The organism is Streptomyces sp. CRCS-T-1, assembly GCF_024442335.1.
In the GTDB taxonomy this organism is placed as follows: Bacteria; Actinomycetota; Actinomycetes; order Streptomycetales; family Streptomycetaceae; genus Streptomyces; species Streptomyces koelreuteriae.
The window spans coordinates 855,149-967,317 of sequence record NZ_CP101651.1 but is presented as its reverse complement, the minus strand read 5'-3'; the positions used below and the strand labels follow the sequence as shown (position 1 = coordinate 967,317).

The window sequence follows — 112,169 nt, the reverse complement described above, 5'->3', positions numbered from 1 at the left end:
CGGCCTGCACCGCGGCCACGGCACCGAGACCTTCACCGACGACCCCGGGCTGAGCGAGACCGACTGGGCCGCCGGCATCGACAAACCGACAGTGGAGAAGGCCGGTTTCGCCACCGGGCCGCTCAGCCGCGGCCTGCGCCTGTCCGGCTCCTCGAAGGTCACCGTCACCGCCACGCCCTCCACCCCGACGGCCCATCTCTCCGCCGTCCTCGTGGACATCGGCCCCGACACCATCCGCGACTACGCCGACGCCGGCGAAGGGATCACCACCCTCACGAACCGCACCTGCTGGGGCGCGAGCACCGCCGGCGACAGCTCCTGCTTCAAGGAGGCGAAGGCCAAGACCGCCGACGTCGACTACACGGTCGTCAGCCGCGGCTGGGCCGACCTCGGCACCCACGCCTCGGCCGGCAAGGGCTCACCGCTCACCCCGGGCAAGCGGTACACGATCACCCTCGACCTGGCGGCGACCGACCACATCGTCCCGAAGGGCCACCGGCTGGCGCTGATCGTCGCGGGCACCGACAAGGGCCTCATCGACCCTCCCGCCGACACACCGAAGCTCTCGCTCGACCTCTCCCGCACCTCGGCCGACGTGCCGTTCGTCGGCGGAACCGCCGCCTTCGCCCGCGCCACCGCGGGTGCCGCGCTCACCCCGCCCGTCGCCGCACTCCTCGACGGCGTACGGGAACCGCGCACCGCCCACCGCGTCCCGGAGGGAACCCCGTGAACCGCGTCCGCGTCCTGACCCTGACCGCCGCCCTCGCCGCCTCCCTGGTGGCCGTCCCCGCCCAGGCGGCCTCGGCCGGCGACGCCCCGCCGCGCACCGGCTTCGAGCGGACCGACGGCGCCCGCTGGACCACCCAGCCCGAGGAGCAGGACTTCCTCAGGGCCGTCGACCGCTCCAGCGGCCGGGTCTCCCTGACCCGCTTCGGCACGACGAAGCAGGACCGCCCGCTCCAGCTCGTCAGGATCGGCACCCGGCCGAGCCCGAACAAGGTGCTCCTCGTGTGCAGCCAGCACGGCGACGAGCCCTCCGGCCGCGAAGCCTGTCTCACCACCGTCCGTGATCTCGCCCACGCCCGCGACAGCCGCACCCGGCGCTTCCTGGACCACACCACCGTCCTCGTCGTGCCCACCGCCAACCCCGACGGCCGGGCCGCGAACACCCGCGGCAACAGCGACGGCGTCGACATCAACCGCGACCACCTCGCCCTCGAGACCGCCGAGGGCCGCGCCCTGGCCGCGCTCATCCGCGACCAGCGCCCCGACATCATCTACGACCTGCACGAATACGGAGCAACACCCCAGTACTACGACAAAGCGCTCTTCGACCTCTGGCCGCGCAACCTCAACACCCACGACGCGGTCCACGGCGAGGCGAAGACCCTCTCCGAGGCCTACGTCCGCCCCGCGGCGCAGCGGGCCGGCCACACGACCGGCACCTACGGCATCTGGACCGACCCCGAGACCGGCGAACCGATCAAACAGGTCGCCGGAGACGGACAGGAGCGCATTCTGCGCAATATGTCCGGTGTAAAGCACTCGGTCGGGCTGCTCATCGAGAGCCGGGTGGACCCGCTCACCGAAGCGGAGAAGGCGGACGAGGCGCTGAACAACCGGCGCCGGGTCACCTCCCAACTGGACGCCCTCAAGGGTCTGTTCGGGTACACCGAGCAGCGCCGGGACCGCATCGAGGCGACGACGGACAAGGCCCGGCTCGCCGGCTACACGGCCACCGGCCCCGTCTACGTCGGCGGCGCCGACAACGACGTGCCCGAACCCGCCGAGGTGATCCAGGACCCGCCCTGCGGCTACCGGCTCACCGCCGCGCAGTACGCCGAGGTCGGCGACGAACTGGCACTGCACGGTGTGCGCGTACGACGGGACGCCGAGGGTGTGCTCGTACCCCTGCGCCAGCCCCTGCGGGCGCTCGTCCCGCTGCTGCTCGACAAGCGGGCCACGTACCACCTGACGGAGACCGAGTCCGAAACGCAATGTTGAAAGGGGTGTAATCGCGCCACACGTGGTAGGGGCGTTACGGAGGATTTACCTTCCTCCTACGTTCAATGAAAGGTGCCGCCAGTGACACACGACCGACCAAGCGAGAACGATCCCCAGGGGGGAGGCGCGCTGCCGGGTTCGGAAGCCGGCCTCCCCGGTCAGGAGGGGCCCCAGACCGACCGGATCGTGTTCGGTGTCACGGCGGCTCTCACCCTCGCCTTCGTGATCTGGGGCGCCACGGCGACCGACTCGCTCGAATCCGTCTCCTCCAGCATGCTCAGCGGGCTGATGCACAACGGCGGCTGGGCGTTCATGCTCGCCGCCTCCGGCTTCGTCGTGTTCGCCCTCTGGCTCGCGATCAGCCGTTACGGCCGTATCCACCTCGGTGCGGAGGGTGAGGAGCCCGAGTTCCGCACGGTGTCCTGGGTCGCGATGATGTTCAGCGCGGGCATGGGCATCGGCCTGATGTTCTACGGCGTGAGCGAGCCGCTGTCGCATTACTCGACGGCCCCGCCGGGCACCGACCCGGCCGACTCCGGCGAACGCATGGAGACGGCCATGGCCACCACCCTCTTCCACTGGACGCTCCATCCCTGGGCGATCTATGCCGTGGTGGGCCTCGCCATCGCCTACAGCACCTTCCGCAGGCGGCGCCGCCAGACCATCAGCGCCGTCTTCACCCCGCTCATCGGCAAGAAGCACGCGAACGGCTCCGCCGGCCGCGTCATCGACATCCTCGCGATCGTCGCGACCATCTTCGGCTCCGCCGCGTCCCTGGGACTCGGCGCGCTCCAGATCGGCTCCGGTGTGCAGGAGCTGAAGTGGATGGACAAGGTGAGCACCGGGCTGCTCGTCACGATCATCGCGGTGCTGACCCTGGCCTTCGTCGCGTCGGCGATCTCCGGTGTGGAGAAGGGCATCCAGTGGCTGTCCAACACCAACATGGTGCTGGCGCTGGTCCTCGCCCTGTTCGTGTTCGTGGCGGGCCCGACCATCATCGTCCTCGACCTGCTGCCGACGTCGGTCTTCGCCTACCTCGGCGACCTGCCCCAGCTGGCCGGCCGTACGGAGGCCAGCGGCGGGGAGGGCGTCGCGGACTGGCTGGGCAGCTGGACCGTCTTCTACTGGGCGTGGTGGATCTCCTGGACGCCGTTCGTCGGCATGTTCATCGCCCGCATCAGCCGGGGCCGGACCATCCGGCAGTTCATCGGCGGCGTCATCCTCGTGCCCAGCACGGTCAGCCTGATCTGGTTCGCGATCTTCGGCGGCTCGGCGATGAAGCTGCAGGAAGAGGGCAGGCTCGGCAAGGAGGCGACCGCGGAGGGGCAGCTCTTCGACGTGCTGCAGCAGTTCCCCATCGCCACCGTCACCAGCCTGCTGGTGATGGTCCTCGTCGGCATCTTCTTCGTCTCCGGTGCGGACGCGGCGTCGATCGTCATGGGAACGCTCTCGCAGAAGGGCGCGCTCGAACCCGGCCGCCTCGTGGTGGTGTTCTGGGGCGTCGTCACCGGTGCGGTGGCCGCGATCATGCTGCTCGTCGGCAGCGGCTCGGGCGACGCGCTGACAGGTCTGCAGAACCTCACCATCCTCGCGGCGGCGCCGTTCGTCGTCGTGATGACCTTCATGTGCGTCGCCCTCATGCGCGACCTGCGCCGCGACCCGGTGATCGTGCGTGAGCAGATGGGCTCCGAGGCCGTCGAGATGGCCGTCATGGAAGGCCACACGAAGTACGACGGCGACTTCGAGTTCCGCGTCGGCCCGGGCCGAGGCCCGGACGTCGAGGGCGACCCCATCGGCAAGCACTGACCCGAGCGCCCGCCCTACCGGATGCCCCCCGACCGGGGCGTCGGAGCCCTCACAGCTCCGATGCCTTCGGCCGGGGGCATCCGGCTTTGGCGGCCCGGGCGTACTTGGCCGGGGCACTGCGGGCTCCACGCCCCCGGGCCCTTGCCCGCACCCGCGCGGGCACCCTTGCGGCTGGTGCGGCTGGTGCGGCCGGGCCGAGGCCATTCGGGCCGAGTGGCCCGTCCGCCCGGCCCCGCGCCCGTCCGCCCGGCCCCGCGCCCGTCCGCCCGGCCCCGCGCCCGTCCGCCCGGCCCCGCGCCCGTCCGCCCGGCCCCGCGCCCGTCCGCCCGGCCCCGCGCCCGTCCGCCCGGCCCCGCGCCCGTCCGCCCCGCCCGGCGGCGTCCACCCCGCGCCCCTGCTGGCGGCGGTCAGCCGCGCAGCGACCCGTCGTCTCCGTCGCACACCAGCCGCGCCGCCTCCTCCGCGCACCCCCATGCCACCGTGACGCCCGCGCCGCCGTGGCCGTAGTTGTGTACCAGGAGGCGGCCGTCCGGCAGGGCGTCGCGGTGCAGGCGGACCGCCGGGCGGGTGGGGCGGAGTCCGACGCGGTGTTCCAGGACGCGGGCGGCGGTGATCTCCGGGCGTAGGGCCGCGCAGCGGCGGATGATCGCCTCGGCCGTCGCGGGGTCGGGCTCGGGGGACCACGCGTCCTCCTCCGCCGTACCGCCGAGGACGAGCCCGCCCGGCTGCGGAAACAGGTACGCGTAGTCCCCGGCCGCGTCGGTGGAGACGAGCCATTCGTCGATCCCGGGGTTCTCCACGACCACCAACTGCCCGCGCACCGGCCGCACGGACGGATCCGGCACCAGCTCCCGCGCCCCCAGCCCCGTGCAGTTGACCACGACCGGGGCGTCGGCCTCCGCGAACGAGGACACCGTACGAGCCTCGACCACCCCGCCAGCCGCTATGAACCGCTCCCGCAGCCACGGCAGATGAGCCGGCATGTCGATCAGCGGCAGCCGGGCCCGGACGCCCGTCCCCGCGTACTCCCCGGGAGTGGCCGTCCGCAGCCCCGGCACCCGCCCCGCCAGCCACCCGCCGACCTCGTCGAGACGGGTCTCGCCCAGTACCCCTTCGACCAGGCGTACGCCGGTCGCTCCGGGCCGCGCCGCCAACTCCTCGTAGATCTCCAGCGACCGCAGTGCCCACTCACGCGCGAGCGCGACCGGCTCGATCCGGTAGGGCCACCACAGCGCCCCCGCGACCGCGGAGGTGGTCGCCTCGACGGCGTCCCGCGTCCACACCCGCACCCGCCGCCCGCGTTCGGCCAGCACCACCGCGGTCGTCAGCCCGACGACCCCGCCACCGACCACCACGATCTCGTCACTTCGTTCGCCCGCCATCCCGGGACCGTAGCGGAATGTGTCATGCCGTGCTCACATCACGCGCAGTATGGGGATACTCACAGTATGTGTGCCGCATACGCGACCTTCGGCCTGGCTCCCGCGATGCGGGCCGGCGGAGTTCTCCACGACGGTGGTTACCAGGTCCACCGGGACTTCGTGGACTTCATCGTCGACGGACGCCCGCTGCTGTTCCGGCTCTCCGACCTCGACGCGGTCTCCCCGCTCGCCTCCGACGTCCCGCCCGCCATCTTCACCGCACAGGTCCGCAGCCTGCTCCTGGAGAGCCCGGCACCCCTGCCCGACGGCCGCTACGTCGTCTACGGCTGCCCCGAGTGCGAGGACCTGGCCTGCGGAGCCGTCACCGCGGTCATCCGGCAGGACGGCGAGGACTTCATCTGGCGGGACTTCGCCTGGCAGACCGACGAACACGCCGACCTCGACCTCAACGGCTACCACGGCATCGGCCCGTTCCGCTTCCGCGGCGCCGAGTACCGCACCGCTCTGAACGCCCTGCTGAACGGCTCCGCCCCCGACACCCGGCGCCGCGTCCTGCTGATCGGCGCCCGCGTCGCCGTCCTGGCCAAGCTCGCCGCGGCGTTACGCACCATCGGCGTCGGGGCCGACATCGCCCACGACGCCGACGGAGTGCCCGCCGACGAGTTGCGCGCCTACGGAGCCGTCGCCTTCGGCCACGCGATCGGAGAGCGGGACCGCGCCGCCGTCCGCCGCGCCTTCGAGGAGGCCGAGGTGCCCGTCGCCTACGTCGACGGACTCGCCCCGATCGTCCCCCTCCTCGTCGCCCAGATCGAACACGCCCTGGACCAGGGACCGGTGGCGCGGCGCCGTCTCACCGGCCTGACCGCCGCCGACGGCGGGGCCGACATCGAGGTCACCTCCGCCTGCCGGGTCACCCTCACCGCGTACCGCCTCGACCGGCTCTCCCGCACCCACACCCACGACGTCTTCGACGGCGTCCTCGAACCGGGCCGCCACCGCGTCGCCCTCGACGCCGGAGCGGTGAAGGGACGGTCCTACATCGTGGCGCGCACCTCCGGAAGTGTCCTGGTGACGGCGGTGACCCACTGAGCGGCCCAGTAAAATCGGCGATCTGATGACTGCCACCCTCGTCGCCAAGAACCTCGCCGCCGGCCACGGCGACCGCTCCCTGTTCACCGGGCTCGACCTCGTCGTCGCGCCCGGCGATGTGATCGGCCTGGTCGGAGCCAACGGCGCCGGCAAGTCCACCCTGCTCAGGATGCTCGCCGGACTCGTCGCACCCGAGCAGGGCGAACTGCGCCTGTCCCCGCCGACCGCCACCGTCGGACACCTCCCGCAGGAACCGGAGCGCCGGCCCGGCGAGACCGTCCGGGCGTTCCTGGCCCGCCGCACCGGAGTCGCCGAGGCCCAGCGGACCATGGACGAGGCGACCCAGGCCCTGGTCGACGGCGCCCCCGGAGCCGACGACGCCTACGCCACCAGCCTGGAGCGCTGGCTCGGCCTCGGCGGCGCCGACCTCGACGAACGCGCCGAGGAGGTCGCCGACACCCTCGGCCTCGCGATCGACCTGGACCAGCCGATGACGTCCCTGTCCGGCGGCCAGGCCGCCCGCGCGGGCCTCGCCTCCCTGCTGCTGTCCCGCTACGACGTCTTCCTCCTCGACGAGCCGACCAACGACCTCGACCTGGACGGCCTGGAGCGCCTCGAACGCTTCGTGAGCGGCCTGCGCGCCGGCACGGTGGTCGTCAGCCACGACCGCGAGTTCCTCACCCGCACCGTCACCAAGGTCCTCGAACTCGACCTCGCCCAAGGGCAGATCAACCTCTACGGCGGCGGCTACGACGCCTACCTCGAGGAACGGGACGTCGCCCGCCGGCACGCCCGCGACGAGTTCGAGGAGTACGCCGACAAGAAGGCGGCCCTCCAGGACCGCGCCCAGACCCAGCGGTCCTGGATGGACAAGGGCGTGAAGAACGCGCGCCGCAAGGCGGGCAACGACAACGACAAGATCGGCCGCAAGTTCCGCAGCGAGGCCAGCGAGAAGCAGGCCGCGAAGGCCCGCCAGACCCAGCGCATGATCGAGCGCCTGGACGTCGTCGAGGAGCCGCGCAAGGAGTGGGAACTGCGCATGGAGATCGCGTCGGCCCCGCGCTCGGGCGCCGTCGTCGCGACCCTGCGGGACGCCGAGGTACGCCGCGGCGACTTCGTCCTCGGCCCGGTGTCCCTCCAGATCGACTGGGCGGACCGGGTGGCGGTCACCGGCGCGAACGGCGCCGGCAAGTCCACACTGCTCGCCGCCCTGCTCGGCCGCGTCCCCCTCGACTCCGGGCACGCCGCGCTCGGCTCGGGTGTCCTGCTCGGCGAGGTCGATCAGGCCCGCAAGCTGTTCCACGGCCAGGAGGCCCTGCTCGACGCCTTCCGGGCGGCCGTCCCCGACACCGAACCGGTCGAGATCCGCACCCTCCTGGCCAAGTTCGGCCTCAAATCGGAACACGTCCTGCGCCCGGCGGCGACCCTCTCCCCGGGCGAGCGCACCAGGGCCGCCCTGGCGCTGCTCCAGGGCCGGGGCGTCAACCTCCTGGTCCTCGACGAGCCGACCAACCACCTCGATCTGCCCGCCATCGAGCAGCTGGAGTCGGCCCTCGACGCCTACGAGGGCACGCTCCTGCTGGTCACACACGACCGCCGCATGCTGGACGCCGTCCATGTGACACGCCGCCTGGAGGTCGCGGACGGCAAGGTGACCGAGCGCTAACGCGCCGTCAGACGGTCGGCGAGGGAGGGGTAGTCCACGACGTACCCCTCCTCGTCGACCTCCAGGTCGCTGCGGAAGTCACCTGAGGCGAAACGGACCCGCCCGGGCCCCAGATGCGTGTACGTCTGCCGCGACGGCCGCACCGTCAGGTCCGGCACCGACACCCAGGCCATCAGGAACTCCCGCTCCCCGGGTGCCTGATGAAGCCCGTGCCGCAGCACCGGCATGGTGTTGGTGAGCGGACACAGCCCGAGATCGCAGTCGAGAGCGCCGTCGACGTCGGGGAGCGGCTCACCGTTCGCGGTCCATCGGCCGTCACCGTCGTGGAGCAGATCGAGCGAGCGGGTCCCGTCGGCGGACTCGGTGGTCACCCGCAGCCGACGGGTCACGAAGCGATCAGCGGTGTCGAGTTCGTACGTGACCCAGTACGGCTCGGGCACGGTCCCGACAGCCCGCCCACGCGCCCGCAACAGGCCGTCCCCTTGCTCGGCCCAAGCGGTCTCGAACCCCTGACTCGCGGACACTTCCCAGGTGATGGCACGCATCCAGCCACCCTAGAACGGAAGGGGCGCGGGGAACTTGCGCGACCAGCCACAACGGCCCCCGCAGCTCCCCACGACCCCCGGCGAAGCCGTCAGCGACGACCGTTCTTCGGATCGGCCAGGCCCGCGCGGCGCAACGCATCGGCCATGGCACTGTTCGCAGGCGGCGGCGCCTGACGCGAACCACCACCACCGCCGCCACGCTGCCGCTGCTGCGGCGGACGACCGCCCCGCTGCCGGCGCTCACCGCGCTCACCGGAACCGCTGCCCTGGCCCTGCGAGGCCGCCGCCTCGTCGTCCAGCCGCAGCGTCAGTGAGATCCGCTTGCGCGGGATGTCGACGTCGAGGACCTTCACCTTCACGATGTCCCCGGGCTTCACCACGTCCCGCGGGTCCTTGACGAACGTCTTCGACATCGCCGAGACATGCACCAGACCGTCCTGGTGCACACCGACGTCTACGAACGCCCCGAAGGCCGCGACGTTCGTCACGACGCCCTCCAGGACCATCCCGGCCGCCAGGTCGGAGATCTTCTCCACGCCCTCCTGGAAGGAGGCCGTCTTGAAGCCCGGACGCGGGTCGCGGCCCGGCTTCTCCAGCTCCTTCAGGATGTCGGTGACGGTCGGCAGACCGAACGTCTCGTCCACGAAGTCCTGCGGCTTCAGCGAGCGCAGCGCACCGGTGTTGCCGATGAGCGCGCCGACCTCCTGGCCGCTGGTCTTCACCATGCGCCGCACGACCGGGTAGGCCTCCGGGTGCACGCTGGACGCGTCCAGCGGGTCGTCGCCCCCGCGGATCCGCAGGAAGCCCGCACACTGCTCGTACGCCTTGGGGCCGAGCCGCGCCACCTTCTTCAGCCCGCCCCGGGAGGTGAACGGCCCGTTGGTGTCCCGGTGCGCCACGATGTTCTCGGCGAGCCCGGAGGTGATGCCGGAGACCCGGGCGAGCAGCGGGGCCGACGCCGTGTTGACGTCCACGCCCACGCCGTTCACACAGTCCTCCACCACCGCGTCCAGCGAACGCGACAGCTTCAGCTCGGACAGGTCGTGCTGGTACTGGCCGACGCCGATCGACTTCGGGTCGATCTTCACCAGCTCGGCCAGCGGGTCCTGCAGCCGGCGCGCGATCGACACGGCGCCGCGCAGCGACACGTCCATGTCGGGCAGCTCCTGCGAGGCGAACGCGGACGCCGAGTACACGGAAGCGCCGGCCTCGGACACCATCACCTTGGTGAGCTTCAGCTCCGGGTGCTTGGTGATCAGTTCACCGGCGAGCTTGTCGGTCTCGCGGGACGCCGTGCCGTTGCCGATGGCGACCAGCTCGACCGCGTGCTCCTTGGCGAGCCGGGCCAGCTTGGCGACGGCCTCGTCCCAGCGGTTGGCGGGGACGTGCGGGTGGATGACGTCCGTGGCGACGACCTTGCCGGTGGCGTCCACGACGGCGACCTTCACACCCGTACGGAAACCGGGGTCCAGGCCGAGCGTCGCGCGGGTGCCCGCCGGGGCCGCGAGCAGCAGGTCGCGCAGGTTCGCCGCGAAGACCCGCACCGCCTCGTCCTCGGCGGCCGTGCGCAGCCGCAGCCGCAGGTCGATGCCGAGGTGCACGAGGACGCGGGTGCGCCAGGCCCAGCGGACCGTGTCCTTCAGCCACTTGTCGCCGGGGCGGCCCCGGTCGGCGATCCCGAACCGGTTCGCGACGATCCCCTCGTAGGACGACGGGCCGTCCGTGGCCTCCTCGGGCTCCAGGGCCAGTTCGAGGACTTCCTCCTTCTCGCCGCGCAGCATGGCCAGCACGCGGTGCGAGGGCAGCTCGGTGAACGGCTCGGCGAAGTCGAAGTAGTCGGCGAACTTCGCGCCCGCCTCCTCCTTGCCGTCCCGCACCTTGGCGGCCAGTCGCCCGCGCACCCACATGCGCTCGCGCAGCTCGCCGATCAGGTCGGCGTCCTCCGAGAACCGCTCGGTGAGGATCGCCCGGGCGCCGTCGAGGGCGGCCTGTGGATCGGCCACGCCCTTGTCGGCGTCGACGAACGCGGCGGCCGCGGCGAGGGGCTCGACGCCCGGGTCACCGAGCAGCCCCTCCGCCAGCGGCTCGAGACCCGCCTCGCGGGCGATCTGCGCCTTGGTGCGCCGCTTGGGCTTGTACGGGAGGTAGATGTCCTCCAGGCGCGCCTTCGTCTCGGCGCCCCGGATCCGCGCCTCCAGCTCCTCGGTGAGCTTGCCCTGCTCGCGCACCGACTCCAGGATCGCCGCCCGCCGCTCCTCCAGCTCCCGCAGATAGCGCAGCCGCTCCTCGAGGGTGCGCAGCTGCGCGTCGTCGAGCATCTCGGTCGCTTCCTTGCGGTAGCGAGCGATGAAGGGCACCGTGGAACCGCCGTCGAGCAGTTCCACGGCGGCCCTGACCTGCCGCTCCCGTACGCCGAGCTCCTCGGCGATCCTGCCTTCGATGGTCCCTGCGTTGATGGACCCGTTGGACCCGGGTGTCGTCACGATCCCGTACCGCCTTCTCCACTGAGGTTGCGCGGCAATTGTGGCAGGTGACACCGACACTCGGGGGCCAGGGCGGTACCCCCGGCAGGTCGCCGACGGCCTCCGGTCACGCCCTGCGGCTGCGGGTGGCGGACGAGGCCCCGCCGAAGAGCCGGGCCAGGGCCCGGAAGGGCAGGGTCACGACGGTGGCGACGGCGCCGCCGATCTGGCGGAGCACGTCTGCGATGGCTCGGAACACGGTGTTTCCCCTTTCTTCTCCCGATCGCACTGATCGGGAGAGGCCGGGTACCTCACCGACGCCTCACCATGCGTCACAGCGGAACACGAATGCGGAGGCAGGAGTGCGGGGCGGCCTCAGCCCTTGCCGATCAGGTCCGCCGGGAAGGCCCCGGCCATGAACGCGGCCTGCGCGAAACCGGCGCCGAGCTCGGTCAGCCGGGCCACGCCCTCCGGGCCCAGATGTTCGTACGGGGCCTCATCGAGCCGGTCCGTCTCCCGTTCGATCTCCTCACGCAGGGCGGCACCCCGCTCGGAGAGCTCACCGTTCTCCTCCAGCAGCCCGCGCCCACGCAGCCGGTGCGTCGCCGCGTCCCAGTCCTCCTGGCTCCAGCCCCGGGTGGTGAACACCCACTTCGGCGCCATGCCCTTGCCCGTCGCCGTGTGGGTCACCATCGCCTCCAGGCCGTCCAGCCCGGCCGACATCAGGGCGGCGAGGTGGCCGTCGCCCCGGTGCTCGCGCAGCAGGGTCGCCGCGTGCCAGTAGGCGAGGTGCGGCTCCTCGGGGACGGGCAGATCGGCGTGGGCGGCGTACAGCGGGCGCGCGCCGCGGGAGCAGGCCTCGGTGGCGCGCAGCGCGAGTCGCGCGGCCTCGGCCATCTCCGCCGACGCCAGGGCCTCTTCGCCCAGCAGGCGCCGCAGGGTCGCGTCGACCGCACGCGCGCGTGCCGCCAGCACCTGGCCGGGTGCGGCGCTCTCCCACACCGCCGGCACATGCCGGGCCACCAGCTCGTACTTGTAGTTGTAGAAGGCCGCCGCCACCGCGCCGGGGCCGACCGCTCCGAACGCGGCGGCCCGTACGGCGAAGTTCACGGCGTGGGGATGGGTGATCCCGGCGGCACCCACCTCCCGTGCCAGATCCGGCGAGAAGTAGTGCGTCGCGTGCAGGGAATTGAGCACGTTCTGGCAGCGTCGGCCGGCGCGCGGCTCAAGGGCGGCAGTCGTCATGCCGGGCACGTTACCAACCGCTTGGTATGCCCTCTACGGCCGTACACCCCATGGCAGGAAAGGTGGGAAATTCGTCATTGCGGCCATACTCCGGGCGCGCGAAGAATCAAGGGCATGGCCCAGCGCACCGTTCTCGCCGTCCTCTTCGACGGCGTGCAGAGTCTCGACGTCACGGGGCCCGTGGAGGTCTTCGCGGGCGCGGAGCTGCTCTCCCCGGGGACGTACCGGATCCGCACGGCCTCCCCGGACGGCGCTCCCGTACGAACCACCAGCGGTCTGACCCTCGTACCCGACGGGTCCCTGGACGACGCGCCCGACGCGCACACCCTGCTCGTCCCCGGCGGCCCGGGCTCCCTGGACCCCAGCCCGCGCCTGGTCGACTGGGTGCGCGCGCACGGGCCGCGTGCCGTGCGCCTGGTCTCCGTGTGCACCGGTGCCGCCGTGCTCGCCGCGGCCGGACTCCTGGACGGCCGCCGCGCCACGACGCACTGGGCGTACTGCGACCGGCTGGCCCGGGACCACCCGGCCGTCGAGATCGACCCCGACCCCGTCTACGTACGCGACGGGCACATAGCCACCTCGGCGGGAGTCACCGCCGGCATCGACCTCGCCCTGGCCCTGGTCGAGGAGGACCTGGGCCGGGACGCCGCCCTCGCCATCGCCCGCCACCTCGTGGTCTTCCTGCGCCGCCCGGGGAACCAGGCCCAGTTCAGCGCCCAGCTCGAAGCCCAGACCGCTCACCGCGAGCCGCTTCGGGACGTCCAGCGGTTCATCACCGAACGCCCGGACGCCGACCTCTCCGTGGAGGCACTCGCCGCCCGCGCCCGCCTCTCGCCCCGCCACTTCGCCCGCGCCTTCCGGGACGAGACCGGTATGACGCCCGGCCGGTACGTGGACCGGGTCCGCCTCGAACACGCCCGCCGGCTCCTGGAGGACACCGCCGACGGCATCGAGGAGATCTCCCGCACCAGCGGTTACGGCACCCCCGAGGGCATGCGCCGCGCCTTCGTCAAGGCCCTCGGAACGCCCCCGGCCGAGTACCGCCGCCGCTTCCGCCCCGCGACCACACCCTGAGCCCGATCGGAACGACTCGCAGCGACCGCACCGCCCCGCATCGACGGAAGGAACCCCGCATGCAGATCGCCATCGTCCTCTACGACCGCTTCACCGCCCTCGACGCCGTCGGCCCCTACGAGACCCTCGGCCGCCTCCCCGACGCGGAGACCGTCTTCGTCGCCGAGCGGACCGGCCCCGTACGGAACGAGACGGGGAACCTCGCGCTCACCGCCGACCGGGCCCTGTCCGACGTACCGAACCCGGACATCGTCGTCGTGCCCGGCGGCCCCGGCCAGGAGTCGCTGATGACACACGAGCCGCTGCTGGACTGGCTGCGCGCCGCCGACGCCGGCAGCACCTGGACGACGTCCGTGTGCACCGGCTCCCTGCTGCTCGCCGCCGCCGGACTCCTCCGGGGCCGCCGCGCCACCTCCCACTGGCTGACCCTGGAGCAACTGAAGCGCTACGGAGCCGAGCCCACGGGGGAGCGGGTCGTCACCGACGGCAAGTACGTCACCGCGGCCGGTGTCTCCTCCGGCATCGACATGGGACTGACCCTCCTCGGCCGGATCGCGGGCGACGACCACGCGCAGCTGGTCCAGCTCGCCACCGAGTACGACCCGCAGCCGCCCTACGACGCCGGATCGCCCGAGAAGGCCCCCGCGCACGTCGTCGAACTGCTCCGGTCGCACGCCGACGTCATGCTGACGTAGGCACGCTCCAGCCGAACCGCGGCTGCCTGCGCTCCAGGAACGCGGCGACGCCCTCGGCGGTGTCGCCGCTCGCGCGCGCCTGCCCGGCCCAGTGCGCGTCGCGGTCTGTACCGCCGTTCGCGAACTCCTTCGCCGCCGCCTGCGTCAGCTGTGAACGGGACACCAGGATCCGGGTGAACTCGGCGACCCGCTTGCCGAGTTCGCCCTCGGGCAGCACCTCGTCGGCCAGACCGGTGCGCAGCGCCCGCTCCGTGTCGATCAGCTCGCCGGAGAACAGCAGGTACTTGGCGGTCGCCGGACCCACCAGGGACACCAGCCGTCTGGTCGAGGACGCCGGGTAGACGATGCCGAGCTTCGCGGGCGTCACACCGAACAGCGCGCCCTCCTCGGCGAACCGCAGATCACAGGCCGCCGCCAGTTGCGCCCCGCCGCCCACGCAGTGCCCGCGCACCGCGGCCAGCGTCGGCTTCGGAAACGCGGCGAGCGCCTCCTCGGCCCGCACGGCGAGCCCCTGTGCCTCCTCCGGCGAGCCCCGGAGCGTCGAGATGTCGGCCCCGGCGCAGAACGTCCCGCCCTCGCCGGTGAGCACCAGCGCCCGCACGGCCGGATCGCCGGCCAGCTCCTCCAGCAGCGGCGGCAGTGAGCGCCACATCGCGGCCGTCATGGCGTTGCGCTTCTGGGGATGACGGATGACGACGGTCGCGACCGAGTCGGTCACGGTGTTCAGCAGCTGCGGCTCCATGCGCCGGATGCTATCCGCAAGGCAAACCCGTACAACCCGAATAGTTCGCCGAGACGGCACAACAGGGACAGGACCAGTCCCACAACTGACCGTGTCATACGCCAACGGTCAGAAGTGCTCGATACTTGCTGACTTCTGTTCAGCCCCGGGGTGTGGAGCGCATCGTTACCAACACTCGAGACGTGGCGACAATCGAGCGCGAGGGTGGCGACCGGACGATGGACGACGAGGGGCGTGGGCCCGGCCCACGTCCACAGGGCGGCGCGGTGCCCCTCGGGCCCGCGGATCCGCTGCCGTACGAGGGGGTCTGGCGGTTCACCGCGCCCGCGGTCGACGCCTCGGTCCCGCAGGCGCGACACGCCGTACGGGACCTGCTGATGCGTCAGGGCGTGCCGGTCTCGGACGACCTGGCCCAGGGGCTGCTGCTGATCGTCTCGGAACTGGTGACGAACGCGGTGAAGCACGCGGCGGTGCTGTCCCCGACGGTCGCCGTCGAACTGGCCGTCGGGGCGGAGTGGCTGCGCGTGGCCGTGGAGGACAACCACCCGTACCGGCCCACCGCCCTGGAGGCCGACCACGGCCGGACCGGCGGCCGCGGACTGCTCCTGGTGCGCGAGGTCACCCGGGAGGCGGGCGGCATGTGTGACGTCGAGTACACCGCGAGCGGCGGCAAGGTGATCTGGGCCGCCCTGCCGCTCAAGCCCGCACGCTTCCTCTAGGGCCGGCCCGACTCTGTCGTCGGGCTCCGGGTCACCAGCCGGCCGACTCTCCGGTCAGCTCCCTGACCGCCGGCCGGGCCGCGTCCAGGACGGTCATGAACCACGACGAGAAGGTGTCCTTGGCGTGCCGCTCCGCCAGCTCGGGCGGGGTCACGAACGCCGTCGACGCGACCTCCTCCGGATCCGGCCGCAGCACGGCCTGCACCATGCCGACGAAGAGGTGGTTGTACTCCTGCTCCACCAGGCCGGACTCCGGGTCCGGGTGGTTGTAGCGGACCGTGCCCGCCTCGGCCAGCAGGGACGGGGAGGCGCCGAGTTCCTCGAAGGTCCGGCGCGCCGCCGCCGCGAAGGGCGCCTCGCCCGGGTAGGGGTGGCCGCAGCAGGTGTTGGACCACACACCGGGGGAGTGGTACTTGCCCAGCGCGCGCTGCTGGAGCAGCAGCCTGCCGTACTCGTCGAAGAGGAACACGGAGAACGCGCGGTGGAGCTGTCCGGGTGGCTGGTGGGCGGCGAGCTTCTCCGCGGTGCCGATCGTCACGCCGTCCTCGTCGACCAGTTCCAGCAAAATCGCGTCTGCGGTGCCGTTCGACGGGTTGTGCGTCGCGGTGGCAGGTGTGATCGGCATACCCATCCTTCACATCGGTCTTCGCGCCCCAAGTCTGCCGTACGAATCCGGCACTCCCGGCACTTCGCGGCGTGGCCCGCATGTCCCCGCGCGGCAGCGCGGAGCGCGGACGGCGCCGCTCGACGCCGGAAGAGGGACCCAGGAGCAGATCGTGCCCGGCGCGATGGGCCGAAAATCGTCCCTGCCGGTGCGGGGAGGGGCAGGGCGTGGGCGTGCGCCGTAGCGCTGCGTCCCCCGGCGCACTCAGATCGGAATGCGCCCCACCAGCCCCGGACACCTCATCGGCCACCGACCGTCAGTGGCAGAGATGCGGCTCGTGCTCCGCGTGCCCGGTCGGCTCCAGCTGGAAGGTGCAGTGCTCCACGTCGAAGTGGTCACCGAGGCAGCCCTGCAACTCGTGGAGCATCTTCTCGTGGCCTATCGCGCTCAGCGCCTCCGAGCTGACGACCACATGCGCCGAGAGCACCGGCATGCCCGAGGTGATCGTCCAGGCGTGCAGGTCGTGGACGTCCTCCACCCCGTCGGTCGCCAGGATGTGGGCCCGTACCTCCGCCATGTCGACGCCCTTGGGTGCCGCCTCCAGCAGGACGTCGAGCGTCTCGCGCAGCAGCTTCCAGGTACGGGGCGCGATCATCAGCGCGATGACGAGCGAGGCGATCGGGTCGGCGGCCTGCCAGCCCGTGAGCATGATCACGGTCGCGGAGACGATCACCGTGACCGAGCCCAGCGCGTCCGCCGCCACCTCCAGGAACGCGCCGCGCACGTTCAGGCTCTCCTTCTGGCCGCGCATCAGCAGCGCCAGCGACACCATGTTCGCGACCAGACCGATCACACCGAACACGACGGTGAGCCCGCCCTCGGTGTCCGCCGGTGTGATGAAGCGCTGCACCGACTCGTACACGACGTACCCGCCGACCCCGAACAGCAGCAGGCAGTTGGCCAGGGCGGCGAGGATCTCGGCGCGGGCGTAGCCGAACGTGGCCCGGTCGCTGGGCGGGCGGCTCGCGAAGTGGATCGCGAGCAGCGCCATGCCGAGGCCCAGCGCGTCCGTCGCCATGTGCGCCGAGTCCGCGACGAGCGCGAGCGAGTCCGCGAGGAGCCCGCCGACGATCTGGACCACCACGATGCCGAGCGTGATCGCCAGCGCGACCCGCAGTCTGCCGCGGTACGCCGAGGTCGCCGTACCTCCGGCCGGTGCCCCGTGCGTGTGCCCGTGATCGTGCCCAGCCCCCATGAAAGCCGCCTCCTGTGTCTGCCCGATGTCTGTCCGCTCGTGCCCGGGCACCCCAGTGAACTACGGGGAGGGGGTATGTGCAACGCGGCACTGAACACCGTTGTCATGTGCCCTGACCTGCGGAAACGATGCGCAGGTCAGGGCGCCCTCAGGGCATCAGGAGCCGTGGTGCAGCTGCCAGCCGCGCCATGCCGACTCGGCCATCTCGCGTACCCCGCGCCGCGCGGTCCAGCCGAGTTCCTCGGCCGCCCGGGCCGCCGAGGCCACCGCCCGCGGGGCGTCCCCGGGGCGGCGCTCCTCGACGAGCGGCGCCCGCCGGTCGCCGGTGACCTCGCCGATGACCGTGATGAGTTCGCGCACCGAGACGCCCTCGCCGCGGCCGATGTTGACCGTCAGATCGCCCGTGACGTCCCCGCCGGCGAGCCGCCGGGCCGCCGCGAGATGAGCCTCGGCCAGGTCGGCGACGTGAATGTAGTCACGGATACAGGTGCCGTCCGGGGTCGGGTAGTCGTCGCCGAAGATCCTCGGCGCCTCGTCGCGCGTCAGCCGGTCGAAGACCATCGGGACGATGTTGAAGACGCCCGTGTCAGCCAGCTCCGGTGCGGCGGCGCCCGCCACGTTGAAATAGCGCAGACATACGGTGGAGATCCCGTGCGCCCGGCCCGCCGCCCGCACCAGCCACTCACCGGTGAGCTTGGTCTCGCCGTAGGGGTTCACCGGCGCGCAGGGCGTGTCCTCCGTGATGAGGTCCACACCCGGGTCGCCGTAGACGGCCGCCGACGAGGAGAACACGAAGCGCTCGATGCCGGCCCCGGCGACCGCGTCCAGCAGGGTCGCCAGGCCCCCGACGTTCTCCCGGTAGTACCGCGTCGGCTGCGCGACGGACTCGGCGACCTGCTTGCGCGCCGCGAGATGCACCACACCCGTCACACCGTGCTCGGCGAACACCCGTTCAAGCAGCTCACCGTCGAGAGACGACCCCTCCACGAGCGGCACGTCGGCGGGGAGCCGCGCGGGCACCCCGGCCGAGAGGTCGTCCAGCGCGATGACGCGCTCCCCGGCCTCGGTCATGGCCCTCGCCACATGTGCCCCGATGTAGCCGGCCCCGCCTGTGATCAGCCAAGTCATGGTCGCTCACCCTATGCCGCCACGACCGGGCCCCACGCAATGTCCCCGATGTCCGGTCTGGGGAGCGCGGTTTGTGGGGCGGGCCCCGGATCCACGATGATGATCGCGGCAGAGACTTGTGCGAACCACGTTGATCGATCCGCCCAACGGGCGGTGAACGTGGCCTTCCCGGTATCCGATAGCCTCTGCCGACATGCCGCCCGGGAGCCACCGGAGCGGGCGCCCCCACCCAGCACAGCACTGGCGCGGACGCGTCGGTACCAGGGAGTGAATTCGGTTGTCGACCGCCATCCTCACCGGTCAGCCGGTCCCCGGATCGTCGATCGAGGCCGATCTGCGGTCACTCGGTTTCGACGTGCGGAGCGCGGCCGACACCGCCGAGGCCGAGACCCTGCTCGCCGCGGTGCCGGGCGAGGAGCGGGTCGCCCTGGTCGACGCCCGGTTCGTGGGGCATGTGCACGCGCTGCGGCTCGGCCTCACCGACCCCCGCTTCCCGCTCGCCGCGATCCCCGGCGCCGTCACCGCCCAGCCCGCCGGCCGCCAGGCCCTCACCCGGGCGATGGCCCGCGAGAACTCCGCGGGCGGCGGCACCACCCTGGTCGACAGCCTCGCCGACCGCATCCTCACCGCCCTGGACAGCGACGGCACCGAGGTGCACCGCCCCGAGCTGGGCAGCCTCGTCGCCGTCGTCCCCGCCGACCCGCAGGCCCGCAACGAGGCACGGCAGGCGCTGACGACCGTCGACGACGAGGCCGTACGCCTGAAGTCGGCCGTGAAGTCCCGCGACGGCTTCTTCACCACCTACTGCATCAGCCCGTACTCCCGCTACATCGCCCGCTGGTGCGCCCGCCGCGGCCTGACCCCGAACCAGGTCACCACCGCCTCGCTCATCACCGCCCTCATAGCGGCGGCCTGCGCGGCCACCGGCACCCGCGGCGGCTTCGTCGCGGCCGGCGTCCTGCTGATCGCGTCCTTCGTCCTGGACTGCGTCGACGGCCAGATCGCCCGCTACTCCCTGCAGTACTCCACGCTCGGCGCCTGGCTCGACGCCACCTTCGACCGGGCCAAGGAGTACGCCTACTACGCCGGTCTCGCCCTCGGAGCCGCCCGCGGCGGAGACGACGTCTGGGCCCTCGCGCTCGGCGCCATGGTCCTGCAGACCTGCCGGCACGTCGTGGACTTCTCCTTCAACGAGGCCAACCACGACGCCACCGCCAACACCAGCCCCACCGCCGCCCTCTCCGGCAAGCTCGACAGCGTCGGCTGGACGGTCTGGGTCCGCCGGATGATCGTCCTGCCCATCGGCGAGCGCTGGGCGATGATCGCGGTCCTCACGGCGGCCACGACCCCGCGCATCACCTTCTACGCGCTGCTCATCGGCTGCGCCTTCGCGGCGACCTACACCACGGCGGGCCGGGTGCTGCGCTCCCTGACCCGCAAGGCCCGCCGCACCGACCGGGCGGCGCAGGCGCTGGCCGACCTCGCGGACAGCGGGCCGCTCGCCCAGGGCCTCGCCGAGGCGCTCAAGAAGCCCGCCCGCGGGCTGCCGGGCTTCACGGCCCCCGTCGTCGCCTTCCTCGGCGGCCTCGCCGTCGTCCTCACGGCCGCCCTGACCGGCTTCGGCGGACCCTGGGCGATCGTCGCCGCCGTCGTGTACGTCCTGACCTCGGGCCTCGCCGTCGCCCGCCCCCTCAAGGGCGCCCTCGACTGGCTCGTCCCGCCGCTCTTGCGCGCCGCCGAGTACGGCACCGTCCTCGTCCTCGCCGCCGAGGCGGACGTGAACGGAGCCCTTCCTGCGGCTTTCGGGCTGGTGGCCGCGGTCGCCTACCATCACTACGACACGGTGTACCGCATCCGCGGCAACGCCGGAGCGTCCCCGGCCTGGCTGGTGCGTTCCATCGGGGGGCACGAGGGACGGACGCTGCTCGTCACCGTCCTCGCCGCGCTGCTCACCGCCTCGCAGTTCACAGTCGCGCTCACGGCTCTGGCCGTGGCCGTGGCCCTGGTGGTGCTCCTGGAGAGCATCCGCTTCTGGGTGTCCGCAGGGGCGCCCGCCGTACACGATGAAGGAGAACCCGCATGATCGGCCTCGTGCTGGCGGCCGGCGCCGGACGGCGTCTGCGCCCCTACACCGACAGCCTTCCCAAGGCTCTGGTGCCGGTGGGTCCCGCGGGCATAGAGGGCGAACCCACGGTTCTCGACCTCACCCTCGCCAACTTCGCCGAGGTCGGCCTCACCGAGGTCGGCATCATCGTCGGCTACCGCAAGGAGGCCGTGTACGCGCGCAAGGAAGCGCTGGAGGCGAAGTACGGCGTCAAGCTCACCCTCATCGACAACGACAAGGCCGAGGAGTGGAACAACGCCTACTCCCTGTGGTGCGGTCGTGACGCCCTCAAGGACGGCGTGATCCTCGCCAACGGCGACACCGTCCACCCGGTCTCCGTCGAGAAGACGCTGCTCGCCGCCCGCGGCGACGGCAAGAAGATCATCCTCGCCCTGGACACGGTCAAGGACCTGGCCGAGGAGGAGATGAAGGTCGTCGTCGACCCCGCGAAGGGCATGACGAAGATCACCAAGCTGATGGACCCCGCCGAGGCCACCGGCGAGTACATCGGCGTCACCCTGATCGAGGGCGACGCCGCCTCCGAGCTGGCCGACGCGCTCAAGACCGTGTGGGAGACCGACCCGCAGCAGTTCTACGAGCACGGCTACCAGGAGCTCGTGAACCGCGGCTTCCGTATCGACGTGGCGCCGATCGGCGACGTCAAGTGGGTGGAGATCGACAATCACGACGATCTCGCCCGCGGACGGGAGATCGCGTGCCAGTACTGACCCGGCTCATCCCCTCCCCGCTCGTCGTGGACATCCGCCCGGGTGCCCTCGACGACCTGGCCTGCGTCCTCGCCGACGAGCGCATCTCGCAGTCCGGCCGCCTCGCCGTCGCCGTCAGCGGTGGCTCCGGCGCCCGGCTGCGCGAGCGGATCTCGCCGAGCATGCCCGGCGCCACCTGGTACGAGGTCGGCGGCGGCACCCTCGACGACGCGGTCCGGCTGGCGAGCGACATAAAGGCCGGCCACTTCGACGCGGTCGTGGGGCTCGGCGGCGGCAAGATCATCGACTGCGCCAAGTTCGCCGCGGCGCGCGTCGGCCTGCCGCTGGTCGCCGTACCCACCAACCTCGCGCACGACGGCCTGTGCTCGCCGGTCGCCACCCTCGACAACGACGCGGGCCGCGGCTCCTACGGCGTGCCGAACCCGATCGCGGTCGTCATCGACCTGGACGTCATCCGTGAGGCCCCGGTCCGCTTCGTCCGCGCCGGCATCGGTGACGCGATCTCCAACATCTCGGCGATCGCCGACTGGGAGCTCGCCAACCGGGTCAAGGGCGAGCGCATCGACGGACTCGCCGCCGCGATGGCCCGCCAGGCCGGCGAGGCCGTGCTCCGGCACCCCGGCGGCATCGGCGACAACGACTTCCTCCAGGTGCTCGCCGAGGCACTGGTCCTCAGCGGCATCGCCATGTCGGTGTCGGGCGACTCACGGCCGTCCTCCGGGGCGTGCCACGAGATCAACCACGCCTTCGACCTGCTGTACCCGAAGCGCGCGGCCGCCCACGGCGAGCAGTGCGGCCTCGGAGCGGCCTTCGCGATGTACCTGCGCGGAGCCCACGAAGAGTCGGCCTACATGGCCGAGGTGCTGCGCCGGCACGGTCTGCCCGTGCTGCCGGACGAGATCGGCTTCACGACGGACGAGTTCGTCAAGGCCGTCGAATTCGCCCCGGAGACCCGGCCCGGCCGCTACACCATCATCGAACACCTCGACCTGAACACCGAACAGATCAAGGACATCTACGCCGACTATGTCAAGGCCATCGGTAGCTGAACTCCGCCCCGTCGTTCACCCCGCGGGGGTGAAGGACCGGCGCAGCGGTGAGCACTGGATGGGACGCCTCTACATGCGTGAGGTGTCCCTGCGGGTCGACCGTTACCTGGTCAACACCAGGGTCACGCCCAACCAGCTCACCTACCTGATGACCGTCTTCGGCGTGCTCGCGGCCCCGGCCCTGCTGGTGCCGGGGATCGCGGGCGCGGTGCTCGGCGTCGTCATGGTCCAGATGTATCTCCTGCTGGACTGCGTCGACGGCGAGATCGCGCGCTGGAAGAAGCAGTACTCGCTCAACGGCGTCTACCTCGACCGGGTCGGCGCCTACCTCACCGACGCCGCCGTGCTCGTCGGCTTCGGTCTGCGCGCCGCCGACCTGTGGGGCAGCGGCCGGATCGACTGGCTGTGGGCCTTCCTCGGCACCCTGGCCGCCCTCGGCGCCATCCTGATCAAGGCCGAGACGGACCTCGTCGGCGTCGCCCGGCACCAGGCCGGAAAGCCGCCGGTCAAGGAGGCCGCCTCCGAGATGCGCTCCTCCGGCATGGCGCTGGCCCGCAGGGCCGCAGGCGCCCTGAAGTTCCACCGGCTGATCCTCGGCATCGAGGCGTCCCTGCTGATCCTGGTGCTGGCGATCGTCGACCAGGCCCGCGGCGACCTGTTCTTCTCGCGGCTCGGCGTGGCCGTGCTGGCCGGCATCGCGCTGGTGCAGACCCTGCTGCACCTCGTGTCGATCCTCGCTTCGAGCAGGCTGAAGTGAGCGGCATGAAGGTCGGCGCCGTCATCATCACCATGGGCAACCGCCCCGACGAGCTGCGTGCCCTCCTCGACTCGGTCGCGGGGCAGGACGGCGACGCGGTCGAGGTGGTCGTCGTCGGCAACGGCTCGCCCGTCCCGGACGTCCCCGAGGGCGTCCGCACCATCGAGCTGCCCGAGAACCTCGGCATCCCCGGCGGCCGCAACGTCGGCATCGAGGCCTTCGGCCCGGCCGGCCGGGACGTCGACATCCTGCTGTTCCTCGACGACGACGGGCTGCTCGCGAGCCACGACACCGCCGCGCTGTGCCGGAAGGCCTTCGAGGCCGACCCGAAGCTCGGCATCGTGAGTTTCCGCATAGCCGACCCGGAGACCGGCGTCACCCAGCGCCGCCACGTGCCCCGGCTGCGCGCCGCCGACCCGATGCGCTCCTCGCGCGTCACCACGTTCCTCGGCGGCGCCAACGCCGTCCGCACCCGGGTCTTCGCCGACGTCGGCGGACTCCCGGACGAGTTCTTCTACGCCCACGAGGAAACCGACCTGGCGTGGCGGGCCCTGGACGCGGGCTGGATGATCGACTACCGCTCCGACATGGTGCTCTACCACCCGACGACCGCCCCCTCGCGGCACGCGGTCTACCACCGCATGGTCGCCCGCAACCGCGTCTGGCTGGCCCGCAGAAACCTCCCCGCACCGCTCGTCCCGGTCTATCTCGGCGTGTGGCTGCTGCTCACCCTGCTGCGCCGCCCCTCCCGCCCCGCCCTGCGGGCCTGGTTCGGCGGATTCCGCGAAGGCTGGACGACCCCGTGCGGACCCCGCCGGCCCATGAAGTGGCGTACGGTGTGGCGGCTGACCCGGCTGGGCCGGCCCCCCGTCATCTGACAAGCTCGTATCCGGGAGTATCCGGGAGCACCCGGGCCGTACCCTGGCCCCCGGCTCATGCAGGCCCGCACAGGCCAAGCATCTCGAAGACGAAAGTTTCCACTAGTGAGTGAGACAACGCACGATGCCCCGGTCGCGGTGAGCGCGTCCGAGGCGCCCGACGAGGGACTCACGGCGAGGGAGCTCGCCGCCAGGCACGGGCTGAGCGTCAGCGGCGCCCGGCCGTCCCTCATCGAGTACGTCCGTCAGCTCTGGGACCGGCGGCACTTCATCCTCGCCTTCTCCCGCGCGAAGCTGACCGCCCAGTACAGCCAGGCCAAGCTCGGCCAGCTGTGGCAGGTGGCCACACCGCTGCTGAACGCGGCCGTGTACTTCTTCATCTTCGGCATGCTCCTGGAAGCCGACCGGGGCATGAGCCGCGAGGTGTACATCCCGTTCCTGGTCACGGGCGTGTTCGTGTTCACCTTCACGCAGAGCTCGGTGATGGCGGGCGTGCGCGCGATCTCCGGCAACCTCGGCCTGGTGCGCGCCCTGCACTTCCCGCGCGCCTCCCTGCCGATCTCCTTCGCGTTGCAGCAGCTCCAGCAGCTGCTGTTCTCGATGATCGTGCTGTTCGCCATCACGATCGGCTTCGGCCACTACCCCGACCTGTCCTGGCTGCTGATCGTGCCGGTGCTCGTCCTGCAGTTCTGCTTCAACACCGGCCTCGCGCTGATCATGGCCCGGGCGGGCGCCAAGACCCCGGACCTCGCGCAGCTCATGCCGTTCGTGATGCGGACGTGGATGTACGCGTCCGGGGTGATGTTCTCCATCCCGATCTTCCTCGAGTCCAAGCCGGCCTGGATCTCGAACGTCCTGCAGTGGAACCCGGCCGCGATCTACATGGACCTGATGCGCTTCTCCCTCATCGACGACTACGGCTCCCAGTACCTGCCCGACCACGTCTGGGCGGCCGCGGGCGGCTGGGCCGTGCTGATCGCCGTCGGCGGTTTCGTGTACTTCTGGAAGGCGGAGGAGAGGTACGGCCGTGGCTGAGCAGAAGCAGGAAGCGCGGATCCCCACCGTCGTCGCGGACGATCTGCACATCGTCTACCGCGTCAACGGCGCCAAGAGCGGCAAGGGCAGTGCCACCGCCGCCCTCAGCCGCATCCTCAAGCGGGGCTCCGACGACGCGGCACGGGGCGTGCGCAAGGTGCACGCCGTGCGCGGCGTCTCCTTCGTCGCCTACCGCGGCGAGGCCATCGGCCTGATCGGCTCCAACGGCTCCGGCAAGTCGACCCTGCTGCGCGCCATCGCCGGTCTGCTCCCCGCCGAGCAGGGCAAGGTCTACACCGACGGCCAGCCCTCGCTGCTCGGCGTCAACGCGGCCCTGATGAACGACCTCACCGGCGAGCGGAACGTCATATTGGGCGGGCTCGCCATGGGCATGTCCCGCGAGGAGATCAAGGAGCGCTACCAGCAGATCGTCGACTTCTCCGGCATCAACGAGAAGGGCGACTTCATCACGCTGCCCATGCGCACCTACTCCTCCGGCATGGCGGCCCGGCTCCGCTTCTCCATCGCCGCGGCCAAGGACCACGACGTCCTGATGATCGACGAGGCCCTCGCCACCGGCGACCGCAAGTTCCAGAAGCGCTCCGAGGACCGCATCCGGGAGCTGCGCAAGGAAGCCGGCACGGTGTTTCTGGTCAGCCACAACAACAAGTCGATCCGCGACACCTGCAACCGCGTCCTGTGGCTGGAGCGCGGTGAGCTGCGGATGGACGGCCCGACCGACGAGGTGCTCAAGGAGTACGAGAAGTTCACGGGCAAGTAGACCGGATCGGCCAGGGCCCCGCCGCAACTGTTACGGCGGGGCCCCGCGTCTGCAAAGGAAACGTCAACTCCGGTCCATCTCAGGAAGCTTGGGGCCAATCGGTGTGTTCTCGTGATGTGCGGGACACCCTGGCGGACCGCGACACGTTGTACAACGTAAGCTGTACAGGTCCCGAAACACGGCAATCAGGGCGATAATGCGCGACACCGCCCGTCGGGCAGCCGTGCGGACGGCTGGGCGGCGTGTCCGAAATAGTGTGTATTGGGTCGGCAGTGTAGAACGGGAGATGTGACGGCGATGGCTACGGATACTCCCCAGCTCCACGCAGCACGTGCCGTCCCCGCGCCGGGCAGCCGGCGGTGACGGGAACCGGCACGGCGCGCGCCCTCGACCCGGAGCGCGGCACCCTCGACAAGGCCGCGGGCGAGAACTTCCCCGTGGCCCCCTTCTTCCTGCCCCGGGCCTGGCGCACCGACCTCATGGCCGTCTACGGCTTCGCCCGCCTGGTCGACGACATCGGCGACGGCGACCTCGCCCCCGGTGGCGGCGACGCCCGGCTGCTCGGTGTGTCCCCGCAGGAGGCCGAGGACCGGCTGGTCCTGCTGGACGCCTTCGAAGCCGATCTGCGCAGGGTCTTCGACTCGACCCCGCGCCACCCCCTGCTGCGCCGTCTCCAGCCGACCGTGCGGCGCTGCTCGCTGACCCCCGAGCCGTTCCTCGGCCTGATCGCCGCCAACCGCCAGGACCAGCTCGTCAGCCGGTACGAGACCTATGACGACCTGCTCGCCTACTGCGAGCTCTCGGCCAACCCCGTCGGCCGGCTCGTCCTCTCCGTCACCGGCACCTCGACGCCCGAGCGGATCCGCCGCTCCGACATGATCTGCACGGCCCTGCAGCTCGTCGAGCACCTCCAGGACGTGGCCGAGGACCTCGGCCGTGACCGTGTCTACCTGCCCGCCGCCGACCTGAAGCGTTTTCACGTCCAGGAGGCGGATCTCGCCACGAAATCCGCCGGAGCGTCGGTCCGTGCGCTGATTGCGTACGAAGCGCGAAGGGCCCGGGATCTCCTGAATGAAGGCGCCCCCCTGGTGGGTAGCGTCCACGGCAGGCTGAAGCTGCTGCTCGCGGGGTTCGTGGCGGGGGGAAGGGCGGCCGTCCACGCGATCGCCGCCGCCGAATACGACGTACTTCCCGGCCCGCCCAAGCCCGGCAAGGTCCGGTTGCTGCGTGAGGTGGGCGTGACTCTGCGAGGAGAGGGGTGATCCGGACCGTGGAGTCGGAACCACACGCGTCCCCACCGGTACTCGCCGCCTACAGCTACTGCGAGGCCGTCACCGGGCGGCAGGCCCGTAACTTCGCCTACGGCATCCGGCTGCTGCCGACGCCTCAGCGCCGCGCGATGTCGGCGCTGTACGCGTTCTCGCGGCGGGTCGACGACATCGGTGACGGCGAGCTCGCCCACGACGTCAAGGTCGCGAGGATGGAGGAGACCCGGGCGCTGCTCACCCGGATCCGTGCGGGTGAGGTCGACGAGGACGACATCGACCCCGTCGCCGTCGCCCTCACACATGCCGCCGGGGCCTTTCCGATCCCTCTGGGCGGCCTGGACGAGCTCATCGACGGCGTCCTGATGGACGTCCGCGGCGAGACCTATGAGACCTGGGACGACCTGAAGATCTACTGCCGCTGTGTCGCGGGCGCCATCGGGCGTCTCTCCCTCGGTGTGTTCGGCACCGAGCCGGGGGCGCGCGGCGTCGACCGCGCGCCCGAGTATGCCGACACGCTCGGTCTTGCGCTCCAGCTCACCAACATCCTGCGGGACATCCGCGAGGACGCCGTGGGCGGGCGCACCTACCTGCCTGCCGACGACCTCGCCAAGTTCGGCTGCTCGGCCGGCTTCAGCGGACCGAAGCCACCGGAGGGCTCCGACTTCGCGGGCCTCGTGCACTTCGAAGTACGACGGGCCCGCGCCCTCTTCGCCGAGGGCTACCGGCTGCTCCCCATGCTCGACCGCCGCAGCGGCGCCTGTGTCGCCGCCATGGCCGGCATCTACCGCCGCCTCCTCGACCGCATCGAACGCGACCCGGAGGCCGTCCTGCGCGGCCGCGTCTCCCTCCCCGGCCGCGAGAAGGCCTACGTCGCGGTACGCGGCCTGTCCGGCCTCGACGCCCGGCACGCGACGCGACGGGCCGTCAGGAGGCGTGCGTGAGGGAGGAACGGGGCCAGGGGGAGACCACCGACGACGAGGCACACGCCTGCCGTCCAGCGTCGACGGGCACACCCGCATGCGCTCGGCGTGCCTGCCGGGGGACCCGCGACGGGTTGGGCGGCTTCGGCGTCGCGGCGCGCGCTCCGCGTGCCTGCCGGGAGGTCCGGCCGGGGCCTTCCCCGCGCCGCCGCCGGGGATCTGCCGCGGTCCTCGGCGCCGGGCCGGGCGGTCACGCCGGAGCGCCGGCGGCAGCAGGGCGCGGCTACGACGCCCCCCTCCGCCCCACCGTCGGAGACAAGCGGTGGGCAACCCTCCGGCGCGGGGCGGCGTCCCTGACTGAGATGGTCGGCCGTGCGTCGTTCGAGCCGCACGGCCGCCGCGCGGGGGAGGGTGCGCGATGACCCACGGCACGCGGTCCCAGGGGCCGGTCGCGGACGGGCGGCATGCCGTCGTGGTGGGCGGTGGGCTCGCCGGTGTCACCACCGCGCTCGCGCTCGCCGACGCCGGAGTGCGTGTCACGCTGCTGGAGGGCAGGCCGCGCCTCGGCGGACTGGCCTTCTCCTTCCAGCGCGGTGAGCTGACCGTCGACAACGGCCAGCATGTGTACCTGCGCTGCTGCACCGCCTACCGCTGGTTCCTCGACCGCATCGAGGGCGCGGCGCTGGCTCCGTTGCAGGACCGGCTCGACGTACCCGTCCTGGACGTCGCGCGGCCCGAGGGACGCCGGCTCGGCAGGCTGCGGCGTGACGCGCTGCCCGTGCCTCTGCATCTGGGGCGCAGCCTCGCCACCTACCCGCACCTCTCGCTCGCCGACCGCGCCAAGGTGGGCCGGGCCGCGCTCGCGCTCAAGGGACTCGACCTCGCCGATCCGGCGCTGGACGCGCAGGACTTCGGCAGCTGGCTGGCCGCGCACGGCCAGTCGGCCCGTGCCGTCGAGGCCCTGTGGGATCTCGTCGGGGTCGCCACCCTCAACGCGGTCGCGGGCGACGCCTCCCTGGGGCTCGCCGCGATGGTGTTCAAGACCGGACTGCTCTCCGACCCGGGCGCGGCCGACATCGGCTGGGCCCATGTCCCGCTCGGCGAGCTGCACGACCGGCTGGCCCGCAAGGCCCTCGACTCCGCGGGCGTCCGCACCGAGATCCGGACACGAGTCACCTCCGTCGTAGAGAACGCGGACGGCGGGTGGAGCGTCCAGGTGCCCGGCGAGACGCTGGAGGCGGACGCCGTGGTGTTCGCCGTACCGCAGCGCGAGGCCTACGACCTGCTGCCCGAGGGCGCCCTGGACGCCCCCGAGCGGCTTCTGGAGATCGGCACCGCGCCGATCCTCAACGTCCATGTGGTGTACGACCGCAAGGTGCTCGCCCAGCCCTTCTTCACCGCCCTCGGCTCCCCGGTGCAGTGGGTCTTCGACCGCACCGAGGCGTCCGGGCTGCGCGAGGGGCAGTACCTCGCCCTGTCCCAGTCGGCGGCCCAGGACGAGATCGACGAGCCCGTGGCCGTGCTGCGCGAGCGGTATCTGCCCGAGCTGGAGCGGCTGCTGCCCCTGACCCGCGGCGCCGAGGTGAAGGACTTCTTCGTCACCCGGGAGCGCACCGCGACCTTCGCTCCCACCCCCGGCGTCGGGCGCCTCAGGCCCGGCGCCCGCACCAAGGCATCCGGCCTCTACCTGGCCGGAGCGTGGACCGCCACCGGGTGGCCCGCGACCATGGAGAGTGCGGTCCGCAGCGGCGTCGGCGCGGCGGACGCCGTGCTGGGCGCCCTGGGCCGGCCCCGCCCACGTCACCTCTTCGAGTTCGAGGAGGCGGCGTGATGCTCGATCACCAGCACCACACGGCAGGCGGCCCCCGCACCTCCGGTACCGCAACAAGAGGAGAGACTGTGCCCACTGTGCCCCCGGCCTCGAAGGCCGCTCGAGAGACCGCGGTGGACGTGGCCGCGCTCCTGGAGCGCGGTCGGACCCTGGCCATGCCGGTACTGCGGGCGGCCATCGACCGCCTGGCACCTCCCATGGACACTGTTGCCGCCTACCACTTCGGATGGATCGACGCCCAGGGCAGGCCCACGGCGGGGGACGGTGGCAAGGCCGTACGCCCCGCCCTCGCGGTGCTGTCCGCCGAGGTCATGTCCGCCGCCCCCGAGACCGGCATCCCCGGCGCCGTCGCCGTGGAACTCGTCCACAACTTCTCCCTCCTCCACGACGACCTGATGGACGGCGACGAGCAGCGCCGTCACCGCGACACGGTCTGGAAGGTGCACGGCCCCGCCCAGGCCATCCTGGTCGGCGACGCCCTGTTCGCCCTCGCCAACGAGGTACTCCTCGAACTCGGCACCGTCGAGGCCGGCCGCGCCACCCGCCGTCTGACCACCGCCAGCCGGGCCCTGATCGACGGTCAGGCCCAGGACATCTCCTACGAGCACCGCGACCGCGTCACCGTCGAGGAGTGCCTGGAGATGGAGGGCAACAAGACCGGCGCCCTGCTCGCCTGCGCCAGCTCCATCGGCGCCGTCCTCGGCGGCGCCGACGACCGCACCGCCGACACGCTGGAGAGGTACGGCTACCACCTGGGCCTCGCCTTCCAGGCCGTCGACGACCTCCTCGGCATCTGGGGCGACCCGGTCTCCACCGGCAAGCAGACCTGGAGCGACCTGCGCCAGCGCAAGAAGTCACTGCCGGTCGTGGCCGCCCTCGCGGCGGGCGGCTCCGCCTCCGAGCGGCTCGGCGAGATCCTCGCAGCCGACGCCGAGAGCAGCGACGTCGAGAACTTCTCCGAGGAGGAGTTCGCGGCCCGCGCCGCCCTCATCGAGGAGGCCGGCGGCCGCCAGTGGACCGCCGACGAGGCTCGCCGTCAGCACACCATCGCCATCGAAGCCCTCGACGCCGTCGACATGCCCGACCGGGTCCGGGACCAGTTCGCGGCGCTCGCCGACTTCGTCGTCGTACGAAAGAGATGATCACTATCGGCCGAATAGCCCTCGCGTAGTCGCCGGCCGGTGCCGCGAGACAGCACGGAGCACCGGCCGACGGCGGACCCACAGCAGCTGCACACCTTGCACCACTGCACGAAGGGGAAGCCATGACAGCGACGACCGACGGAAGCACCGGGGCCCTGCCACCCCGCGCCGCCGCGGCCAGCGAACACGACACCGACATCCCCGCGGCGGCCGGGGTACCAGAAGCCGCCGCACGCGCCGCCCGGCGTGCCACCGACTTCCTGCTCTCCCGCCAGGACGCCGAGGGCTGGTGGAAGGGCGACCTCGAGACCAACGTCACGATGGACGCCGAGGACCTGCTGCTCCGTCAGTTCCTCGGCATCCGCGACGAGAAGACCACCCGGGCCGCCGCTCTCTTCATCCGCGGCGAGCAGCGCGACGACGGCGCCTGGGCGACCTTCTACCGCGGCCCCGGCGAGCTCTCCGCCACCATCGAGGCCTACGTAGCCCTCCGCCTGGCGGGCGACGCGCCCGACGCGCCCCACATGGCCAGGGCCTCAGCCTGGATCCGCGAGCGGGGCGGTATCGCCGCCGCCCGGGTCTTCACCCGGATCTGGCTCGCGCTGTTCGGCTGGTGGAAGTGGGAGGACCTGCCCGAACTCCCGCCGGAGCTCGTCTGGTTCCCGAAGTGGATGCCGCTCAACATCTACGACTTCGGCTGCTGGGCCCGGCAGACCATCGTCCCGCTGACGATCGTCTCCGCCGAGCGGCCCGTACGCCCCGCGCCCTTCCCGCTCGACGAGCTGCACACCGACCCGGCCACCCCGAACCCCGCCAAGCCCCTTGCGCCGATGGTCAGTTGGGACGGCGCCTTCCAGCGTATGGACAAGGGCCTGCACGCCCTGCGGAAGGTCGCCCCGCGCCGGCTGCGCAGAGCCGCCATGAACAGCGCCGCCCGCTGGATCGTCGAACGGCAGGAGAACGACGGCTGCTGGGGCGGCATCCAGCCGCCCGCCGTGTACTCGATCATCGCCCTGCACCTGCTCGGCTACGACCTCCAGCACCCCGTGATGCGGGAGGGGCTGGCGTCCCTGGACCGGTTCGCCGTGTGGCGTGAGGACGGGGCCCGGATGATCGAGGCCTGCCAGTCGCCGGTCTGGGACACCTGCCTCGCCGCGATCGCGCTCGCCGACGCCGGACTGCCCGCCGACCACCCCCAGTTGGTGAAGGCGGCGGACTGGATGCTGGGCGAGGAGATCGTCAGACCCGGCGACTGGTCCGTCAAACGGCCCCAACTTCCGCCCGGGGGCTGGGCGTTCGAGTTCCACAACGACAACTACCCCGATATCGACGACACCGCCGAGGTGATCCTGGCGCTCCGCCGGATCACCCACCACGACCCGGAGCGGCTGGAGAAGGCCATCGGGCGCGGACTGCGCTGGACCCTCGGCATGCAGTCGAAGAACGGCGCGTGGGCCGCCTTCGACGTCGACAACACGAGCCCCTTCCCGAACCGGCTGCCGTTCTGCGACTTCGGCGAGGTCATCGACCCGCCCTCCGCCGACGTCACCGCGCACGTCGTCGAGATGCTCGCGGTGGAGGGACTCGCCCACCACCCGCGCACCCGGCGCGGCATCGAATGGCTGCTGGCCGAACAAGAGCCGGACGGCTCGTGGTTCGGGCGCTGGGGCGTCAACTACGTCTACGGCACCGGATCCGTCGTACCCGCCCTGGTCGCCGCGGGCCTGCCCGCCGCGCACCCGGCGATCCGGCGGGCCGTGACCTGGCTGGAGTCGGTCCAGAACGACGACGGCGGCTGGGGCGAGGACCTGCGCTCCTACCACGACGTCAAGGAGTGGAGCGGCAAGGGCGCCTCGACCGCCTCCCAGACCGCGTGGGCCCTGATGGCCCTGCTCGCGGCGGGGGAGCGGGACTCCAAGGCCGTCGAACGCGGCGTCGAATGGCTCGCCGCCACCCAGCGGGCCGACGGCTCCTGGGACGAGCCGTACTTCACCGGGACGGGCTTCCCGTGGGACTTCTCGATCAACTACCACCTCTACCGGCAGGTGTTCCCCCTCACCGCGCTCGGCCGCTACGTCCACGGGGAGCCCTTCGCCGACCGGCACCAGGGGAGCGGGGAGGCCGCGAGGCCGTACTCCAAGGCCAAGGGGAGCTGATGAGCACCCAGCCGGCCTCGGTCCCGCTGCTGATCGCCTGCGCGCTCGGCATCGAGCAGCTCGCCCTGCGCGCCGGCGGCCGAGGCGGTGCCGACGGACCGGTCACCGTGCTGCGCACGGGCATGGGGCCGGCGGCGGCCGAGCGGTCCGTCACCCGGATGCTCGCCGATCCGGCCCTGCACGACGCCGCCGTACTCGCCACCGGCTTCTGCGCGGGTCTCGCACCCGGCATGCACCCGGGCGACCTGGTCGTCGCCGAGGAGACCCGCGACCCGCGCGGTACGACCGTCTGCGTCGGGACCGAACTGCTGGTCAAGGAGCTGACCCGGGCCGTACCCGGGCGGACCGTGCACACCGGGCCGCTCACCGGCTCCGACCACGTCGTACGCGGGCCCGAACGGTCCGCTCTCCGCGCCACCGGCGCAATCGCCGTCGACATGGAGTCCGCCGTCACGCTTCTGAGCGCCGTGCGCGCGGGCGAGCGCCCGGTTGCGGCCGTCCGGGTGGTCGTGGACGCTCCTGAACATGAACTCGTCCGGATCGGCACGGTGCGCGGTGGAATATCGGCTTTCCGTGTCCTTCGTTCCGTCCTTCCCGCTTTCTTCGAATGGCACCGTTCCTTGCTGCTCCCCCGGAGGTGAGCCAGATGGCCATGCCGCTTCGACAGTCCATCAAGGTCGCTACATATTTGGCTGAACAGAAGATCCGCCGGCGGGACAAGTTCCCGCTGATCGTCGAGCTGGAGCCGCTGTTCGCCTGCAACCTCAAGTGCGAGGGCTGCGGCAAGATCCAGCACCCGGCCGGGGTGCTCAAGCAGCGGATGCCGGTCGCGCAGGCGGTCGGAGCGGTGCTGGAGTCCGGTGCCCCCATGGTGTCCATCGCCGGTGGCGAGCCCTTGATGCACCCGCAGATCGACGAGATCGTGCGTCAGCTGGTGGCGAGGCGGAAGTACGTCTTCCTGTGCACCAACGCGCTGCTCATGCGCAAGAAGATGGACAAGTTCAAGCCCTCCCCCTACTTCGCCTTCGCGGTGCACATCGACGGGCTGCGCGAGCGGCACGACGAGTCGGTGGCGAAGGAGGGCGTCTTCGACGAGGCCGTGGAGGCCATCAAGGAGGCCAAGCGGCGCGGCTTCCGGGTGACCACCAACTCGACCTTCTTCAACACCGACACCCCGCAGACCATCATCGAGGTGCTGAACTTCCTCAACGACGACCTCCAGGTCGACGAGATGATGATCTCGCCCGCCTACGCCTACGAGAAGGCCCCCGACCAGGAGCACTTCCTCGGCGTCGAGCAGACCCGCGAGCTGTTCAAGAAGGCCTTCGCGGGCGGCAACCGGCGGCGCTGGCGGCTCAACCACTCCCCGCTCTTCCTGGACTTCCTGGAGGGCAAGGTCGACTTCCCGTGCACCGCGTGGGCGATCCCGAACTACTCGCTGTTCGGCTGGCAGCGCCCCTGCTACCTGATGAGCGACGGGTATGTGCCGACGTACCGGGAGCTGGTCGAGGACACCGACTGGGACAAGTACGGCCGCGGCAAGGACCCGCGCTGCGCCAACTGCATGGCGCACTGCGGCTACGAGCCCACCGCCGTGCTCGCCACCATGGGATCGCTGAAGGAGTCCCTGCGCGCCCTGCGCGAGACGGTCTCCGGGAACCGGGAGCAGATGCCATGACCGCCATTTCGCTGGGTGTCCCCGAGGTACCGGCCCGGCCGATCGCCGAGCGGCGCGTCTCGCGCCGGATCGAGGTCGGTCCGGTGGCGGTCGGGGGCGGGGCCCCGGTGTCGGTGCAGTCGATGACGACGACCCGTACGTCGGACATCGGCGCCACCCTGCAGCAGATCGCCGAACTCACCGCGTCCGGCTGCCAGATCGTCCGGGTCGCCTGCCCGACCCAGGACGACGCGGACGCGCTCGCGACCATCGCGCGCAAATCGCAGATCCCGGTGATCGCGGACATCCACTTCCAGCCGAAGTACGTGTTCGCGGCCATCGAGGCGGGCTGTGCGGCCGTCCGCGTCAATCCCGGCAACATCAAGCAGTTCGACGACCGGATCAAGGAGATCGCGCAGGCCGCAAAGGACCACGGCACCCCGATCCGGATCGGCGTCAACGCTGGGTCGCTGGACCGGCGCCTCCTCCAGAAGTACGGGAAGGCGACCCCGGAGGCACTGGTCGAGAGCGCGCTGTGGGAGGCCTCGCTGTTCGAGGAGCACGGCTTCCGGGACATCAAGATCTCCGTCAAGCACAACGACCCGGTCGTGATGATCGAGGCGTACCGGCAGCTCGCCGAGCAGTGCGATTACCCGCTGCACCTGGGAGTGACCGAGGCGGGACCGGCGTTCCAGGGCACGATCAAGTCGGCCGTGGCGTTCGGCGCACTGCTCTCGCGCGGCATCGGCGACACGATCCGGGTGTCGCTGTCGGCCCCGCCGGCCGAGGAGGTCAAGGTCGGCATCCAGATCCTGCAGTCCCTGGGCCTCAGGGAACGCAGGCTGGAGATCGTCTCCTGCCCCTCCTGCGGACGCGCCCAGGTCGATGTCTACAAGCTCGCCGACGAGGTCACGGCCGGACTCGACGGCATGGAGGTGCCGTTGCGCGTCGCCGTCATGGGGTGTGTGGTCAACGGACCCGGCGAGGCGCGGGAGGCCGATCTGGGGGTGGCCTCCGGCAACGGCAAGGGGCAGATCTTCGTCAAGGGCGAGGTCATCAAGACCGTCCCCGAGTCGAAGATCGTCGAGACGCTGATCGAAGAGGCGATGAAGATCGCCGAGCAGATGGAGCAGGACGGCACGGGGCCGGGGGAGCCGGCCGTCACCGTGAGCTGAGCACCACGGAATTCGAAGGGGGCCCGACGTGACGATTCTGGAGACCATCCGGGGACCACGCGACCTGAAGGCGCTGTCCGAGGCGGAACTCGGTGAACTGTCCGAGGAGATCAGGGAGTTCCTGGTGCACGCGGTAGCCAGGACAGGCGGCCATCTGGGCCCCAATCTGGGCGTGGTGGAGCTGACCGTCGCCCTGCACCGGGTCTTCGAGTCACCGGTGGACCGCATCCTGTGGGACACCGGCCATCAGAGCTATGTCCACAAGCTGCTGACGGGACGCCAGGACTTCTCCAAACTGCGCGGCAAGGGCGGCCTGTCCGGCTACCCCTCGCGCGAGGAGTCCGAGCACGACGTCATCGAGAACAGCCACGCCTCCACGGCCCTCGGCTGGGCCGACGGGCTCGCCAAGGCCCGACAGGTGCAGGGGGAGAAGGGCCATGTCGTCGCGGTCATCGGCGACGGCGCCCTGACCGGCGGCATGGCCTGGGAGGCGCTGAACAACATCGCCGCCGCCAAGAACCGGCCGCTGATCATCGTCGTCAACGACAACGAACGCTCCTACGCCCCCACCATCGGCGGCCTCGCCAACCACCTCGCCACCCTGCGCACGACCGACGGTTACGAACGGGTCCTGGCCTGGGGCAAGGACGTACTCCAGGGCACACCCCTGGTCGGCCCCACCCTCTACGAGGCCCTGCACGGCGCCAAGAAGGGCTTCAAGGACGCCTTCGCCCCCCAGGGCCTCTTCGAGGACCTCGGCCTGAAGTACGTAGGCCCGATCGACGGGCACGACATCAAGGCCGTCGAGTCCGCCCTGCGACGCGCGAAACGCTTCCACGGGCCGGTCCTCGTCCACTGCCTCACCGAGAAGGGCCGCGGCTACGAACCCGCCGTCGCCCACGAGGAGGACCACTTCCACACCGTCGGCGTCATGGACCCGCTGACCTGCGCACCGCTCTCACCGGCCGGCGGTCCCTCCTGGACCTCCGTGTTCGGCGACGAGATCGTCAGAATCGGCGAGGAGCGGGAGGACGTGGTGGCGATCACCGCCGCCATGCTGCATCCGGTCGGCCTCGGCGCCTTCGCCGAGCGGTTCCCGGACCGGGTGTGGGACGTCGGCATCGCCGAGCAGCACGCGGCCGTGTCCGCCGCGGGCCTGGCGACGGGCGGACTGCACCCGGTCGTCGCCGTCTACGCCACCTTCCTCAACCGCGCCTTCGACCAGCTCCTGATGGACGTGGCCCTGCACCGCTGCGGGGTGACCTTCGTCCTGGACCGGGCCGGGGTCACCGGCGTCGACGGGGCCTCCCACAACGGCATGTGGGACATGTCCGTCCTCCAGGTCGTGCCCGGTCTGCGGATCGCCGCGCCCCGGGACGCCGACCAGCTACGGCTCCAGTTGCGCGAGGCGGTCGCCGTCGACGACGCCCCGACCCTGCTGCGCTTCCCGAAGGAGTCCGTCGGCCCGTCGGTCCCGGCGCTCGACCGGGTGGGAGGACTGGACGTGCTGCACCGCTCCTCACAGCCCCAGGTCCTCCTGGTGGCCGTGGGCGTGATGGCGCCCGTCTGCCTCCAGGCCGCCGAACTGCTCGACGCCCGCGGCATCGGCTGCACCGTCGTCGACCCCCGCTGGGTCAAGCCCGTCGACCCGGCGCTCCCGGGCCTCGCCGCCGCACACCGCCTGGTCGCCGTCGTCGAGGACAACAGCCGCGCGGCCGGGGTCGGCTCGGCCGTGGCGCTGGCCCTCGGCGACGCCGACGTCGACGTACCGGTACGGCGTTTCGGCATCCCGGAGCAGTTCCTCGCCCACGCCAAGCGCGGCGAGGTGCTCGCCGACATCGGCCTGACCCCCGTCGAGATCGCCGGACGGATCAGCGGAAGCCTCGCCGTCACGCAAGAGCTGTCCAAGGAGCCACTGGAATGACAACCGCCGAGTCCGCGTCGGAGCCGTCGCAGGCCGGGGAGTTCGACCTCGGCAAGCTGCTGGCCGAGCGCGGGGCCGAGCGCTACGAGCTGCACACCAGGTACCTCAACCACCAGCTCCCGCGCATGCTGCACACCATCGGCTTCGACAAGGTCTACGAGCGCGCCGAGGGCGCCTACTTCTACGACGCGGACGGCAACGACTACCTCGACATGCTCGCCGGGTTCGGGGTGATGGGCATCGGCCGCCACCACCCCGTCGTCCGCAAGGCCCTGCACGACGTCCTGGACGCGCGGCTCGCCGACCTCACCCGGTTCGACTGCCAGCCGCTGCCCGGCCTGCTCGCCGAGAAGCTGCTCGCGCACAGCCCGCACCTGGACCGGGTGTTCTTCGGCAACAGCGGCACCGAGGCCGTCGAGGGAGCGCTGAAGTTCGCCCGGTTCGTCACCGGCAGACCCAGGGTCCTGTACTGCGCGCACGCCTTCCACGGCCTGACCACCGGCTCCCTGTCCGTGAACGGTGAGTCCGGCTTTCGCGACGGCTTCGCCCCGCTGCTGCCCGACACGGCCGTACCGCTCGGCGATCTCGACGCGCTGGAGCGGGAGCTGAGGAGGGGCGATGTCGCCGCCCTGATCGTCGAGCCGATCCAGGGCAAGGGCGTGCTGACGCCCCCGCCCGGCTATCTGCTCGCCGCGCAGGAACTGCTGCACCGGCACAAGGCGCTGCTCATCGCCGACGAGGTGCAGACCGGCCTCGGCCGGACCGGCGACTTCTACGGCTACCAGCACGAGGACGGTGTGGAGCCCGACCTGGTGTGCGTGGCCAAGGCGCTCTCCGGCGGCTATGTCCCGGTCGGCGCCACGCTCGGCAAGGACTGGATCTTCAAGAAGGTCTACTCGTCCATGGACCGGGTCCTGGTCCACTCGGCGAGCTTCGGCTCCAACGCGCAGGCCATGGCGGCGGGCCTGGCCGTGCTGTCCGTGATGGAGAACGAGCAGGTCGTGGCCAATGTCCGGGCCACGGGCGAGCGGTTGAGGTCCCGGCTGGCCGCACTGACGGACCGGTACGAGATGCTCGCCGACGTCCGCGGCCGGGGCCTGATGATCGGCATCGAGTTCGGCCGGCCGAAGTCGCTGAAGCTGCGCGGCCGCTGGGCCATGCTCCAGGCCGCACGCAAGGGACTGTTCGCGCAGATGGTCGTCGTACCGCTGCTCCAGCGGCACCGGATCCTCACCCAGGTCTCCGGCGACCACATGGAGGTGATCAAGCTGATCCCGCCGCTGATCATCGGCGAGCGGGAGGTGGACCGCTTCGTCGACGCCTTCACCGCCGTGATGGACGACGCGCACAACGGCGGTCTGGTGTGGGACTTCGGGAAGACCCTGGTCAAGCAGGCGGTGGCCAACCGATAGGCGCCGGGGCGCCGGCTCCCGCCTTTTGCCCCTGAGGCAAGAAAGTTGCCGCAGGGGCAAGGCTCCGGCTGAATGGAGGCATGAGCGACTCCGAACAGTCGGGCGCGCTGCCCGCCGTGGCCCCGCAGCTGCGCGCGCTGCGGCGCCAGGCCTCCCTGACGCTGGAGGCCGCGGCCCGCGCCGCCGGGCTGTCGCCCGCCCACCTCTCCCGTCTGGAGACCGGACAGCGCCAGCCCTCACTGCCGATGCTGCTGGCGCTCGCCCGCGTCTACGGTACGACCGTCTCCGAACTGCTCGGTGAGACGGCCGCCGACCGGGACGCCGTGGTCCGCGCAACCGACATGGAACCGACCACAGCGGGCGGCTGGACCTATTGGCAGGCCGGCGCCTCCGGGCGCGGGATGCAGGCCCTGCGGGTCCATGTGCCGCACGGCTCCCAGGGCGACATCGTGCGCGTCCACCCGGGCGAGGAGTGGCTCCATGTGCTGCGCGGCCGGCTGCGGCTGCGCCTCGGGGACACCACGTACCGGCTCACACCCGGCGACAGCGCCCACTTCGACTCGCTCACCCCGCACCGGATCGCCGCCGAGGACCACGACGGCGTCGAACTGCTTTTCGTGCACACCCTGTTGCAGAGTCCCACGGCCACCCTGTGCCTGGGCCCCACCCCTGGAGAGACGCCTTGAGCGACATGGAGGAGAAGTTCCCGCGCGCCCTGTGGGTGCGGCTGTTCATCTACCTCGTGATGGGGCATGTCTTCGCCGCGTTCGTCTATTTCCTCTTCGAGGCGGGGGCCCGCTAGCCCGTGCCCCGGCCTCAGTCGAGAAGCCGCTCGCGCAGTCGCTCCCGGGTCTCCGGGGCGAGCTCCAGCCCCTTCTCCAGATAGGCGTCGACGCCGCCCCAGGTCTCCTCGACGGTGTCGAGGGCCGCCGTCAGATACTCGGCGCGCGCGTCGAACAGGGGGCTGAGCAGCTCCATGACCTCGGGGGAGTAGGCCGAGTCGGAGGAACCGCTGCGCCGCACCTTGTAGCGGCGGTGCTTCGCGTTCGACTTCAGATAGTCCTCGACGATCGCCTCGCGCTCGACGCCCACCGCGAGCAGCGTCACGGCGATCGACAGACCCGCGCGGTCCTTGCCCGCCGCGCAGTGCATCAGCGCGGGGACGCTGTCCTCGGCGAGCGAGTGCAGCACCTTGGAGTGCTCGGCGGTGCGGTGCTTGATGATCGTGCGGTAGGAGGCGATCATCCGGGCCGCTCCCTTGCCGTCCGAGAGGATCGCGCGCAGCTGCTCCAGGTCGCCGTCGCGGACCAGCTTCCAGAACTCGGCGCCGTCGGCGGGGTCGCTCAGCGGCAGGTTCACATTGCGCACACCCGGCAGCTCGACGTCCGGCCCTTCGAGCTTCTGGTCGGCCTCGTTACGGAAGTCGAAGATCGTGTGCAGGCCCAGCGTGGTCAGGAAGGCGGCGTCCTCACCGGTCGCGTGCGCGAGGTGCCCGCTGCGGAACAGCACTCCCTCGCGCACCCGCCGACCGTCCACGGTCGGCAGTCCGCCCACATCACGGAAGTTGCGCACTGCGGCCAGTTCGGGTTCGGTCGACGGGACCTGCTGCGTCACGGGGGCTCCTCCCACACGGCGCCGTCGGCGCGGCTCGTCGACGGGCACCACTCGACGATACGACATGCCTGCCAGGGGCAATGAGTTGTCCACAGGCGTTGCCCGGAGCACCCGACGCCCTTGATGATGTTCGTGCCTGGTCGCACCTGGTCGGGCTTGTTCGAATCTGTGAGGGCTTGATGCTGGAGATCTCCGAAGACGGTCGTACATGGGTGCTCTCGGGGCCGGCCAGCAGTTACGCCGTCCATGTCACCGACCGGGACGAGCTGCTGCACCTGCACTGGGGCGCCCGGATCGGCCTCGCCGACGCCGAGGCCCTGGCCGTCCATCCGCTGCCGGACTACTGGGCCTTCGAGTCCCCGCTCGACGGACGCGAGGAGTACCCGGTCGAGGGCGGCCCCCGCTTCACCCGGCCCGCCCTGTCCCTGCGCACCGCCGAGCGACGCGGCACCGAGTGGTCCTTCGAGGGCCATGACACCGGCGACGGCGAGCTGCGGCTCCGCTTCCGTGACGGCGATCTGGCCGTCACGTTGCACTACCGGATGCGCCCCTCGGCCGATGTCGTCGAGCGCTGGGTGACCCTGGAGAACCAGGGGCCGGACGTCGAGGTCCTGCGCGCCGACTCCGCCACCTGGACCCTGCCCGACCGTGACACCTGGCGGCTGTCCCAGCTCCACGGCCGCTGGGGCGCCGAGTCCCGGCTGACGCGCTCCGCCCTCACCTACGGCGAGAAGGTCATCGGCAGCCGCCGCGGTCACACCTCCCACCAGCATCTGCCCTGGGTCGCGCTCGACACCGACGCGACCGAGGAGCGAGGGGAGGTCTACGGCTGCGCCCTCGGCTGGTCCGGGTCCTGGCGGATCGCGGTCGCCCAACTCCCGGACGCGCGCGTGCAGATCACCGGCGGGGCCGGACACGACGACTCGGGCCTGCTGCGGCTGGGCACGGGCGAGTCGTACACGACCCCCGTCTTCGCCGGGCTCTGGAGCGACGGCGGCTTCGGCGGGGCGAGCCGCGCCTGGCACGCCTGGCAGCGCGACCATGTCGTCCCGGACGCGGACCGGGACCGGCCGGTGCTGTTCAACTCCTGGGAGGCCACCGAGTTCGACATCTCCGAGGAGCAGCAGCGGGCCCTCGCCGAGCGGGCCGCCGCCATGGGTGTCGAGCTGTTCGTCGTCGACGACGGCTGGTTCGGGTCCCGGACCAGCGACCGGGCCGGGCTCGGTGACTGGACGCCCAACCCCGACCGCTTCCCGGGCGGGCTGAAGCCCCTCGCCGACCAGGTGCACGGGCTCGGCATGCGGTTCGGGATCTGGGTCGAGCCGGAGATGGTCAACGCGGACAGCGACCTGTACCGCGCGCACCCCGACTGGGTGCAGTACCAAGCGGGACGAAAGCGGACGGAATTCCGCAATCAGCTGGTGCTGAACCTGGCCCGCGAGGACGTCCAGGAGTACCTGTGGGAGCAGCTCGACGGGCTGCTCTCCAGCGCGCCGATCGACTACGTCAAGTGGGACTTCAACCGCTGCTTCAGCGACGCCGGGTGGCCGGACGACCCCTACCCGCAGCGACTCTGGGTTGACCACGTCCGCGCTCTGTACGCCCTGCTGGACCGGCTGCGGGCGGCCCACCCCGGGGTGGCCTTCGAGTCCTGCTCGGGAGGTGGCGGCCGGATCGACCTCGGGGTGCTGGCCCGTACGGACCAGGTGTGGACCTCCGACAACACCGACCCGCTCGACCGGCTCGCCATCCAGCACGGCTTCAGCCAGATCCATCCGGCCCGGGTCATGGCCGCCTGGGTCACCGACAGCCCGAACGCCATGCTCAACCAGCGGGCCAGCTCCCTGCGGTTCCGGTTCGTCAGCGCGATGGCCGGGGTGCTCGGGGTGGGCGGCGACCTCACCCGGTGGACGGCGGAGGAGCTCGCCGAGGCGCGGGAGTGGGTCGGGCTCTACAAGGAGATCCGGCCTGTGGTGCAGCGCGGCGACCTGTACCGGCTGCGGCCCCCGGAGGGCGGCCTGAGCGCGGTGCAGTACGTCCTCGGGGACGAGACCGTCGTCCTCGCCTGGCTGCAGGCGCAGCGCTACGGCGAACCCGTCCCGCCGCTCCGGCTGCGGGGCCTCGACCCGACAGCGACGTACGAATGCCCCGAAACGGGCGAAGTTCACCGAGGGGCCGTACTGGCCCATCACGGACTTCGAGTCGGCCTGCGCGGCGACCTGGATGCCGCGGTCGTCCGCCTTCGGCGCAAGTAGCTGTTCTGTCCGAATTCGGTGATTAGGGAACTAAAGGTAGTTCAGGTGTTTCGGTATAACGTGCCCCGATCGTAAAGGAGATGAGGTCGGGGTGCGTGACCATCGTCATATTCGTGACGATGTGTTGTCGTCATGTTCACGTAATTCTTGCGGTATTCAGGGGCCTTGAGGAAAAACGGAGATCGTGAATCCACGCTCGGTGACGGGAAATGTGGCGACGCGTCAAGAGAAACGCCTTCACAGGCAACCGCAAGCTTGTCCCATTGCGTCTCGGTCGCTTACGTTCCACACCAATCCGGACGGACGCCTAATCCTGCCGCCGCCCGGAGCCCGCACACACTCACCCGTGTATGGCAGGAGCGGGGGACCCACAGGTACGACGCCTGTTCCGGTTCCCGGAACGGCTTGGGGTACAGCCGCACTTCGGTGCGGCCGGGCATCTCCAGCCCGCACCCGACAGCTCACCTCGCAGGCGCCGGAGAGGAATCCGCCATGCCCGCGAAGGGTAAGCATCGCCGCCCGAAGTCCCAGCGTTTCACCCGCTCCATAGCCGTCGCCGGAACCGGCGGGGCCGCCCTCGCCCTTCCGCTCATGGGGGCCGCCGGCGCCCACGCCGCGACCCCGCAGTCGGCTCCGGAAAAGGCCGTCCAGTCCGCTCCGGCCGCCGAGAAGAAGGCCGCCGAAAAGGCCACCGGCGCCCACACGTACACCGTGAAGGCCGGTGACTATCTCGCGAAGATCGCCGACGACCAGCACGTCAGCGGCGGCTGGAAGAAGCTCTACGACGACAACCGTGACGTGGTCGGTGCCGACCCGGCCCTGATCCACCCCGGTCTGAAGCTCTCGGTCGGCAAGAAGGCGGCGAGCGAGCCCAAGACGCAGCCGTCCGCGCCGAAGGCCGCCGAGAAGCCGAAGGCGTCGGCTGAGAAGTCGTCCGCCTCCGAGTCCTCCGCGAAGGGCGGCACCGCCGCGAAGCCCGCCGCCGCCAAGCCGGCCGCCGAGGCCTCCGGCTTCAGCCTGCCGGTCGACGGCGCCTCCGTCGGCACGCCGTACCACATGTCCGGAAGCATGTGGTCCAGCGGCTACCACACCGGTGTCGACTTCGTCGTCCCGACCGGCACCTCGCTGAAGGCCGTCGGCCCGGGCACCGTCGTCTCCGCCGGCTGGGGCGGCGCGTACGGCAACCAGGTCGTCATCCAGCTCGAGGACGGCAAGTACGCGCAGTACGCCCACCTGTCCCAGCTCTCCGTCTCGGCCGGCCAGACCGTGACGGGCGGGCAGCAGATCGGTCTGTCCGGTGCGACCGGCAACGTGACCGGACCGCACCTGCACTTCGAGATCCGCACCTCGCCCGACTACGGCTCGGACGTGGACCCGGTCGCCTACCTGCGCTCGCACGGCGTCTCCGTGGGCTGACCGATCGCACGACCACCTGCCTGACACGCGGCCGAAGGCCGGACCCCGATCCCCGGGTCCGGCCTTCGGTGTGTGCGGCCGTCGATCGCCTCTCGCCCCAAGGGCCTCAAGGGATCGACAGGAAGCGGCAGTTGGGACACAGTGATCCCGTCGTGAGTGCAAGCGCTTTCTCAAGGAGTCCGTGTCCCGTGCCGACCACCCGCAGAACGTTCGGAGCCCTGGCCACCGGAGCCGCCCTGGCCGCCCTCGCCCCGGCGGCGGCCGCGAACGCCGGGCCCCGTCACCGCCGCCTCATCGCCCACGACGACTTCTGCCACGGCCTCGCCCAGTGGGCGACCGAACTCCAGGGCGGCGGCACCGTCACCGCGTCACGCGGCGTGCTGGACATCGACGTACCGAGCGGAGCGACCGTCTGGTTCAGACGGCGCCTCGAAGGGCCGTACGTCCTCGAATACACCGCCACGCCCGTCTCCGAGGGCGGGGTCAACGACCGGGTCTCGGACCTCAACAACTTCTGGAACGCGACGGACGTCCGCTCCCCGGGGGACCTCTTCGCCACGCCGCGTGGCGGGGCGCTGGAGGAGTACGACCACCTGACCACGTACTACGCCGGGTACGGCGCCAACCACAACACCACGACCCGGCTGCGGCGTTACGTCGGCCAGGCCGGTGTGCGTCCCCTCCTCTACGACTACACCGAGCCGCTGCTGGTCCCGGGCGAGCCGAACCGGGTCCGGATCGTCTCCGACGGGTCGACGGTGCGCTGGTGGAACAACGGGCGGCTCGTCTTCGACTACACCGATCCACAGCCGTACACGAGCGGGCACTTCGCCTTCCGGACCGTGTGGAGCCATTTCCGGATCACGGGATTCCGGGTCTGGGGACTCACCCCGCAACATCCCTAGGGGGTGGCCTATTCCGGAGTTGGCGAACACTTTAGGAGTGGCTTATCTCACCGCCCGTCAACCCCTTCCTACGGTCGCGTAGGTCACATTCGAGGGTGAAGTATGAGCTGCTGTGGCAGACGATTCGAAGAGTGACAGCAGAGCAGTGATCGGGTCGTACGTGGCGGTGGGGGACAGCTTCACCGAGGGCGTCGGCGATCCCGGCCCCGACGGGGCGTTCGTCGGCTGGGCCGACCGGTTCGCCGTGCTGCTCGCCGACCGCAGGCCCGAAGGCGACTTCCGGTACGCCAATCTCGCCGTACGCGGAAAGCTCCTCGACCAGATCGTGGCGAACCAGCTTCCGAGGGCCGTCGACATGGCCCCGGACCTCGTCTCCTTCTGCGCCGGGGGCAACGACATCATCCGGCCCGGCACCGACCCGGACGAGGTGGCCGAGCGGTTCGAGGCGGCCATCGCGCAGCTCGCCGCGGTGGCCGGCACGGTGATGGTGACGACCGGGTTCGACACCCGTGGCGTGCCCGTGCTCAAGCATCTGCGCGGCAAGATCGCCACGTACAACGGGCATGTCCGGGCCATCGCCGACCGGTACGGCTGCCCGGTGCTCGACCTGTGGTCCCTGCGCAGTGTCCAGGACCGCCGGGCCTGGGACGCCGACCGGCTGCACCTGTCGCCCGACGGGCACACGCGCGTGGCGCTCCGGGCGGGTCAGGTGCTCGGCCTCGAGGTACCGGCCGACCCCGAGCAGGAGTGGCCCCCGCTGCCGCCCCGCGGCACCCTCGACATCCGGCGGGACAACGTCCACTGGGCACGCGAGTTCCTGGTGCCGTGGATCGGACGCCGGCTGCGCGGGGAGTCGTCGGGCGACCATGTGACGGCCAAGGGCGCGCTGTCGCCGGCGGACATCAGGATGCGGATCGACTCCGTGGCGTGAGTGCGGCCGGGGTGGGGGTGCCAGGGTGCGACCGGCTCACGGCAAGGCCGCCGAGTCCAGACCCAGTTCGCGGGACAGCGCGTCCTCCACCCACTCCTGCGCCCGCGCCCGCGGCACCGCGCCCTCGTAGGACGTCAGCTGCACGGCGAGGCCGTCGAGGAGGGCGGTGAGGCGCAGGGCCGTGCCGTGCGGGTCGGGGCAGTGGAACTCGCCGGCCGCCACGCCCTCCGCGATGACCTCGGCGATGGCGGCCTTCCACTGCCGGTCGAGGTCCTGGGCGACCTCCCGCAGCGCCGGCTCCCGCAGTGCCGCCGCCCAGCCCTCGATCCACAGCCGCCAGCCCTTGGCCTGGCCCGTCGGGGCGTACCACCGTACGGCCGACCGCAGCCGGCGCAGCGCCGACGTACGGCGGCCCAGCAGCTTGCCCAGGTGCGCGAGGTCGCCCTCCGCCGCGTGCCGGAACGCGGCGGCCACCAGCTTTTCCTTCGTCGAGAAGTGATAGAGGACCAGCGCGTTGCTCACCCCGAGCGCCGAGGCGATGTCGGCGATCCTGACCGCCGTCACGCCCCGTGCCTCGATCTGCTCGACGGCGGCCCGCAGCAGATCACCGCGCCGTTCCGCCACGCTCAACCGGACTCTCGTCACGCCGTCACCCTACACACGCGCGTGCACCCCCTTGACGTGTGGATTCGGCCGGTCCGGAGGCGGGTTCGACGTGCGTCAGCGGTACCAGCCGAAGCGCTCCGCGATCACCGGCAGCCGGTCCGCCGCGATCGCGTGCGCGGCGGCTCGCGGTGTCGTCCCGTCGGCCTGCGCCCGGGCCAGCATCCGCTCCACCAGGGCCCGCATCGAGCCGCGGGTGTGGGCGAACGCCTCCTCCGCGTCGGCGCCGATGTCCCCGAAGAGCGTCCACCACCACCAGGCGTTCGTCCCGGAGTTGACCACCACGTCCGGCAGCACGGTCACCCCGCGCGCGGCCAGCAGCAGCTCCGCCTCCGGTCGTACGGGCATGTTGGCCGCCTCGACGACCCAGCGGGCGGTGATCCGCTCCTGGTTCCCGGAGTCGATCGCGTACGAGACGGCGGCGGGCACCAGGACGTCCGTGTCGGCCGACAGCCACGCGTCGCCGGGCAGTTCGCGGTCGCCGGGCCGCAGCGCTGAGCGGTCCACGGTGCCGTGGGCGTCCCGAGCGGCGAGCAGCGCCTCGACGTCCAGGCCCGCCGGGTTGGCGATCGTGCCCTTGAGGTCGGCGACGGCCACGATCGTGAGCCCCGCGCGCGTGAGGAAGCGGGCGGTCGCCCCGCCCATGGTGCCCAGCCCCTGGAGGGCGACCCGCGTGCCCGTGTACGGCACCCCGGCCCGGTCCAGGGCCGTGAGGGCGGACTCGGCCACACCGCAGCCGCCGACCAGCTCGTCGAGACCGAGGCCGTCCACCTCGACCGCGAACGCGTCCCGGAGCCGCCGCCGTGCCTCGGCCTCGTCGTCCAGCAGGGGATACACGGCCTGTATGGAGGAGACCAGCCCCGCCTCGGCGGCGGCCCGGTCCACCAGGTCCTGGGTCAGCCCGAGGTCCTCGCCCGTCGTCCAGCAGCTCTCGATGTACGGCCGCATCGCGCGCAGGTAGCGCACGAGCAGGGGGTAGGCCTGCGGGTCCCGGGGGTCGCAGTCGATGCCGCCCTTCGCGCCGCCGAGCGGGACGTAGCGGCTCTCGGGGTCGTAGTGCAGGGCCTCCTTCATGGTCATCCCGCGGGCCAGGCCGGTGACCTCCTCCAGGGTGCAGCCCGCGCGCATCCGCAGACCGCCGCTGGCGACACCGCGCACCAGCCGGTCGACGACCAGAAAGCCCTGGTGACCGGTGAGGTGGTCGGTCCAGGTGAGGGACAGCAGGGGGTCGGCCATACGGGCTCCTTCGCCGGGGTCGCTGAAGGTGTTACTGAATCATCGGTCAGTATGACCCTCGGAGGGACCCCTGTGCCCCGGTGTTGTCGGAGGGGCCGACCATAATGGAAAGCCTGACCGACTCCACCTGGAGGTACCGTGGCCGGTTTCCGTCCCCTGAGCACCGGGCTCCGTGCGCTGCGGCCCGGGGCGTTCGGCGCGGATCCGCGCGGTGAGCGCATGGCGCGCATCCGCAGATCGCCCCACTTCAAGGACGGGGTCTTCCAGAACCCCGGCGGCCCCGCGCGCACCCGGCCCTCGGGCTCCACCCTGGACTTCGCGAAGGTCTTCTTCGACAAGGAGACCCGGCCCCGCCGCAGTCCCCAGGGCACGGTGCCGCTGCACTCCACCACCCTCGCCGACATCGCCCGGCCCCCGGCCACGGGCCTGCGGCTGACCTGGATGGGGCACTCCAGCGTGCTCGCGGAGATCGACGGCCGCCGGGTCCTGTTCGACCCGGTGTGGGGCGAGCGCTGCTCCCCGTTCCCCTTCGCCGGGCCCAAGCGGCTGCACCCGGCGCCCCTGCCGCTGGCCGCGCTCGGCCCGGTCGACGTCGTGGTCATCTCGCACGACCACTACGACCACCTGGACATGCCCACCATCAAGGCCCTGGCGGGCACGGACACCCTGTTCGCCGTGCCGCTGGGCGTCGGCGCGCACCTGGAGCACTGGGGCGTCTCCGCCGACCGGCTGCGCGAACTGGACTGGCACGAGACCACGAAGATCGGCGGCCTCGCCCTGACCGCCACCCCGGCCCGGCACTTCTGCGGCCGGGGCCTGCGCAACACCCAGCACACCCTCTGGGCCTCCTGGGTCGTCGCCGGGGAGTCGCACCGGATCTACCACAGCGGCGACACCGGCTACTTCGACGGATTCAAGGAGATCGGCGCCGAGCACGGACCGTTCGACGCCACGATGATCCAGATCGGCGCGTACTCGGACTTCTGGCCCGACATCCACATGACCCCCGAGGAGGGCATGCGCGCCCACCTCGACCTCCAGGGCGGACCGGAGCACGGCCCGATGCTGCCGATCCACTGGGCCACCTTCAATCTGGCCACCCATCCGTGGGCGGACCCCGGTGAGGGCACGGTCGCGGCCGCCCGCGCGGTGGGCGCCCGGATCGCCCTGCCCCGCCCCGGCGAGCCCTTCGAGCCGACAGCGGAAACCGTCCCGTCCGAGCCGTGGTGGCGTGGGGTGGCGCTCGCCCCGGAGGGTGGATTCCCGGCCGGGGAGGCCCTCGCCGACGCCGCGATCAAGACCGCGTCGGACGCGGCAGCCATGGCCCAGGCCGATACGGAGGGTGACGGCCGGGGAGGGTCGGCCAAGGGTACGGAGAACCCCGAGACGCTCCCGGCGGGCTGACGGGGGCCGGACGGGAAGTAGACGGCGAGGGCCGAGGAGCTGAAGGCTCCTCGGCCCTCGCCGTTTCCGTGTGACCGCTTCTGACCAGGTCGGATCGTGTCGTGTCCATTCATGGCCGGGTGCGCGACGGGGATATCGGTCTGTCGTACGAGACCTCATACCAGAGCAGGACGCTCACCGTATGAGTTTGTCAACTGCCCACCGCACATGATGCGCTGGCGACTACTGTCAGTGGCCGTCGGAAAGCAGGCGGATCAGGGAGCGGGGACCGGCACGTGCAGGCGCAAGGCGGACGAGGGAGTAGACGCGACGGGGATCCCCGCCGCCCACGCGAGCCCGATCGCACGCCCGCGAGCCCCCCTGGCAGCCAGCACCGACGGACCAGCACGAGGACACCGATGTCTCAGCTCCGCGCCCCGGCCGCCCGCGCAGACCGCCGTGAGGGCGGGCGGCACGGGCGCCCGGCCGCCCGCACCGCACCCGCGCTGCCCGAGACCCACATACGGCCCCAACTGCTGCGCCTCGCCGTGCTGCCGCCCGTCGCCGTCGCCCTCAGCGGCTGCGCCGCCGTCCTCTTCACCGTCCGGTCCACCGGAGCACGGCCGGGCCTCACCCTGTGGGCCGTGCTCGCCGGGGCGGTCTCGGTGGCCCTCGTCGGCATCGTCGTCGCCGCGGTGGCCGCAAACCGGGCCGCCCGTTCCGTGCACGACCGCGTCGGCGCCCTGCGCCGCACCACCGCGCGGCGCGAGGCCGACCTGCGTGGCCTGGTCGAGACGCTGCGCCGCGGCGAGGGACCGCCGCAGCCCGGTCCCGACGACGAGCGGGGCGGTCCCGCCGAGGACGCCGACGACTTCGACCTCCTGTCCGCCGACCTGACCCGTGCGCACGACGGCGCCCTCACCGCCGTCGTCGAGGCCGCGCAGCTCTCCAGCCAGACCGGCAGCGAACAGAAGCTCGAGGTGTTCGTCAACCTCGCCCGGCGTCTGCAGTCACTGGTGCACCGCGAGATCTCCATCCTCGACGAGCTGGAGAACGAGATGGAGGACCCCGAGCTGCTCAAGGGGCTCTTCCACGTCGACCACCTCGCCACCCGCATCCGCCGGCACGCCGAGAACCTCGCCGTGCTCGGCGGGGCGGTCTCCCGCCGCCAGTGGAGCAACCCGGTCTCCATGACCGAGGTGCTGCGCTCGGCCATCGCCGAGGTCGAGCAGTACTCGCGGGTCAAGCTCGTGCCCCCGATCGACGGCACCCTGCGCGGTCACGCCGTCGCCGACGTCATCCATCTGCTGGCCGAACTCGTCGAGAACGCCACGGTGTTCTCCGCCCCGCAGACCCAGGTGCTGCTGCGCGCGGGCCTCGTCACCTCCGGGCTCGCCGTCGAGGTCGAGGACCGCGGACTCGGCATGCCCGTCGAGGAGCAGACGCGGATGAACGCCCTGCTCGCCGACCCGGACCAGGTGAACGTCGGCCGGCTCCTCGCGGACGGGCGCATCGGCCTGTTCGTCGTCTCCCAGCTCGCCCGTCGGCACGGCATCAACGTCCGCCTCCAGACCAACATCTACGGCGGAGTGCAGGCGGTGCTCGTCGTGCCGCAGGCGCTGTTGGGGGCGGGGGCGGGTTCTCAGGAGGGCGGCCAGTCCGAGGCCGGTACCAGTGCCGGGACGGTGCTCGAGGCCGGAGCCCGGGCGGAGTCCCTGAGGTCCCCCTCGGACGAGGGGGCGGTGCCCGGCGCGGTCGGCCCCGGCGGCGCGCCCGAGTCCCGATCCGCGCCCGAGTCCCGATCCGCGCCCGAGTCCGGATCCGCTCCCGCGACAGGGTCCTCGACGGTGTACGGATTCCCGTCCGTGCCGGGTGCCGCCTCCGAGGCACGGCCGTCGGTCCCGCTCCCCGCGCCCCCCGCACCCACCGCGTCCCGAGCGCACCGGCCCGATTCCGAACGGGACTCGGGCGGCGCCCCGAAGAACGGCCACCCCGCGCCCCTGCCCGTGCGCGGGACGCGTCGGGAGCGGCCCACCCCGGCCGAGGCACGGCCCGGGATCAGCCCGGAAGACCGGCGCGTCCTCGCCGGGAACGGCACCGAGCCGCCCACCCCCCGCAACGGCACCGTGCGCGGCACCATGGGCAAACCCCAACTGCCCCGCCGCCGCGCCCAGGAGCACATCGCACCCCAGTTGCGCGACGGTCCCACGCCGCGCCAGGACTCCGAGTACCTCGTCGGCCACGACCCCGGTCTGATGGCGGCCTTCCAGCGCGGCATCGGCCTCGCCGAGGCGCAACAGCACATGGAGTCGGGAGACACGGTCCGGGGCGAGCGGGAGCAGCCGACGCACACCGAGCCGGCACACCTGGAGCCGGCGCACACCGACCACAGCATCACCGCCCGGCGGGACGGGAGCGCACCCGCCGGATGACCACCCCCGTGTCCACCCCCACACCCATATCCACCCCCAGCGCTCCCGCAGACCTTCGTACCCCAAGGAGTCGATCCACCATGGCGAGCGATGCGCCGACCGCCCAGGTATCCGATCTCGACTGGCTGATGAGCGGCCTCGTGCAGCGCGTACCGCACACGAACGCCGCCGTGCTCCTGTCCTGCGACGGGCTAGTGAAGTCCGTACACGGCCTCGACCCGGACAGCGCCGACCACATGGCCGCTCTCGCCTCCGGCCTGTACTCCCTCGGCCGCAGCGCCGGTGTCCGCTTCGGCGACGGCGGCGACGTACGGCAGGTCGTCGTCGAACTCGACTCGACCCTGCTGTTCGTCACCACCGCCGGCTCCGGCACCTGCCTGGCCGTGCTCGCGGGCCGCGAGGCCGACGCGGCCGTGCTCGGCTACGAGATGGCGATGCTCGTCAAGAGCGTCCGCCCCTACCTGGTCACCGCTCCCCGGCAGCAGTCCGTCGAACCCCCTGCGATGAGGCCTTGACCGTGACGGCGGCCGGTGACGGGCCTTGGCTCGACGACGCGGCCGGGCGGCTGGTGCGCCCGTTCACCGTCAGCAACGGCCGCACCCGTCCCACCGTCGCGCTCGACCTCATGTCGCAGCTGATGGCCACCGGGGCGACCCCCCTCGGCTATCTCGGCCTCGAGCACACGCAGGCGCTCGACCTGTGCCGCGCGCCCGTCGCGGTCGCCGAGGTCGCCGCCCATCTGAAACTGCCGGTGGCCGTCACCAAGGTGCTGCTGGCGGACCTCGTCGACTGCGGGGCGCTGACCACCAAGCCCCCCGCCTTCTACCACAACCCGACGGACCGGGCTCTTCTGGAGGCAGTGCTCGATGGACTACGACGACAGCTCTGACTACGCCGACGGACCGCGCGGCAGCGCCGATCCGTTCCCCACCGCGCTCAAGATCCTGGTCGCGGGCGGCTTCGGCGTGGGCAAGACGACCTTCGTCGGCGCGGTCAGCGAGATCGCGCCGCTCAGCACGGAGGAGCTTCTCACCACCGTCGGTGCCGCGACCGACAACCTCGACGGCATCGAGAACAAGGTCGAGACGACCGTGGCCATGGACTTCGGCCGCATCACCCTCGACCCGAGACATGTGCTCTATCTGTTCGGCACACCCGGCCAGGAGCGGTTCTGGTTCATGTGGGACGAGCTGTGCGAGGGCGCTCTCGGGGCGGTCATCCTCGCCGACACCCGCCGTCTGGAGGAGTGTTTCGCGGCGGTCGACTTCTTCGAACAGCGCGGCCTCGGCTTCGTCATCGCCGTCAACGAGTTCGACGGCTCCCACCGCTACGACCCCGAGGAGGTGCGCGCAGCCCTCGATCTGACCGAGGACGTCCCCGTCGTGTGCTGCGACGCCCGGATCTCCAGCTCCGGGGTCCGGACCCTGCTGACCCTCGTGCGCCACCTCATCGCCCACACCCCGGCCCCCACGACGGGGTACGGCGCCCATATGTGACCCCCTCACACCTGCCACGGAGCCCCTGTATGACGCATGCCCACACTTCGCGAGTACGCCCATGAGCTACGACCCGCCGCGCCCGGCCGGTCGTCTGCTGCTCACCCCCGAGGACAAGGAGGCCCCCGCCCGCACCCACCGACTGCGCCGACTGGGTCTGGGGGAGCGCCCCGAACCCGCGCTCGACGCCTTCGCACGCCGCCTCGCCGAGCTCACCGGGGCTCCGTACGCCATGGTCAACTTCCCCGACGAGCAGCGGCAGTTCTACGCGGGCCTGTATGTCCCCGCCGTCGCGCCGGTGGTGCGCGGCGACGGCACCAGCCCCCGGGTGGGCCGTGCCCTGCCCCGCGACCATGGCTTCTGCCCCCATGTGGTGGCGCGACGCAAGGCCCTGGTCCTGGAGGACGTCCGCGACTATCCGCGGTTCGCGGGCAATCCGGTGGTCGACGAGTTCGGCATCCGCTCCTATCTGGGGGCGCCGCTCCTCGACGGCACGGGGCTGGTGCTGGGCACGGTCAGTGTCGCGGACGTCGAGCCGCGGCCCTGGGGGAAGCCGGGCCTGACGGCCATCAAGGAACACGCCGCGCAGCTCGTCCTGCGGCTGGAGGGCCTGGACGGCTCGCTGCCCTGCTGAACGCCTGTGGTTCCCGGAGTTCCCCGAGGGCGTGAAGGAAAGCTGAGGCGGCGCTTAAGAAATCCTCGATGGACCGGTGCGGCCGCCGTACGGCAGATTGCAGTGCGATCCCACTCCTCTCCCGGCCCAGGGGCTGCTTCGGCATGCCCGGAGCCGGGACTCACCCTCAGGAGCCCTTGCGGTGAAGGCACTGGTCAAAGAGAAGGCGGAGCCCGGGCTGTGGCTCACGGACGTCCCGGAGCCCGCCGTCGGGGCCGGTGACGTACTGATCAAGGTGCTGCGCACCGGCATCTGCGGCACCGACCTGCACATCAGAGCCTGGGACGGCTGGGCGCAGCAGGCGATCAATACCCCGCTCGTGCTCGGGCACGAGTTCGTCGGCGAGGTCGTGGAGACCGGACGGGACGTCACCGACATCGGCATCGGCGACCGGGTGAGCGGCGAGGGCCATCTGGTGTGCGGCAAGTGCCGCAACTGCCAGGCGGGCCGCCGTCATCTGTGCCGGGCCACCGTCGGGCTGGGCGTGGGCCGGGACGGGGCGTTCGCCGAGTACGTGGCGCTGCCCGCCGCCAACGTCTGGGTGCACCGGGTGCCCGTCGACCTCGACGTGGCCGCGATCTTCGACCCGTTCGGCAACGCCGTGCACACCGCGCTGTCGTTCCCGCTCGTCGGCGAGGACGTCCTGATCACCGGCGCGGGACCCATCGGCCTGATGGCCGCGGCCGTGGCCCGGCACGCCGGTGCCCGCAACGTCGTGATCACCGACGTCAGCCCGGAGCGGCTGGAGCTGGCCCGCAAGATCGGGGTGAGCCTCGCCCTCGATGTCTCCGCCGCGACCATCGCCGACGGGCAGCGCGCGCTCGGTCTGCGCGAGGGCTTCGACATCGGCCTGGAGATGTCCGGCCGCCCCGAGGCCATGCGCGACATGATCGCCAACATGACGCACGGCGGCCGGATCGCCATGCTCGGCCTGCCCGCCGAGGAGTTCCCCGTCGACTGGGCCCGGATCGTCACCTCGATGATCACCGTCAAGGGCATCTACGGCCGCGAGATGTTCGAGACCTGGTACGCGATGTCCGTGCTGCTCGAAGGCGGCCTCGACCTCGCGCCCGTCATCACCGGCCGGTACGGCTTCCGCGACTTCGAGGCGGCGTTCGCCGACGCGGCGAGCGGCCGCGGCGGCAAGGTCATCCTCGACTGGACCGCGTAACTCCCCCTTCTTTCAGCACGTTTCTCCGCGACCCTTTCAGGAGCCCTCATGTTCGACTCCGTGCGCGACGACCTGCGCGCCACCCTCGACGAGATCCGCGCCGCCGGTCTGCACAAGCCCGAGCGCGTGATCGGCACCCCGCAGTCGGCCACCGTGAACGTCACCGCGGGCGGCCGCCCCGGCGAGGTCCTCAACTTCTGCGCCAACAACTACCTCGGCCTCGCCGACCACCCCGAGGTCGTCGCCGCCGCCCACGAGGCCCTGGACCGCTGGGGCTACGGCATGGCCTCCGTCCGCTTCATCTGCGGCACGCAGGAGGTGCACAAGGAACTCGAGGCGCGGCTGTCGGCGTTCCTCGGCCAGGAGGACACGATCCTGTACTCCTCCTGCTTCGACGCCAACGGCGGTGTGTTCGAGACGCTGCTCGGCCCGGAGGACGCGGTCATCTCCGACGCGCTGAACCACGCGTCGATCATCGACGGCATCCGCCTGTCCAAGGCCCGCCGCCTGCGCTACGCCAACCGTGACCTGGCCGAGCTGGAGGCCCGGCTGAAGGAGGCGTCCGACGCGCGGCGCCGGCTGATCGTCACCGACGGCGTCTTCTCCATGGACGGCTATGTGGCGCCGCTGCGCGAGATCTGCGACCTCGCCGACCGCTACGACGCGATGGTCATGGTCGACGACTCGCACGCCGTCGGCTTCGTCGGCCCCGGTGGCCGCGGCACTCCCGAGCTGCACGGCGTCATGGACCGTGTCGACATCATCACCGGCACCCTCGGCAAGGCCCTCGGCGGCGCGTCCGGCGGCTATGTGGCGGCCCGTGCCGAGATCGTCGCCCTGCTGCGCCAGCGCTCCCGGCCGTATCTCTTCTCCAACACCCTCGCCCCGGTGATCGCGGCGGCCTCCCTGAAGGTCATCGACCTGCTGGAGTCCGCGGACGACCTGCGCGTCCGCCTCGCCGAGAACACGGCCCTCTTCCGCGGCCGGATGACCGAGGAGGGCTTCGACGTCCTTCCCGGCGACCACGCCATCGCGCCGGTGATGATCGGTGACGCGGCCGTAGCCGGGCGGATGGCGGAGCTGCTGCTGGAGCGCGGCGTGTACGTGATCGGCTTCTCCTACCCGGTCGTGCCGCAGGGGGCGGCCCGGATCCGGGTCCAGCTCTCGGCCGCGCACTCGACGGAGGACGTCAACCGCGCGGTGGACGCGTTCGTGGCGGCACGGGCCGAGCTGGACGCCGAGCAGGCCTGAGCGGCGCGTTTGAGACAATCGATCGCATGATCGAAGCGCGGCGGCTCCACATCCTCCGTGCGGTGGCGGACCACCGTACGGTGACGGCGGCTGCCGCCGCGCTGTACCTCACCCCGTCGGCCGTCTCCCAGCAGCTCGCCGCGCTGGAGCAGGAGACCGGCCACCGGCTCGTCGAGCGCGGCGCCAAGGGCGTACGGCTCACCCCGGCCGGTGAGATCCTCCTCGACCACACCAACGCGGTCCTCGCCCAGCTGGAGCGGGCCGAGGCCGAGCTGGCCGCGTACAGCTCGGGAGCCGCCGGCACCGTCACGGTCGCCTCCTTCGCGACGGGCATAGCCCTGGTCGTGGCGCCCGCGGTGGCCCGGCTCGCCGAGTCCGCGCCCGGGATCCGCATCCGCGTCCAGGACGCCGAGGGCGACGCCAGCCTGCCGATGGTGCTGGACCGGCAGGTCGATGTCGCCGTCGCCGTCGAGTACCGGGGTGCCCCGCCCGCCGACGACCCGCGACTGGCCCACGTCCCGCTGTACGCCGAGCCCTTCGACGCGGTCGTGCCGGTCACCCACCCGCTGTCCGGTGCGCCGGAGGTCCCGCTCGCCGGACTGGCCAAGGACCCCTGGATCGGCCCGTACCCCGGCAACCCCTGCCATGACGTGGTGGTCCTGGCCTGCGAGAACGCCGGCTTCCAGCCCCGTATGGAGCATTCCTCGGACGACTTCCGCGCGGTCGTGGCCCTCGCCTCCGCCGACGCGGGCGTGGCCCTCGTGCCGCGCTCGGCGCTGCGGGGCATGGATCTCACGGGCGTGGTCGTCCGCCCCGTCGACGGCACCGCCCCCACCCGGCGCGTCTTCGCCGCCGTCCGCCGGGGAGCGGAGGAGCACCCCCTGATCCGCCCGGTGCTGGACGCGCTCGGCGCGGCGGGACAGGCGCAGCCGCTGCCGGTGTGAGGACCGCGAAACGCGGTTGTCTCATATCCGGGATAGCGTCCCGGATATGAGAACCGATGGCGATGGTGCGGACCCCGTCGACACCCGGCTGGGCATCCGCCTGGCCGAGCTACGGGCCGAACACGGCTGGTCCCTGGGCGAGTTGGCCGAGCGCAGCGGAGTGAGCCGGTCCACCCTGTCCCGGGCCGAACGGGCGGAGATCAGCCCCACGGCCTCGCTGCTGAACCGTCTGTGCGCCGTCTACGGGCGCACCATGTCCCAGCTCCTCAGCGAGGTGGAGGCCGAGCCGTCGCCCGTCGTGCGCGCGACCGACCAGCCCCGCTGGCAGGACCAGGCCTCCGGTTTCGTACGGCGGTCCGTGTCGCCGCCGCACTCCGCCCTGCGCGGCGAACTCGTCGAGGCCCGCCTCTCGCCCGGCGCCGACATCGCCTACGACCGTCCGCCCGTCACCGGCCTCGAACAGCACATCTGGGTCCTGGAAGGCGCCCTCGACGTCACCGCGCAGGACACCGAACACCACCTCGGCACCGGCGACTGTCTGCGCATGCGCGTATGGGGGCCGACCCGGTTCCGGAGTGCCGCTCCCGAGGGTGTGCGGTATCTGCTGGCGGTGGTGCGGCCGTGATCGTCACTCGTCTCCGGGAAGAGCAACTGTCCGCTAAGGCAGAGGAGTTGGCGAGCCTGTTGGAGGCCACCGTCGACGCCGGTGCCTCGGTCGGCTTCCTCGCCCCGCTCGACCGCGCGGAGGCCCTCGCCTGGTGGGCGGAGCGGGCCGCCGACGTGGCCGCGGGCCGGCTCGTCGTGTGGGCCGCGTACGACGGGGACCGGATGCAGGGCACCGTGAGCCTCGCCTTCCCCGGCAAGGCCAACAGCCGTCACCGCGCCGAACTCGTCAAGCTCATGGTGGACCCGGACGCCCGCGGGCGCGGCCTCGGCCGCAGGCTCCTGGCGACGGCGGAGGACGCCGCCGCGGCGGCCGGAGTCACCCTCCTGCACCTGGACACCGAGACCGGCAGCCCCGCCGAGCGGCTCTACCGGTCCGCCGGCTGGACCGCGATCGGCGCGATCCCGGACTACGCGGCGAACCCCGACGGAGTGCTGCGGCCAACGACGATCTACTACAAGCACCTACCGGCAGGCGCTCTCACCAGGTGATTGTCAGTGGCAGCGGCTACCGTGCCTGCCATGCCGGATGCCGAAGACGTACGACGTATCGCCCTCTCCTTCCCGGACACCACGGAGAAGATCGCCTGGAGCATGCCCACGTTCCGGGTCGCCGGGAAGATGTTCGTGACGCTGCCCGAGGACGAGACGTCCATCGCCGTGCGCTGTCCCAAGGTCGAGCGGGACGAGCTGGTGCTCGCCGAGCCGAAGAAGTTCTGGATCGCCGACCACGAGGCGTCGTTCGCCTGGGTGCGGGCCCGGCTGGAGGCGCTGGAGGGCGAGGACGAACTGCGGGACATCCTCGCCGACTCCTGGCGCCAGGCGGCCCCGAACCGGCTCCTGGAGGCGCATCCCCGGCTGGGGCTCCCGACGGAGGAGTGACACCCCTGGAGGGCGGGCCCCCGGAAACGGATGCGCGATCACCGGCGCGAGTGCGGTATTGTTTCCCTGCGCGTTCGGCCGGGGGAACCCCCAGGTCAGACGGGCAACGGGACGTGGCGCAGCTTGGTAGCGCACTTGACTGGGGGTCAAGGGGTCGCAGGTTCAAATCCTGTCGTCCCGACAGAATCGACCAGCGGGTCTGCCGTAAGGCAGGCCCGCTGATTGCGTTACGGCGTCGGCACGGTGGCGTCAGCCGCCGCCGTCGAGGTCGTCGCGTCGGCGGAGTACCTCCAGCTCGTGGCCGCTCAGCCGCATCTCGTACAGCTTCCCGCGCGCGTTCTCGAAAGGCCGGTGGAGGATCATCATCAGCCGGCCGTCGAAGGTGTGGAACAGCATGCCGTGGCCGCTGTCGTCGCGGACCAGCGGCCGACGCTGCTCCCAGGGGCCTTGGACGTCCCCGGATCTCGATACCGCGTAGGTCTGTACGTAGCCGCCGCTGACGGTGCCGTCCTCGCCGGCCCTGTTCTTCTCGTAGGTCGACCACAGCATGAGCAGGGAGCCGTCAGGGGTGCGCTGCAGCTGAGGGCCGTCGGTGATGTACGGCGGGAGCTGGTGCGGGACGCCCGCGGGGATCTGTTCGGCGGTCCAGGGCGCGTCGGAGGCCTTGAAGAGATAGACCGGGTCGCCGGTCGTCCGGGACAGATCCGGGGTCAGCCGGATCGCCTCCATCGTTCCGTCGACGGTCTGGAGCCACTCGTGCGCGTACACCATCCAGGGCTGCCCGGAGGGGTCGACGTACAGCGTGCCGTCGAGGGTCATGAGGTGCTCGGGCGGGACGGGGCGTGCGGGGTCGAGCACGGTGAACGGGCCGAGCAGCGAGTCGGAGACCGCCGTGATCGTCCCGCGCATATGGGTCGGGGTCCGGAAGGGGACGCCCCACTGGTTCGGCGGGGGGACCGGGAGCGGTCTGTCCTCGTTGTGCAGCGTGGTGAACAGGTAGTACCTGCCGTCCCACGCGTGCACCTCCGGTGCCCAGGCGCCGTCCGTCGCCCAGATGCCCTCCTGCCCGGCGGTCCGGAACACCACGACGGGGCGCGTCCACTCCAGCAGGTCCTGGCTGCGGTAGACCATCGTGCCCGTGCCGTCCACGCCCGACACGGACGGGACGTTGGACGTGTAGAGGTGATAGGTGCCGGACTCGCCGTCCGCGACGACGAACGGATCGTGCAGCGGCATGTCGGGAAGCCGCATCAGCTCACCCCTTCGAGAGGGCCCGCCCCCGTCAGATCACACAGCCCGCATGGGCCAGCGCCTGCTTCAGCAGCACTCCGTGTCCGCCCGGCATCTCGCTCTGCACCGCCTCCGAGACGGCCTCCTGCGGGCTGAACCACACCAGGTCGAGCGCGTCCTGCCGAGGACGGCAGTCGCCCGTCACCGGCACGATGTACGCCAGCGACACCGCGTGCTGGCGGGGGTCGTGGTACGCCGTGATGCCCTGGGTCGGGAAGTACTCCGCGACCGTGAAGGGCTGCAGCGACGCCGGGACGCGGGGGAGCGCGACCGGGCCGAGGTCCTTCTCCAGATGGCGCAGCAGGGCGTCACGGACGCGCTCGTGGTGCAGCACCCGGCCGGAGACCAGCGTCCGGCTGACCGTTCCGTCGGGCCCGATGCGCAGCAGCACACCGACACTGGTGACTTCGCCGCTGTCGTCGACGCGTACCGGGACGGCCTCGACGTACAGGATCGGCATGCGGGCGCGTGTCATCTCCAGTTCGTCGGAGGACAGCCAGCCGGGCGTGGTATCGGTCATGTCAGACATTGCTTGATCATACTTTCAGCCGTTCGGACTTCCTGGATAGCCGCTCCAGGGGAACTGTGACCGGCCCCACGCCGTCCTAATCCCCTCCCGGCATGTCGTCCGGCAGCCGGTAGACCCGCAGGGCGTTGTCCCGCCCGGCCCACCGCGCGATGCGCAGCGCGTCCGGCAGGGACAGCTCGTCGGCGTCCACCCGCTCCTGGAGCAGCCCCGCGAGTCCCTGCCGGAAGGCCAGGGCTCCGAGGTGGAAGAACTCCGCCACACCGTACGCGTCGGAGCTGTACAGCAGTTTGCGGAACGGTGTGATCTCCAACGCCTCCGCGAGGACCGCACCGGCCCGGGCGGGGCCGACGTAGTGCAGGGTGAGACCGACGTCGAGGTACACCTGCTCGAAGACCGCCGAGAGGTAGGCGGCCTGCCGCTGGTAGGGCCAGCAGTGCAGCAGCAGGACGGGGATCGTCCCGGCCGTCAGGTGCAGCCAGTCCGTGAGATGGCTGGGGTCGGCCCGGTGCAGCCGGATGTCGTTGTCGCCGAACCCGGTGTGGAGTTGGAGCGGCAGGCCCAGGTCGACGGCGGTCCACAGCAGGTGCCGTACGAGGACCGGGTCGGCCAGCCGGCCGCCGCGGGCCGACCAGCGCCGGGCGGCCTCGGTGACCTCCGCGTCCGAGGGGCGGGCCGGGTCCAGGTCGAAGCCGGTGCGATAGGCCGCCACCGACTTCACGGCCACCACACCGGGCCGCCGCACGGCGTCGAGCGCGGCCGCCCGGAAGGCGTCCGCGTACGCGTCCGGCTCGACCCCTGCGGCATGCACCGACTCGGCGACCCCCTCCAGCCGTACGACTTCGTACGCGGACCCGCCCGCCGCCTCGGCGAGTTCGGGCGGGGTGGTGAGCCGGTCGGCGGCGAAGCCGGTGTCGACGCAGAGGACGTCCGTGCCCGAGGCGCGCAGGAAGCGCCGCCGCACCTCGCGCCACCCCAGCTCCGAGCGGCGGGCGAGGTACTCCTCGGGCGGGGCGTGCCGGGGCAGGTCCAGCAGGGGAGCGCAGTGGCGGCGCACGGCCACGCCCACGGGGCTGTCGAAGGGCGAGACGCCCGGCCAGACGTCGCCCTCCGTGATGAGCGACTCGAAGGCCGCCCGGTCGAGGTCGGCGGTGACGGTGCCGTGGCAGTGGTGGTCGACCAGCCGCAGGGCGTCGAGCGTCTCGTGGACCGCGCCCACGTCAGTACTTCCAGCGGTACGCCGCCGCCACCTGGTCGTCGTCCAGCCCGGCCACGGACGCCAGTTCGCCCCGCCGTACGGCGATCACCGCGTCGGCCAGGACCGGGCCGAGGGCCGCCCGCAGCGGCGCGTCCTCGCGGAACTCCTCGACGGCCTCCTGCAACGAGACCGGCAGCCGCCGCACGCCCCGGGCCGCCGCATCCGCCTCGGCCAGCCCCGCAGGGTCCCCGGTGATCTCCCCGGGCAGGGCGGCGGACGACGCCAGGCCGTCCAGTCCGGCGGCGATCAGGGAGCCGATCGCGAGATAGGGGTTGGCCGCCAGGTCGACCGGTTTGATCTCCAGGTTGGCCGCCTGGTCGCGCAGGCCCGCCGTGCCGGTGATGACGCGCAGGGCGGTCTCCCGGGTCTCGCGGCCCCAGGCGGTGAACACACCGGCCCACTGGGAGGGTCTGAGCCGCAGATAGCTCGCGGGGCTGGGGGCGGTCACGGCCGTGAGGGCGGGCAGATGGGCGAGGAGGCCGGCCGTGAACGACTCGGCCTCGGCCGTCATGCCGTACCGGCCCTCGCCCCCGGAGTGCAGGTTGACGCCGTCGCGCCACGCGGAGAGGTGGACATGGCCGCCGTTGCCGACGCCCCGGCCCACGACGGCCGGGGCGAAGGAGACCCGCAGCCCGTGCCGCTGCGCCACCGCGCGGACGGTCTGCCGCACCAGCACGCTGCGGTCGGCCGCCGCCACCGGATCGAGCGCCCCCACCGAGATCTCGAACTGCCCGGCCGCGTACTCGGGATGGACCTGTTCCACGTCGATGCCCTGCGCCGCGCAGGCCGCCAGGAGGTCGGCGGTGTAGTCGCCGAGTTCGACCTGCCGGACGGCGCCGTACGCCGGTCCGGTCGTCGCGGGCGTGAAAGTGTCGTCGGGCGCGTCGCCCTTGGCCACGGTCCACTCGATCTCGATGCCCGCCCGGAAGGCGAGGCCGTGCCGCTCGGCCGCCTCGGTGACGATCCGGCGCAGGAACGTGCGCGTGCAGCCCGGATGCCGCTCCCCGTCCTGGGTGATCCGGTCGACCGGCGCCCACGCCCAGCCGGGCTGCCCGGCCAGCACCACGAGCTGGTCGAGGTCGGGGTAGAGGCGCAGGTCGCCGTCGGGGGAGCCGAGGACGTCGGTCGTGACGATGGAGTCGTTCGCCAGGAACGTGTCGAACACCGGGGACATGCCGACGCCCCAGGCCGCCGCGGAGGCGAGCCGGGCCGTCGGGACGGTCTTCACCCGGCCGATGCCGGCGGTGTCGACGTAGGCCAGCACGACGCCCTGCACCCCCCGGCCGGAGAGTTCGCCGCTCAGCGCGGTGGCCCGCTCGACATCGCCGGGGCGGCCGCCGGGCACGGGATCCGCCAGGGTGGTCATACGCTTCTTCCTCCGGTCAGGGCTTCACGGCCACCGCGCCGAACTGCGGTACCAGCACGGCAGAGCCGGGCTCGGCATGCCACTGGCCGCACGACACCAGGCCCGGTTCGAGCAGGTCGAGCCCCTCGAAGAACGCGGCGATGTCCTTGCCGCCGCGGGCGGTGATCGGGGGCGTGGCGTTCTCGTTCCAGAACGTCATCGCCGGTATCTGGCCCGCGCCGCCGAGATCGTCGTCGAAGGTGGGGTGGGTGAGGACCAGGAAGCTGCCGGAGGGGACCGCCGCCATCACGCGGCGCACGATGTCCCGGGCCTTGTCGGTGTCCAGCACGAAGTTGAGGATGCCCAGCATCATGACGGCGACGGGCCGGGTGAGGTCGAGGGTCTGCCCGGCCCGTTCCAGGATGGCGTCCGGGTCGTGCACATCGGCGTCGATGTAGGCGGTGACGCCGTCCTGGGTGCCCGTCAGCAGGGTGCGGGCGTGCACCAGCACGATCGGGTCGTTGTCGACGTAGACGATCCGTGCGTCGGGCGCGATCCGCTGGGCGATCTCGTGGGTGTTGTCCGCCGTCGGCAGCCCCGTGCCGATGTCGAGGAACTGCCGCACGCCGCGCTCGGAGGCCAGGAACGACACGGCCCGGCCCAGGAACTCCCGGTCCGCCCGGGCGATGTCCCGGATGATCGGGAACATGCCGGCGACGTGCTCGCCGACCCGCTGGTCGACCTCGTAGTTGTCCTTGCCGCCGATCCAGTAGTTCCACACGCGGGCGTTGTGCGCCACACCGGTGTTCAGCCGCGCCGAGCCGCTCGGCGGGGTGTGGCTCTCACTCACGTCTCTTCCTCTCCTCGCACGAGCGACCGGAGGACCGGCCATCGCCGCCATTGTGCCGTTCCGGTGATCACGCTGTCCCGGGAATCGGCGGAGCGGGCAGGGCCCTTGGCGTGTCGCGGGGGAGAGCCGTGACCGGGCTACTCGACCTGGCTGGGGTCGGCCGGGGGCGTCTTGCCGGCCAGCACGTCCTTCAGGTTCTGGGTGCCGATCTTCACCGCCTGCTCGACCGAGTCCTGCTCGTCCCCGTCGAGCCCACCCGCCGTGACCGTGATGGCGTCGTTGCCGACACGGACGGCGGCGACCTCCAGGGTCAGCGTGGCCTCCGTGCCCCCGGTCGAGCCCTGCACCGTCACGCGCAGGCCTTGCCGCGCGTCGCCCACCTTGGGCAGCGAGACCTCGATGACCTGCACGGTGCGCTCTTCGCCGTCCTCGGTGACGGTGAACTGGGCGCACTCCTCCGGCAGGTTGGCCATCCAGTTCAAGGAGCCCTGCGGGTCGGTCCGGTCGTAGGAGGCGACCTGGTACAGCAGACGCGAGTCGCCCTGCTGGAAGCCGCGCAACGCGGACGTGCCCGACGGTTTGCCCAGCAGATCGTCGTCGAAGAGGGAGTCCATCAGCCGCTGGCAGTCGGCGGAGTCGGCCTTGGCCGTGAGGAAGTCGGAGACGTCGACCGTGCCGATGAGCAGGCTGTCGTGCCAGTTCTCGGCCTCCGTGTCCTTGACCTGGGTCCAGTCGTCCTCGATGTCCGCCTCGGTGATCAGCGCGGCCCGTGCGCCGTCCGTGGTCAGGGTGGCGGTGGGAGAGGGGGTCTGCTGCTTGCCGGCGACCCGGGTCGCGGTGATGCCCGACGCCCGTGACCCGTCCGCGTCGTCGCCGTCCGAGCAGGCGGCGGTGGTCAGCAGGGTTCCTGCCGCCAGGGCGGTGGAGAGTACGCGGGCGAGCGGGGACGGGCGACGGGCCATGGGGAGTGCCTCCTGGGAACGGGACGCGTGTCCTCAGCGCACCACCGGCACCGACGGCCCACCACCGGCACCGGACCGATCGGGTGAGCGCCGCCCGGAGCGATCGGGCGGGCGCCGCACGCCCCGGCCTGCGCGTGCCCGTTCTGCCGGGCCCAGGCCGCGATCTCGACGCGGTTCCGGGCGGCCGGTTTCAGCTGCACGCTGGACAGATGCGTCTTGACCGTGGACAGGGAGATGTACAGCTCGGCCGCGATCTCGGCGTTGGGGCGGCCGAGAGCGACCAGGCGGACCACGTCCAGCTCGCGCTCGGTCAGCGGCTCCTGGGGCGGCGACCTGCGTGCCGGGCCGCGTGCTGGGGGAGCGGGCTGGCAGGTGCGGGCGGTGTTTCCGGGCGGGAAGCAGTGAGCGAGCCGCTCGGAACCTGGTTCCGGGCACTCGTGCGCTGTTCAATGAAGCTGTACACCCGCCGAGCGAAGCCGCGGACCCACCGAGCGAAGCCGCGGACCCACCGAGCGAAGCCGCGGACCCGCCGAGCGTGAGAGGAGCCGCCCGTGTCACCCGCCGTCGTGCCGCCCGTCGGCGCGCGTATCCGGCAGGCCCGGCTGGAGCGTGGCAGGAGCCTGCGCGCCCTGGCCCGGGAGGTCGGTGTGTCGGCGAGTCTCGTGTCGCAGATCGAGACCGGCAAGAGCCAGCCCTCCGTCAGCACGCTGTACGCGATCACGACGGCCCTCGGGATCTCGGTGGAGTCCCTCTTCGACGCGCGGGCCTCGTCGCCCGTGGTGGGTGCTGGCACGCCGGCTTCCCTCCCGCACGCCCTCGCGGCCTTCGCCGCCGACCCGGGGCGGCGGATCGGCCCGCTGGCCGTCGCGGGGGAGCGCGAGACGCTGGAGCTGGACTCGGGGGTCCGGTGGGAGCGCCTCGGGCGGGTGCCGGGCGCGGACGTCGACTTCCTGCTGGTGACCTACCGGCCCGGCGGCTCCTCCGCGGGCTCCGGCGGACTGATGCGGCACGGGGGCACCGAGTACGGCTATCTGACCTCCGGCGAGCTGATCCTCACCCTCGGTTTCGACGAGTACACGGTGCGCCCGGGCGACGCCGTCTGCTTCGAGTCGACGACTCCCCACCGATACCGCAACGATGGAGAGGTACCCGCTGGGGGCGTCTGGTTCGTGTCGGGCGATGTTCAGTGACACTTGACACCCCTCGCACCCGGGCGTTCACTCCGAAGTGGGGGTGGTCGCCATGGCGATCCGCACATACGGCCCCAACGCCGTCGACTGGGAAGAGCGCATCGACCTGGACCGGCTGCGCCGGCAACGGCTGGCCCGGCTGCACGAGTCCCTGAACCGGTCCGAGCTGGGCGCGGTGCTCAGCTTCGATTTCGCCAACATCCGCTATATGACGGCCACACACATCGGCACCTGGGCGATGGACAAGCTGATCCGCTTCGCCCTGCTGGTCCGCGACGGCGAACCGGTCGTCTGGGACTTCGGCTCCGCCGCCCGCCACCACCAGCTGTACAACCCGTGGCTGGACTACAGCGACGGCAAGGACGGCCCGCCCACCGGCGCCCGCGCCGGCATCTCCACCCTGCGCGGCGCCTTCCACCCGGACGCCGGGATCGCCGAGGACGTGGCCGCCAAGATCGCCGCCGAGCTGCGCGCGCACGGGCTGGCGAACGAACCGCTCGGCGTCGACGTCGCCGAGATGCCGGTCCTCGCCGCCCTGCGCGCCGAGGGCATCGACGTCGTCGACGGACAGCAGGTCTTCCTGGAGGCCCGCCGGATCAAGACCGGCGACGAGATCGCCCTGCTCACCCAGGCCTGCTCCATGGTCGACGCGGCCTACGAGGAGCTCTACGGACACCTGCGCCCCGGCGTCCGCGAGAACGAGTGCGTCGGGGTCGTCAGCAAGGTCCTGTACGACCTCGGCAGCGAGTACGTCGAGGGCGTCAACGCCATCTCGGGCGAGCGCTGTTCACCGCACCCGCATGTCTACAGCGACCGTCTGATCCGGCCCGGCGACCCGGCCTTCTTCGACATCCTGCACAGCCACCTCGGCTACCGCACCTGCTACTACCGCACCTTCGCCGTGGGCAGCGCCTCCCGCGCGCAACGGGACGCGTATGTGCGCTGCCGGGAGTACATGGACCAGGCGATCGCCCTGGTCCGGCCCGGGGCCACCACCGCCGACATCGTCCGGGTCTGGCCGCGCGCCGAGGAGTTCGGCTTCGCCGACGAGACCGCCGCCTTCGCCCTGCAGTACGGCCACGGCGTCGGCCTGTCGATCTGGGAGAAGCCGATCTTCAGCCGCCTGGTCTCCCTCGACCACCCCGAAGTCCTCCAGGAGGGCATGGTGTTCGCCCTGGAGACCTACTGGCCGGCCGCCGACGGCTGGTCCGCCGCCCGGATCGAGGAGGAACTGGTCGTCACCGCCGACGGCTGCGAGGTCATCACCAAGTTCCCCGCCGAGGAACTGCTGATCGCGGGCCGCAAGTACTGGACGGTGGGCGGCGAGCTGAACACCTGCCGGGAGTCGCAGTCGCATCTGAACACCGGGTCGCCGTGATGGAACCGGCCGGGCTCCTCGCCGCCTACGAGCGGATGGCCGTCATCCGCCGTACGGAGAAGGCCGCCCACGACCTGTTCCTGCACGGCCTGGTGAAGGGCACCACCCATCTCGCCGCCGGGCAGGAGGCGATCGCCGTGGGCGCGAGTGCCGCCCTGCGCCCGGACGACTATGTGTTCGCCACCTACCGGGGCCACCACCATGCCCTCGCCCGGGGTGCCACGCCCGAGGAGTGCCTGGCCGAGCTGATGAGCCGGGCGACCGGGCTGTGCCGGGCCAAGGGCGGCTCCATGCACCTGACCAAGGCGGCCACCGGCATGCTCGGCTCGTACGCCATCGTCGGATCCCATCTCCCCATGGCGGTCGGCGCGGCCTGGTCGGCCCGGCTGCGGGGGACCGAGCAGCTCGCGGTCGCCTTCTTCGGGGACGGGGCCACCAACATCGGCGCCTTCCACGAGTCGCTCAATCTGGCCGCCGTGTGGAAACTGCCCGTGCTGTTCGTGTGCGAGAACAACCTGTACATGGAGTACACCCCCATCGCCGACGTCACGGCGGTGCCCCGGCCCGCCGCCGACCGGGCGCCCGCGTACGGCATCCCGGGCGAGGTCGTCGACGGCAACGACGTGGTGGCCGTGGCGGAGGCGGTGGGGCGGCTCGCGGCGCGGGCCCGTGCGGGAGACGGGCCCGCCGTGCTGGAGGCCGAGACCTACCGGCACTTCGGGCACAGCCGCGCCGACCCCGCGACCTACCGCCCGGCGGAGGAGGTCGAACGCTGGCTGAAGCACGACCCGTTGGACCTCGCCCGGGGACGGCTCGCCGAGCTGGGCATCGGGGCGGAGGCGGTCGCGGAGGCCGACGAGCGGGCCCGGGCCGTCGTGGAGCGGGCGATCGAGGCGGCGAAGGCCGCGCCGCCGCCCGACCTGCGGGAGGCCCTGACCGACGTGTGGGCCGATGGAGGTGCCGCATGGCGGACGTGATCACCTACCGGGACGCCGTCGCCGAGGGCATCGCACGCGAGATGCGCCGGGACGCGTCGGTGGTGTGTCTCGGGGAGGACATCGGCGCGGCCGGCGGGGTGTTCAAGACGACCGTGGGGCTGCACAAGGAGTTCGGACCCGGGCGGGTGTGGGACACGCCCATCTCCGAACAGGCCATCGTGGGCGCGGCGATGGGCGCCGCTCTGACCGGGATGCGGCCCGTCGCGGAGATCATGTTCTCCGACTTCCTGGCCTGCTGCTGGGACTATCTCGCCAACGAGATCCCCAAGGTCCGCTACATGACCGGCGGCCAGGTGACCGTGCCGCTCGTCGTGCGCACCGCCAACGGCGGCGGACTGGGCTTCGGCGCCCAGCACTCCCAGGCCACCGAGAACTGGGCGCTGACCGTCCCCGGCCTGAAGATCGCGGCACCGGCGACGCCCGCCGACGTCATCGGCATGCTGGCGGCGGCGATCCGCAGCGACGACCCCGTGGTCTTCTTCGAGCACAAGGCCCTCCTGGCCACCAAGGGGACACCGCCACCGCCCGGTCACCTCGTCGAGCTGGGGCGGGCCGCCGTCGTGCGCGAGGGCGCGGACGTCACCCTCGTCGCGCTGGCCTCCATGGTGCCGCTGGCCCTGCGGGCCGCCGACGTGCTGTCGGGGGAGGGGATCGAGGCGGAGGTGATCGACCTGCGCTCGCTGGTCCCGCTGGACACCGCGACCGTCCTCGCCTCACTGAGCAGGACCTCGCGGCTCGTCACCGTCGAGGAGAACCCGTACCAGGGCGGCTGGGGCGCCACCGTCGTCTCGGTCGTCGCCGACGAGGGCTTCGGCCTGCTGGACGCGCCCGTGCGGCGGGTGACGGGGGAGTGCGTCCCGCTGCCGTTCGCCGACGCGCTGGAGGAGCAGGTCGTCCCCACCGTCGACAAGGTCGTCACGGCGGTCCGAAGACTCGCCGCCTACTGAGCCGCCCGCCGGTCCCCGTACCGAACAGCCCATGGGAGGAAGCGCGATGACCACAAGGACACTGCTGCGCTCCGGTCACGTGATCTCGATGGACCCCGACATCGGGGACCTGCCCCAGGGGGACGTCCTCGTCGAGGACGGCAGGATCGCGGCCGTACGGCCCGAGATCAGCGCCGACGCCGAGATCCTCGACATGACCGGCCGCATCGTCATCCCCGGCTTCGTCGACACCCACCGCCACACCTGGGAGACCCCGATCCGGGGCGTCGCCCCCGACGCCACCCTCGACGACTACTTCGTCGACGTCCTCGACAGCTTCGCACCCCTCTACACCCCGGAGGACGTCTACGCCGGCAACCTCGCGGGCACGCTCGAATGCCTCAACGCCGGCATCACCACGCTCGTCGACTGGTCCCACATCAACAACACCCCCGACCACCCGGACGCCGCGATCCAGGGCCTCAAGGAATCCGGCATCCGGGCGCAGTACGCGTACGGCAGCGCCAACACCTCCCTCGCCGACTACTGGTTCGAGAGCAGGCTCGTGATCCCGGGCGACGACGTGCGCAGGATCCGCTCGACGCACTTCACCTCCGACGACGGCCTGCTGACCATGGGCCTCGCCACCCGCGGACCCGGCTTCTGCACCGACGAGGTCGTCGCCGCCGAATGGGCCCTCGCGCGCGAGCTGGGCATCCCGATCACCGTGCACGTCGCCATGGGGCGCCTCGCCGGCCGCTTCGGCATGGTCAAGCAGCTCAACGGCATGGGGCTCCTCGGCCCGGACACCACCTACGTCCACTGCTGCCACTTCAGCGAGGAGGAGTGGCGGTTGGTCGCCGACAGCGGCGGCACGGTGTCGGTCGCACCGCAGGTGGAGCTCCAGATGGGGCACGGCTGGCCGCCCGTGATGCAGGCGATCGAGCACGGACTGCGGCCCTCGCTCAGCATCGACGTCGTCACCACCGTGCCCGGCGACATGTTCACCCAGATCCGCGCCGCCTTCGGCGCCGAACGCGCCCGGGTCAACGCCGACTGCTGGCAGGCCAACATGCCGGTGCCCAGCACCATGCTGACAGCGCGGCAGATGCTGGAACTCGCCACCGTCAACGGCGCCCATGTCGCGGGTCTGGAGGACCGTACCGGCTCCCTGACCCCCGGCAAGCGCGCCGACATCGTCGCGATCGACGCCACCGCGCCGAACACCGCCCCCGTGCACGACTCGGCAGCCGTCGTGACCCTGTGCGCGGACGTGTCCAACGTCGACACCGTCCTGGTCGACGGCGTGATCCACAAGCGCGACGGGAGGCTGCTCGCCGACACCGCGCGGGCCCGCCGGCTCGTCGAGGAGTCCCGGGACCGGCTCCTCGCGGCGAAGGAGGCGAAGGGGGAGAGGGCTCCCGCATGACGAACCACCTGGTGCGCCGCGCCGCAGACCGGCCCGAGCCGCCGTACGACGGCCACGGCCACCGGCGGCGGACGCTGGTCGGCGAGGACGACGGCAGCGTGCACACCGGCTTCGGCCTCTGCGAACTGCGACCGGACGGCCGTGTGCCCGCCCATGTGCACTCGTACGAGGAGACCTTCCACATCCTCGACGGGGCCGTGATCCTCGACGTGCCCGACGGGTCGTACCTCCTGGAGGAGGGCGACTACGGTCTCCTGCCGACCGGCGTTCCGCACGCCTGGCGCGGGGCCGGGGAGACCGGCGGGCGCTGGGCGGACATGCTGGCCCCCGTGCCCCGGGCGCGCTACGGACACGACACCCAGGCGGTGCCGGACCTGCCCGCCCGCGACCCCGTCCGGATCGATGTCCGCGACCCGCGCACCCGGACCTTCGGGCATTTCGAGCCCGACCAGATGGATCCCGCCAAACAGTCCCAGGACCTGCTGGCCGTCACCGCGAGCATGCGGACCGCGCTGCTGGTCTACAGCGGCATCACCGTGAAGATGATGGTCGACGGCGACCTGGGCGCGGTCGCCTCGACGATGTTCATGGTGCGGTACGCGTCCGACGGCGTCATCGGCACGCACGACCACCCCTTCGAGGAGACGTATCTGATCCTGGAGGGCGTGGCGGAGGCCACCCTCGACGGCGAGCGGTACCGGCTGGAACCCGGGGACCTCGCGTGGGCGGGTGCCGGGTGTGTGCATGGGTTCGTCAACGCCGGGCAGGGGCCCCTGCGGTGGCTGGAGACACAGGCGCCGCAGCCGCCGTCACGGCACTCCTACCGGTTCACGCGGGACTGGGACTACCTGCGCCAGGCGCTTGAGGAGGAGTCATGAGCAGTGTCCTTGTCGTCGGAGGCACCTCGGGGATGGGCCGCGAGTTCGCGCGGCTGCGCCTCGAGCGCGGGGACGATGTCGTCCTGACCGGCCGCGACGCCCAGCGCGCCGACACGGTCGCCAAGGAGATCGGCGCCCGGGGCCTCGCCCTCGACCTGGCCCGGCCCCTGGAGATCAGCGCGGCCCTGGCCGATGTCGGACGCGTCGACCATCTGGTGCTCGCGGGTGTCTCCCGGGACGACAACAAGGTGACCGAGTACGACATCGACGCCGCGCTGCGGCTGGTCACCCTCAAGCTCGTCGGCTACACCGAGGTCGTGCACACGCTGCGCACCCGGCTGCACGACGACAGCGCCATCGTGCTGTTCGGCGGACAGGCGAAGGAACGCCCCTATCCGGGCGCGACGACGGTGGCGACGGTCAACGCGGGCGTGCGGGGCCTGATGCACTCCCTCGCCGTGGAGCTGGCCCCCGTCCGGGTCAACTCCGTGCATCCCGGCGTCGTCGGCGACACGCCGTACTGGCAGGCCAAACCGGAGAAGGTGCTCGACGTGCTGCGCACCGAGACGCCCACGGGGAATCTCGCCACGATGGCGGACGTGGCCGACGCGGTCGACTTCCTGCTGCGCAACCGCTCGGTCAACGCGGTGGAACTGACCGTGGACGGGGGGTGGTTGCTGGGCTGAGCAGCGGGCGGCCTCCTGCCACGGGCGGAGGCCGCCCCGCCGCTCGCGGCTCGGCGCTACGCCTTCAGCGGATCGTGGCCGACGGTCATCAGCCGGTGCCGGCGGCGCGTGTCCTCGGCCGTCAGCTCCGGCAGCGGTTCGTTCTCCAGGTCCACCTGCGAGGTGACCCTGTCCACGACGTTCCGCATCACCCGCAGATCGTCCTCGGTCAGGTCGGTGCGCCGCTTCTGGAGGATCGCCAGGACGTGCTGTCCGGTCTCGCTGCCCGCCTGGTCGGGCAGCGGCTCCGCGTTCTCGTCGGCGTCCCGCGTCCGCAGCCAGGCCGCGAGTTCCTGCGAGGTCATGTTCACCACGCGGTGGAAGTCCTCCCACAGCGCGTCGAGTTCGAGGGCGTCGGTCATCGGGTGCCCCTTCCGTACGTACGTGCGCGCCGGTCAGCCTTCGCGGGGAAGGTTCTCGGCGTCGAACATCCACCGCTGCTTCTCCAGCTCGGCGGTGATGCCGATCAGCAGATCCTGGGTGACCAGGTCGGCCTTCTCGGTCGTGGCGATGCGCTCGCGCAGCCGGCCGACGGCGTCCTGGAGGGACTCCGCCAGTACCCGCACGGCGTCCGAGTCACGCACCCAGCCCTCCTTCGGGCCGGGCAGCGTGAACGTCTTGGCGACGGTCTCCGGCCTGCCGTCCGGCGGCACACCGAGCGCCGCGGACCGCTCCGCGACCGTGTCGGCGAAGTTCCGGGCGGCCGTCACCACCTCGTCGAGCTGGAGGTGGATCGACCGGAAGCGCGGTCCGACGACGTTCCAGTGGGCCTGCTTCCCGATCAGCGAGAGGCCGAGCAGGTCGACCAGGGTGTCCTGGAGCGCCTCGCAGGAGACCCGGCGGGCCTCGTCGGACAGTGTGCTCCTCACGGCCGTCATAGGGCGCTTCTCCTTCTCGCGTCGTTCCTCGTGGTCCGGAGCAGCGCGTGACGCCGCTCCATGACCGCGCGGGTGCCCCGGGCGCAGGGGTGCAAAACGCGCTCGTGATCCGCCCCGGAGTGATGCGCCGACCTGCGGCGATGTCCGCCCCGGACTCGTGCGCTCCCAGGATCTTCACAGGCGGCGGGAGGAGGGTCTATAGTCCGAAACTAGCAGTGCTAATTAATGTGCGGTGTGAGGAGCCTCTCGTGCGTCCCGTCCACTTCGCGGCCGCCCGCCGCACCCCCATCGGCAAGCTCAGGGGATCCCTCTCCTCGGTGCGGCCCGACGACCTCGCCGCGACCGTGATCCGCGCCTTGGCCGGGGACGTGCCCGCGCTGGACCCGGCCCGCGTCGACGACGTCTACTGGGGCGCCGCCAACCAGGCCGGCGAGGACAACCGCAACGTCGCCCGCATGGCGGCCCTGCTCGCCGGACTCCCCGAGTCCGTCCCCGGGGCCACGGTCAACCGGCTCTGCGCGTCAGGTCTGGAGGCCGTGACCACGGCCGCCCGCACCATCGCCGCCGGCGAGGCCGACGTCGTGATCGCGGGCGGCTCCGAGTCGATGAGCCGCGCCCCCTTCGTCCTGCCCCGCCCCGACGAGGCCCTGCCCCACCGCATCGAGACCGTCGACACCCGCCTCGGCTGGCGCCTGGTCAACCCCGCGATGCGGGATCTGCACGGCCTGCTCTCCATGGGCGAGACGGCGGAGGAGGTCGCCGCGCGCCACGGCATCGACCGCGAACGCCAGGACGACTTCGCCCTGCGCAGCCACCAACGCGCCGCCCTCGCCCGCAAGAACGGTCACTTCGACGACGAACTCCTGCCCGTGGAACGCCCCGACGGCGTGGTCGTCGACACCGACGAATGCGTCCGCGAGGACACCTCGTACGAGAAGCTGTCCCGGCTGAAGCCGGTCTTCCGGGACGGCGGCACGGTCACCGCGGGCAACGCCTCCCCGATGAACGACGGCGCCGCCGGTCTCCTCCTGGTCAGCGAGGAGGCCCTCAACGACCTGGGCCTTCAGTCCCTCGGCCGCTACGTCGCCGGCGCCTCCGCCGGTGTCCACCCCGACGTGATGGGCATCGGGCCGGTCCCCGCCACCCGCAAGGCCCTGGCCCGCGCCGGCTGGAGCGTCGGCGACCTGGAGGAGGCCGAGTTCAACGAGGCGTTCGCGGCCCAGGCCCTCGCCTGCGTCGACCAGCTCGGCATCGACCCCGACCTGGTCAACCCCAGCGGCGGCGCCATCGCCCTCGGCCACCCCCTGGGCTGCTCGGGCGCCCGCATCCTGACGACGCTCCTGCACCGGATGCGGCGTACGGGGGCGGAGCGGGGGCTCGCGACGATGTGCGTGGGAGTCGGGCAGGGCAGCGCGCTTCTCGTCGAACGGGCGTAGACCGGCGCCCCCGGGGCCACCAAGCGAGACGGCACTACAGGGCTCCGTTCGGTGCACATAGCATCAGTGTTCGCATGAACACGATGACGCTCTGGAACATCACCGGCTGGGAGTTCGCCGCACTCGCCTTCGCGGCCCTCCTCGTCGGTTTCTCGAAGACCGCCGTGAGCGGGGCCAACACGGTCAGCCTCGCCATCTTCGCCGCCGTGCTGCCCGCCCGCGCCTCCACCGGCGTCCTGCTGCCGGTCCTGATCGCCGGTGACCTGCTGGCCGTCGCCACCTACCGGCGGCACGCCCACTGGCCCACCCTGTGGCGGCTGTTCCCGGCGGTCGCCGCGGGCGTCGTCGTCGGCACAGTGTTCCTGATGTGGGCGGACGACGCGATCGTACGGACCTCCATCGGCGCGATCCTGCTGCTGATGGCGGGCGTGACGGTGTGGCGCCGGCGTACGGCGGACGCGGAGGAGGAACCGGACTCGCTCACCAGCCGGGCGGGCCGGGTCAAGGCCCGCTCCTACGGCGTGCTCGGCGGCTTCACCACCATGGTCGCCAACGCGGGCGGCCCGGTGATGTCGATGTACCTGCTCTCCGCCGGCTTCCGCAAGCTCGGCTTCCTCGGCACGTCGGCCTTCTTCTTCCTGATCGTCAACGTCTCCAAGCTGCCCTTCAGCGCCGGCCTCGGCCTGATCGACGGCCGCTCGCTCCTCCTCGACCTGGCGCTCGTCGTGTTCGTCGTGCCCGGCGCGCTCTTCGGCAAGTGGGCGGTGCACAAGATCAACCAGCGGCTGTTCGAGCAGCTGGTCATCGCGGCGACGATCGTGGGCGGACTGCAACTGCTGCTCCGCTGACGGGCGGCTACCCCCGTGCGGAACTCCGCAGCAGCGCCGGGAGGTCCGCGAACGAGTCGATCACGTGGTCGGGCGTGCCGTCGGCGGCCCGGAGCGCCTCCGGCTGGAACTTGCCCGTCCGGACGAGGACCCCGGTGACACCGGCCCGCTGCGCCGCGAGCACGTCGGACTCGACGTCGTCGCCCACCATCACGGTCTCGCCCGCAGGGGCTCCCACCCGGGCGAGCGCCGACTCGAAGAACGCCGGCGCCGGCTTGCCGGTGATCTCGGCCTCCATCCGGGCGGCCTGCTCGAGACCGGCCAGGAACGCACCGGAGTCCAGCCGCAGCCCCTCGTCCGTACGCCAGTACAGATTGCGGTGCATCGCCACCAGCCGGGCCCCGCGCCGCAGTTGCCGGAAGGCCCGGTCGAGCGCCTCGTAGCCGAACTCCGGACCGGCCCCGCCGACGAGCACGACATCCGGCACGGCGTCGGTGTCCGTCGCGTCCACGAGGGTCACACCGTCGAGGTCCTCCTCGATGTCGCCGCTGTTCAGCAGGGCGCACCGGGCGCCGGGACAGTGCTCGGCGAGATAGGCGGCGGTGGCGGCGGGCGCGGTCAGGATGTCCTCGGCGGACACGGGGAACCCCGCGTCCGCCAGCGTCCCGGCGATCGAAGCCCGCGTCCGGGAGGTCGTGTTCGTGACCAGCAGGACGGCGAGCCCGGCCTCCCTGATCTCCCGCAGCGCCTCCACGGCCCCGGGCAGGGGCCGCCACGACACGGTGAGCACCCCGTCGATGTCGATCAGTACGGCACGCACGGACTCCATGTCCGGACGATAGCCCGGTCAGTCCCGGGGGTGCCTGCGCAGCAGATACGTGTCCATGATCCAGCCCTTGCGCTCCCGGGCCTCGGCACGCAACCGCTCGATACGGGGCGCGGCCTCCGCGATCGGGCCGGAGACCAGGATCTCGTCCGGAGTGCCGATGTAGGCGCCCCAGTAGATGTCGACGTCCTCCTGCGCGAACCGCTGGAAGGTCTGGTGGGCGTCGAGCATCACCACCACGTCGTCCACGCCCTCCGGGAAGCCCTCGGCGAGCCGCCGCCCGGGGGTGATCTGCACAGGCCGGGCGATGCGGTTCAGCCCCGTACGGTGCCGGGCGACGAGCGCCGAGACGCTGCTGATGCCGGGGACGACGTCGTACTCGAACGCCACCGCGCCCCGCTCCAGCACCTCCTCCAGGATCCCCAGCGTGCTGTCGTACAGCGAGGGGTCTCCCCAGACCAGGAACGCGCCGGTCTCCTCCTCGCCGAGTTCCTCCGCGATCAGCCGCGCGTAGATGTCGGCGCGGGCGCTGCGCCAGTCCCCGACGGCGGGGGAGTAGGCCGCACCGTCGGCGGTCCGGTCCCGCTCCGGGTCACGCGCCTCGACGACGCGGTACGTCCCCTGCGTCAGATGCGTGTCGAGCATGTCCCGCCGCAGCCGGGTGAGGTCCGCCTTCACCTCGCCCTTCTCCAGGATGAAGAACACGTCCGTGCTCCGCAGCGCCCTCACCGCCTGCAGGGTCAGCTGCTCAGGGTCGCCCGCGCCGATACCGATGACATGAATCTTTCGCACACCCCGAGTCTGCCGCACCCCACCGACAGCTTCCGCACCGCGCCCCGGGTCGGTCCCCGCGCCCTTGCTCGAGCGTCGGTGGCCGGTGTCCCGCGTCCGTGCCCCGACACCCCGGGGCGCCCGCCCCGAGGCCGCACATCACCGCCGGCCCCCGCACCGCGCCCCCGGCTCAGCGCCCCGCGTCCGCTCCCCGGAGCCGAGGCGCCCGCGCCCCCGCGTCCACCGCGCGGCCGTTGTGTTCGACGTCCTGGGCCAGCTCCCGGGCCCAGGCGGCGATGGCCTCGAGGTCGATGCCGTGCGGCAGCGGCTGTCCGGAGTCGGCGGCCCAGGTCTCGGTCGCGGTCGCCCCGCGGCGCAGCAGCCGTGCCCCGCCGGTGAGGTTGCCCCGGGCGGAGTGGGTGAGACCCACGGCAAGCTGGGCCAGACCGCGCCACAGCTCGCGCTCCGCGTCGGGGCCCGACTTCCAGGCGTCCTCGAAGACCTCGTGCGCGTGGAACGGCTTCCCCTCGTCCAGCAGCCGCTGCGCCTCGGAGACGGTCTCCTCCGGCGTACGGACCACGCCCTCGGGCTGCCGGGGCACACCGTCCGCGCCGTACGGCAGGGGCCGCCCGAGGCCGTCCCGGGGCCGGGCGTTGCGGGCCCGCCCCTCGCTGTCGCGGTCCCGGGCGTCGCCCGACCCGTCCGCGAAGCCGCTGCCCGTGTCTCCCGCGCTTCCCTTGCTCTCTGTGCTGCCCATACGCCGATTGTCCCGCCCGGGCCGTTTTCGGCGCGGCCAGGGGTGTGGGGTAAGGTGCTGTTCGCGCGATCACGCGGTTTCCCCGCGAGCGGACGCGCATCGGGACGTGGCGCAGCTTGGTAGCGCACTTGACTGGGGGTCAAGGGGTCGCAGGTTCAAATCCTGTCGTCCCGACACAGTGCCCGGGAGTTCTCCCCGGGCAGGGCCTTGCCTCACTTCGGTGGGGCGGGGCCCTTCGTCATTTCGGGGCTCTTCGTCATTTCGGGGTCCAGAGCCGGGCGGCGGTCCGTCGCGGCGATCTTCGTGACCATCTCGGCGAGCTGCCCGCAGGCCAGCGCGATCTCCTTCTCGGTGCGGGTGCGTTCGTTGACGGCCGCTCCGAGCAGGAGCGCGGTCAGCGAGACGGAACCGTTGAACGCCTGCAGCGTGATCATGTTGGTGAAGAGGTCGTGACCGGCGAACGGGCCCGTGTTCTGCGCGGCCGCGATGATCGCGAAGGTCGACACGGCGAGGGCACAGGGCGCCGCCCCGGCCAGCCCGAAGCGGAAGGCCGCCCAGACCAGCAGCGGGAAGCCGAGGAACAGCAGCGGCGTGGTGCTGGTCTCGATGAAGCCGACGCAGATCGTGACCGCCACGAGCAGGATCCCCTCCACCCAGCGGAACAGCGAAACGCCCTGGGGCCGGCGTGCCGAGCGGAGCAACAGCACGACCGGTGTGACCGCGAGGACGCCCACCGCGTCGCCGGTCCACCACACCGACCACGTCGCCCAGAACTCGCCGGCGTCCAGCACACCCGTGAGGACGAGCGTCCCGGTGCCCACCGTGGCGCTGACCAGCATGCCGGTGAACGCGCCCAGGAAGATCAGGGCGAGGGCGTCCCGCAGCCGGTTCATCTCGCTGCGGAACCCGGCACGGCGGAGCAGCGCGTACGAGCAGACAGGGGCGAGCGTGTTGCCCGCCGCGATCGCGAGGACGGCCGGAAGCGAGGGCCCCAGCGAGATGTTGACCAGGAACGCCCCGAGCGCGATCCCCGGCCAGACCCGCGGCCCGCGCAGCAGCAGGCCGGCCAGGGCGATACCGCTCGGCGGCCACATCGGGGTGACCTGGCCCCGCACCTGCTGCTGGAGCAGTCCGATCTCGGCCGAGCCCCAGTACAGCGCGGCAACGGCGCAGATCTCCAGGGCGAACGCGCCGGCGCGGCGGGCTCCGGCATGCCGCGCGACAGTCATCGGGACCTCCGCATCGACATCCTCTCGACCATCATCCGCCGGATCCCCGTGGGGTGCGCAGCGCGAGGACGGCCATGTCGTCGTGACCGTCGCTCGGATGGTGATCGGCCAGCGCCCGTACGAACTCGGGCAGGGGCCGGTGCGCATGGACGGTGGCGAGTCCGGCGAGCTGGTCCAGGCTCTCGTCGATGGGGTGGGCGGGATGTTCGATCAGCCCGTCGGTGAAGAAGACCACGGTGGCGTCCGGGGGCAGGAACCGGGAGTGGTCGGGGCGGGGTTCCTCCAGGTCGACGCCGAGCGGCAGGCCGGGCTCGGCGGTCAGATACTCCGTCCGTCCGTCGGGGGTGATCAGCAGGGGCGGGACATGGCCCGCCGTGCTCCAGTGGATGCGCCAGCCCGGCCCCTCCGGCTCGATGCGGGCCAGGGCGGTGGTGGTGACCGGGTTGGTCGTGATGGCCTGGAGGGTGCGGTCGAGCCGGGCCAGGAGCGCGCCGGGCGTACTGCCCCGGTCGAACAGCAGGGCCCGCAGCATGTTGCGGGTGGAGGCCATGGCGGCCGCCGCCTTCAGATCGTGGCCGACCACGTCACCGATGACGACCGCCACGATGCCGCCGGACAGCGGGATCGCGTCGTACCAGTCCCCTCCGAGCTTGCTGGGCTCGGCGGCCGGGCGGTAGACGGCGGCGGCGGTGAAGGGCCGCAGATCGGGCAGCGCGGGCAGGAGCAGCCGCTGGAACTGCTCGGCTCCGACCCGAATCTGTTCGAACAGCCGGACGTTCTCGATGGCGATGCCGGCGGCGCTGGCCAGGGCGGTCACGACGTTCTCGTCCTGGATGTCGAAGGGCTGTCCGTCACGCCGCTCGGCGAGGTACAGATCGCCGTAGATCTCGCCGCGGACACTGATGGCGACTCCGAGCAGGGTCCGCAGATGCGGATGGCCGGGCGGGAAGCCGACGGCGGACGGATGGGCCGTGATGTCGTCGAGCCGCAGGGGCTCCGGGTGGCTGATCAGGTGGCCGAGGACGCCCAGACCGCGGGGCAGATCGGTGCCGGCGAGGTCGTCGAGTTCCCGCTCGGACAGACCGGCGGTGATGAACTCCTCCAGGCGCTCCCCGGAGGCGTTGAGCACGCCCAGCGCGCCGTAGCGGGCGCCGACCAGATCCATGGCGGTGGTCACGATGCGGTGCAGCACCGCGGTCAGCTCCATCTCCCGGCTGATGGCCACCACCGCGTCCAGCAGGCCCTGCATCCGGTCCATGGCGTCCAGCAGGACGCGCAACTGCTCGTCGATCCGGTTCAGCTCGCTGCGCAGGCGCACATGCAGGTCGGGCAGCTCCGGCTGCCTGGGTCGCTGCCCCCGCCTCTCTCCCGCCATCACGAGCGCCTCATGGCCTGAACGTACGGTCCCTACAGCTTAGTGCGGGCTCTCCGGCCCGGCCCGGGGCGCCGAGACCGTGGGACCGTGGGAAGGAACCGGACATCCGGACCTCCGGAAGGAGCACCGGCCATGACCATCCGCCCGGCCCACACCGCCGCCCCGACGATCAGGACCACCCCCGAAGGCCTTCTCTGGGAGCCCAGCGACCGCTGGGTGCGCGGCCGCAAGGGCGACGTCACCGTCGTCGACAGCCGGCACCCCGTGCTCGTCTGGGAACCCCATCTGCCGGTGCCGCAGTACGTCTTCCCGCGCGCCGACGTCCGCACCGACCTCCTGCGCCCGGCGGAGAACCCGCCCACCGGCAAACACACCGGCTCCCGGATCTTCTACGACCTCGACGCGGAGGGCGAGGTGCGCTCCAACGCGGCCTGGACGTTCCCCGCCGACGACCTGGCCGGTCACATCGCCTTCGAGTGGTTCCTGCGCACCGACACCGGCCTCGACCACTGGTACGAGGAGGACGAGGAGATCTTCATCCACCCCCGTGACCCGCACAAACGCGTGGACGCTCTGCCGAGCAGCCGCCATGTCCAGGTCGAGATCGACGGGCAGCTCGTCGCGGACACCCGGGACCCCGTCCTGCTCTTCGAGACCTCCCTGCCGACCCGCTACTACCTCCCCCGCGAGGACGTCCGCCTCGACCTGTTCGACGCCACCGACCACAGCACCGGCTGCCCCTACAAGGGCACCGCCGAGTACTGGTCCTGGCGCGGCGAGAGCGAGGTGCCGCCCAACATCCTCTGGAGCTACGCCGCCCCGCTGCCCGCGGTGGCGGCGGTCCAGGGGCGCGTCGCCTTCTTCAACGAGGCCGTGGACATCACGCTGGACGGCGAGCGCATGGACCGCCCGGACACGCCGTTCAGCCGGATGCTGCGCAGGGAGAGCCGCTCCTAGGAACCTCTCAGGGCCTCACCAGCAGCTGGAAGTCGAAGGTGTAGCGCGACGCCCGGTAGATGTGCGTCCCGTACTCGACCGGGCGCCCGGTGTCGTCGTACGCCGTTCGCTGCATGGTGAGCAGGGCCGCGCCCTCCCGCTCGTCCAGGCGGGCGGCCTCCTCGGCGGTGGCGGCGCGGGCGCCGACGGTCTGGCGGGCGCTGTGCAGGGTGATGCCGGCCGTGCGCATCATCCGGTACAGGCCCGTCGACTCCAGACGGGCGCTGTCGAGGTCCAGCAGGGCGGACGGCAGGAAGTTGCACAGCAGGGCGACTGGCTGGCCGTGGGTGCGGCGCAGCCGTTCCAGGGCGGTGACCTCGCTGCCCTCGGCGACACCGAGCGCGGCCGCGACATCGCAGGACGCCGGAACGACCTCGTTGCGCACGACCTCGGTGGTCGGCCCCTGCCCGGCCTCCTCCAGGTCGTCGTAGAGGCTGCTCAGCTCCAGCGGGCGCTTGACCTGGCTGTGCACCACCTGCGTACCCACCCCGCGCCGCCGGACCAGCAGCCCCTTGTCGACGAGGGACTGGATGGCCTGGCGGACGGTGGGGCGGGACAGGCCGAGGCGCACCGAGAGGTCCACCTCGTTGCCCAGGAGGTTGCCCGGGATGAGGACCCCGTGCTCGATCGCCGCCTCCAGCTGCTGCGCGAGTTGGTGGTACAGCGGCACGGGACTGCCCCGGTCCAGGGCGAAGTCCAGTGAGCTGAGTGCCGGGGCGGCCGTGCTGCGGGCCCGGTCACCGGTCTTCGCCATGGATGAACCCCCCCTTACGGGTGTCAGGAGTTGCTCGGGAAACCGAGGTTGATGCCGCCGTCGGACGGGTCCGGCCAGCGGGTGGTGATGACCTTGCCCTGGGTGTAGAAGGCGATGCCGTCGTTGCCGTAGATGTGCAGGTCGCCGAAGAGCGAGTCCTTCCAGCCGCCGAAGGAGTGGTAGCCGACCGGGACCGGGATCGGCACATTGACGCCGACCATGCCCGCCTTGACCTCCAGCTGGAAGCGTCGGGCGGCGCCGCCGTCCCGGGTGAAGATCGCGGTGCCGTTGCCCCAGCGGGAGTCGTTGATCAGCTTGATGGCGTCCTCGTACGTCTCCGCGCGCACCACGGCCAGCACCGGGCCGAAGATCTCGTCCCGGTAGGCGTCCGCCGTGAGCGGCACCCGGTCCAGCAGCGAGACGCCGAGGAAGAAGCCGTTCTCGTGGCCCTCGACCGAGTAGCCGGTGCCGTCGACGACGACCTCGGCGCCCTGCTCGGCGGCCGAGGACACGTACGAGGCGACCTTGTCGCGGTGCTCGCGGGTGATCAGCGGGCCCATCTCGCTCGCCGGGTCGTTGCCGGGGCCGATCCTCAGGTTCTTCGCCCGCTCGGTGATCTTGCCGACCAGCTCGTCACCGATGTCGCCGACCGCGACCACGACCGACACGGCCATGCAGCGCTCGCCCGCCGAACCGTACGCCGCGTTGATGGCCTGGTCGGCGGCGAGCTCCAGGTCCGCGTCGGGCAGCACCAGCATGTGGTTCTTGGCGCCGCCCAGGGCCTGTACGCGCTTGCCGTGCTCGACGGCCTTCAGCTGGATGTACTTGGCGATCGGGGTCGAGCCGACGAAGGAGACCGCCTCGATGTCCGGGTGCTCCAGGATGGCGTCCACCGCGACCTTGTCGCCCTGCACGATGTTCAGCACGCCGTCGGGCAGCCCGGCCTCGGAGGCGAGTTCGGCCAGCTTGAAGGAGGCCGACGGGTCCTTCTCCGAGGGCTTCAGCACGAAGGTGTTGCCGCAGGCGATGGCCAGCGGGAACATCCACATCGGCACCATCGCCGGGAAGTTGAACGGCGTGATGCCCGCGACCACGCCCAGCGGCTGGCGGATCGAGGCCACGTCGACCCGGGTGGAGACCTGGGTGGACAGCTCGCCCTTGAGCTGGACGGCGATCCCGCACGCGAGTTCGACGATCTCCATGCCGCGCGCGACCTCGCCGAACGCGTCGGAGTGCACCTTGCCGTGCTCGGCGGTGATCAGCTCGGCGATCTCGTCGCGGTGGGCGTCCAGCAGCTCGCGGTACTTGAAGAGGATCGCCGTGCGCTTGGCGAGCGAGGACTCGCCCCAGGACTCGAAGGCGGCCTTGGATGAGGCGACCGCGGCGTCCACCTCGTCGACGGTCGCGAAGGCGACCTGCTTTTCCTGGGCGCCGGTGGCCGGGTTGTACACGGGGCCGAAGCGGCCGGAGGTGCCCTCGACGGGCTTGCCGTCGATCCAGTGGGTGATGGTGTTCATCGTGTGCGGGGCCTTTCGTGGAGCCTGATGTCAGTGGGGAGTTCAGAGGTGGCGGCGGCGATCGGCGACCTGGCGCTCGTAGCGCTCGCGGGCCTCCACGGCGGCCTCGCGGGAGGCGGTCTCGGCCACCGGCACGTCCCACCAGGCCTCGGCCGGGGGAGCCGTCGGGGCCGGGTCGGTCTCGACGTAGACGCACGTCGGCCGGTCGGAGGCGCGGGCAGCGGCAAGAGCCTCGCGCAACTCGCGCACCGACTTGGCGCGCAGCACGTCCATGCCGAGGCTGGCGGCGTTGGCGGCCAGGTCGACCGGGAGCGGGTCGCCGGTGAAGGTGCCGTCGGCGGCCCGGAAGCGGTAGGCCGTGCCGAAGCGCTCGCCGCCGATCTCCTGCGACAGACCGCCGATGGAGGCGTAGCCGTGGTTCTGGATGAGGACGATGTTGACGGGCAGGCCCTCCTGGACGGCCGTGACGATCTCCGTCGGCATCATCAGATAGGTGCCGTCGCCGACCAGCGCCCAGACCGGGGTGCCCGGGGCGGCCTGCTGGACGCCGATGCCGGCCGGGATCTCGTAGCCCATGCAGGAGTAGCCGTACTCCAGGTGGTACTGGCGCGGGCTGCGGGAGCGCCACAGCTTGTGCAGGTCGCCGGGGAGCGAACCGGCGGCGTTGATCACCACGTCGTCGTCGCCGACGGCCGCGTCCAGGGCCCCTAGCACCTGCGTCTGGGTCGGCACGGCGTTCTCGTCGTCGGCGCGGTAGACGGCCTCGACGATCTCGTCCCAGCGGTCCTTGCCGGAGCGGTACTCCGCCTCGTACGCCTCGCTCACGCGGTGGCCGGTCAGCGCCTCCAGCAGCCGCTCCAGGCCCGACCGCGCGTCGCAGACCAGCGTGCGGGCCGCCAGCTTGTGGGCGTCGAAGCCGGTGATGTTGACGTTGAGGAACCGCACTTCGGGGTTCTGGAAGAGCGTGCCCGAGGCCGTGGTGAAGTCGGTGTAGCGGGTGCCGACACCGATCACGAGGTCGGCGGTGCGGGCGAGATCGTCGCTGACCGCCGTGCCGGTGTGGCCGATGCCGCCGAGGTCGGAGGGGTGGTCGTGGCGCAGCGAGCCCTTGCCGGCCTGGGTGGAGGCGACCGGGACACCCGTGGCCTCCACGAACGCCTTCAGCGCCTGCTCGGCCTCGCTGTGGTGGACGCCGCCGCCCGCCACGATCAGCGGGCGCTCGGCCGACCGGATCGCCTCGACGGCAGCGGTCAGCTCCACCGGGTCCGGCGCGGGACGCCGTACGGACCAGACGCGCTCGGCGAAGAACTCCTCCGGCCAGTCGTACGCCTCCGCCTGCACGTCCTGCGGCAGGGCGAGGGTGACGGCGCCGGTCTCGGCCGGGTCGGCCAGCACGCGCATGGCCTGGAGCGCCGAGGGGATCAGCGCCTCGGGGCGGGTGATCCGGTCGAAGTACCGCGACACCGGGCGCAGCGTGTCGTTGACCGACACATCCGCCTCGACGGGGTGCTCCAACTGCTGGAGCAGCGGATCGGGGGCGTGCGAGGCGAAGTAGTCACCGGGCAGCAGCAGCACCGGCAGCCGGTTGATCGTCGCCAGCGCGGCACCGGTGACCAGGTTGGTGGCGCCCGGGCCGATCGAGGTCGTCACCGCCTGCGCGGACAGGCGGTTCAGCTGCCGGGCGTAGCCGACCGCAGCGTGCACCATGGACTGTTCGTTGCGGCCCTGGTGGAACGGCATGACGTCCTCGCCGACTTCCACGAGGGCCTGGCCGACGCCGGCGACGTTGCCATGGCCGAAGATGCCCCAGGTCCCGGCGATCAGCCGGCGCCGCACGCCGTCCCGCTCGGTGTACTGGGCGGACAGGAACCGCACCAGGGCCTGGGCGGTCGTCAGTCGGCGGGTGCGGGCGTTCATGCGGAGGTCTCCGGGGCGGTGTAGAGGGGGAGTCGGGGGTCGACCGGCTGGTCCGGCCAGGTGTCGCGGACCCAGGCGTGGTCGGGGTGGTCGCAGATCAGCCAGGCGCGCTCGGCCTCCGGGCCCGCCATGACGTTGAGGTAGTACATGTGGTGGCCGGGGGTCGCCATCGAGGGCCCGTGCCAGCCGTCCGGGATGAGGACCACGTCGCCGTCGCGGACCTCGGCCAGCACGTCGGTGTCCCGGCCGGGGCCGGAGGGGGAGACCCGCTGGTAGCCGAGGCCGGGGATGCCCTCGTGGCCGGCGAACTCGAAGTAGTAGATCTCCTCCAGCACGGACTCCTCGCCCGGCCGGTGCTCGTCGTGCTTGTGCGGCGGGAACGACGACCAGTTGCCGCCCGGCGTGATCACCTCGACCGCGATGAGCTTGTCGCACTCGAACACGCCCGCCGCGCCGAAGTTGTTGACCTGCCGGGAGCAGTTGCCGGTGCCCCGCAGCTCCACGGGCACGTCGGAGGCCGCTCCGTAGCGGGCGGGCAGCCGGCGCTCGCAGCGCGCGCCGGTCAGCGCGAACCGCCCGCCGGCGGCGGAGGTCACGGTCGCCCGCGCGTCGCGCGGCACATAGGCGAAGTCGCTGACGCCGCTGAACACGTCCCGGCGGCCCCGGAGTTCGAAGGTGTCCCGGCCGAAGTCGTCCGCCGCGGCGACCGTGCAGCCGCCGCTCAGCGGGACGACGATCCACTCGCTGTCGCCGGTCTCGAAGGAGTGCGTGCCGCCCGGCGGCAGCTCCAGGATCCGCAGGCTGGAGTGGCCCCAGCCGGCCTTCTCGGGCGTGATGTCGACGATGTAGGGGCCGCCGAGGGCCTTACCCGCGGGAAGGTGATACGTCATCGTGTGTGTGCCTTTCGGATCACAGCAGGTGCCACTTGAATCACAGCAGGTTGCTCTTGCATCACAGCAGGTGCCAGGTGCGTCAGAGCAGGCCGACGGCCGTGTCCACCGCCTGTTCCACGCTGCCCTCGGCCGGGTAGAGCAGCGAACGCCCGACGACCAGGCCCTGGACGGTGGGCAGACGCAGGGACTTGCGCCAGCGTTCGTAGGCGCCCTCCTGGTCCTCGCCGACCTCGCCGCCGAGCAGGACCACGGGCAGCGTGGAGGTCTCCAGCACCTCGGCCATGTCGTCGGGGTCGTCGGTGACGGGCAGCTTCAGCCAGGTGTAGGCGGAGGTGCCGCCCAGGCCCGAGGCGATGGCCACGGACCGGGTGACCGCTTCGGCGGACAGGTCGTTGCGGACCTTCCCGTCGACCCGCCGCGAGATGAACGGCTCCACGAAAAGGGGCAGCCGGTGCGCGGCCATGGCGTCGACGGCACGGGCCGTGGACTCCAGCGTGGTCAGCGAGCCCGGGTCGTCGTAGTCGATGCGCACCAGGAGCTTGCCCGCGTCGAAGCGGAGCCGGGCGATGTCCTCGGCGCGGTGGCCGGTGAAGCGGTCGTCCATCTCGAAGGAGGCCCCGGCGAGTCCGCCGCGGTTCATCGAGCCCATGACGACCTTGTTCTCCAGCACCCCGAGCAGGAGCAGGTCCTCCAGGATGTCGGCGGTGGCGAGCACCCCGTCGACACCGGGCCTCGACAGTGCGACACACAGCCGCTCCAGCAGATCGGCGCGGTTGGCCATGGCCAGGCGCCGGTCGCCGACCCCGAGGGCGCCGCGCGCCGGGTGGTCCGCGGCCACGATCATCAGCCGGCCGCTGTCGCCGATCAGCGGGCGGCGCACCCGGCGGGCGGCCGCCTCGGCGGCCGCCTCGGGGTTGCGGGCTCTGACCGTGGTGAGGTCGGGGATGCCGATGTTCAATGCGGGCTCCGTTTCAGAGACTCGTGCTCGGCGACGGCGACGGCGATGACGCCGGCGCCTCGGCGAGGAGGCCGGAAACCTCGGACTCCGTCGGCATCGCGGAGGAGCAGGCGAGGCGGGAGGCGACGAGGGCGCCGGCGGCGTTGGCGTGGCGCATGATCTTCTCCAGGTCCCAGCCGGCGAGCAGACCGTGGCAGAGCGAGCCGCCGAAGGCGTCGCCCGCGCCCAGGCCGTTGACCACCTCGACCGGCACCGGCGGCACCTCGGCCCGGGTGCCGTCGCGGTGCACGGCGAGCACGCCCTTGGGGCCCTGCTTGACGACGGCCAGCTCCACGCCCGCCTCCAGCAGCGCCTCCGCGCAGGCCTGCGGTTCGCGTACGCCGGTGGCGATCTCGCACTCGTCGAGGTTGCCGACCGCGACGGTGGCGTGGCTGAGGGCCTCGCGGTAGTACGGGCGGGCCTCGTCGGGGTCGCGCCAGAACATGGGCCGCCAGTCGAGGTCGAAGACGGTGATGCCGGACTTGTCGCGGGCCTTGAGGGCGGCGAGCGTGGCGGAGCGGCTCGGCTCCTCGCTCAGGCCGGTGCCGGTGATCCAGAAGATGCGGGCCCCGCGGATCGCGAAGAAGTCCAGCTCGTCGGTGCCGATCTCCAGGTCCGGGGCCTTGGGGCGGCGGTAGAAGTACAGCGGGAAGTCGTCCGGCGGGAAGATCTCGCAGAACGTGATCGGCGTGGGGTAGGCCTCGACGGGGGTGACCCAGCGGTCGTCGACGCCGAAGGACTTCAGCTCCTCGTGCAGGTAGGTGCCGAAGGGGTCGTCTCCGGTGCGGGTGATCACCGCCGTACGGCGTCCCAGGCGGGCCGCCGCGACCGACACATTGGCCGCCGAACCTCCCAGGAATTTCCCGAACGTCTCCACACGGTCCAGGGGGACGCCGGTCTGCAGGGGATAGAGGTCGACTCCGATGCGCCCCATCGTGATCAAGTCGAAATACTGTGCCGGCCCGGCCATGCGCGACCTCCTCGGGAAGCTGGGGATGCGGGTCCCGGGACGCCCTGACACGGTGGGGGCGTGGATTCAGGGGACCTGCCGCCCCTCAGGTGTAGGTCGCGGAGGGCAGCGCTGTCAATAGTTTGTACTTACATTCGGACCTGCTTGTGAAATGATGTCTTAACAAAGTATTGACAGCGAGCGCGGCAGGGACTTGTATCCCGTGGCATCGCCACAGTCTGTTTGCGGCATCATGATCCGGACTCCGTAAGGCTCCGGGACCACGGATCCCTTCGTGATCCCTCCCCTTTCCACCGCAGTAGCACAGTGAGGTGCCAGGAAAGATGGACCGCTCTTCTCACCCCCGCTCCCGCAGAATCGCGCCCGTCGTCGCCGTGGCCGCGGCAGCGGCCCTGACTCTCGCCGGCTGCTCCAGCAGTTCCGGGGGCAAGGAGGCCGAGGAAGGCGCAGCGAACGCCTCCGCCGGCAAGGCGACCACGCCGCGCATGACCGTCGCCCTCGTCACCCACCAGGCGCCCGGCGACACCTTCTGGGACACCGTCCGCAAGGGCGCCGAGGCCGCGGCCGCCAAGGACAACATCAAGCTCGTCTACTCCGCCGACCCGAACGCGGGCAACCAGGCCAACCTGGTCCAGAACGCGATCGACCAGAAGGTCGACGGCATCGCCGTCACCCTCGCCAAGCCGGACGCGCTCAAGGGCGTCATAGGCAAGGCCGAGAAGTCCGGCATACCCGTCGTCGGCCTCAACTCCGGCCTGAGCGACTGGAAGAAGCTCAACATGCTGGAGTTCTTCGGCCAGGACGAGTCCGTCGCCGGCGAGGCCTTCGGCAAGAAGCTCAACGAGGTCGGCGCCAAGCACGCCCTCTGTGTCGTCCAGGAGCAGGGCAACGTGGGTCTCACCCAGCGCTGCGACGGCGTGGAGGAGACCTTCGACGGCAAGCTCGACGTCCAGAACGTCAACGGCACCGACATGCCGGGCGTGAAGTCGACGATCACCGCCAAGCTCAAGCAGGACCCGTCCATCGACTACGTCGTCACGCTCGGCGCCCCCTTCGCGCTGACCGCCGTGCAGTCGATCGGCGACGCCGGCAGCAAGGCGAAGGTCGCCACCTTCGACCTCAACAAGGACCTCATCAAGTCCATCAAGAGCGACGACATCCAGTTCGCCGTCGACCAGCAGCCCTACCTCCAGGGGTACCTGGCCGTCGACGGTCTGTGGCTCTACAAGAACAACGGCAACTACAGCGGTGGCGGTGAGCAGCCCGTGCTGACCGGTCCGGCCTTCGTCGACAAGTCCAACGTCGACAAGATCGGGGAGTTCGCCGCGAAGGGCAACCGGTGATGAGCATGACCCAGCAGGCCACGCCGGCGGTGGACACACCGCCGGCTCCCGGCCGAAAGCAGTCCGACGGCCGGACGCGACAGCGCCCGCTGGCACTGCGGCTGCTCGCCCGGCCCGAGGTCGGCGTCTTCCTCGGCGCCGTCGCCGTGCTCGTGTTCTTCCTGATCGCGGCGCCGCCGGTGCGCGATGGCAGCTCGATGGCCAACATCCTCTACCAGTCGTCGACCATCGGGATCATGGCCCTGCCCGTGGCCCTGCTGATGATCGGCGGCGAGTTCGACCTGTCGGCCGGTGTCGCCGTGATCACCTCGGCGCTGACCGCGTCGATGCTCAGCTACCAGCTGACCCTGAACGTCTGGGTGGGCGTGATCGTCGCCCTGATCGTGTCGCTCGCGATCGGCGCGTTCAACGGCTGGCTGCTGGTCAAGACCGGCCTGCCGAGCTTCCTGGTCACCCTGGGCACCTTCCTGATCCTCCAGGGCGTGAACCTCGCCGTCACCAAGCTGGTCACCGGGAACGTCGCCACCGACGACATCAGCGACATGGACGGCTTCACCCAGGCGCAGAAGCTCTTCGCCTCGTCCTTCGAGGTCGGCGGGGTCAACGTCAAGATCACCGTGGTGTGGTGGCTGGTCTTCGCGGCCCTGGCCACCTGGGTCCTGCTGCGCACCAAGTACGGCAACTGGATCTTCGCGGTCGGCGGCAACAAGCACTCCGCCCGGGCCGTCGGCGTCCCGGTGACCTTCACCAAGATCTCGCTGTTCATGCTGGTCGGCTTCGGCGCCTGGTTCGTCGGCATGCACCAGCTGTTCTCCTTCAACACCGTGCAGTCCGGCGAGGGCGTCGGTATCGAGCTCATCTACATCGCCGCCGCCGTCATCGGCGGCTGTCTGCTCACCGGTGGCTACGGCTCCGCGATCGGCCCGGTCTTCGGCGCCTTCATGTTCGGCATGGTGCAGCAGGGCATCGTCTACGCCGGCTGGAACCCCGACTGGTTCAAGGCATTCCTCGGCGTGATGCTCCTCGGCGCCGTCCTCATCAATCTGTGGGTCCAGCGCACGGCGACCCGGAGGTGACCGCAATGACCAGCGAAGCAACCGCCACCGACGAGGCCGCCGCCAAGGACGCTCCCCTCGTCGAACTCAAGGGCGCCGGCAAGTCCTACGGCAACATCCGCGCCCTGCACGGCGTCGACCTCACCGTCCACCCCGGCCAGGTGACCTGCGTCCTCGGCGACAACGGCGCCGGCAAGTCCACCCTCATCAAGATCATCTCCGGGCTGCACCAGCACACCGAGGGCGAGTTCCTCGTCGACGGCGCCCCCGTGCGCTTCTCCACCCCGCGCGAGGCCCTCGACAAGGGCATCGCCACGGTGTACCAGGACCTCGCCGTCGTCCCGCTGATGCCGGTCTGGCGCAACTTCTTCCTCGGCTCCGAGATCACCAAGGGCCCCTGGCCCGTGCGCCGTCTCGACATCGACACGATGAAGAAGACCGCCGACGAGGAACTGCGCAACATGGGCATCGTCCTCGACGACATGGAGCAGCCCATCGGCACGCTCTCCGGCGGTCAGCGCCAGTGCGTGGCCATCGCCCGCGCCGTCTACTTCGGCGCCCGCGTCCTGATCCTCGACGAGCCGACCGCCGCCCTCGGCGTCAAGCAGTCCGGTGTCGTGCTGAAGTACATCGCCGCCGCCCGCGAGAAGGGCCTCGGCGTCATCTTCATCACCCACAACCCGCACCACGCCTACATGGTCGGCGACCACTTCAGCGTGCTGCGCCTCGGCACCATGGAACTGTCCGCCTCCCGCAGCGAGGTCAGCCTCGAAGAGCTGACCAACCACATGGCCGGCGGTACCGAACTGGCCTCCCTCAAGCACGAGTTGGCGCAAGTACGCGGCGTCGACGTCGAAGAGCTCCCCGAGGCGGGAGAACTCACCGCCCCCGTAGCCTCGTCTTCGGAAGGAAAGTCCTGACATGGCCCTCGCGCTCGACCGCATCCGGGTCGGCTCCGCCCCCGACTCCTGGGGCGTCTGGTTCCCCGACGACCCCCATCAGGTGCCCTGGGTCCGCTTCCTCGACGAGGTCGCCGAAGCCGGCTACTCGTGGATCGAACTCGGCCCGTACGGCTACCTGCCGACCGACCCGGCCCGGCTCACCGACGAGGTGACCAAGCGGAACCTCAAGGTCTCCGCCGGCACCATCTTCTGCGGTCTGCACCGCGGCCCCTCCGAGTGGGAATCCACCTGGGAGCAGGTCAGCAACGTCGCCGCGCTCACCCAGGCGATGGACGCAAAGCACCTCGTCGTCATCCCCTCCTTCTGGCGGGACGACAAGACCGCCGAGATCCTGGAGGCGCCGGAGCTCACCACCGAGCAGTGGCGCAACCTCACCACGGGCATGGAGCGCCTCGGCCGTGAGGTGAAGGACAAGTACGGCCTGGACATCGTCGTCCACCCGCACGCCGACACCCACATCGACACCGAGGAGCACGTCGAGCAGTTCCTCGACTCGACCGACTCCGACGTGGTCAACCTCTGCCTGGACACCGGGCACTACGCCTACTGCGGCGGCGACAGCGTCAAGCTGATCGAGACGTACGGCGAGCGCATCGGCTACCTCCACCTCAAGCAGGTCGACCCGGACATCCTCGCCGACGTCGTCAAGAACGAGGTCCCGTTCGGTCCCGCCGTGCAGCGCGGCGTGATGTGCGAACCGCCCGCCGGCGTCCCCGAGCTGGGCCCGGTCCTGACGGCCGCGCAGAAGCTCGGCGTGGACCTCTTCGCCATCGTCGAGCAGGACATGTACCCCTGCGAGCCGGACAAGCCGCTGCCGATCGCGGTGCGCACCCGCAAGTTCCTGAGGTCCTGCGGCGCCTGACGACCCGAAAGGACGGCCATGACTGAGCGCGCCACCACCCTCGGAGTCGCGGTCATCGGTACCGGAAGGATGGGCGCCGACCATGTGCGCCGCCTCCACGAAGTCACCAGCGGAGCACGGGTGACAGCCGTCGTGGACGTCGACGCGGAACGCGCGAAAGCCGTCGCCGCCCGCGTCGACGGCTGCACCGCCTACACGGACCCGGCCGCCGCGATGGCGGCGGCCGACGTCGACGCCGTCCTGATCGCCTCACCGGGCCCCGCCCACGAGGCCACCCTCCTCGCCGCCTTCGAGCACGATCTGCCCGTCCTGTGCGAGAAGCCCCTCACCCCCGACGCGGCCTCCGCCCTGCGCGTCCTCGAAGCCGAAACGCGCCTCGGCCACCGCCGGGTCCAGGTCGGCTTCATGCGCCGCTACGACCCCGAGTACGCGAAGCTGAAGGCCCTGCTGGCGACCGGTCAGCTGGGCCGCCCGCTGATGGTGCACAACCGGCACCGCAACGCGGCCAGCCCGCCCTTCTTCACCAGCACCATGCTCATCACCGACTCCGTCGCCCACGAGGCCGACGCGACGCGCTGGCTGCTCGGCCACGAGATCACGGCCGTCACGGTGCTGCGCCCCACCTCCTCCGACAACGCCCCCGACGGACTGCGCGACCCGCAGTTCGTCGTCTTCGAGACGGACGGCGGCGCCCTCTCCGACGTGGAGATCTTCGTCAACTGCGGCTTCGGCTACCAGGTCCAGGCCGAGGTGGTCTGCGAACGCGGCACCGCCCGCATCGGCGACGGCCACGCCCTGGTCACCAACATGGCCGGCCGCTGGGGCGGCACCATCGCCCAGGACTTCACCGAACGCTTCGAAACGGCCTACGACCACGAGATCCAGGCCTGGGCCGACGCCACCCGCCGCGGCGAGGTCACCGGCCCGAGCGTCTGGGACGGTTACGCGGCCGCGGCGGTGTGCGAGGCGGGGGTACGGGCGCTGGAGGACGGGGGGCGGGTGGAGGTCGAATTGGTGGAGAGACCCGAGCTCTACGTGTGACCGGGCCCGGGCCCGGTCACACCCGGGTCCGAGGCCGGGGCTCGAACCCGGCCGCACGGTAAGCGGCGTCGATCAGCTCCATGGTCGTCACCGCGTCGTCCGCGTCCAGCGGCAGCGGAGCACCGTCGCGCACCCGGGCGGCGAACGCCTCCAGCTGGTACGTGTACGACGAGCGCGTCCCGAGCCGTTCCGTACGCTCGCCCTGCGGGGTGCGGACCACGATCCGGTCGTCCCGCTGGGGCAGCACGAAGTTCGGGGCCGTCGCCTCGCCCCGGGAGCCGACGATCCGGATGCTCATCTCCAGCCCGTCGTACGCCATGTGACAGCGGGCGGAGCCCGTCGCGCCCCCGGGGAACTCCAGATCGGCGTCCAGCCACTCGTCGACCCCGGGCGCGCCCGCCCGCTCCCCGCCCCGGGCCCCGGCCAGGCGCGGTGCGCCGCCCGCCCAGGGGGCCAGCATCCGCAGCGCGTGCAGGCTGTAGCAGCCCAGGTCCATCAGGGCACCGCCGGCCAGCGGCAGCGACCAGCGGGGGTCGGTGTCCGGCGGGGCGGCGATGGCGACCATGGCCTCGGCGTGCCGCAGCTCGCCGAGTTCGCCCGAGTCCAGCAGCTCGTGCAGGCGGCGGGTGACCGGGTGGAAGAGGTAGTGGAAGGCCTCCATGAAGACCGTCCCGGCCTTGTGGGCGGCCTGCCGTACCTCCGCCGCCTCTGCCGTGTTGCTCGCCGAGGGCTTCTCCGACAGGACGTGCTTGCCCGCCGCGAGGGCGGCCAGGTTCCACGGGCCGTGCAGGCCGTTGGCGAGCGGGTTGTAGACGACGTCGATCTCGGGATCGGCCACCAGCTCGGCGTACGACCCCGCCACCCGCTCCACACCGTGCTCGGAGGCGAATGCCTCGGCGCGGGCGCGGTCGCGGGCGGCCACCGCGACGAGGCGGTGGCCGGTCGCCCGGGCCGGGTCGATCAGGGAGCGTTCGGTGATCCGCGCGGCTCCCAGCAGTCCTATGCGCAGGGGTTCCCGGTCCGGTTCGCTCATGCCTGTCATTCCTCCTCGTAGTGGCCTCGCGGCATACGGATCCTGGTCGCCCCGCGGGCGGTCGCGGCGTAGCGTGATCAGTGCCTCCGAGGGGAGCGGTGATGGGTACAGCACGTGACCTGATGATCGTGGCGATGGACACGGCCGCCGACCCGCCGGTGACGCAGGGTGAACTGTCGCTCGGGCTGGCCGGGGCCGAGGTGATCGACTTGCTCGGTGCCGAGGTGGTGACGCTGGACGGCGACCGCATCGTGTCCCGCCCCGCGCCGCCCCTCGACGACCCTCTGCTGGAGCGGGCGGCGACGGCACTGGTGTGTGAGGAGCCGTACGAGCCGGTCGAGGACTGGCTGTGGCGCAGGGGCCGCGGACTGGCCCAGGAGTACCTGACCGCCCTCGAGGAAGAGGGGCTCCTCGCACGGCCGCGGGCCTCCTGGATCCGCTTCCGAGGCACCTTGCCGACGCCGGTCGAGTCCCCCGCCCGGGAGCGCGCCCGGCACCGCCGGGCGACCGACGAACCGGTGCTCGCCACACTCGCGGCGGCCGTCGGAGCGCGCGACGAGGTGCCCGAGGACCTCCCGGTGCCCGACGACGCCGCCCAGGCCGTGCTCACCGCCGTGGCCGACGCCGTGGCGGAACTGGGCGCCGTCCGCCGTCGACGGGCCATCGAGGACGAGGCGTTCGCCAACGTCTGGCGCGCTCCCTGAGCCCGCGGGTGCCAGGGCCCGCCTCCCGCAGCGGAACGTCAGAGCGCCCGTACCTCCTCGATCGTCACGGGACGGTGCTCGTGCAGCGACAGGGTGCACGCGTCGGCGATCCAGCCCGCCTCCAGAGCGTCCTCGATCGTGCAGGGGGAGGGGCGGGTGCCGGCGACGACCTCGGTGAACGCGGTCAGTTCGGCGCGGTAGGCCTCGGTGAAGCGGTCCATGAAGAAGTCGTGCGGGGTGCCCGCGGGGAAGGTCACGCCCGGCTCGACCGAGCGCAGCGGGAGCTTGTCCTCCAGGCCGACGGCGATGGAGTCGGTGAAGCCGTGGATCTCCATGCGGACGTCGTAACCACGGGCGTTGTGGCGGGAGTTGGAGACCACCGCGATGGTGCCGTCGTCGAGGGTGAGGATCGCGCCGGTGGTGTCGGCGTCACCGGCCTCCTTGATGAAGTCGGCGCCGCGGTTGCCGCCGACGGCGTACACCTCCGTCACCTCACGGCCGGTCACCCAGCGGATGATGTCGAAGTCGTGCACCGAGCAGTCGCGGAAGATGCCGCCGGAGGCGGCGATGTACGCGGCCGGCGGCGGCGCCGGGTCCAGCGTGGTCGACCGCACGGTGTGCAGTGTGCCCAGCTCACCGGCCTGGACCGCGGCCCGCGCGGCGACGAACCCGGCGTCGAAACGGCGGTTGTAGCCGATCTGGATCGGCACGTCCCGGCCCTGTACGGCCTTGAGCACCTCGACGCCCTCGCTCATCGTCTTGGCGACGGGCTTCTCGCAGAAGACGGGGACACCGGCCTCGACCCCGGCCAGGATCAGCGCCGGGTGGGCGTCGGTCGCCGCCGCGACGACGATGCCGTCCACGCCGGCGGCCAGCAGGGCCTCGGGCGAGTCCACGACCTCGGCACCGAACCGCTCGGCCGCGGCCTTGGCGGCACCCGCGAACGGGTCGGTGACGACGAGCGACTCGACGGCGTCGAGCCCGGACAGGGTCTCGGCGTGAAAGGCGCCGATACGGCCGAGGCCGAGGATTCCGATACGCATGGGTATTGCTCCTTGGTGTCAACAGGGGGTGGTGCTGCGCGCTGTGTTCCTCAGTCGAGTCCGCCGAGGACGTTCTGATCCCAATCGATGATCGACCCGGTGACCACCCCGGACCGGTCCGACAGCAGGAGGACCACGAAGTCGGCGATCTCGTCCGGCTGCCCCAGCTTGCCCATCGGCAGCTTCGCGGCGGCCTGGTCACGCCAGTCGTCCCCGGCCCCGTGGAAGGCCTTCTGCGTGGCGTCCTCGCCCTCCGTCGCCGTCCAGCCGATGTTCAGCCCGTTGATCCGGACCCGGTCCCACCGGTGCGCGTGCGCGGCGTTGCGGGTCAGCCCGATCAGCCCCGCCTTCGCGGCGACGTACGGCGCGAGGAACGGCTGCCCGCCGTGCGCCGACGACGTGATGATGTTGACGACCGTGCCGGGCGCCTTCCGCGCGACCATGTCGGCGACCGCCGCCTGCATGGCGAAGAACGGCCCCTTGAGGTTGATCCCGATGTGCTGGTCGAACAGCTCGGGCGTGGTGTCCAGCAGCGTCCCGCGCGAGGTCAGCCCGGCGGAGTTCACCAGGCAGTCGACACGGCCGTACGCCTGGACGACCCGGGCCACGGAGTCCTTCGCCTGCTCGGCGTCCGACAGGTCGGCCCGGACGTACAGGGCCTTGCCGCCCGCGGCGATCAGCTCCTCCACCAAGGCCTCGCCGGGCTCGGGGCGCCGCCCGGTGACGGCCACGACCGCCCCCTCGCGGACGGCGGCCCGCGCGACGGCGGCGCCGACGCCCTGGCTGCCGCCGTTGACCAGGACGACCTTGTTGTCGAGAAGTCCCACGAAGTCCTCAGCTCTCTCGTCGTTCGGTGCCGGCCCGCAGCCGCGCCCGCAGCGCCCGCGGCGTCCACTTCTCGCGCAGCGCCCGCCGCAGGAGATCCGCCTGCGAGGGCGGGGCCAGACCGTCGAGCGGTGGGTCGCTGTCGAGGTTGGTGGGGAAGGGGTAGCCCTCGGCGCTCGCCGCGATCACCCTCTCCAGCCACGCCTGGTCCCGGCCTTCGGCCTCCCGCCGCAGCAGCACCGGGTACACCGCGTTCGCCACGGCTTCCCGGTCCACCGTCTCCATCGCGCGCCCGAACGCGGACGACACCTGCAGCAGGTTGGCCATGCGCCGGATGTCCGCCGAGCGGTTGGTGCCGGCGGCGTGGAAGAGGGCCGGGTTGAAGAACACCGCGTCGCCCTTCGCGAGCGGCAACTGCACTTGGTGCGCCTCGAAGTACGCCCGGAACGGCGGGAGCCGCCAGGCGAGATAGCCGGGCTCGTACTTCTGCGAGTGCGGCAGATACATCGTCGGCCCGGACTCCACCGGCATGTCGCAGTGCGCGACCGCGCCCTGGAGGGTCAGCACGGGGGAGAGGCGGTGCACGTGCGCGGGGTAGGCGGCGGCGACCTCGTTCGACAGGAAGCCCAGGTGGTAGTCGCGGTGCGCGCTCTGCGCGGCGCCGCCCGGGTTGACCACGTTGAGCTGCGAGGTGACCTGGTAGCCGGGGCCCAGCCAGGCCGTGGCGACCAGCGCCAGCACCTCGTTGGCGTAGTAGTCGGCGAAGGCCTCCGCGTCGTACAGGGCCGCCTTCTCCAGCGCGTTCCACACCCGGTCGTTGGCGCCCGGCTTCGCGAAATGGTCACCGGCGGTCGCGCCCGAGGCGCGCTGCTCGGCGATCAGCGCCTCGAACACGGCGGTGGCCCGGTCCACGACGTCCGGGTCGGGAAACGCCCCGCGGAAGACGACGATGCCGGGCCCGTCGGCGAGCGCCCGCACCAGCTCGGCCTGGACCACCCGGTCGCCCTCCAGCAGCCCGGTGTCGTAGACCGGCACGTTCCGCTCCACGGCGGAGGCGTGCGGATAGTCGGCGGGGTCGGTGTCCTGCTCGACCAGCGCGCGGAACGCGTCGAGATCGCAGTCCTGCTCGGACAGCCAGGCACGGTGGTGTACGGAAGTGAAGGACATCGTCGTCCCTTCGGGGTCACGGAGCGACGCAGCCCTGTCATTCTTGTCATTACAAACCCCTCGAACAACCAGCAGGCAGCCATCAAAAACCCCTCAAGGAGCCGGCGCATGGGCCACCCCTTCCCGATCCGGGAGATCGCCCGCCAGGCGGGACTGAGCGAGGCGACCGTCGACCGGGTGCTCAACGGCCGGGGCGGGGTGCGGGAGAGCACCGCGCGGGAGGTGCGCCGGGCGATAGCCGACCTGGACCGGCAGCGCACCCAGGTCCGGCTCGTCGGCCGGACGTTCATGGTCGACATCGTGATGCAGGCGCCCGAGCGCTTCACCACGGCGATCCGCGCCGCCCTGGAGGCCGAGCTGCCGTCCCTGCACCCGGCGGTGCTGCGCTCCCGCTTCCACTTCCGTGAGACCGGCCCGGTCGGGGAACTGGTGCGCACCCTGGACCGGATCGCCCGGCGCGGCTCGCAGGGCGTCATCCTCAAGGCCCCGGACGTCCCGGAGATCACCGCCGCCGTCGGCCGGCTCGAAGCCGCCGGCATCCCGGTCGTGACCCTGGTGACGGACCTGCCCGCCAGCGCCCGACGCGCCTATGTCGGCATCGACGACCGGGCCGCCGGGGCGACGGCCGCGTATCTGACGGGACAGTGGCTCGGCGACCGGCCGGGCAACATCCTCACCAGCCTCAGCAGCGGCTTCTTCCGCAACGAGGAGGAGCGCGAGATGGGCTTCCGAGGGGTGATGCGTGCTCGGCACCCCGAGCGCACGCTCGTCGAGATCGCCGAGGGGCAGGGCCTCGACGCCACCCAGTACGACCTCGTCCGGGCCGCGCTGGAACGCGACCCGGACATCCGCGCGGTGTACTCGATCGGCGGCGGCAACATCGCCACGCTCAGGGCGTTCGAGGACCTCGGCCGCGAGTGCGCCGTGTTCGTGGCGCACGACCTCGACCAGGACAACACCCGGCTGCTGCGCGAGCACCGCCTGTCCGCCGTGCTCCACCACGACCTGCGCCAGGACGTACGCGAGGCCTGCCACACCGTCATGCGGGCGCACGACGCGCTGCCGCCGGCGGGAGTGACGCCGCCGTCCGCGATCCAGGTGGTGACGCCGTACAACATGCCGCCGCAGGCCCCGGGTGTGTGAGGCGGGGTGCCTTACCGTCGTGCCCATGTGGACATCGCGCCCGGACGGCGGGCCCGAGCGGTTGGTGACCCTGGTCGACGGTGTGTTCGCCATCGCCATCACCCTGCTCGTCCTGGATCTCAACGTGCCCCGGGATCTCGAACCCGCCGCGTATCGCGAGTCCCTGCGGGCGCTGCTGCCGGACCTCGGCGCCTACGCGCTGAGCGTCGTGGTGCTGGGCAGCTTCTGGCGGGACCATCGCCGGATCTTCCAGGACGTCCGCGAGATCGACGGACAGGTCATCGTCGTCTCCATCGTCGGCCTGGGTGTCGCGGCGCTCGTGCCCTTCCCGACCCGGCTGCTCGCCGAGTACGGCGCCCAGTCCGTGTCGGTCGCCGTCTACGCGGCCGCGGTCGCCGCGCTCGGCGCCTGCCATCTCACGGTGGCCGCCGTCCTGGCGAAGCGCCCCTGGCTGCGCCACGGCACGCCCTCCGAGGCGGGGACCGGGCTCTACCTGCTCGACAGCGCGACGACGGTGGTGGTCTTCCTCGCCACCGTCCCGCTGGCCCTGGTGGCCGGTCCCAGGATCATGTGGCTGTGGCTCGTCCTCGTCCCGGCGAAGGTCTTCCTGGGCCGACGGCTGCAGAGCCCGCGCTGACGGTACGGCGTCAGGCCCGCCCGGCCACGTCCGCCCACGCACCACCGGCCGCCGATCGCGCCATCGCGTCCAGCGCGGCGGCGCTGTGCACGGCGTCCGTGAGCGTCGCCCCGTGCGGGGTGCCCTCGGCGACCGACCGGAGGAAGCGGTACGCCTCGATGACCTTCAGGTCGTCGTAACCCATCGAGTTCGCCGCACCGGGTTGGAACGCGGCGAACTCGCCGTGGCCCGGGCCGACGTACACCGTGGTGACGGACTGGTCCTGGTACGTCGTGCCGCGGCTGACGCCCAGTTCGTTCATACGGCGGAAGTCCCAGAACACCGCGCCCTTCGTGCCGTGCACCTCGAAGCCGTAGTTGTTCTGCTCGCCGACCGAGACCCGGCAGGCCTCCAGCACACCGCGGGCCCCGGAGGCGAAGCGCAGCAGGCAGCTCACGTAGTCCTCGTTCTCGACGGGGCCGATCTCCCCGCCGGAGGCGCGGCTGTGGCCCGCCGTGGCGCCGGTCGGGCGGGCCCGCTCGGGCAGGAAGATCGCCGTGTCGGCGGTGAGGGAGGTGATGTCGCCGAGCAGATGCCGGGCCAGGTCGACGCCGTGCGAGGCCAGGTCGCCCAGCACCCCGCTGCCGCCCCGCTCCCGCTCGTACCGCCAGGTCAGCGCACCCTCGGGATGAGCCGCGTAGTCGCTGAACAGCCGGATGCGGACATGCGTGACCGTGCCGATCTCCCCGGAGGCGATCAGCTCGCGGGCCGCCTCCACGGCGGGCGCGTTGCGGTAGTTGAAGCCGACGGTGCCCTGCACGCCCGCCTTCGCCACCGCGTCCGCCACCGCGCCGGCGTCCTCGGCGGTCAGACCCACCGGCTTCTCGATCCAGATGTGCTTGCCCGCCTCGGCCATGGCGACGCCGATCTCGCGGTGCAGGAAGTTGGGCGCGGTGATGCTGACCGCCTTCACCCGGGGGTCGGCGGCCACCTCGCGCCAGTCACGCGTCGTCGAGGCGAACCCGAACTGCGCGGCGGCCTCCTCCGCCCGGCCCGGCACCTCCTCGGCGACCGTCACCAGCTCCGGGACGAGGGGCAACCGCGGAAAGTGGTGCCGCACGCGCGCGTACGCCTGGGTGTGCACCCGCCCCATCCAGCCGAATCCGATGACGGCGACGCCGAGCGTGTCCACCATGAGAGCCCCTCTTTGGACCGTTCCAGAACCTGTCCAGCCCACCCTGAGCGCGGTTTCCCGTGGCTGTCAAGCCTTTGACAAGCGCCGGACCCTCATGGAACGGTCCATCCATGAGACCGCCGACGATCCGCGACGTGGCCGAACGGGCCGGCGTCTCCAAGTCGCTGGTCTCCCTGGTGCTGCGCGGCTCCGACCAGGTGCGCCCCGAGAAGCGGGACGCCGTGCTCCGGGTCGCCCGGGAACTCGGCTACCGGCCCAACGCCGCCGCCCGCAGTCTCAGCGAACAGCGCACCCGCACGGTCGGTGTCCTCCTCAACGACCTGCGCAATCCCTGGTTCGTCGACCTCCTCGACGGCCTGAACTCCCTGCTGCACGCCCACGGCCTGCACATGCTGCTGGCCGACGCGCGCCTGAACCGCCGCACCGGCCAGGACCCGGCCGACCCGCTGCTGGACCTGCGCGTCGACGGGCTGGTCGTGGTCGGCACCCTGCCCGACCCGGCGGCCCTCGGCGCGGTCGCCGCGCGCATGCCGGTCGTCCTGGCGGGCGCCCGCGAGCCGGTGCCGCCCGGGGTGGACCAGGTCGCGGGCGACGACGAGAAGGGCGCCCGGCTGGTCACCGAGCACCTCATCGGCCTCGGCCACCGCCGCATCGCACACCTGGCCGGTTACGGAGCCGTCGGCGAACTGCGCCGCCGCAGCTTCGAGGCGACGATGCGGGAGCACGGCCTGGCGGACGGGGCCCTCGTCGAGACCGGCGACATGACCGAGGAGGGCGGCTACCGCGCCGCCGTCCGCCTCCTCAACCGCGCCGAGCGGCCCACGGCCGTCTTCGCCGTCAACGACATCACCTGCGTCGGCGCCCTCTCGGCGGCGGAGGAACTGGGCCTGCGCGTCCCGCGCGACGTGTCCCTCGTCGGCTACGACAACACGAGCATCTCCCGGCTGCGCCATCTGTGGCTCACCACCGTCGACAACGCCGGCCACGAGGTCGGCCGCCGCGCCGCCCGCTTCCTCCTCGACCGCTTCGAACGGCCCGGGGGAGAGGGGCGCCTGCACCTGGCGACGCCGACGCTGGAGGTCCGGGGGTCGACGGCGCCTCCGCACGCGAGCTGAACCGGTACCTCCCGGTCAGAGGTTGATCGCGTACGCCTTGCGCAGCGTCTTGTGCACCGTCCACGTCGTACGGTCGCCCTCGCGCAGGACGGCCATGTCGCCGGGGCCGACCGTGAGCGTCGGACCGCCCTCGAACTCGATCGTCGCCGAGCCGCTGACCACCACGAACAGTTCGTCGGCCTCGGTGTCGGTGACCACGCCGGGCGTGATCTGCCAGATCCCCCGCACCTGACGGCCGTCCTCCGACTCCCAGACCACCTTCCCGGTCACCTCGGGCGTCCCGGAGACGATCTGCTCGGGAGCCAGCGGCTCGGGTTCGAGCTCGGCGTCGGGGATGTGGAGTACGAAGCTGTGCGTCATGCGGCCGACCCTAGCGGCGCCGGGCGGGGGAGCGGCGCCGGACCCCCACGCATAGATGCGCGACGAGATGCCGACGAAATTGTTGACAATTATGTCGGGCTAGATTTACGTTCGACAGGCACTCACTCAGGGAGGGCAACGCATGCCGACTCAAGCCCGTCCGAGCACCGGAGAGCAGGCCAAGCAGCACGCGCTCGCGCAGCTGCGGCAGGCGATCCTGCACGGCGAGATGGCACCGGCCCAGCGGCTGGTGGAGAACGAACTCGCCGAGCAGTTCGGTGTGACGAGGGCCAGCATCCGCGCGGCACTGATCGATCTGGAGGCCCAGGGACTGGTCGAGCGGATCCGCAACCGCGGCTCGCGGGTGCGGGTCGTGACCGTGGAGGAAGCGGTCGCCATCACCGAGTGCCGCATGGCCCTGGAAGGGCTGTGCGCGGCGAAGGCGGCCGTGGCGGCGAGCGATGAGCAACTGGCCGAACTGACCGCCCTCGGCACGGCGATGACCAAGGCGGTGGCCGACGGAGAGCCGGTCACCTACTCGGAGCTCAACCACGAACTGCATGCCCGCGTCCGGGAGTTCTCCGGCCAGCGGACGGCCGTGGAACTGCTGGAGCGACTCAATGCCCAACTGGTGCGCCACCGCTTCCAGTTGGCGCTACGGCCGGGACGCCCCCAGCAATCCCTGAACGAGCACCTGGCCATGATCGAGACGATCAGGGCCAGGGACCCGCAGGCGGCCGAGGCGGCCGTCCGCGCCCACCTCGGCAGTGTGATCGAGGCGTTGCGCGACTGACCCACGCGTGAGGCGGGCGCGCACCTGTCCAACGAGGAGACACCAGCATGACCCACGGCAACGCGCCCGCCACCTCCCCACCACGGTCCACCCTCGTCGTCACCGCGCACGCGGGCGACTTCGTGTGGCGGGCGGGCGGCGCCATCGCCCTGGCCGCCTCCCGGGGCGAGCAGGTCACCATCGCGTGCCTGACCTTCGGCGAGCGCGGCGAGTCCGCCAAGGCGTGGCGCGAGGGGAGGAAGCTGGAGGAGATCAAGGCGCTGCGCCGCGAGGAGGCCGAGCGGGCCGCCGCCGTCCTCGGTGCCGAGGTCCGCTTCTTCGACGCAGGCGACTACCCGCTCCTCGTCACCCCCGAGCTGACCGACCGGCTCGTCGCGCTCTACCGGGACATCCAGCCCGATGTCGTGCTCACCCACCCGGCGGACGACCCGTACAACGGCGACCACCCGGCCGCCCACCGCATGGCCCTGGAGGCCAGGATCCTCGCCCAGGCCATCGGCTACCCGGGCGAAGGCGACATCATCGGCGCCCCGCCGGTCTTCTGCTTCGAACCGCACCAGCCCGAGATGAGCGGCTTCCGGCCCGAGGTGCTGCTCGACATCACCGAGGTCTGGGAGACCAAGCGCGAGGCCATGGAGTGCCTCGCCGCCCAGCGGCACCTGTGGGACTACTACACCGACCTCGCCGTCCGCCGCGGCGTCCAGCTCAAGCGCAACGCGGGCCCCAACCTGGGCCTGCCGCACAAGACCCTGGCCGAGGCCTATATGCGCCCCTTCCCGCAGATCGCGAAGGAGCTGGCATGAGCGGCGTCATCGTCACCGGCCCGCCGAAGGCACACCCCGAGGACGTCGAGGCCCTCGCCGGGTACGGCGTCGCCACCGTCCACGAGGCCATGGGCCGTACCGGACTGCTCGGCCCGGGCCTGCGCCCCGTCCAGCGGGACACCCGGATCGCGGGCACCGCCGTCACGGTGCTCAGCTGGCCCGGCGACAACCTCATGATCCATGCCGCCGTGGAGCAGTGCGGCCCGGGCGACGTCCTGGTGGTGACCACCACCTCGCCCTCCACCGACGGCATGTTCGGCGAACTGTTCGCCACCGCGCTCGGGCGGCGGGGCGTGCGCGGCCTGGTCATCAACGCCGGCGTCCGCGACACCGCCGAACTGCGCGCCCTGGGCTTCCCCGCCTGGGCCGCCGCCGTGTCCGCCCAGGGCACCGTCAAGGCCACCGGCGGATCGGTCAACGTACCGGTCGTGATCGGCGGCCAGGTGATCCGCCCCGGCGATGTGATCCTCGCCGACGACGACGGTGTCGTGGTCGTCCCCCGCGAGCGGGCCCGGCACACGGCCAAGGCCTCCGAGGCCCGCGAGCGTAAGGAGGCCGCCACCCGCGCCGCCTTCCTCGACGGCCAACTGGGCCTGGACCGCTACGGGTTGCGCGAGCAACTCGTGCGGCTCGGCGTGACGTACACGTCCTACGAGGACCATCTGCGGTCCGGGGAGCGGCCGTGACCGTGCGCTGCATGGTGATGCGCGGCGGCACCTCCAAGGGCGCCTACTTCCTCGCCGAGGACCTGCCCGCTGCCCCGGACGCGCGCGACGCGCTCCTGCTCCGCCTCATGGGCGGCCCCGACGCACGCCAGATCGACGGCCTGGGCGGTGGGCACCCCCTCACCAGCAAGGTCGCCGTGGTGTCGCCCTCCACCGACCCGCGCGCCGACATCGACTACCTGTTCCTCCAAGTGGCCGTCGACCGGCCTGAGGTGAGTGATCGCCAGAACTGCGGCAACATCCTGGCCGGTGTCGGCCCGTTCGCCGTGGAACGCGGGCTGGTCCCGGCGGGGGAGGAGCGGACCGTCGTCCGGATCCGCATGGTCAACTCGGGCGCCCTCGCGACGGCGTCCTTCGCCACCCCGGGCGGCCGGATGGACTACACGGGGGACACCGAGATCGCCGGAGTCCCCGGCACCGCCGCCCCCGTGACCCTCGAATTCCCGCCCGGCGACGGCGTGTTGCTCCCCACCGGCAACACCCGGGAAGACATCGACGGCGTCCGCGTCACCTGCGTGGACAACGGCATGCCGACCGTGCTGATGGCAGCCACCGCCCTCGACGTCACCGGCTACGAGACCCCCTCCGACCTGGAGGAGAACACCGCCCTCACCGACCGGCTGCACGCGATCCGGCTGAAGACGGGCCGGCTCATGGGGCTCGGCGACGTGACGGATGCGACCGTGCCCAAACTGACCCTGCTGGCCCCGCCCCGCGACGGCGGCGCGGTCACCACCCGCACCTTCATCCCCGTACGCTGCCACCCCTCGATCGGCGTGCTCGGCGCGGCCGGTGTCGCCGCCGGACTGCGCGTCGAGGGCGGCGTCGGCGCCGACCTCGCCCACCTGCCCGCCGGAACCGACCGGGTGCGCCTCGAACACCCCACCGGCTTCCTGGACATCGAGTGCGCGATCGGCACCGACACCGCGGGCAGGCCCGTGGCCCGCCGTACGGCCGTGGTGCGCACCGCCCGCAAGATCTTCGACGGCACGGTGTTCCCCGCCCCCGCTCACCCCCTCAAGGACTCCCGATGACGACCCCACCCCTGGGCGACATCGCCCACATCGGCCACACCCAGCTCTTCACCCCCGACCTGGACGCCAGCGTCGCCTTCTGCACCGACTACCTGGGCCTCACCGTCAGCGGCCAGGACGGCGGCACGGTCTTCCTGCGGACCTACGACGACTACGAGCACCACAGCCTCGTCCTCACCGCCCGCGACCGGCCGGGCCTCGGCCGGCTCGCCCTGCGCACCGCCGGCGAGGAGGCGCTGCACCGCCGCGTCCGGGCGATCGAGGAGGCCGGCGGCACCGGCCACTGGACCGAGGACGAACCCGGCCTCGGCAAGCTCTACGTCACCACCGACCCGGACGGCCACGAACACGCCCTGTACTGGGAGAGCGAGCACTACCGGGCCCCCGACGAGCTGAAGCCCGCGCTGAAGAACCAGCCCCAGGCCAAGCCCGGCCACGGAGTCGGCGTACGACGGCTCGACCACGTCAACTTCCTCGCCGCCGACGTGCTCGCGAACGCCGAGTTCCAGCAACGCGTCCTCGGCGCCCGGCCGACCGAACAGATCCGCCTCGACTCCGGCCGGATCGCGGCCCGCTGGCTCACCTTCACCGACAAGTCCTACGACGTCGTCTACACCGAGGACTGGACCGGCTCGAAGGGGCGCCTGCACCACATCGCCTTCGCCACCGACACCCGCGAGGACATCCTGCGCGCCGCCGATCTCGCCATCGACACCGGCGTGTTCATCGAGACGGGCCCGCACAAGCACGCCATCCAGCAGACGTTCTTCCTCTACGTCTACGAGCCCGGCGGCAACCGCGTCGAACTGTGCAACCCGCTCACCCGCCTGGTCCTGGCCCCCGACTGGCCGCTGATCACCTGGACCGAGGCGGAGCGCGCCAAGGGCCAGGCCTGGGGGCTCAAGACCATCGAGTCCTTCCACACGCACGGGACACCGCCGACCGCCTGAGGGAACACACTCCACACGAGAGGTAGACCAACGATGCCCTCCTCACCCTCCTCGACCGCTCGCGTAGGCAGACTCGCCCTCCTGGTCGTGGCCCTGTGCTGGCTGGCCGTCCTCTTCGACGGCCTCGACATGTTCATCTACGGCTCGGTGCTGCCCCACATGCTGGCGGAGCGGGCCCTCGGCATCACCCCGGACCAGGCCGGAGACCTCGGCAGCTACGCCACCTTCGGCATGCTGATCGGCGCCCTCACCGCGGGCACGGTCGCCGACCGGATCGGCCGCAAGAAGCTGATGGTCGGCTGCGTCGCCCTCTTCTCGCTGGCCTCGGGCCTGTGCGCGATAGCGAACGGCATCGCGGTGTTCGGCCTCGGCCGCACCCTGGCCGGCATCGGCCTCGGCGGCCTGCTGCCCACCGCGATCAGCATGGTCTCCGACTACGCCCCGCGCGGCCGCGGCGCCCTCACCATCGGCCTGCTGATGACGGCCCACCACACCGGCGGCATCCTCTCCGCATATGTGGCCCTGTGGGTCGTCGAGCCGCTCGGCTGGCGCGCCGCCTTCTGGGTCTGCGTCGCCCCGCTGCTCTTCGTGCCGGTGCTCGCGAAGTTCCTGCCCGAATCGCTCGGCTTCCTGCTCGCCAAGGGCCGCACCGAGGAGGCGCACGCACTGGCGCGCCGCTACGCCGTCGAACTCCCCCCGGCGAAGCCGGACGACGGCGCCCCCGCCCCCTCCCGCTGGGCCTCCCTGGCCCACCTCTTCCGCGGCGGCGAGTGGATCCAGACCCTGCTCTACTGGATCGCGTCCTTCGGCGGTCTGCTCCTCGTCTACGGCGTCGCCACCTGGCTGCCCACCCTGATGCGCGGCGAGGGCTACGAACTCGGCTCCGCCCTCACCTTCGTCGTCCTGTTCAACCTCGGCGGCATCGTCGGCATGCTGATCGCGGGACGGGCCGCCGACCGGTTCGGCGCCCCGCGCATCTCGGCGATCTGGTTCGCGCTGACCGCCGTCGGCGTCTTCCTGCTCAGCGTCCGCATGCCGCTCGCGCTGACCTTCACGGTCGTCTTCCTCACCGGCGTCTTCCTCAACAGCGCCCAGACCATGATCTACGCGACCGTCTCCATCCGCTCGGCGCCGCAGAGTCGCGCCACCGCCGTCGGCTGGACCTCCGGCATGGGCCGCTTCGGCGCCGTCTTCGGACCGTGGCTCGGCGGACAGTTGCTCGCCGCGAACAAGGGCGACTGGGGCTTCACCGCCTTCGCGCTGGCGGGCCTGTCCTCCATGGTCTTCATCGGCCTGGCCGCGTGGCGGGGTGCGCGCCGACCGGCCGGGGACGGAGCGGGCCGGGCGCTGATCGGCGCGCACTGACCAGGGGGCCCGGCCACGGGGCACCTCCGAAGATCGGGTGATAAGCGGCACATCATCTGGTGTCCGTCTCAACCTGTATGCCCTGGTAGGGAGTTGCCGTCGACTTCGCGTATTGTTTGCGGCATATGCCCGGGAGTGGAGCTTCTCAGGGCGCGCGATCGAGCAGGCGAATGGGGACCACGACGTGGACGAGACGCGGCACCGAACCGTCCGGCGTGCCGGACTGATCGGGGGTGCCGTCCCGGCACTCCTGGCCGTCGCGGCCTGCGCCGGCCACGCGACCAAGGCGGAGATCCCCTGGTGGGCCGTCCTCGCCGTGGCCGTCTCGACCGTGGGCCTCGCCGGCCGGACCGGGGCCCACACCGGCCGGAGCCACCCCGAGGGCCGCGAGGCCGAGGCCCCTCCCCGGGTGCGGTAGGGTTGACCTGCGCGATCACGCGGTTCACCCGCGCGAGACGCATCGGGACGTGGCGCAGCTTGGTAGCGCACTTGACTGGGGGTCAAGGGGTCGCAGGTTCAAATCCTGTCGTCCCGACTCTATGGAGTCGCAGCTGAGGGGCGGTTTCGGAGCAATCCGAAACCGCCCCTCACCCATTGTTCGGGGACCAGTTGGGACAAGTTGGGGACCAGCGGTTCTTGACCGGTGTTATCGGGTGAGGACAGTCGCTGCGGGAAGCGTGAGTGGGGCGCGTGGCGCGCTGACTCGTACGGCGCCGTGCTGCTCCGTCAAGCTGGGAACGTGCCGCCGTCCGAGGGTGGGGCGGTCGACATGAAGGCACCGGCTACCGGATCGCGTTACAGATGATGGCCATCGGTGCAGTGTCGCTCGAAGGAGCCGTCCGTCGCGTCGCGCTTCCGTACCTGGTGGATCTGCACCGGGCTGTAGGGCACACCGTCCATCTGTGCGTCCTGCGCGGCCGCGACATGCCGGTCTCGCCGAACGCTCCACCGCCCACCCGCGTTCGGCGCACCACAGCAGGTCTGGGAGGATGGCCGGCAGCCGTCCGTGCCGGGTCCGGGAACCCGCGGGCGGCGAGAGGCGGGCGGGAGAGCGGAGCGGTGCGGCACATGCCGGAGTACCCGGAGTACCTCGCTGCGGTCGTGTTCGCCGCGGGCGGCGTCGTCAACGCCCTGCTGGCACCGCACCGGTTCTCCACCGCCGTCCTGTTCTGCCTCGCGGTGACCTCTGCCGGACTCGGCTTGGCTGATCGCAGTGCGGAAGCCCACCCGACCATCGCCACCGTCCTCGCCGTCGCCGCCCTGCTCCTGGCGCTCGCGCTGGGCCTGCTACTGCTGGCCGACGGCGTGCTCCTGGTCCGGCGCTACGGACCGCAGGCAGCCCTGCTGGCGACCGGGGCCGCCGGCTGCGCGGTGCTGGCGGTGCTCGGCCTCGACGCGGTCTTCCACGCGGTCGGCGGCGAGGCGTTCGGTGCCCTCGTGGTCGCGGTGAACGCGGCCGCGGGATACCTCACTCTGCTCTTCCTCGTGTTCGCCGGCTACGTGTTCGTCCGGGGCCGTAGCAGCCCCCTGCCGGAAACCACCCATGTCGTCGTCCTGGGCGCCGGGCTCAACGGCGACCGGCCCGGCCCGCTGCTGACCCGCAGGCTGGAGCGTGCCCTCGCGCTCGACGCCGCCCGCGCACCGGACACGCCTCGTTTGGTGTTCATCGTCTCGGGCGGCCAGGGCGACGACGAGGTCCGCTCCGAGGCGGACGCGATGGCCGACTATCTGCGCGGACGCGGAGTGCCCGACGACCGGATCGTGCGGGAAGACCGCTCCGTCAACACCGGGCAGAACCTCCGCTTCAGCGCGGCGCTCGTGGACGGCACCACGCCCGGCCACCGTGCCACGGTGGTCACCAGCGGCTTCCACGTCTACCGCACGACCCTGCTGGCCCGCCGCGTCGGCGTGCCCGTGCACGTCGTGGGCGCGCCGACCTCCCCCGCCTACTGGCTGGCCGCGACACTGCGCGAATTCGCCGCCATCCTGTGGCTGGACCGCCTCCCCCTGGTCGGACTCAGCCTGCTGCTTGCAGTGCCGGTGGCGACGGCGGTCTTCGAGCACTGAAGCGCCGGCCGCAGACCTCTTAAGAGGTCCTCACGAGGGCGCGCCGTACATGGCGCGGTTGAGGGGGGTGCCCATAGGTGTTTGGTCAAGGTCGAGGATCAGTAGGTTCATGTGCCCGGGGCGGGGACCGAGCCGTAGGGGGGCGTTCGTGGGCGATGGCCAGGTCACGATCAAGCTGACGAGTGACGAGGACTGGTGCTGTCGCACTGGCTGGAGAAGCTGCAGATGACGGACCTCAGTCGAGTTGTCGACGATCCGTCGGTCTGGGCACCGATCCATCGGATTGCCGGAACGCTGGACAAGGCGCTTCCTGAGGCGACAGCCGGACAAACCCAGATCCCACCCTTGATCACCAAGAGGGCGCCCAGGGCCACGTCGCGCCAGCCAGCACCCACCTCAACCAGCAAAAAGCCCTCTCCCAAGGGAGGGCGGAGACTTGCGCCCCCGGCAGGACTCGAACCTGCGGCCAAGCGCTTAGAAGGCGCCTGGTGTGTCGGGTGTCAGTCTGCCGCTGACCTGCGTCTCTTCCGCCGCTGGGTGTCTCGCCGATCGACCTTCGACACGCATTCGACTTCGACAGGTGGCAGGGGCAGGGCTAGGGGCCTTCGTTTCGATCAGCGGGCAATGTTCTGTTCCACTGCTCCCTTCAACGGGATCACTTGCCTCCTGCTGACACGAGCCTGCGGGCCAGGCCCCTGGGGGACGCCCTAGGCCGGCCCATACGATGAGGCCATGAAGCGACATTCAGCAGGACACTGGCTCCAGGTTGTCGGCGTCGGTCACGCTGCCATCGGCGCCGTGATCTACCGCGATGTGTTCGCCGACATGGTTCGCGGAAACCTTCTCAACTCCGTGCCCGACCGGGGCGATCGCGCCGCCGCCTTCTGGTTCATGGCCGCTG

At 71.7% G+C, this 112,169-nt stretch carries 109 protein-coding genes, 4 tRNA genes, 1 pseudogene and 1 riboswitch (2 of these 115 running past the window's edge); of the genes and pseudogenes, 75 read left to right on the top strand and 39 right to left on the bottom strand.

The features are described from left to right. The 3 genes from NNW99_RS04350 to NNW99_RS04340 all read left to right on the top strand — a co-directional run. Positions 1-730, top strand: the final stretch of a protein-coding gene (locus NNW99_RS04350) for a Xaa-Pro dipeptidyl-peptidase (protein WP_215117320.1). It extends 1,226 nt beyond the left edge of the window; only the last 730 of its 1,956 coding nucleotides appear in the window; its start codon lies off the left edge, out of view; it ends in the stop codon at positions 728-730. Then, positions 727-2,004, top strand: coding sequence for a M14 family metallocarboxypeptidase (locus NNW99_RS04345; protein WP_215117318.1), 1,278 nt, complete (start codon positions 727-729; stop codon positions 2,002-2,004). The genes NNW99_RS04350 and NNW99_RS04345 overlap by 4 nt, the downstream gene beginning before the upstream one ends. A gap of 81 nt (positions 2,005-2,085) precedes the next feature. After that, on the top strand, positions 2,086-3,810 hold the full coding sequence (locus NNW99_RS04340) for a BCCT family transporter (RefSeq protein ID WP_215117316.1): 1,725 nt from the start codon (positions 2,086-2,088) through the stop codon (positions 3,808-3,810). Between the two features lie 407 nt (positions 3,811-4,217). Here the strand turns inward: NNW99_RS04340 and NNW99_RS04335 are convergent, their stop codons facing one another. Beyond that, positions 4,218-5,192 (bottom strand): FAD-dependent oxidoreductase, encoded by a 975-nt coding sequence (locus NNW99_RS04335; protein WP_215117314.1) that lies wholly within the window; start codon positions 5,190-5,192, stop codon positions 4,218-4,220. 66 nt (positions 5,193-5,258) lie between these two features. On the opposite strand from NNW99_RS04335, the gene NNW99_RS04330 reads away from it, so the two are divergent. Together NNW99_RS04330 and NNW99_RS04325 are read left to right on the top strand one after the other, a co-directional pair. Continuing rightward, complete coding sequence (locus NNW99_RS04330; RefSeq protein WP_215117312.1) at positions 5,259-6,281, top strand: oxidoreductase; 1,023 nt, start codon at positions 5,259-5,261, stop codon at positions 6,279-6,281. A 25-nt stretch (positions 6,282-6,306) separates the two neighbouring features. After that, the gene (locus tag NNW99_RS04325; RefSeq protein ID WP_215117310.1) at positions 6,307-7,947 is read left to right on the top strand and encodes an ABC-F family ATP-binding cassette domain-containing protein; all 1,641 of its coding nucleotides are present in this window, start codon (positions 6,307-6,309) and stop codon (positions 7,945-7,947) included. On the opposite strand, the gene NNW99_RS04320 is transcribed toward NNW99_RS04325, so the two are convergent. The 4 genes from NNW99_RS04320 to NNW99_RS04305 all read right to left on the bottom strand — a co-directional run bounded on the left by NNW99_RS04320 (position 7,944) and on the right by NNW99_RS04305 (position 12,199). Next, positions 7,944-8,492, bottom strand: a complete 549-nt coding sequence (locus tag NNW99_RS04320; RefSeq protein WP_215117309.1) for a putative glycolipid-binding domain-containing protein — start codon at positions 8,490-8,492, stop codon at positions 7,944-7,946. The genes NNW99_RS04325 and NNW99_RS04320 overlap by 4 nt on opposite strands. A gap of 89 nt (positions 8,493-8,581) precedes the next feature. After that, positions 8,582-10,975, bottom strand: a complete 2,394-nt coding sequence (locus tag NNW99_RS04315; RefSeq protein ID WP_215117308.1) for a Tex family protein — start codon at positions 10,973-10,975, stop codon at positions 8,582-8,584. A gap of 106 nt (positions 10,976-11,081) precedes the next feature. Next, entirely contained in the window at positions 11,082-11,213 is a 132-nt protein-coding gene (locus NNW99_RS04310) for an LPFR motif small protein (RefSeq protein ID WP_251057699.1), read from the bottom strand. A gap of 116 nt (positions 11,214-11,329) precedes the next feature. Next, positions 11,330-12,199 (bottom strand): hypothetical protein, encoded by an 870-nt coding sequence (locus tag NNW99_RS04305; RefSeq protein ID WP_215117307.1) that lies wholly within the window; start codon positions 12,197-12,199, stop codon positions 11,330-11,332. A gap of 114 nt (positions 12,200-12,313) precedes the next feature. On the opposite strand from NNW99_RS04305, the gene NNW99_RS04300 reads away from it, so the two are divergent. Both NNW99_RS04300 and NNW99_RS04295 read left to right on the top strand, forming a co-directional pair. After that, positions 12,314-13,273 carry a GlxA family transcriptional regulator gene (locus NNW99_RS04300; RefSeq protein ID WP_215117306.1) on the top strand — a complete coding sequence of 320 codons (960 nt, stop codon included), beginning with the start codon at positions 12,314-12,316 and terminating at the stop codon, positions 13,271-13,273. Between the two features lie 59 nt (positions 13,274-13,332). Next, positions 13,333-13,968, top strand: a complete 636-nt coding sequence (locus tag NNW99_RS04295) for a DJ-1/PfpI family protein (RefSeq protein WP_215117305.1) — start codon at positions 13,333-13,335, stop codon at positions 13,966-13,968. Here NNW99_RS04295 and NNW99_RS04290 read toward each other — a convergent pair. Beyond that, on the bottom strand, positions 13,955-14,710 hold the full coding sequence (locus tag NNW99_RS04290; protein WP_215117304.1) for an enoyl-CoA hydratase/isomerase family protein: 756 nt from the start codon (positions 14,708-14,710) through the stop codon (positions 13,955-13,957). The genes NNW99_RS04295 and NNW99_RS04290 overlap by 14 nt on opposite strands. Before the next feature lie 218 nt (positions 14,711-14,928). Here NNW99_RS04290 and NNW99_RS04285 point away from each other — a divergent pair, with 218 nt between their 5' ends. Beyond that, positions 14,929-15,429, top strand: a complete 501-nt coding sequence (locus NNW99_RS04285; RefSeq protein ID WP_215124142.1) for an ATP-binding protein — start codon at positions 14,929-14,931, stop codon at positions 15,427-15,429. 31 nt (positions 15,430-15,460) lie between these two features. On the opposite strand, the gene idi is transcribed toward NNW99_RS04285, so the two are convergent. From idi to galE, 3 genes are all read right to left on the bottom strand, one after another. Next, positions 15,461-16,054 carry an isopentenyl-diphosphate Delta-isomerase gene (gene idi, locus NNW99_RS04280; protein WP_215117303.1) on the bottom strand — a complete coding sequence of 198 codons (594 nt, stop codon included), beginning with the start codon at positions 16,052-16,054 and terminating at the stop codon, positions 15,461-15,463. A gap of 295 nt (positions 16,055-16,349) precedes the next feature. Continuing rightward, entirely contained in the window at positions 16,350-17,288 is a 939-nt protein-coding gene (locus tag NNW99_RS04275) for a cation diffusion facilitator family transporter (RefSeq protein WP_215117301.1), read from the bottom strand. Positions 17,289-17,444: 156 nt separating this feature from the next. Next, the gene (galE, locus tag NNW99_RS04270; protein ID WP_215117300.1) at positions 17,445-18,416 is read right to left on the bottom strand and encodes a UDP-glucose 4-epimerase GalE; all 972 of its coding nucleotides are present in this window, start codon (positions 18,414-18,416) and stop codon (positions 17,445-17,447) included. 277 nt (positions 18,417-18,693) lie between these two features. Between galE and NNW99_RS04265 the strand changes: the two genes are divergently transcribed. The 20 genes from NNW99_RS04265 (at position 18,694) to NNW99_RS04175 (ending at position 40,035) form a co-directional block, all read left to right on the top strand. Further along, positions 18,694-20,499 carry a DUF5941 domain-containing protein gene (locus tag NNW99_RS04265; protein WP_215117299.1) on the top strand — a complete coding sequence of 602 codons (1,806 nt, stop codon included), beginning with the start codon at positions 18,694-18,696 and terminating at the stop codon, positions 20,497-20,499. Further along, positions 20,496-21,248, top strand: coding sequence for a sugar phosphate nucleotidyltransferase (locus NNW99_RS04260; protein ID WP_215117298.1), 753 nt, complete (start codon positions 20,496-20,498; stop codon positions 21,246-21,248). The genes NNW99_RS04265 and NNW99_RS04260 overlap by 4 nt, the downstream gene beginning before the upstream one ends. Further along, complete coding sequence (locus tag NNW99_RS04255) at positions 21,236-22,297, top strand: iron-containing alcohol dehydrogenase family protein (protein ID WP_215117297.1); 1,062 nt, start codon at positions 21,236-21,238, stop codon at positions 22,295-22,297. The genes NNW99_RS04260 and NNW99_RS04255 overlap by 13 nt, the downstream gene beginning before the upstream one ends. Next, positions 22,275-23,054, top strand: a complete 780-nt coding sequence (locus NNW99_RS04250) for a CDP-alcohol phosphatidyltransferase family protein (protein ID WP_215117296.1) — start codon at positions 22,275-22,277, stop codon at positions 23,052-23,054. The genes NNW99_RS04255 and NNW99_RS04250 overlap by 23 nt, the downstream gene beginning before the upstream one ends. Positions 23,055-23,059: 5 nt before the next feature. Continuing rightward, complete coding sequence (locus NNW99_RS04245; protein ID WP_215124141.1) at positions 23,060-23,932, top strand: glycosyltransferase family 2 protein; 873 nt, start codon at positions 23,060-23,062, stop codon at positions 23,930-23,932. Between the two features lie 105 nt (positions 23,933-24,037). Then, positions 24,038-24,967, top strand: a complete 930-nt coding sequence (locus tag NNW99_RS04240; protein WP_215117295.1) for an ABC transporter permease — start codon at positions 24,038-24,040, stop codon at positions 24,965-24,967. Beyond that, the gene (locus NNW99_RS04235) at positions 24,960-25,748 is read left to right on the top strand and encodes an ABC transporter ATP-binding protein (protein ID WP_215117294.1); all 789 of its coding nucleotides are present in this window, start codon (positions 24,960-24,962) and stop codon (positions 25,746-25,748) included. The genes NNW99_RS04240 and NNW99_RS04235 overlap by 8 nt, the downstream gene beginning before the upstream one ends. Before the next feature lie 359 nt (positions 25,749-26,107). Further along, on the top strand, positions 26,108-27,010 hold the full coding sequence (gene hpnC, locus NNW99_RS04230) for a squalene synthase HpnC (RefSeq protein ID WP_215117292.1): 903 nt from the start codon (positions 26,108-26,110) through the stop codon (positions 27,008-27,010). Continuing rightward, entirely contained in the window at positions 27,007-27,957 is a 951-nt protein-coding gene (gene hpnD, locus NNW99_RS04225) for a presqualene diphosphate synthase HpnD (protein ID WP_215117290.1), read from the top strand. The genes hpnC and hpnD overlap by 4 nt, the downstream gene beginning before the upstream one ends. Then, complete coding sequence (locus NNW99_RS39075; protein ID WP_370869114.1) at positions 27,954-28,358, top strand: DUF6380 family protein; 405 nt, start codon at positions 27,954-27,956, stop codon at positions 28,356-28,358. The genes hpnD and NNW99_RS39075 overlap by 4 nt, the downstream gene beginning before the upstream one ends. Further along, entirely contained in the window at positions 28,355-29,767 is a 1,413-nt protein-coding gene (gene hpnE / locus NNW99_RS04220; protein ID WP_215117288.1) for a hydroxysqualene dehydroxylase HpnE, read from the top strand. Before NNW99_RS39075 ends, hpnE begins: the two co-directional genes overlap by 4 nt. 77 nt (positions 29,768-29,844) lie before the next feature. Further along, complete coding sequence (locus tag NNW99_RS04215) at positions 29,845-30,909, top strand: polyprenyl synthetase family protein (protein WP_215124140.1); 1,065 nt, start codon at positions 29,845-29,847, stop codon at positions 30,907-30,909. Positions 30,910-31,031: 122 nt separating this feature from the next. Continuing rightward, a complete protein-coding gene (gene shc / locus NNW99_RS04210; protein WP_215117286.1) occupies positions 31,032-33,065 on the top strand; it encodes a squalene--hopene cyclase in 2,034 nt (677 codons plus the stop codon). After that, positions 33,065-33,706, top strand: a complete 642-nt coding sequence (locus NNW99_RS04205) for a 1-hydroxy-2-methyl-2-butenyl 4-diphosphate reductase (RefSeq protein ID WP_215117284.1) — start codon at positions 33,065-33,067, stop codon at positions 33,704-33,706. Before shc ends, NNW99_RS04205 begins: the two co-directional genes overlap by 1 nt. A gap of 5 nt (positions 33,707-33,711) precedes the next feature. Further along, positions 33,712-34,743, top strand: coding sequence for an adenosyl-hopene transferase HpnH (hpnH, locus tag NNW99_RS04200; protein WP_215117282.1), 1,032 nt, complete (start codon positions 33,712-33,714; stop codon positions 34,741-34,743). Continuing rightward, positions 34,740-35,897, top strand: a complete 1,158-nt coding sequence (gene ispG, locus NNW99_RS04195; protein WP_215117280.1) for a flavodoxin-dependent (E)-4-hydroxy-3-methylbut-2-enyl-diphosphate synthase — start codon at positions 34,740-34,742, stop codon at positions 35,895-35,897. Before hpnH ends, ispG begins: the two co-directional genes overlap by 4 nt. Before the next feature lie 28 nt (positions 35,898-35,925). Next, positions 35,926-37,821, top strand: a complete 1,896-nt coding sequence (dxs, locus tag NNW99_RS04190; RefSeq protein WP_215117278.1) for a 1-deoxy-D-xylulose-5-phosphate synthase — start codon at positions 35,926-35,928, stop codon at positions 37,819-37,821. Continuing rightward, positions 37,818-39,233 (top strand): aspartate aminotransferase family protein, encoded by a 1,416-nt coding sequence (locus NNW99_RS04185; protein ID WP_215117276.1) that lies wholly within the window; start codon positions 37,818-37,820, stop codon positions 39,231-39,233. Before dxs ends, NNW99_RS04185 begins: the two co-directional genes overlap by 4 nt. Positions 39,234-39,313: 80 nt before the next feature. Beyond that, entirely contained in the window at positions 39,314-39,919 is a 606-nt protein-coding gene (locus NNW99_RS04180) for a helix-turn-helix domain-containing protein (protein WP_215117275.1), read from the top strand. After that, positions 39,916-40,035, top strand: coding sequence for a DUF6126 family protein (locus NNW99_RS04175; RefSeq protein WP_037834720.1), 120 nt, complete (start codon positions 39,916-39,918; stop codon positions 40,033-40,035). Before NNW99_RS04180 ends, NNW99_RS04175 begins: the two co-directional genes overlap by 4 nt. Before the next feature lie 14 nt (positions 40,036-40,049). Here the strand turns inward: NNW99_RS04175 and NNW99_RS04170 are convergent, their stop codons facing one another. Then, positions 40,050-40,847, bottom strand: a complete 798-nt coding sequence (locus NNW99_RS04170) for a tyrosine-protein phosphatase (RefSeq protein ID WP_215117273.1) — start codon at positions 40,845-40,847, stop codon at positions 40,050-40,052. A gap of 179 nt (positions 40,848-41,026) precedes the next feature. On the opposite strand from NNW99_RS04170, the gene NNW99_RS04165 reads away from it, so the two are divergent. From NNW99_RS04165 to NNW99_RS04150, 4 genes are all read left to right on the top strand, one after another. Then, positions 41,027-43,102: an alpha-galactosidase gene (locus NNW99_RS04165; RefSeq protein ID WP_215117271.1), complete on the top strand. Its 2,076-nt coding sequence runs from the start codon at positions 41,027-41,029 to the stop codon at positions 43,100-43,102. A 331-nt stretch (positions 43,103-43,433) separates the two neighbouring features. Then, positions 43,434-43,590, top strand: a riboswitch (cyclic di-AMP (ydaO/yuaA leader). Positions 43,591-43,594: 4 nt separating this feature from the next. Then, on the top strand, positions 43,595-44,518 hold the full coding sequence (locus tag NNW99_RS04160) for a LysM peptidoglycan-binding domain-containing M23 family metallopeptidase (RefSeq protein ID WP_215117269.1): 924 nt from the start codon (positions 43,595-43,597) through the stop codon (positions 44,516-44,518). A 188-nt stretch (positions 44,519-44,706) separates the two neighbouring features. Then, positions 44,707-45,423 (top strand): DUF6250 domain-containing protein, encoded by a 717-nt coding sequence (locus NNW99_RS04155; RefSeq protein WP_215117268.1) that lies wholly within the window; start codon positions 44,707-44,709, stop codon positions 45,421-45,423. A gap of 145 nt (positions 45,424-45,568) precedes the next feature. Further along, a complete protein-coding gene (locus NNW99_RS04150) occupies positions 45,569-46,354 on the top strand; it encodes an SGNH/GDSL hydrolase family protein (RefSeq protein ID WP_215124139.1) in 786 nt (261 codons plus the stop codon). Positions 46,355-46,390: 36 nt separating this feature from the next. Here the strand turns inward: NNW99_RS04150 and NNW99_RS04145 are convergent, their stop codons facing one another. After that, the gene (locus tag NNW99_RS04145) at positions 46,391-46,999 is read right to left on the bottom strand and encodes a TetR/AcrR family transcriptional regulator (RefSeq protein WP_215117266.1); all 609 of its coding nucleotides are present in this window, start codon (positions 46,997-46,999) and stop codon (positions 46,391-46,393) included. A gap of 75 nt (positions 47,000-47,074) precedes the next feature. Then, entirely contained in the window at positions 47,075-48,253 is a 1,179-nt protein-coding gene (locus tag NNW99_RS04140; RefSeq protein ID WP_215117264.1) for a Glu/Leu/Phe/Val dehydrogenase dimerization domain-containing protein, read from the bottom strand. 138 nt (positions 48,254-48,391) lie between these two features. On the opposite strand from NNW99_RS04140, the gene NNW99_RS04135 reads away from it, so the two are divergent. The 13 genes from NNW99_RS04135 to NNW99_RS04075 all read left to right on the top strand — a co-directional run bounded on the left by NNW99_RS04135 (position 48,392) and on the right by NNW99_RS04075 (position 59,329). Beyond that, positions 48,392-49,657: an MBL fold metallo-hydrolase gene (locus tag NNW99_RS04135; RefSeq protein WP_215117262.1), complete on the top strand. Its 1,266-nt coding sequence runs from the start codon at positions 48,392-48,394 to the stop codon at positions 49,655-49,657. A gap of 398 nt (positions 49,658-50,055) precedes the next feature. Next, the gene (locus tag NNW99_RS04130) at positions 50,056-52,068 is read left to right on the top strand and encodes a sensor histidine kinase KdpD (RefSeq protein WP_215117260.1); all 2,013 of its coding nucleotides are present in this window, start codon (positions 50,056-50,058) and stop codon (positions 52,066-52,068) included. Positions 52,069-52,148: 80 nt separating this feature from the next. Further along, positions 52,149-52,583: a roadblock/LC7 domain-containing protein gene (locus NNW99_RS04125; protein WP_215117258.1), complete on the top strand. Its 435-nt coding sequence runs from the start codon at positions 52,149-52,151 to the stop codon at positions 52,581-52,583. 2 nt (positions 52,584-52,585) lie between these two features. Further along, a complete protein-coding gene (locus tag NNW99_RS04120; protein ID WP_189726304.1) occupies positions 52,586-52,957 on the top strand; it encodes a DUF742 domain-containing protein in 372 nt (123 codons plus the stop codon). Beyond that, positions 52,935-53,564, top strand: coding sequence for an ATP/GTP-binding protein (locus tag NNW99_RS04115; RefSeq protein WP_215117256.1), 630 nt, complete (start codon positions 52,935-52,937; stop codon positions 53,562-53,564). The genes NNW99_RS04120 and NNW99_RS04115 overlap by 23 nt, the downstream gene beginning before the upstream one ends. Before the next feature lie 61 nt (positions 53,565-53,625). Then, positions 53,626-54,198, top strand: coding sequence for a GAF domain-containing protein (locus NNW99_RS04110; RefSeq protein ID WP_215117254.1), 573 nt, complete (start codon positions 53,626-53,628; stop codon positions 54,196-54,198). A 181-nt stretch (positions 54,199-54,379) separates the two neighbouring features. Beyond that, positions 54,380-55,408, top strand: coding sequence for an L-threonine 3-dehydrogenase (gene tdh / locus NNW99_RS04105; protein WP_215117252.1), 1,029 nt, complete (start codon positions 54,380-54,382; stop codon positions 55,406-55,408). A gap of 48 nt (positions 55,409-55,456) precedes the next feature. After that, positions 55,457-56,659 carry a glycine C-acetyltransferase gene (locus NNW99_RS04100; RefSeq protein WP_215117251.1) on the top strand — a complete coding sequence of 401 codons (1,203 nt, stop codon included), beginning with the start codon at positions 55,457-55,459 and terminating at the stop codon, positions 56,657-56,659. Between the two features lie 26 nt (positions 56,660-56,685). Beyond that, positions 56,686-57,603, top strand: a complete 918-nt coding sequence (locus NNW99_RS04095) for a LysR family transcriptional regulator (protein WP_215117250.1) — start codon at positions 56,686-56,688, stop codon at positions 57,601-57,603. Positions 57,604-57,649: 46 nt separating this feature from the next. Next, positions 57,650-58,228, top strand: a complete 579-nt coding sequence (locus NNW99_RS04090; protein ID WP_215117249.1) for a helix-turn-helix domain-containing protein — start codon at positions 57,650-57,652, stop codon at positions 58,226-58,228. Continuing rightward, entirely contained in the window at positions 58,225-58,758 is a 534-nt protein-coding gene (locus NNW99_RS04085; protein ID WP_215117247.1) for a GNAT family N-acetyltransferase, read from the top strand. The genes NNW99_RS04090 and NNW99_RS04085 overlap by 4 nt, the downstream gene beginning before the upstream one ends. Positions 58,759-58,788: 30 nt before the next feature. Further along, positions 58,789-59,148, top strand: a complete 360-nt coding sequence (locus NNW99_RS04080) for an MmcQ/YjbR family DNA-binding protein (protein WP_215117246.1) — start codon at positions 58,789-58,791, stop codon at positions 59,146-59,148. Between the two features lie 107 nt (positions 59,149-59,255). Continuing rightward, a tRNA-Pro gene (locus tag NNW99_RS04075) sits at positions 59,256-59,329 on the top strand. Positions 59,330-59,397: 68 nt separating this feature from the next. Here NNW99_RS04075 and NNW99_RS04070 read toward each other — a convergent pair. The 7 genes and pseudogenes from NNW99_RS04070 to NNW99_RS04040 form a co-directional block, all read right to left on the bottom strand. Continuing rightward, positions 59,398-60,399, bottom strand: a complete 1,002-nt coding sequence (locus tag NNW99_RS04070) for a glycoside hydrolase family 43 protein (protein ID WP_215117244.1) — start codon at positions 60,397-60,399, stop codon at positions 59,398-59,400. A 31-nt stretch (positions 60,400-60,430) separates the two neighbouring features. Then, the gene (locus NNW99_RS04065) at positions 60,431-60,967 is read right to left on the bottom strand and encodes an NUDIX hydrolase family protein (RefSeq protein ID WP_215117242.1); all 537 of its coding nucleotides are present in this window, start codon (positions 60,965-60,967) and stop codon (positions 60,431-60,433) included. Between the two features lie 76 nt (positions 60,968-61,043). Beyond that, complete coding sequence (locus NNW99_RS04060) at positions 61,044-62,183, bottom strand: amidohydrolase family protein (protein ID WP_215117240.1); 1,140 nt, start codon at positions 62,181-62,183, stop codon at positions 61,044-61,046. Position 62,184: 1 nt separating this feature from the next. Then, complete coding sequence (locus tag NNW99_RS04055) at positions 62,185-63,588, bottom strand: glutamine synthetase family protein (RefSeq protein ID WP_215117238.1); 1,404 nt, start codon at positions 63,586-63,588, stop codon at positions 62,185-62,187. Between the two features lie 16 nt (positions 63,589-63,604). Further along, positions 63,605-64,417 carry an SAM-dependent methyltransferase gene (locus NNW99_RS04050; RefSeq protein ID WP_215117236.1) on the bottom strand — a complete coding sequence of 271 codons (813 nt, stop codon included), beginning with the start codon at positions 64,415-64,417 and terminating at the stop codon, positions 63,605-63,607. Positions 64,418-64,554: 137 nt separating this feature from the next. After that, entirely contained in the window at positions 64,555-65,379 is an 825-nt protein-coding gene (locus tag NNW99_RS04045) for a hypothetical protein (RefSeq protein ID WP_215117234.1), read from the bottom strand. A gap of 131 nt (positions 65,380-65,510) precedes the next feature. Further along, a pseudogene (locus NNW99_RS04040) lies at positions 65,511-65,756 on the bottom strand (response regulator transcription factor); the annotation flags it as partial. Between the two features lie 174 nt (positions 65,757-65,930). On the opposite strand from NNW99_RS04040, the gene NNW99_RS04035 reads away from it, so the two are divergent. From NNW99_RS04035 to NNW99_RS04005, 7 genes are read left to right on the top strand one after another with little or no spacing between them, the layout of a single operon-like run. Further along, entirely contained in the window at positions 65,931-66,569 is a 639-nt protein-coding gene (locus NNW99_RS04035) for a helix-turn-helix domain-containing protein (protein WP_215117232.1), read from the top strand. 52 nt (positions 66,570-66,621) lie between these two features. Continuing rightward, on the top strand, positions 66,622-67,947 hold the full coding sequence (locus NNW99_RS04030; RefSeq protein ID WP_215117231.1) for a Xaa-Pro peptidase family protein: 1,326 nt from the start codon (positions 66,622-66,624) through the stop codon (positions 67,945-67,947). After that, positions 67,947-68,924: a thiamine pyrophosphate-dependent dehydrogenase E1 component subunit alpha gene (locus NNW99_RS04025; RefSeq protein ID WP_215117229.1), complete on the top strand. Its 978-nt coding sequence runs from the start codon at positions 67,947-67,949 to the stop codon at positions 68,922-68,924. Before NNW99_RS04030 ends, NNW99_RS04025 begins: the two co-directional genes overlap by 1 nt. Beyond that, positions 68,912-69,892, top strand: a complete 981-nt coding sequence (locus NNW99_RS04020; RefSeq protein ID WP_215117227.1) for an alpha-ketoacid dehydrogenase subunit beta — start codon at positions 68,912-68,914, stop codon at positions 69,890-69,892. Before NNW99_RS04025 ends, NNW99_RS04020 begins: the two co-directional genes overlap by 13 nt. Positions 69,893-69,938: 46 nt before the next feature. Further along, positions 69,939-71,300 (top strand): amidohydrolase family protein, encoded by a 1,362-nt coding sequence (locus NNW99_RS04015; protein WP_215117225.1) that lies wholly within the window; start codon positions 69,939-69,941, stop codon positions 71,298-71,300. Continuing rightward, positions 71,297-72,178, top strand: a complete 882-nt coding sequence (locus NNW99_RS04010; RefSeq protein WP_215117224.1) for a cupin domain-containing protein — start codon at positions 71,297-71,299, stop codon at positions 72,176-72,178. The genes NNW99_RS04015 and NNW99_RS04010 overlap by 4 nt, the downstream gene beginning before the upstream one ends. Further along, complete coding sequence (locus tag NNW99_RS04005; protein WP_215117222.1) at positions 72,175-72,864, top strand: SDR family NAD(P)-dependent oxidoreductase; 690 nt, start codon at positions 72,175-72,177, stop codon at positions 72,862-72,864. Before NNW99_RS04010 ends, NNW99_RS04005 begins: the two co-directional genes overlap by 4 nt. 56 nt (positions 72,865-72,920) lie before the next feature. On the opposite strand, the gene NNW99_RS04000 is transcribed toward NNW99_RS04005, so the two are convergent. Both NNW99_RS04000 and NNW99_RS03995 read right to left on the bottom strand, forming a co-directional pair. Further along, positions 72,921-73,265 (bottom strand): DUF3140 domain-containing protein, encoded by a 345-nt coding sequence (locus NNW99_RS04000; RefSeq protein WP_215117220.1) that lies wholly within the window; start codon positions 73,263-73,265, stop codon positions 72,921-72,923. Between the two features lie 33 nt (positions 73,266-73,298). Next, a complete protein-coding gene (locus NNW99_RS03995) occupies positions 73,299-73,781 on the bottom strand; it encodes a Dps family protein (RefSeq protein ID WP_215117218.1) in 483 nt (160 codons plus the stop codon). Positions 73,782-74,029: 248 nt separating this feature from the next. Here NNW99_RS03995 and NNW99_RS03990 point away from each other — a divergent pair, with 248 nt between their 5' ends. Both NNW99_RS03990 and NNW99_RS03985 read left to right on the top strand, forming a co-directional pair. Continuing rightward, positions 74,030-75,217, top strand: a complete 1,188-nt coding sequence (locus NNW99_RS03990; RefSeq protein ID WP_215117216.1) for a thiolase family protein — start codon at positions 74,030-74,032, stop codon at positions 75,215-75,217. Between the two features lie 74 nt (positions 75,218-75,291). Beyond that, a complete protein-coding gene (locus NNW99_RS03985; protein ID WP_215117214.1) occupies positions 75,292-76,065 on the top strand; it encodes a sulfite exporter TauE/SafE family protein in 774 nt (257 codons plus the stop codon). A gap of 7 nt (positions 76,066-76,072) precedes the next feature. Here NNW99_RS03985 and NNW99_RS03980 read toward each other — a convergent pair whose 3' ends face one another. The 3 genes from NNW99_RS03980 to NNW99_RS03970 all read right to left on the bottom strand — a co-directional run bounded on the left by NNW99_RS03980 (position 76,073) and on the right by NNW99_RS03970 (position 78,398). Beyond that, positions 76,073-76,873, bottom strand: a complete 801-nt coding sequence (locus tag NNW99_RS03980; RefSeq protein ID WP_215117212.1) for an HAD-IIA family hydrolase — start codon at positions 76,871-76,873, stop codon at positions 76,073-76,075. An 18-nt stretch (positions 76,874-76,891) separates the two neighbouring features. Next, the gene (cobF, locus tag NNW99_RS03975) at positions 76,892-77,662 is read right to left on the bottom strand and encodes a precorrin-6A synthase (deacetylating) (RefSeq protein WP_215117211.1); all 771 of its coding nucleotides are present in this window, start codon (positions 77,660-77,662) and stop codon (positions 76,892-76,894) included. A 169-nt stretch (positions 77,663-77,831) separates the two neighbouring features. Beyond that, complete coding sequence (locus NNW99_RS03970) at positions 77,832-78,398, bottom strand: DUF309 domain-containing protein (protein ID WP_215117209.1); 567 nt, start codon at positions 78,396-78,398, stop codon at positions 77,832-77,834. Positions 78,399-78,498: 100 nt separating this feature from the next. Here NNW99_RS03970 and NNW99_RS03965 point away from each other — a divergent pair. Continuing rightward, positions 78,499-78,572 (top strand) — tRNA-Pro (locus NNW99_RS03965). Between the two features lie 38 nt (positions 78,573-78,610). On the opposite strand, the gene NNW99_RS03960 is transcribed toward NNW99_RS03965, so the two are convergent. Together NNW99_RS03960 and NNW99_RS03955 are read right to left on the bottom strand one after the other, a co-directional pair. Further along, entirely contained in the window at positions 78,611-79,627 is a 1,017-nt protein-coding gene (locus NNW99_RS03960; protein WP_215117208.1) for an MASE1 domain-containing protein, read from the bottom strand. Between the two features lie 31 nt (positions 79,628-79,658). Next, positions 79,659-81,002 (bottom strand): PP2C family protein-serine/threonine phosphatase, encoded by a 1,344-nt coding sequence (locus NNW99_RS03955; RefSeq protein ID WP_251057698.1) that lies wholly within the window; start codon positions 81,000-81,002, stop codon positions 79,659-79,661. A gap of 132 nt (positions 81,003-81,134) precedes the next feature. On the opposite strand from NNW99_RS03955, the gene NNW99_RS03950 reads away from it, so the two are divergent. Continuing rightward, entirely contained in the window at positions 81,135-81,959 is an 825-nt protein-coding gene (locus NNW99_RS03950; protein ID WP_215117206.1) for a DUF427 domain-containing protein, read from the top strand. A 7-nt stretch (positions 81,960-81,966) separates the two neighbouring features. Here NNW99_RS03950 and NNW99_RS03945 read toward each other — a convergent pair whose 3' ends face one another. The 6 genes from NNW99_RS03945 to iolC form a co-directional block, all read right to left on the bottom strand. Then, positions 81,967-82,752 carry a GntR family transcriptional regulator gene (locus NNW99_RS03945; protein ID WP_215117204.1) on the bottom strand — a complete coding sequence of 262 codons (786 nt, stop codon included), beginning with the start codon at positions 82,750-82,752 and terminating at the stop codon, positions 81,967-81,969. A 23-nt stretch (positions 82,753-82,775) separates the two neighbouring features. Further along, entirely contained in the window at positions 82,776-84,269 is a 1,494-nt protein-coding gene (locus NNW99_RS03940) for a CoA-acylating methylmalonate-semialdehyde dehydrogenase (protein ID WP_215117202.1), read from the bottom strand. A 42-nt stretch (positions 84,270-84,311) separates the two neighbouring features. Continuing rightward, positions 84,312-86,186: a 3D-(3,5/4)-trihydroxycyclohexane-1,2-dione acylhydrolase (decyclizing) gene (iolD, locus tag NNW99_RS03935; RefSeq protein WP_215117200.1), complete on the bottom strand. Its 1,875-nt coding sequence runs from the start codon at positions 86,184-86,186 to the stop codon at positions 84,312-84,314. Further along, positions 86,183-87,076, bottom strand: coding sequence for a 5-deoxy-glucuronate isomerase (gene iolB, locus NNW99_RS03930; protein ID WP_215117198.1), 894 nt, complete (start codon positions 87,074-87,076; stop codon positions 86,183-86,185). Before iolB ends, iolD begins: the two co-directional genes overlap by 4 nt. A gap of 82 nt (positions 87,077-87,158) precedes the next feature. Next, positions 87,159-88,037: a deoxyribose-phosphate aldolase gene (locus NNW99_RS03925; RefSeq protein ID WP_215117196.1), complete on the bottom strand. Its 879-nt coding sequence runs from the start codon at positions 88,035-88,037 to the stop codon at positions 87,159-87,161. 13 nt (positions 88,038-88,050) lie between these two features. After that, positions 88,051-89,046 (bottom strand): 5-dehydro-2-deoxygluconokinase, encoded by a 996-nt coding sequence (gene iolC, locus NNW99_RS03920; protein WP_215117194.1) that lies wholly within the window; start codon positions 89,044-89,046, stop codon positions 88,051-88,053. 323 nt (positions 89,047-89,369) lie between these two features. Between iolC and NNW99_RS03915 the strand changes: the two genes are divergently transcribed. Genes NNW99_RS03915 through NNW99_RS03895 form a run of 5 tightly spaced genes read left to right on the top strand, consistent with a single transcriptional unit; the run spans position 89,370 to position 94,309 of the window. After that, positions 89,370-90,389 carry a sugar ABC transporter substrate-binding protein gene (locus NNW99_RS03915; protein WP_215117192.1) on the top strand — a complete coding sequence of 340 codons (1,020 nt, stop codon included), beginning with the start codon at positions 89,370-89,372 and terminating at the stop codon, positions 90,387-90,389. Continuing rightward, positions 90,389-91,465 carry an ABC transporter permease gene (locus NNW99_RS03910; protein WP_215117190.1) on the top strand — a complete coding sequence of 359 codons (1,077 nt, stop codon included), beginning with the start codon at positions 90,389-90,391 and terminating at the stop codon, positions 91,463-91,465. Before NNW99_RS03915 ends, NNW99_RS03910 begins: the two co-directional genes overlap by 1 nt. A 5-nt stretch (positions 91,466-91,470) precedes the next feature. Continuing rightward, positions 91,471-92,364, top strand: coding sequence for an ATP-binding cassette domain-containing protein (locus tag NNW99_RS03905; RefSeq protein WP_215117188.1), 894 nt, complete (start codon positions 91,471-91,473; stop codon positions 92,362-92,364). 1 nt (position 92,365) lies between these two features. Beyond that, positions 92,366-93,268: a sugar phosphate isomerase/epimerase gene (locus tag NNW99_RS03900; protein ID WP_215117186.1), complete on the top strand. Its 903-nt coding sequence runs from the start codon at positions 92,366-92,368 to the stop codon at positions 93,266-93,268. An 18-nt stretch (positions 93,269-93,286) separates the two neighbouring features. Further along, positions 93,287-94,309 (top strand): Gfo/Idh/MocA family protein, encoded by a 1,023-nt coding sequence (locus NNW99_RS03895; RefSeq protein WP_215117185.1) that lies wholly within the window; start codon positions 93,287-93,289, stop codon positions 94,307-94,309. Positions 94,310-94,325: 16 nt separating this feature from the next. Here the strand turns inward: NNW99_RS03895 and NNW99_RS03890 are convergent, their stop codons facing one another. Continuing rightward, positions 94,326-95,342 carry a Gfo/Idh/MocA family protein gene (locus NNW99_RS03890; protein ID WP_215117184.1) on the bottom strand — a complete coding sequence of 339 codons (1,017 nt, stop codon included), beginning with the start codon at positions 95,340-95,342 and terminating at the stop codon, positions 94,326-94,328. Positions 95,343-95,443: 101 nt separating this feature from the next. Here NNW99_RS03890 and NNW99_RS03885 point away from each other — a divergent pair, with 101 nt between their 5' ends. Next, entirely contained in the window at positions 95,444-96,046 is a 603-nt protein-coding gene (locus NNW99_RS03885) for a GPP34 family phosphoprotein (RefSeq protein ID WP_215117183.1), read from the top strand. Between the two features lie 38 nt (positions 96,047-96,084). Here the strand turns inward: NNW99_RS03885 and NNW99_RS03880 are convergent, their stop codons facing one another. The 3 genes from NNW99_RS03880 to NNW99_RS03870 are packed head-to-tail and all read right to left on the bottom strand — an operon-like array spanning position 96,085 to position 99,081. Then, positions 96,085-97,089 (bottom strand): Gfo/Idh/MocA family oxidoreductase, encoded by a 1,005-nt coding sequence (locus NNW99_RS03880; protein WP_215117182.1) that lies wholly within the window; start codon positions 97,087-97,089, stop codon positions 96,085-96,087. 50 nt (positions 97,090-97,139) lie between these two features. Then, a complete protein-coding gene (locus NNW99_RS03875) occupies positions 97,140-97,916 on the bottom strand; it encodes an SDR family oxidoreductase (protein WP_215117181.1) in 777 nt (258 codons plus the stop codon). A 7-nt stretch (positions 97,917-97,923) separates the two neighbouring features. After that, positions 97,924-99,081: a phytanoyl-CoA dioxygenase family protein gene (locus NNW99_RS03870; protein WP_215117179.1), complete on the bottom strand. Its 1,158-nt coding sequence runs from the start codon at positions 99,079-99,081 to the stop codon at positions 97,924-97,926. A 108-nt stretch (positions 99,082-99,189) separates the two neighbouring features. Here NNW99_RS03870 and NNW99_RS03865 point away from each other — a divergent pair, with 108 nt between their 5' ends. Both NNW99_RS03865 and NNW99_RS03860 read left to right on the top strand, forming a co-directional pair. Continuing rightward, positions 99,190-100,224: a LacI family DNA-binding transcriptional regulator gene (locus NNW99_RS03865; RefSeq protein ID WP_215117178.1), complete on the top strand. Its 1,035-nt coding sequence runs from the start codon at positions 99,190-99,192 to the stop codon at positions 100,222-100,224. Positions 100,225-100,249: 25 nt separating this feature from the next. Next, positions 100,250-100,861 carry a TMEM175 family protein gene (locus NNW99_RS03860; protein WP_215117176.1) on the top strand — a complete coding sequence of 204 codons (612 nt, stop codon included), beginning with the start codon at positions 100,250-100,252 and terminating at the stop codon, positions 100,859-100,861. 10 nt (positions 100,862-100,871) lie between these two features. Here NNW99_RS03860 and NNW99_RS03855 read toward each other — a convergent pair whose 3' ends face one another. Next, positions 100,872-102,035 (bottom strand): Gfo/Idh/MocA family protein, encoded by a 1,164-nt coding sequence (locus NNW99_RS03855; RefSeq protein ID WP_215117175.1) that lies wholly within the window; start codon positions 102,033-102,035, stop codon positions 100,872-100,874. A 110-nt stretch (positions 102,036-102,145) separates the two neighbouring features. Here NNW99_RS03855 and NNW99_RS03850 point away from each other — a divergent pair, with 110 nt between their 5' ends. Next, positions 102,146-103,150 (top strand): LacI family DNA-binding transcriptional regulator, encoded by a 1,005-nt coding sequence (locus NNW99_RS03850; protein ID WP_215117174.1) that lies wholly within the window; start codon positions 102,146-102,148, stop codon positions 103,148-103,150. A gap of 15 nt (positions 103,151-103,165) precedes the next feature. Here NNW99_RS03850 and NNW99_RS03845 read toward each other — a convergent pair whose 3' ends face one another. Then, positions 103,166-103,510 carry a cupin domain-containing protein gene (locus NNW99_RS03845; RefSeq protein WP_215117173.1) on the bottom strand — a complete coding sequence of 115 codons (345 nt, stop codon included), beginning with the start codon at positions 103,508-103,510 and terminating at the stop codon, positions 103,166-103,168. Between the two features lie 142 nt (positions 103,511-103,652). Between NNW99_RS03845 and NNW99_RS03840 the strand changes: the two genes are divergently transcribed. The 9 genes from NNW99_RS03840 to NNW99_RS03800 all read left to right on the top strand — a co-directional run bounded on the left by NNW99_RS03840 (position 103,653) and on the right by NNW99_RS03800 (position 111,268). Continuing rightward, positions 103,653-104,303 carry a GntR family transcriptional regulator gene (locus NNW99_RS03840; RefSeq protein ID WP_215117172.1) on the top strand — a complete coding sequence of 217 codons (651 nt, stop codon included), beginning with the start codon at positions 103,653-103,655 and terminating at the stop codon, positions 104,301-104,303. A gap of 47 nt (positions 104,304-104,350) precedes the next feature. Continuing rightward, positions 104,351-105,106, top strand: a complete 756-nt coding sequence (locus NNW99_RS03835; protein ID WP_215117171.1) for a PIG-L deacetylase family protein — start codon at positions 104,351-104,353, stop codon at positions 105,104-105,106. Next, positions 105,103-105,813 (top strand): 4-carboxy-4-hydroxy-2-oxoadipate aldolase/oxaloacetate decarboxylase, encoded by a 711-nt coding sequence (locus NNW99_RS03830; protein ID WP_215117170.1) that lies wholly within the window; start codon positions 105,103-105,105, stop codon positions 105,811-105,813. Before NNW99_RS03835 ends, NNW99_RS03830 begins: the two co-directional genes overlap by 4 nt. An 11-nt stretch (positions 105,814-105,824) precedes the next feature. Then, on the top strand, positions 105,825-106,886 hold the full coding sequence (locus tag NNW99_RS03825; RefSeq protein ID WP_215124137.1) for a 4-oxalomesaconate tautomerase: 1,062 nt from the start codon (positions 105,825-105,827) through the stop codon (positions 106,884-106,886). After that, on the top strand, positions 106,883-107,836 hold the full coding sequence (locus NNW99_RS03820; protein WP_215117169.1) for a VOC family protein: 954 nt from the start codon (positions 106,883-106,885) through the stop codon (positions 107,834-107,836). Before NNW99_RS03825 ends, NNW99_RS03820 begins: the two co-directional genes overlap by 4 nt. A gap of 33 nt (positions 107,837-107,869) precedes the next feature. Continuing rightward, positions 107,870-109,201, top strand: coding sequence for an aromatic acid/H+ symport family MFS transporter (locus NNW99_RS03815; RefSeq protein ID WP_215117168.1), 1,332 nt, complete (start codon positions 107,870-107,872; stop codon positions 109,199-109,201). Positions 109,202-109,385: 184 nt separating this feature from the next. Next, positions 109,386-109,619, top strand: a complete 234-nt coding sequence (locus NNW99_RS03810; RefSeq protein WP_215117167.1) for a hypothetical protein — start codon at positions 109,386-109,388, stop codon at positions 109,617-109,619. A 43-nt stretch (positions 109,620-109,662) separates the two neighbouring features. Then, positions 109,663-109,736 (top strand) — tRNA-Pro (locus NNW99_RS03805). Between the two features lie 533 nt (positions 109,737-110,269). Continuing rightward, positions 110,270-111,268, top strand: a complete 999-nt coding sequence (locus NNW99_RS03800; protein WP_215117166.1) for a YdcF family protein — start codon at positions 110,270-110,272, stop codon at positions 111,266-111,268. A 442-nt stretch (positions 111,269-111,710) separates the two neighbouring features. Here NNW99_RS03800 and NNW99_RS03795 read toward each other — a convergent pair. Further along, positions 111,711-111,786, bottom strand: a tRNA-Arg gene (locus NNW99_RS03795). A gap of 214 nt (positions 111,787-112,000) precedes the next feature. Between NNW99_RS03795 and NNW99_RS03790 the strand changes: the two genes are divergently transcribed. Beyond that, on the top strand, positions 112,001-112,169 hold the beginning of the coding sequence (locus NNW99_RS03790) for a DUF6463 family protein (RefSeq protein WP_215117165.1). 191 nt of this gene lie beyond the right edge of the window; only the first 169 of its 360 coding nucleotides appear in the window; its start codon is at positions 112,001-112,003; its stop codon lies off the right edge, out of view.

Excerpts from the sequence above, each read along its gene's own strand:
- NNW99_RS04180 (WP_215117275.1), top strand. The coding sequence starts at position 39,314 with ATGAGCGACTCCGAACAGTCGGGCGCGCTGCCCGCCGTGGCCCCGCAG.
- NNW99_RS04125 (WP_215117258.1), top strand. The coding sequence starts at position 52,149 with ATGGCGAGCGATGCGCCGACCGCCCAGGTATCCGATCTCGACTGGCTG.
- NNW99_RS03970 (WP_215117209.1), bottom strand. The coding sequence starts at position 78,398 with ATGGGCAGCACAGAGAGCAAGGGAAGCGCGGGAGACACGGGCAGCGGC.
- NNW99_RS04030 (WP_215117231.1), top strand. The coding sequence starts at position 66,622 with ATGGCGATCCGCACATACGGCCCCAACGCCGTCGACTGGGAAGAGCGC.
- NNW99_RS03910 (WP_215117190.1), top strand. The coding sequence starts at position 90,389 with ATGAGCATGACCCAGCAGGCCACGCCGGCGGTGGACACACCGCCGGCT.
- NNW99_RS04140 (WP_215117264.1), bottom strand. The coding sequence starts at position 48,253 with ATGGCCGACCCCCTGCTGTCCCTCACCTGGACCGACCACCTCACCGGT.
- NNW99_RS04045 (WP_215117234.1), bottom strand. The coding sequence starts at position 65,379 with ATGGCCCGTCGCCCGTCCCCGCTCGCCCGCGTACTCTCCACCGCCCTG.
- NNW99_RS04095 (WP_215117250.1), top strand. The coding sequence starts at position 56,686 with ATGATCGAAGCGCGGCGGCTCCACATCCTCCGTGCGGTGGCGGACCAC.
- NNW99_RS04325 (WP_215117310.1), top strand. The coding sequence starts at position 6,307 with ATGACTGCCACCCTCGTCGCCAAGAACCTCGCCGCCGGCCACGGCGAC.
- NNW99_RS04300 (WP_215117306.1), top strand. The coding sequence starts at position 12,314 with ATGGCCCAGCGCACCGTTCTCGCCGTCCTCTTCGACGGCGTGCAGAGT.
- NNW99_RS04185 (WP_215117276.1), top strand. The coding sequence starts at position 37,818 with ATGACAACCGCCGAGTCCGCGTCGGAGCCGTCGCAGGCCGGGGAGTTC.
- NNW99_RS03865 (WP_215117178.1), top strand. The coding sequence starts at position 99,190 with ATGGGCCACCCCTTCCCGATCCGGGAGATCGCCCGCCAGGCGGGACTG.
- NNW99_RS03950 (WP_215117206.1), top strand. The coding sequence starts at position 81,135 with ATGACCATCCGCCCGGCCCACACCGCCGCCCCGACGATCAGGACCACC.
- NNW99_RS03855 (WP_215117175.1), bottom strand. The coding sequence starts at position 102,035 with ATGGTGGACACGCTCGGCGTCGCCGTCATCGGATTCGGCTGGATGGGG.
- iolC (WP_215117194.1), bottom strand. The coding sequence starts at position 89,046 with ATGGCCGGGCCGGCACAGTATTTCGACTTGATCACGATGGGGCGCATC.
- NNW99_RS04335 (WP_215117314.1), bottom strand. The coding sequence starts at position 5,192 with ATGGCGGGCGAACGAAGTGACGAGATCGTGGTGGTCGGTGGCGGGGTC.
- NNW99_RS04275 (WP_215117301.1), bottom strand. The coding sequence starts at position 17,288 with ATGGGGGCTGGGCACGATCACGGGCACACGCACGGGGCACCGGCCGGA.
- NNW99_RS04110 (WP_215117254.1), top strand. The coding sequence starts at position 53,626 with ATGAGCTACGACCCGCCGCGCCCGGCCGGTCGTCTGCTGCTCACCCCC.
- galE (WP_215117300.1), bottom strand. The coding sequence starts at position 18,416 with ATGACTTGGCTGATCACAGGCGGGGCCGGCTACATCGGGGCACATGTG.
- NNW99_RS04260 (WP_215117298.1), top strand. The coding sequence starts at position 20,496 with ATGATCGGCCTCGTGCTGGCGGCCGGCGCCGGACGGCGTCTGCGCCCC.
- NNW99_RS03885 (WP_215117183.1), top strand. The coding sequence starts at position 95,444 with ATGGGTACAGCACGTGACCTGATGATCGTGGCGATGGACACGGCCGCC.
- shc (WP_215117286.1), top strand. The coding sequence starts at position 31,032 with ATGACAGCGACGACCGACGGAAGCACCGGGGCCCTGCCACCCCGCGCC.
- NNW99_RS04015 (WP_215117225.1), top strand. The coding sequence starts at position 69,939 with ATGACCACAAGGACACTGCTGCGCTCCGGTCACGTGATCTCGATGGAC.
- NNW99_RS04055 (WP_215117238.1), bottom strand. The coding sequence starts at position 63,588 with ATGACCACCCTGGCGGATCCCGTGCCCGGCGGCCGCCCCGGCGATGTC.
- NNW99_RS03845 (WP_215117173.1), bottom strand. The coding sequence starts at position 103,510 with ATGACGCACAGCTTCGTACTCCACATCCCCGACGCCGAGCTCGAACCC.
- NNW99_RS03915 (WP_215117192.1), top strand. The coding sequence starts at position 89,370 with ATGGACCGCTCTTCTCACCCCCGCTCCCGCAGAATCGCGCCCGTCGTC.
- NNW99_RS03895 (WP_215117185.1), top strand. The coding sequence starts at position 93,287 with ATGACTGAGCGCGCCACCACCCTCGGAGTCGCGGTCATCGGTACCGGA.
- NNW99_RS04130 (WP_215117260.1), top strand. The coding sequence starts at position 50,056 with ATGTCTCAGCTCCGCGCCCCGGCCGCCCGCGCAGACCGCCGTGAGGGC.
- NNW99_RS03900 (WP_215117186.1), top strand. The coding sequence starts at position 92,366 with ATGGCCCTCGCGCTCGACCGCATCCGGGTCGGCTCCGCCCCCGACTCC.
- ispG (WP_215117280.1), top strand. The coding sequence starts at position 34,740 with ATGACCGCCATTTCGCTGGGTGTCCCCGAGGTACCGGCCCGGCCGATC.
- NNW99_RS04290 (WP_215117304.1), bottom strand. The coding sequence starts at position 14,710 with ATGGAGCCGCAGCTGCTGAACACCGTGACCGACTCGGTCGCGACCGTC.
- NNW99_RS04025 (WP_215117229.1), top strand. The coding sequence starts at position 67,947 with ATGGAACCGGCCGGGCTCCTCGCCGCCTACGAGCGGATGGCCGTCATC.
- NNW99_RS03825 (WP_215124137.1), top strand. The coding sequence starts at position 105,825 with ATGGTGATGCGCGGCGGCACCTCCAAGGGCGCCTACTTCCTCGCCGAG.
- NNW99_RS04160 (WP_215117269.1), top strand. The coding sequence starts at position 43,595 with ATGCCCGCGAAGGGTAAGCATCGCCGCCCGAAGTCCCAGCGTTTCACC.
- NNW99_RS04000 (WP_215117220.1), bottom strand. The coding sequence starts at position 73,265 with ATGACCGACGCCCTCGAACTCGACGCGCTGTGGGAGGACTTCCACCGC.
- NNW99_RS04205 (WP_215117284.1), top strand. The coding sequence starts at position 33,065 with ATGAGCACCCAGCCGGCCTCGGTCCCGCTGCTGATCGCCTGCGCGCTC.
- iolD (WP_215117200.1), bottom strand. The coding sequence starts at position 86,186 with ATGAACGCCCGCACCCGCCGACTGACGACCGCCCAGGCCCTGGTGCGG.
- NNW99_RS03860 (WP_215117176.1), top strand. The coding sequence starts at position 100,250 with ATGTGGACATCGCGCCCGGACGGCGGGCCCGAGCGGTTGGTGACCCTG.
- NNW99_RS04330 (WP_215117312.1), top strand. The coding sequence starts at position 5,259 with ATGTGTGCCGCATACGCGACCTTCGGCCTGGCTCCCGCGATGCGGGCC.
- NNW99_RS03815 (WP_215117168.1), top strand. The coding sequence starts at position 107,870 with ATGCCCTCCTCACCCTCCTCGACCGCTCGCGTAGGCAGACTCGCCCTC.
- NNW99_RS04020 (WP_215117227.1), top strand. The coding sequence starts at position 68,912 with ATGGCGGACGTGATCACCTACCGGGACGCCGTCGCCGAGGGCATCGCA.
- NNW99_RS04320 (WP_215117309.1), bottom strand. The coding sequence starts at position 8,492 with ATGCGTGCCATCACCTGGGAAGTGTCCGCGAGTCAGGGGTTCGAGACC.
- NNW99_RS03840 (WP_215117172.1), top strand. The coding sequence starts at position 103,653 with ATGCCGACTCAAGCCCGTCCGAGCACCGGAGAGCAGGCCAAGCAGCAC.
- NNW99_RS04165 (WP_215117271.1), top strand. The coding sequence starts at position 41,027 with ATGCTGGAGATCTCCGAAGACGGTCGTACATGGGTGCTCTCGGGGCCG.
- NNW99_RS03985 (WP_215117214.1), top strand. The coding sequence starts at position 75,292 with ATGAACACGATGACGCTCTGGAACATCACCGGCTGGGAGTTCGCCGCA.
- hpnE (WP_215117288.1), top strand. The coding sequence starts at position 28,355 with ATGACCCACGGCACGCGGTCCCAGGGGCCGGTCGCGGACGGGCGGCAT.
- NNW99_RS03955 (WP_251057698.1), bottom strand. The coding sequence starts at position 81,002 with ATGGCGGGAGAGAGGCGGGGGCAGCGACCCAGGCAGCCGGAGCTGCCC.
- NNW99_RS03890 (WP_215117184.1), bottom strand. The coding sequence starts at position 95,342 with ATGAGCGAACCGGACCGGGAACCCCTGCGCATAGGACTGCTGGGAGCC.
- NNW99_RS03835 (WP_215117171.1), top strand. The coding sequence starts at position 104,351 with ATGACCCACGGCAACGCGCCCGCCACCTCCCCACCACGGTCCACCCTC.
- NNW99_RS03800 (WP_215117166.1), top strand. The coding sequence starts at position 110,270 with ATGCCGGAGTACCCGGAGTACCTCGCTGCGGTCGTGTTCGCCGCGGGC.
- NNW99_RS04065 (WP_215117242.1), bottom strand. The coding sequence starts at position 60,967 with ATGTCTGACATGACCGATACCACGCCCGGCTGGCTGTCCTCCGACGAA.
- NNW99_RS03850 (WP_215117174.1), top strand. The coding sequence starts at position 102,146 with ATGAGACCGCCGACGATCCGCGACGTGGCCGAACGGGCCGGCGTCTCC.
- NNW99_RS04070 (WP_215117244.1), bottom strand. The coding sequence starts at position 60,399 with ATGCGGCTTCCCGACATGCCGCTGCACGATCCGTTCGTCGTCGCGGAC.
- idi (WP_215117303.1), bottom strand. The coding sequence starts at position 16,054 with ATGCCGATCACACCTGCCACCGCGACGCACAACCCGTCGAACGGCACC.
- hpnH (WP_215117282.1), top strand. The coding sequence starts at position 33,712 with ATGGCCATGCCGCTTCGACAGTCCATCAAGGTCGCTACATATTTGGCT.
- NNW99_RS03905 (WP_215117188.1), top strand. The coding sequence starts at position 91,471 with ATGACCAGCGAAGCAACCGCCACCGACGAGGCCGCCGCCAAGGACGCT.
- NNW99_RS04090 (WP_215117249.1), top strand. The coding sequence starts at position 57,650 with ATGAGAACCGATGGCGATGGTGCGGACCCCGTCGACACCCGGCTGGGC.
- NNW99_RS03940 (WP_215117202.1), bottom strand. The coding sequence starts at position 84,269 with ATGAACACCATCACCCACTGGATCGACGGCAAGCCCGTCGAGGGCACC.
- NNW99_RS03995 (WP_215117218.1), bottom strand. The coding sequence starts at position 73,781 with ATGACGGCCGTGAGGAGCACACTGTCCGACGAGGCCCGCCGGGTCTCC.
- NNW99_RS03870 (WP_215117179.1), bottom strand. The coding sequence starts at position 99,081 with ATGTCCTTCACTTCCGTACACCACCGTGCCTGGCTGTCCGAGCAGGAC.
- NNW99_RS03830 (WP_215117170.1), top strand. The coding sequence starts at position 105,103 with ATGAGCGGCGTCATCGTCACCGGCCCGCCGAAGGCACACCCCGAGGAC.
- NNW99_RS04250 (WP_215117296.1), top strand. The coding sequence starts at position 22,275 with ATGTCAAGGCCATCGGTAGCTGAACTCCGCCCCGTCGTTCACCCCGCG.
- NNW99_RS04285 (WP_215124142.1), top strand. The coding sequence starts at position 14,929 with ATGGACGACGAGGGGCGTGGGCCCGGCCCACGTCCACAGGGCGGCGCG.
- NNW99_RS03880 (WP_215117182.1), bottom strand. The coding sequence starts at position 97,089 with ATGCGTATCGGAATCCTCGGCCTCGGCCGTATCGGCGCCTTTCACGCC.
- NNW99_RS04005 (WP_215117222.1), top strand. The coding sequence starts at position 72,175 with ATGAGCAGTGTCCTTGTCGTCGGAGGCACCTCGGGGATGGGCCGCGAG.
- NNW99_RS04245 (WP_215124141.1), top strand. The coding sequence starts at position 23,060 with ATGAAGGTCGGCGCCGTCATCATCACCATGGGCAACCGCCCCGACGAG.
- NNW99_RS04080 (WP_215117246.1), top strand. The coding sequence starts at position 58,789 with ATGCCGGATGCCGAAGACGTACGACGTATCGCCCTCTCCTTCCCGGAC.
- NNW99_RS03980 (WP_215117212.1), bottom strand. The coding sequence starts at position 76,873 with ATGGAGTCCGTGCGTGCCGTACTGATCGACATCGACGGGGTGCTCACC.
- NNW99_RS03945 (WP_215117204.1), bottom strand. The coding sequence starts at position 82,752 with ATGGCGAAGACCGGTGACCGGGCCCGCAGCACGGCCGCCCCGGCACTC.
- NNW99_RS04100 (WP_215117251.1), top strand. The coding sequence starts at position 55,457 with ATGTTCGACTCCGTGCGCGACGACCTGCGCGCCACCCTCGACGAGATC.
- NNW99_RS04115 (WP_215117256.1), top strand. The coding sequence starts at position 52,935 with ATGGACTACGACGACAGCTCTGACTACGCCGACGGACCGCGCGGCAGC.
- NNW99_RS04305 (WP_215117307.1), bottom strand. The coding sequence starts at position 12,199 with ATGACGACTGCCGCCCTTGAGCCGCGCGCCGGCCGACGCTGCCAGAAC.
- iolB (WP_215117198.1), bottom strand. The coding sequence starts at position 87,076 with ATGACGTATCACCTTCCCGCGGGTAAGGCCCTCGGCGGCCCCTACATC.
- NNW99_RS04295 (WP_215117305.1), top strand. The coding sequence starts at position 13,333 with ATGCAGATCGCCATCGTCCTCTACGACCGCTTCACCGCCCTCGACGCC.
- NNW99_RS03820 (WP_215117169.1), top strand. The coding sequence starts at position 106,883 with ATGACGACCCCACCCCTGGGCGACATCGCCCACATCGGCCACACCCAG.
- NNW99_RS03960 (WP_215117208.1), bottom strand. The coding sequence starts at position 79,627 with ATGACTGTCGCGCGGCATGCCGGAGCCCGCCGCGCCGGCGCGTTCGCC.
- NNW99_RS04010 (WP_215117224.1), top strand. The coding sequence starts at position 71,297 with ATGACGAACCACCTGGTGCGCCGCGCCGCAGACCGGCCCGAGCCGCCG.